Source organism: Pseudomonas sp. NPDC087626 (assembly GCF_044743405.1).
GTDB lineage: Bacteria > Pseudomonadota > Gammaproteobacteria > Pseudomonadales > Pseudomonadaceae > Aquipseudomonas.
On record NZ_JBIUWJ010000017.1, the window covers coordinates 1 to 115,343 of the forward strand.

Annotated in this window: 95 protein-coding genes and 5 pseudogenes (1 of these 100 running past the window's edge); 55 read left to right on the plus strand and 45 right to left on the minus strand. The window is 61.9% G+C overall.

From position 1 onward, the window contains the following. From ACIOVD_RS15805 to msrA, 5 genes and pseudogenes are all read left to right on the plus strand, one after another. Positions 1 to 680, plus strand: a pseudogene (locus ACIOVD_RS15805) (transketolase-like TK C-terminal-containing protein); the annotation flags it as partial. A gap of 11 nt (positions 681 to 691) precedes the next feature. After that, on the plus strand, positions 692 to 2,338 hold the full coding sequence (gene aceF / locus ACIOVD_RS15810) for a dihydrolipoyllysine-residue acetyltransferase (protein WP_401128942.1): 1,647 nt from the start codon (positions 692 to 694) through the stop codon (positions 2,336 to 2,338). A 317-nt stretch (positions 2,339 to 2,655) separates the two neighbouring features. Further along, a complete protein-coding gene (locus ACIOVD_RS15815; protein ID WP_401128945.1) occupies positions 2,656 to 4,080 on the plus strand; it encodes an alkaline phosphatase D family protein in 1,425 nt (474 codons plus the stop codon). 191 nt (positions 4,081 to 4,271) lie between these two features. After that, on the plus strand, positions 4,272 to 6,965 hold the full coding sequence (locus tag ACIOVD_RS15820; protein WP_401128948.1) for an EAL domain-containing protein: 2,694 nt from the start codon (positions 4,272 to 4,274) through the stop codon (positions 6,963 to 6,965). A gap of 92 nt (positions 6,966 to 7,057) precedes the next feature. Continuing rightward, complete coding sequence (msrA, locus tag ACIOVD_RS15825; protein WP_095167157.1) at positions 7,058 to 7,708, plus strand: peptide-methionine (S)-S-oxide reductase MsrA; 651 nt, start codon at positions 7,058 to 7,060, stop codon at positions 7,706 to 7,708. A 93-nt stretch (positions 7,709 to 7,801) separates the two neighbouring features. Here the strand turns inward: msrA and ACIOVD_RS15830 are convergent, their stop codons facing one another. The 6 genes and pseudogenes from ACIOVD_RS15830 to putP form a co-directional block, all read right to left on the minus strand. Then, complete coding sequence (locus ACIOVD_RS15830; RefSeq protein ID WP_401128951.1) at positions 7,802 to 8,644, minus strand: 23S rRNA (adenine(2030)-N(6))-methyltransferase RlmJ; 843 nt, start codon at positions 8,642 to 8,644, stop codon at positions 7,802 to 7,804. Positions 8,645 to 8,928: 284 nt separating this feature from the next. Further along, positions 8,929 to 9,315, minus strand: a complete 387-nt coding sequence (locus tag ACIOVD_RS15835) for a hypothetical protein (protein WP_401128954.1) — start codon at positions 9,313 to 9,315, stop codon at positions 8,929 to 8,931. Further along, entirely contained in the window at positions 9,312 to 9,818 is a 507-nt protein-coding gene (locus tag ACIOVD_RS15840) for a hypothetical protein (RefSeq protein WP_401128957.1), read from the minus strand. Before ACIOVD_RS15840 ends, ACIOVD_RS15835 begins: the two co-directional genes overlap by 4 nt. Before the next feature lie 444 nt (positions 9,819 to 10,262). Further along, entirely contained in the window at positions 10,263 to 11,255 is a 993-nt protein-coding gene (locus ACIOVD_RS15845; protein WP_401129082.1) for a PAAR domain-containing protein, read from the minus strand. 231 nt (positions 11,256 to 11,486) lie between these two features. After that, positions 11,487 to 11,717: pseudogene (locus ACIOVD_RS15850) on the minus strand (PAAR domain-containing protein); the annotation flags it as partial. A gap of 250 nt (positions 11,718 to 11,967) precedes the next feature. Next, positions 11,968 to 13,452, minus strand: coding sequence for a sodium/proline symporter PutP (gene putP / locus ACIOVD_RS15855; protein ID WP_095167159.1), 1,485 nt, complete (start codon positions 13,450 to 13,452; stop codon positions 11,968 to 11,970). A gap of 459 nt (positions 13,453 to 13,911) precedes the next feature. Here putP and putA point away from each other — a divergent pair, with 459 nt between their 5' ends. Together putA and ACIOVD_RS15865 are read left to right on the plus strand one after the other, a co-directional pair. Further along, the gene (gene putA / locus ACIOVD_RS15860) at positions 13,912 to 17,865 is read left to right on the plus strand and encodes a trifunctional transcriptional regulator/proline dehydrogenase/L-glutamate gamma-semialdehyde dehydrogenase (RefSeq protein ID WP_401128961.1); all 3,954 of its coding nucleotides are present in this window, start codon (positions 13,912 to 13,914) and stop codon (positions 17,863 to 17,865) included. Between the two features lie 260 nt (positions 17,866 to 18,125). After that, entirely contained in the window at positions 18,126 to 19,928 is a 1,803-nt protein-coding gene (locus ACIOVD_RS15865) for an acyl-CoA dehydrogenase (protein WP_401128964.1), read from the plus strand. A gap of 140 nt (positions 19,929 to 20,068) precedes the next feature. On the opposite strand, the gene ACIOVD_RS15870 is transcribed toward ACIOVD_RS15865, so the two are convergent. Then, on the minus strand, positions 20,069 to 20,371 hold the full coding sequence (locus ACIOVD_RS15870) for a cell division protein ZapA (protein WP_095167163.1): 303 nt from the start codon (positions 20,369 to 20,371) through the stop codon (positions 20,069 to 20,071). Next, a complete protein-coding gene (locus ACIOVD_RS15875; protein ID WP_095167165.1) occupies positions 20,368 to 20,598 on the minus strand; it encodes a hypothetical protein in 231 nt (76 codons plus the stop codon). The genes ACIOVD_RS15870 and ACIOVD_RS15875 overlap by 4 nt, the downstream gene beginning before the upstream one ends. 318 nt (positions 20,599 to 20,916) lie before the next feature. Here ACIOVD_RS15875 and ACIOVD_RS15880 point away from each other — a divergent pair, with 318 nt between their 5' ends. From ACIOVD_RS15880 to selO, 3 genes are read left to right on the plus strand one after another with little or no spacing between them, the layout of a single operon-like run. Continuing rightward, positions 20,917 to 22,659, plus strand: coding sequence for a potassium/proton antiporter (locus ACIOVD_RS15880; protein WP_095167167.1), 1,743 nt, complete (start codon positions 20,917 to 20,919; stop codon positions 22,657 to 22,659). Positions 22,660 to 22,693: 34 nt separating this feature from the next. Beyond that, positions 22,694 to 26,044, plus strand: a complete 3,351-nt coding sequence (mscK, locus tag ACIOVD_RS15885; protein ID WP_401128968.1) for a mechanosensitive channel MscK — start codon at positions 22,694 to 22,696, stop codon at positions 26,042 to 26,044. A gap of 48 nt (positions 26,045 to 26,092) precedes the next feature. Then, positions 26,093 to 27,556: a protein adenylyltransferase SelO gene (gene selO / locus ACIOVD_RS15890; protein ID WP_401128971.1), complete on the plus strand. Its 1,464-nt coding sequence runs from the start codon at positions 26,093 to 26,095 to the stop codon at positions 27,554 to 27,556. A 6-nt stretch (positions 27,557 to 27,562) separates the two neighbouring features. Here selO and ACIOVD_RS15895 read toward each other — a convergent pair whose 3' ends face one another. Both ACIOVD_RS15895 and ACIOVD_RS15900 read right to left on the minus strand, forming a co-directional pair. Then, the gene (locus ACIOVD_RS15895; RefSeq protein WP_401128974.1) at positions 27,563 to 27,964 is read right to left on the minus strand and encodes a type II toxin-antitoxin system HigA family antitoxin; all 402 of its coding nucleotides are present in this window, start codon (positions 27,962 to 27,964) and stop codon (positions 27,563 to 27,565) included. Next, positions 27,961 to 28,256: pseudogene (locus ACIOVD_RS15900) on the minus strand (type II toxin-antitoxin system HigB family toxin). Before ACIOVD_RS15900 ends, ACIOVD_RS15895 begins: the two are co-directional and overlap by 4 nt. A gap of 194 nt (positions 28,257 to 28,450) precedes the next feature. On the opposite strand from ACIOVD_RS15900, the gene trxC reads away from it, so the two are divergent. Next, positions 28,451 to 28,885, plus strand: a complete 435-nt coding sequence (trxC, locus tag ACIOVD_RS15905; RefSeq protein ID WP_401128977.1) for a thioredoxin TrxC — start codon at positions 28,451 to 28,453, stop codon at positions 28,883 to 28,885. A 14-nt stretch (positions 28,886 to 28,899) separates the two neighbouring features. Here the strand turns inward: trxC and ACIOVD_RS15910 are convergent, their stop codons facing one another. After that, positions 28,900 to 29,670 carry a ParA family protein gene (locus tag ACIOVD_RS15910; protein WP_159993322.1) on the minus strand — a complete coding sequence of 257 codons (771 nt, stop codon included), beginning with the start codon at positions 29,668 to 29,670 and terminating at the stop codon, positions 28,900 to 28,902. A 355-nt stretch (positions 29,671 to 30,025) separates the two neighbouring features. On the opposite strand from ACIOVD_RS15910, the gene ACIOVD_RS15915 reads away from it, so the two are divergent. From ACIOVD_RS15915 to ACIOVD_RS16005, 19 genes are read left to right on the plus strand one after another with little or no spacing between them, the layout of a single operon-like run. Then, complete coding sequence (locus ACIOVD_RS15915) at positions 30,026 to 30,745, plus strand: beta-ketoacyl synthase chain length factor (protein WP_401128981.1); 720 nt, start codon at positions 30,026 to 30,028, stop codon at positions 30,743 to 30,745. Beyond that, positions 30,721 to 31,530 carry a 1-acyl-sn-glycerol-3-phosphate acyltransferase gene (locus ACIOVD_RS15920; protein ID WP_159993320.1) on the plus strand — a complete coding sequence of 270 codons (810 nt, stop codon included), beginning with the start codon at positions 30,721 to 30,723 and terminating at the stop codon, positions 31,528 to 31,530. Before ACIOVD_RS15915 ends, ACIOVD_RS15920 begins: the two co-directional genes overlap by 25 nt. After that, the gene (locus ACIOVD_RS15925) at positions 31,511 to 31,771 is read left to right on the plus strand and encodes a phosphopantetheine-binding protein (RefSeq protein ID WP_095167183.1); all 261 of its coding nucleotides are present in this window, start codon (positions 31,511 to 31,513) and stop codon (positions 31,769 to 31,771) included. The genes ACIOVD_RS15920 and ACIOVD_RS15925 overlap by 20 nt, the downstream gene beginning before the upstream one ends. A 9-nt stretch (positions 31,772 to 31,780) precedes the next feature. Beyond that, positions 31,781 to 32,035 (plus strand): acyl carrier protein, encoded by a 255-nt coding sequence (locus ACIOVD_RS15930; protein WP_095167185.1) that lies wholly within the window; start codon positions 31,781 to 31,783, stop codon positions 32,033 to 32,035. Beyond that, complete coding sequence (locus ACIOVD_RS15935) at positions 32,032 to 32,577, plus strand: hypothetical protein (RefSeq protein WP_401128986.1); 546 nt, start codon at positions 32,032 to 32,034, stop codon at positions 32,575 to 32,577. Before ACIOVD_RS15930 ends, ACIOVD_RS15935 begins: the two co-directional genes overlap by 4 nt. Next, positions 32,574 to 34,256, plus strand: coding sequence for an AMP-binding protein (locus ACIOVD_RS15940; RefSeq protein WP_401128989.1), 1,683 nt, complete (start codon positions 32,574 to 32,576; stop codon positions 34,254 to 34,256). The genes ACIOVD_RS15935 and ACIOVD_RS15940 overlap by 4 nt, the downstream gene beginning before the upstream one ends. Then, the gene (locus tag ACIOVD_RS15945; protein ID WP_401128992.1) at positions 34,249 to 34,983 is read left to right on the plus strand and encodes a glycosyltransferase family 2 protein; all 735 of its coding nucleotides are present in this window, start codon (positions 34,249 to 34,251) and stop codon (positions 34,981 to 34,983) included. Before ACIOVD_RS15940 ends, ACIOVD_RS15945 begins: the two co-directional genes overlap by 8 nt. Then, a complete protein-coding gene (locus tag ACIOVD_RS15950; protein WP_401128995.1) occupies positions 34,980 to 35,927 on the plus strand; it encodes a glycosyl transferase in 948 nt (315 codons plus the stop codon). The genes ACIOVD_RS15945 and ACIOVD_RS15950 overlap by 4 nt, the downstream gene beginning before the upstream one ends. Then, entirely contained in the window at positions 35,908 to 37,452 is a 1,545-nt protein-coding gene (gene hutH, locus ACIOVD_RS15955; protein WP_159993310.1) for a histidine ammonia-lyase, read from the plus strand. Before ACIOVD_RS15950 ends, hutH (ACIOVD_RS15955) begins: the two co-directional genes overlap by 20 nt. Next, positions 37,445 to 37,870, plus strand: a complete 426-nt coding sequence (locus tag ACIOVD_RS15960) for a thioesterase family protein (RefSeq protein ID WP_159993308.1) — start codon at positions 37,445 to 37,447, stop codon at positions 37,868 to 37,870. Before hutH (ACIOVD_RS15955) ends, ACIOVD_RS15960 begins: the two co-directional genes overlap by 8 nt. Then, positions 37,867 to 38,556 carry an outer membrane lipoprotein carrier protein LolA gene (locus tag ACIOVD_RS15965; RefSeq protein ID WP_401128999.1) on the plus strand — a complete coding sequence of 230 codons (690 nt, stop codon included), beginning with the start codon at positions 37,867 to 37,869 and terminating at the stop codon, positions 38,554 to 38,556. The genes ACIOVD_RS15960 and ACIOVD_RS15965 overlap by 4 nt, the downstream gene beginning before the upstream one ends. Continuing rightward, positions 38,540 to 40,882 (plus strand): MMPL family transporter, encoded by a 2,343-nt coding sequence (locus tag ACIOVD_RS15970; RefSeq protein WP_401129002.1) that lies wholly within the window; start codon positions 38,540 to 38,542, stop codon positions 40,880 to 40,882. Before ACIOVD_RS15965 ends, ACIOVD_RS15970 begins: the two co-directional genes overlap by 17 nt. Beyond that, a complete protein-coding gene (locus ACIOVD_RS15975; protein WP_401129005.1) occupies positions 40,876 to 42,036 on the plus strand; it encodes a sodium:proton antiporter in 1,161 nt (386 codons plus the stop codon). The genes ACIOVD_RS15970 and ACIOVD_RS15975 overlap by 7 nt, the downstream gene beginning before the upstream one ends. Continuing rightward, a complete protein-coding gene (locus tag ACIOVD_RS15980; RefSeq protein WP_401129008.1) occupies positions 42,023 to 43,270 on the plus strand; it encodes an NAD(P)/FAD-dependent oxidoreductase in 1,248 nt (415 codons plus the stop codon). The genes ACIOVD_RS15975 and ACIOVD_RS15980 overlap by 14 nt, the downstream gene beginning before the upstream one ends. Continuing rightward, the gene (locus ACIOVD_RS15985; protein ID WP_401129011.1) at positions 43,267 to 43,767 is read left to right on the plus strand and encodes a hypothetical protein; all 501 of its coding nucleotides are present in this window, start codon (positions 43,267 to 43,269) and stop codon (positions 43,765 to 43,767) included. Before ACIOVD_RS15980 ends, ACIOVD_RS15985 begins: the two co-directional genes overlap by 4 nt. Beyond that, a complete protein-coding gene (locus tag ACIOVD_RS15990; protein ID WP_401129014.1) occupies positions 43,764 to 44,960 on the plus strand; it encodes a beta-ketoacyl-[acyl-carrier-protein] synthase family protein in 1,197 nt (398 codons plus the stop codon). Before ACIOVD_RS15985 ends, ACIOVD_RS15990 begins: the two co-directional genes overlap by 4 nt. After that, positions 44,957 to 45,421 (plus strand): hotdog family protein, encoded by a 465-nt coding sequence (locus tag ACIOVD_RS15995; RefSeq protein WP_159993298.1) that lies wholly within the window; start codon positions 44,957 to 44,959, stop codon positions 45,419 to 45,421. The genes ACIOVD_RS15990 and ACIOVD_RS15995 overlap by 4 nt, the downstream gene beginning before the upstream one ends. Continuing rightward, the gene (fabG, locus tag ACIOVD_RS16000) at positions 45,414 to 46,142 is read left to right on the plus strand and encodes a 3-oxoacyl-ACP reductase FabG (RefSeq protein WP_095167209.1); all 729 of its coding nucleotides are present in this window, start codon (positions 45,414 to 45,416) and stop codon (positions 46,140 to 46,142) included. Before ACIOVD_RS15995 ends, fabG begins: the two co-directional genes overlap by 8 nt. After that, the gene (locus ACIOVD_RS16005; RefSeq protein WP_401129017.1) at positions 46,142 to 47,368 is read left to right on the plus strand and encodes a beta-ketoacyl-ACP synthase; all 1,227 of its coding nucleotides are present in this window, start codon (positions 46,142 to 46,144) and stop codon (positions 47,366 to 47,368) included. Before fabG ends, ACIOVD_RS16005 begins: the two co-directional genes overlap by 1 nt. Before the next feature lie 9 nt (positions 47,369 to 47,377). Here the strand turns inward: ACIOVD_RS16005 and ACIOVD_RS16010 are convergent, their stop codons facing one another. Beyond that, a complete protein-coding gene (locus tag ACIOVD_RS16010) occupies positions 47,378 to 48,277 on the minus strand; it encodes a LysR substrate-binding domain-containing protein (RefSeq protein ID WP_401129019.1) in 900 nt (299 codons plus the stop codon). A 119-nt stretch (positions 48,278 to 48,396) separates the two neighbouring features. Between ACIOVD_RS16010 and ACIOVD_RS16015 the strand changes: the two genes are divergently transcribed. Then, entirely contained in the window at positions 48,397 to 49,674 is a 1,278-nt protein-coding gene (locus ACIOVD_RS16015) for an MFS transporter (RefSeq protein WP_401129022.1), read from the plus strand. Between the two features lie 44 nt (positions 49,675 to 49,718). Here the strand turns inward: ACIOVD_RS16015 and ACIOVD_RS16020 are convergent, their stop codons facing one another. From ACIOVD_RS16020 to pilM, 12 genes and pseudogenes are all read right to left on the minus strand, one after another. Then, entirely contained in the window at positions 49,719 to 50,066 is a 348-nt protein-coding gene (locus ACIOVD_RS16020; protein ID WP_095167231.1) for a YgiW/YdeI family stress tolerance OB fold protein, read from the minus strand. 118 nt (positions 50,067 to 50,184) lie between these two features. Further along, positions 50,185 to 51,252, minus strand: coding sequence for a uroporphyrinogen decarboxylase (gene hemE / locus ACIOVD_RS16025; protein WP_095167233.1), 1,068 nt, complete (start codon positions 51,250 to 51,252; stop codon positions 50,185 to 50,187). Positions 51,253 to 51,498: 246 nt separating this feature from the next. Further along, positions 51,499 to 52,917 (minus strand): FAD-dependent oxidoreductase, encoded by a 1,419-nt coding sequence (locus ACIOVD_RS16030; RefSeq protein ID WP_095167235.1) that lies wholly within the window; start codon positions 52,915 to 52,917, stop codon positions 51,499 to 51,501. Between the two features lie 32 nt (positions 52,918 to 52,949). Continuing rightward, positions 52,950 to 57,395: a glutamate synthase large subunit gene (gltB, locus tag ACIOVD_RS16035; protein ID WP_401129027.1), complete on the minus strand. Its 4,446-nt coding sequence runs from the start codon at positions 57,393 to 57,395 to the stop codon at positions 52,950 to 52,952. 348 nt (positions 57,396 to 57,743) lie between these two features. Beyond that, complete coding sequence (locus tag ACIOVD_RS16040; RefSeq protein WP_095167239.1) at positions 57,744 to 59,330, minus strand: SPOR domain-containing protein; 1,587 nt, start codon at positions 59,328 to 59,330, stop codon at positions 57,744 to 57,746. 10 nt (positions 59,331 to 59,340) lie between these two features. Beyond that, positions 59,341 to 60,441, minus strand: coding sequence for a 3-dehydroquinate synthase (gene aroB / locus ACIOVD_RS16045; RefSeq protein ID WP_159993278.1), 1,101 nt, complete (start codon positions 60,439 to 60,441; stop codon positions 59,341 to 59,343). A gap of 147 nt (positions 60,442 to 60,588) precedes the next feature. Beyond that, positions 60,589 to 61,107, minus strand: coding sequence for a shikimate kinase AroK (gene aroK, locus ACIOVD_RS16050; protein WP_095167243.1), 519 nt, complete (start codon positions 61,105 to 61,107; stop codon positions 60,589 to 60,591). 4 nt (positions 61,108 to 61,111) lie between these two features. Beyond that, positions 61,112 to 62,356 (minus strand): annotated as a pseudogene (locus ACIOVD_RS16055) (type IV pilus secretin PilQ); the annotation flags it as partial. Between the two features lie 139 nt (positions 62,357 to 62,495). Further along, positions 62,496 to 63,023, minus strand: a complete 528-nt coding sequence (locus tag ACIOVD_RS16060; protein WP_401129032.1) for a pilus assembly protein PilP — start codon at positions 63,021 to 63,023, stop codon at positions 62,496 to 62,498. Further along, entirely contained in the window at positions 63,020 to 63,625 is a 606-nt protein-coding gene (locus ACIOVD_RS16065; protein WP_401129035.1) for a type 4a pilus biogenesis protein PilO, read from the minus strand. The genes ACIOVD_RS16060 and ACIOVD_RS16065 overlap by 4 nt, the downstream gene beginning before the upstream one ends. Then, positions 63,622 to 64,179: a PilN domain-containing protein gene (locus tag ACIOVD_RS16070; RefSeq protein WP_095167250.1), complete on the minus strand. Its 558-nt coding sequence runs from the start codon at positions 64,177 to 64,179 to the stop codon at positions 63,622 to 63,624. The genes ACIOVD_RS16065 and ACIOVD_RS16070 overlap by 4 nt, the downstream gene beginning before the upstream one ends. Then, the gene (gene pilM, locus ACIOVD_RS16075) at positions 64,179 to 65,222 is read right to left on the minus strand and encodes a type IV pilus assembly protein PilM (RefSeq protein ID WP_320333462.1); all 1,044 of its coding nucleotides are present in this window, start codon (positions 65,220 to 65,222) and stop codon (positions 64,179 to 64,181) included. Before pilM ends, ACIOVD_RS16070 begins: the two co-directional genes overlap by 1 nt. A gap of 217 nt (positions 65,223 to 65,439) precedes the next feature. On the opposite strand from pilM, the gene ACIOVD_RS16080 reads away from it, so the two are divergent. Further along, on the plus strand, positions 65,440 to 67,878 hold the full coding sequence (locus ACIOVD_RS16080; protein ID WP_371917579.1) for a penicillin-binding protein 1A: 2,439 nt from the start codon (positions 65,440 to 65,442) through the stop codon (positions 67,876 to 67,878). 188 nt (positions 67,879 to 68,066) lie between these two features. Here ACIOVD_RS16080 and ACIOVD_RS16085 read toward each other — a convergent pair whose 3' ends face one another. Beyond that, on the minus strand, positions 68,067 to 69,335 hold the full coding sequence (locus tag ACIOVD_RS16085; RefSeq protein WP_159993264.1) for a malic enzyme-like NAD(P)-binding protein: 1,269 nt from the start codon (positions 69,333 to 69,335) through the stop codon (positions 68,067 to 68,069). 332 nt (positions 69,336 to 69,667) lie between these two features. Next, positions 69,668 to 69,886, minus strand: coding sequence for a 50S ribosomal protein L31 (rpmE, locus tag ACIOVD_RS16090; RefSeq protein WP_095167258.1), 219 nt, complete (start codon positions 69,884 to 69,886; stop codon positions 69,668 to 69,670). A 169-nt stretch (positions 69,887 to 70,055) separates the two neighbouring features. Here rpmE and ACIOVD_RS16095 point away from each other — a divergent pair, with 169 nt between their 5' ends. The 10 genes from ACIOVD_RS16095 (at position 70,056) to ACIOVD_RS16140 (ending at position 82,880) form a co-directional block, all read left to right on the plus strand. Further along, a complete protein-coding gene (locus ACIOVD_RS16095; RefSeq protein ID WP_401129039.1) occupies positions 70,056 to 72,275 on the plus strand; it encodes a primosomal protein N' in 2,220 nt (739 codons plus the stop codon). Positions 72,276 to 72,433: 158 nt separating this feature from the next. Beyond that, a complete protein-coding gene (gene argS, locus ACIOVD_RS16100) occupies positions 72,434 to 74,170 on the plus strand; it encodes an arginine--tRNA ligase (protein WP_401129041.1) in 1,737 nt (578 codons plus the stop codon). A 1-nt stretch (position 74,171) separates the two neighbouring features. Further along, positions 74,172 to 74,870: an SPOR domain-containing protein gene (locus ACIOVD_RS16105; RefSeq protein ID WP_095167265.1), complete on the plus strand. Its 699-nt coding sequence runs from the start codon at positions 74,172 to 74,174 to the stop codon at positions 74,868 to 74,870. A gap of 247 nt (positions 74,871 to 75,117) precedes the next feature. Beyond that, positions 75,118 to 75,648, plus strand: coding sequence for an ATP-dependent protease subunit HslV (gene hslV / locus ACIOVD_RS16110; RefSeq protein ID WP_093425160.1), 531 nt, complete (start codon positions 75,118 to 75,120; stop codon positions 75,646 to 75,648). Between the two features lie 53 nt (positions 75,649 to 75,701). Further along, complete coding sequence (hslU, locus tag ACIOVD_RS16115) at positions 75,702 to 77,039, plus strand: HslU--HslV peptidase ATPase subunit (RefSeq protein ID WP_095167267.1); 1,338 nt, start codon at positions 75,702 to 75,704, stop codon at positions 77,037 to 77,039. A gap of 83 nt (positions 77,040 to 77,122) precedes the next feature. Next, a complete protein-coding gene (locus ACIOVD_RS16120; RefSeq protein ID WP_159993258.1) occupies positions 77,123 to 77,503 on the plus strand; it encodes a gamma-butyrobetaine hydroxylase-like domain-containing protein in 381 nt (126 codons plus the stop codon). Positions 77,504 to 77,762: 259 nt separating this feature from the next. Further along, on the plus strand, positions 77,763 to 79,442 hold the full coding sequence (gene phaC / locus ACIOVD_RS16125; RefSeq protein WP_401129044.1) for a class II poly(R)-hydroxyalkanoic acid synthase: 1,680 nt from the start codon (positions 77,763 to 77,765) through the stop codon (positions 79,440 to 79,442). 155 nt (positions 79,443 to 79,597) lie between these two features. Then, the gene (gene phaZ / locus ACIOVD_RS16130; protein ID WP_095167273.1) at positions 79,598 to 80,455 is read left to right on the plus strand and encodes a poly(3-hydroxyalkanoate) depolymerase; all 858 of its coding nucleotides are present in this window, start codon (positions 79,598 to 79,600) and stop codon (positions 80,453 to 80,455) included. 56 nt (positions 80,456 to 80,511) lie between these two features. After that, on the plus strand, positions 80,512 to 82,194 hold the full coding sequence (gene phaC / locus ACIOVD_RS16135; RefSeq protein WP_320333459.1) for a class II poly(R)-hydroxyalkanoic acid synthase: 1,683 nt from the start codon (positions 80,512 to 80,514) through the stop codon (positions 82,192 to 82,194). A gap of 65 nt (positions 82,195 to 82,259) precedes the next feature. Continuing rightward, positions 82,260 to 82,880 (plus strand): TetR/AcrR family transcriptional regulator, encoded by a 621-nt coding sequence (locus ACIOVD_RS16140; RefSeq protein ID WP_095167277.1) that lies wholly within the window; start codon positions 82,260 to 82,262, stop codon positions 82,878 to 82,880. 75 nt (positions 82,881 to 82,955) lie between these two features. Here ACIOVD_RS16140 and ACIOVD_RS16145 read toward each other — a convergent pair whose 3' ends face one another. The 3 genes from ACIOVD_RS16145 to ACIOVD_RS16155 form a co-directional block, all read right to left on the minus strand. Then, complete coding sequence (locus ACIOVD_RS16145) at positions 82,956 to 83,807, minus strand: phasin family protein (protein WP_095167279.1); 852 nt, start codon at positions 83,805 to 83,807, stop codon at positions 82,956 to 82,958. Positions 83,808 to 83,817: 10 nt separating this feature from the next. Beyond that, positions 83,818 to 84,240 carry a phasin family protein gene (locus tag ACIOVD_RS16150; protein WP_095167281.1) on the minus strand — a complete coding sequence of 141 codons (423 nt, stop codon included), beginning with the start codon at positions 84,238 to 84,240 and terminating at the stop codon, positions 83,818 to 83,820. A gap of 464 nt (positions 84,241 to 84,704) precedes the next feature. Beyond that, a complete protein-coding gene (locus ACIOVD_RS16155) occupies positions 84,705 to 84,980 on the minus strand; it encodes a polyhydroxyalkanoic acid system family protein (RefSeq protein ID WP_095167283.1) in 276 nt (91 codons plus the stop codon). A 155-nt stretch (positions 84,981 to 85,135) separates the two neighbouring features. Here ACIOVD_RS16155 and ubiE point away from each other — a divergent pair, with 155 nt between their 5' ends. The 11 genes and pseudogenes from ubiE (at position 85,136) to ACIOVD_RS16210 (ending at position 93,269) form a co-directional block, all read left to right on the plus strand. Further along, positions 85,136 to 85,906, plus strand: coding sequence for a bifunctional demethylmenaquinone methyltransferase/2-methoxy-6-polyprenyl-1,4-benzoquinol methylase UbiE (gene ubiE / locus ACIOVD_RS16160; RefSeq protein ID WP_095167285.1), 771 nt, complete (start codon positions 85,136 to 85,138; stop codon positions 85,904 to 85,906). After that, on the plus strand, positions 85,906 to 86,529 hold the full coding sequence (locus ACIOVD_RS16165; RefSeq protein ID WP_095167287.1) for an SCP2 domain-containing protein: 624 nt from the start codon (positions 85,906 to 85,908) through the stop codon (positions 86,527 to 86,529). The genes ubiE and ACIOVD_RS16165 overlap by 1 nt, the downstream gene beginning before the upstream one ends. Further along, the gene (gene ubiB, locus ACIOVD_RS16170; protein WP_095167289.1) at positions 86,526 to 88,130 is read left to right on the plus strand and encodes a ubiquinone biosynthesis regulatory protein kinase UbiB; all 1,605 of its coding nucleotides are present in this window, start codon (positions 86,526 to 86,528) and stop codon (positions 88,128 to 88,130) included. The genes ACIOVD_RS16165 and ubiB overlap by 4 nt, the downstream gene beginning before the upstream one ends. Positions 88,131 to 88,311: 181 nt before the next feature. Then, positions 88,312 to 88,713 (plus strand): phosphoribosyl-AMP cyclohydrolase, encoded by a 402-nt coding sequence (gene hisI, locus ACIOVD_RS16175; protein WP_095167291.1) that lies wholly within the window; start codon positions 88,312 to 88,314, stop codon positions 88,711 to 88,713. Beyond that, positions 88,706 to 89,038 (plus strand): phosphoribosyl-ATP diphosphatase, encoded by a 333-nt coding sequence (locus tag ACIOVD_RS16180; RefSeq protein WP_095167293.1) that lies wholly within the window; start codon positions 88,706 to 88,708, stop codon positions 89,036 to 89,038. The genes hisI and ACIOVD_RS16180 overlap by 8 nt, the downstream gene beginning before the upstream one ends. A gap of 25 nt (positions 89,039 to 89,063) precedes the next feature. Next, a complete protein-coding gene (locus tag ACIOVD_RS16185) occupies positions 89,064 to 89,342 on the plus strand; it encodes a twin-arginine translocase TatA/TatE family subunit (protein ID WP_095167295.1) in 279 nt (92 codons plus the stop codon). Positions 89,343 to 89,352: 10 nt separating this feature from the next. Further along, positions 89,353 to 89,772 (plus strand): Sec-independent protein translocase protein TatB, encoded by a 420-nt coding sequence (gene tatB, locus ACIOVD_RS16190; protein WP_095167297.1) that lies wholly within the window; start codon positions 89,353 to 89,355, stop codon positions 89,770 to 89,772. Continuing rightward, positions 89,769 to 90,563, plus strand: coding sequence for a twin-arginine translocase subunit TatC (tatC, locus tag ACIOVD_RS16195; protein ID WP_095167298.1), 795 nt, complete (start codon positions 89,769 to 89,771; stop codon positions 90,561 to 90,563). Before tatB ends, tatC begins: the two co-directional genes overlap by 4 nt. Beyond that, complete coding sequence (locus tag ACIOVD_RS16200) at positions 90,560 to 91,267, plus strand: 16S rRNA (uracil(1498)-N(3))-methyltransferase (RefSeq protein ID WP_401129051.1); 708 nt, start codon at positions 90,560 to 90,562, stop codon at positions 91,265 to 91,267. Before tatC ends, ACIOVD_RS16200 begins: the two co-directional genes overlap by 4 nt. A 202-nt stretch (positions 91,268 to 91,469) precedes the next feature. Next, positions 91,470 to 92,411 (plus strand): annotated as a pseudogene (locus ACIOVD_RS16205) (methyl-accepting chemotaxis protein); the annotation flags it as partial. Positions 92,412 to 92,555: 144 nt separating this feature from the next. Continuing rightward, positions 92,556 to 93,269: a methyl-accepting chemotaxis protein gene (locus ACIOVD_RS16210; protein WP_371917580.1), complete on the plus strand. Its 714-nt coding sequence runs from the start codon at positions 92,556 to 92,558 to the stop codon at positions 93,267 to 93,269. Between the two features lie 37 nt (positions 93,270 to 93,306). Here ACIOVD_RS16210 and ACIOVD_RS16215 read toward each other — a convergent pair whose 3' ends face one another. From ACIOVD_RS16215 to hutU, 13 genes are all read right to left on the minus strand, one after another. Continuing rightward, on the minus strand, positions 93,307 to 93,777 hold the full coding sequence (locus tag ACIOVD_RS16215; RefSeq protein WP_095167303.1) for an HIT family protein: 471 nt from the start codon (positions 93,775 to 93,777) through the stop codon (positions 93,307 to 93,309). A 66-nt stretch (positions 93,778 to 93,843) separates the two neighbouring features. Next, positions 93,844 to 94,578 carry an amino acid ABC transporter ATP-binding protein gene (locus ACIOVD_RS16220; protein WP_095167305.1) on the minus strand — a complete coding sequence of 245 codons (735 nt, stop codon included), beginning with the start codon at positions 94,576 to 94,578 and terminating at the stop codon, positions 93,844 to 93,846. Next, positions 94,571 to 95,530 (minus strand): amino acid ABC transporter permease, encoded by a 960-nt coding sequence (locus ACIOVD_RS16225; protein WP_095167307.1) that lies wholly within the window; start codon positions 95,528 to 95,530, stop codon positions 94,571 to 94,573. The genes ACIOVD_RS16220 and ACIOVD_RS16225 overlap by 8 nt, the downstream gene beginning before the upstream one ends. Positions 95,531 to 95,685: 155 nt before the next feature. Beyond that, positions 95,686 to 96,483, minus strand: a complete 798-nt coding sequence (locus ACIOVD_RS16230) for a transporter substrate-binding domain-containing protein (protein WP_095167516.1) — start codon at positions 96,481 to 96,483, stop codon at positions 95,686 to 95,688. A 192-nt stretch (positions 96,484 to 96,675) separates the two neighbouring features. Continuing rightward, positions 96,676 to 99,246: a glucans biosynthesis glucosyltransferase MdoH gene (gene mdoH, locus ACIOVD_RS16235; protein ID WP_401129054.1), complete on the minus strand. Its 2,571-nt coding sequence runs from the start codon at positions 99,244 to 99,246 to the stop codon at positions 96,676 to 96,678. Next, positions 99,239 to 101,011: a glucan biosynthesis protein gene (locus ACIOVD_RS16240; RefSeq protein WP_401129080.1), complete on the minus strand. Its 1,773-nt coding sequence runs from the start codon at positions 101,009 to 101,011 to the stop codon at positions 99,239 to 99,241. Before ACIOVD_RS16240 ends, mdoH begins: the two co-directional genes overlap by 8 nt. Before the next feature lie 334 nt (positions 101,012 to 101,345). After that, positions 101,346 to 101,783, minus strand: a complete 438-nt coding sequence (gene dtd, locus ACIOVD_RS16245; protein ID WP_095167311.1) for a D-aminoacyl-tRNA deacylase — start codon at positions 101,781 to 101,783, stop codon at positions 101,346 to 101,348. Continuing rightward, on the minus strand, positions 101,780 to 102,751 hold the full coding sequence (gene pip / locus ACIOVD_RS16250) for a prolyl aminopeptidase (RefSeq protein WP_401129056.1): 972 nt from the start codon (positions 102,749 to 102,751) through the stop codon (positions 101,780 to 101,782). Before pip ends, dtd begins: the two co-directional genes overlap by 4 nt. 237 nt (positions 102,752 to 102,988) lie before the next feature. Then, positions 102,989 to 103,792 (minus strand): N-formylglutamate deformylase, encoded by an 804-nt coding sequence (hutG, locus tag ACIOVD_RS16255; protein ID WP_401129058.1) that lies wholly within the window; start codon positions 103,790 to 103,792, stop codon positions 102,989 to 102,991. Positions 103,793 to 103,802: 10 nt separating this feature from the next. Further along, positions 103,803 to 105,008 carry an imidazolonepropionase gene (gene hutI, locus ACIOVD_RS16260; RefSeq protein ID WP_401129060.1) on the minus strand — a complete coding sequence of 402 codons (1,206 nt, stop codon included), beginning with the start codon at positions 105,006 to 105,008 and terminating at the stop codon, positions 103,803 to 103,805. Between the two features lie 17 nt (positions 105,009 to 105,025). Continuing rightward, positions 105,026 to 106,435 (minus strand): amino acid permease, encoded by a 1,410-nt coding sequence (locus ACIOVD_RS16265; RefSeq protein ID WP_095167318.1) that lies wholly within the window; start codon positions 106,433 to 106,435, stop codon positions 105,026 to 105,028. Between the two features lie 106 nt (positions 106,436 to 106,541). After that, positions 106,542 to 108,080 carry a histidine ammonia-lyase gene (gene hutH, locus ACIOVD_RS16270; protein WP_095167320.1) on the minus strand — a complete coding sequence of 513 codons (1,539 nt, stop codon included), beginning with the start codon at positions 108,078 to 108,080 and terminating at the stop codon, positions 106,542 to 106,544. A 253-nt stretch (positions 108,081 to 108,333) separates the two neighbouring features. Next, positions 108,334 to 110,016, minus strand: coding sequence for a urocanate hydratase (gene hutU, locus ACIOVD_RS16275; RefSeq protein WP_095167322.1), 1,683 nt, complete (start codon positions 110,014 to 110,016; stop codon positions 108,334 to 108,336). Positions 110,017 to 110,465: 449 nt separating this feature from the next. Here hutU and ACIOVD_RS16280 point away from each other — a divergent pair, with 449 nt between their 5' ends. Then, positions 110,466 to 112,109 carry a methyl-accepting chemotaxis protein gene (locus tag ACIOVD_RS16280; protein ID WP_401129063.1) on the plus strand — a complete coding sequence of 548 codons (1,644 nt, stop codon included), beginning with the start codon at positions 110,466 to 110,468 and terminating at the stop codon, positions 112,107 to 112,109. Between the two features lie 6 nt (positions 112,110 to 112,115). Here ACIOVD_RS16280 and ACIOVD_RS16285 read toward each other — a convergent pair whose 3' ends face one another. Both ACIOVD_RS16285 and hutC read right to left on the minus strand, forming a co-directional pair. After that, complete coding sequence (locus ACIOVD_RS16285) at positions 112,116 to 112,688, minus strand: HutD family protein (RefSeq protein WP_320333449.1); 573 nt, start codon at positions 112,686 to 112,688, stop codon at positions 112,116 to 112,118. A gap of 14 nt (positions 112,689 to 112,702) precedes the next feature. Then, complete coding sequence (gene hutC, locus ACIOVD_RS16290; RefSeq protein WP_232534619.1) at positions 112,703 to 113,371, minus strand: histidine utilization repressor; 669 nt, start codon at positions 113,369 to 113,371, stop codon at positions 112,703 to 112,705. A gap of 187 nt (positions 113,372 to 113,558) precedes the next feature. Here hutC and ACIOVD_RS16295 point away from each other — a divergent pair, with 187 nt between their 5' ends. After that, positions 113,559 to 114,923: a formimidoylglutamate deiminase gene (locus ACIOVD_RS16295; RefSeq protein WP_401129065.1), complete on the plus strand. Its 1,365-nt coding sequence runs from the start codon at positions 113,559 to 113,561 to the stop codon at positions 114,921 to 114,923. A 79-nt stretch (positions 114,924 to 115,002) separates the two neighbouring features. Here ACIOVD_RS16295 and ACIOVD_RS16300 read toward each other — a convergent pair whose 3' ends face one another. After that, a protein-coding gene (locus tag ACIOVD_RS16300) for a lipocalin family protein (protein WP_095167329.1) crosses the window boundary here: on the minus strand, positions 115,003 to 115,343 show its 3' portion. It continues 229 nt past the right edge of the window; 341 of the gene's 570 nt are visible here — the last part of the coding sequence; the start codon falls outside the window, past its right edge; the stop codon is at positions 115,003 to 115,005.

The window sequence follows — 115,343 nt, forward strand, 5'->3', positions numbered from 1 at the left end:
TCTACGAGCTGGCGGTGATCATACAGGACGGCATTAAGAAGATGACCGAATAGCAGCAGGACTTTTTCTACTACATCACCGTTATGAACGAGTCCTACCAGCAGCCAGCCATGCCGGCCGGTGTGGAAGAAGGCATCATCAAGGGCATGTACCTGCTCGAAGAAGACAACCGCGAAGCGGCGCACCACGTACAGCTGATGGGCTCCGGCACCATCCTGCGTGAAGTCCGTGAAGCGGCGAAGATTCTGCGTGAAGAGTTCAACGTCGGCGCTGACGTATGGAGCGTTACCAGCTTCAACGAACTGCGTCGCGATGGCCTGGCCGTGGAGCGCAGCAACCGTCTGCACCCAGGCCAGAAGCCTAAGCTGAGCTACGTCGAAGAGTGCCTGAACGGCCGTAAAGGTCCGGTGATTGCCTCTACCGACTACATGAAACTGTTCGCCGAGCAGATCCGTCAGTGGGTACCGTCCAAGGAATTCAAAGTCCTGGGCACTGACGGTTTCGGCCGCAGCGACAGCCGCAAGAAACTGCGTCATTTCTTCGAAGTTGACCGTCATTTCGTGGTGTTGGCAGCCCTGGAAGCACTGGCTGACCGTGGTGACATCGAACCTAAGGTTGTGGCTGAAGCCATCGCCAAGTTCGGTATCAACCCGGAAAAACGCAACCCACTGGACTGCTGAGGAGATTTTCCGTGAGCGAACTCATTCGCGTACCTGACATCGGCAGCGGTGAAGGTGAAGTAATTGAACTGTTTGTGAAGGTCGGCGACAAAGTCGAAGCCGACCAGAGCATCCTGACCCTGGAGTCGGACAAGGCGAGCATGGAAATCCCTGCTCCCAAGGCCGGCGTGGTCAAGAGCCTGAAAGTGAAGCTGGGCGATCGCCTGAAAGAAGGCGACGAACTGCTGGAGCTGGAAATCGAAGGTGCTGCTGATGCAGCCCCTGCGCCAGCCGCTCCTGCCGCTGCTCCTGCCACTCCTGCTGCTGAAAAGCCTGCAGCTGCAGCCCAGGCCCCTGCGGCCCCGGCTGCTGCACCTGCCGCCGCCACCGTGCAGGACATTCATGTCCCGGACATCGGCTCGTCGGGCAAGGCCAAGATCATCGAACTGCTGGTCAAGGTCGGCGACACCGTCGAGGCTGATCAGTCGCTGATCACCCTGGAATCCGACAAGGCCAGCATGGAAATCCCTTCGCCGGCTGCCGGCGTCGTGGAAAGCATCGCGGTCAAGCTCGAAGACGAAGTCGGCACTGGCGACTTTATCCTCAAGCTCAAAGTCCAGGGCGCAGCCTCTGCAGCCCCAGCACCCGCTGCTGCGCCAGCTCCGGCGGCCAAGGCTGAAGCGGCACCTGCCGCTGCCGCCCCTGCGCCAGCTGCCAAAGCCGAGGCCGCTGCGGCCCCGGCTGCTGCGTCAGCGCCAAGCGGTGCCAAGGTTCACGCCGGTCCGGCCGTACGCCAACTGGCCCGTGAATTCGGCGTCGAGCTGAATTCGGTGAGCCCTAGCGGCCCGCACGGTCGTGTGCTCAAGGAAGACGTGCAGGTTTACGTCAAGGCCATGATGCAGAAGGCCAAGGAAGCCCCGGCCGCCGGTGCTACTGGCGGCGCCGGTATCCCTCCGATTCCAGTCGTGGACTTCAGCCGCTTCGGTGAAACCGAAGAAGTGCCGATGACCCGCCTGATGCAAATCGGCGCATCGAGCCTGCACCGCAGCTGGCTGAACATTCCGCACGTGACCCAATTCGACTCGGCGGATATCACCGAGCTGGAAGCGTTCCGTATTGCCCAGAAAGCTGTGGCCGAGAAGGCTGGCGTCAAGCTGACCATTCTGCCGCTGCTGCTCAAGTCTTGCGCACACCTGCTCAAGGAACTGCCGGACTTCAACAGCTCCCTGGCACCAAGCGGCAAGGCGATCATCCGCAAGAAGTACGTGAACATCGGTTTTGCGGTTGATACCCCAGACGGCCTGCTGGTTCCTGTGATCAAGAACGTTGATCAGAAGAGCTTGCTGCAACTGGCTGGCGAAGCCGCTGCGCTGGCTGCCAAAGCCCGCGACAAGAAGCTCACGGCCGACGACATGCAAGGCGCCTGCTTCACCATCTCCAGTCTCGGCCACATTGGCGGCACCGGCTTCACGCCGATCGTCAATGCACCGGAAGTGGCGATCCTCGGCGTGTCCAAGGCAACCATCCAGCCAGTCTGGGACGGCAAAGCCTTCCAGCCGAAACTGATGCTGCCGCTGTCGCTGTCCTACGACCACCGTGTGATCAACGGCGCCGCTGCGGCCCGTTTCACCAAGCGTCTGAGCGACCTGCTGGGCGACATCCGCACCATCCTGCTGTAAGACCGCAGGGCCCTTCTTTCGCGAAGGGCCCTGCGTGCTCCACGTTTTCCGAGCGCCACGCTCGTACCTCAACCCCGCCAATTGGCGGGGCTTTTTTTGCCTGCAAAACAGCCCAACCTCGAAAGGCGCTTAGGCAAAACCGCTACGCATTCCTACCGGCGTTAACACCCAAGACTACGCCAACAGTTGACCAGGACCACATCCCGGGTCCACTTCCCCGCCAATTCTTAAATGCCCTCCAGCCATAAGATCAATCGCACAGCACACATAGCGTGCTGGACGCGACTTCCCACGCCGCACTTCGAATGGATTCGAATATGCTCAAGCCTACTGTCGGCCCGATTGTTGGCCATACCACCTTTCAACACACCCGCCTGTTTCTGCGAGGCGCCCCAGTGACCAACGCCTGGGTATTTGCCGGGCTGCGCTATCGCCGCACGGGCGATCCGAACTGGTCCAAAGGGCTCTTTGCCGAGTTGACGACGGCTCGCGACATGTCGGCGGTGATCGCGCTGCATGACCTCGCCAACGATACCGAGTATGAGTACCAGGCAGGCTGGTTCAATACGGGCGATACCCGACCAGCCCTGGAAGTCCTTGACCAGTTAGAACTGCAATGGCCCCGGGAAACCTATCGCTTTCGCACTGCCTCCAGCAAAGCCTGCACACCCCGCAGCTACATCGTCGGCTCGTGCCGCTACCTGCGCATGACTCTGGGTATCCCGATAGCGCCCGCCAAGGGCGACCGGATCTTTGCGGCGATCAAGCGGCTGGCGGACACTTCCTCGCCAGCGATCAGCGGACTGGTGATGACCGGTGACCAGGTGTATCTGGACGACATGAACGTCGTCGCCCCGGACCTCGATTACCCGGATATTCTCGCCAAGTACCGTGCGGCCTTTTCTCAGCCCTATATTCAGGCGCTAATGGCTTCTTTACCGACCTACATGATTCTCGACGACCACGAAATAGAAGATAACTGGCCCGCCAACGCCAGCCGCAACGACACCAGCCTGTATCGCAACGCGATGGCCGCGTACGAAATCTATCAAGCCAGTCATGGCCCGGCGTATGAAATGGCGACTGGCGAGCAACCCGCTGGCCAGCCGCCACATTACTGGTACCAGTTTGCCCAGGGGGACATCGAGTGGTTTGTCATGGACACCCGAACCCGACGCAACCTCTCGGCCGACGACCGACGCATCATCGATGCCGATCAAGAGCAAGCGCTGCTCAAGTGGCTGATCAACAGCCCGGCGCGGGTCAAAATGCTGGTCACGGGCGTCATGCTGTTCCCGGACAGTAAAGGCAATGACAGTGACACCTGGAAAGCCTTCCCCGAACAGCGCCTGCGCATCCTCGAAAGTATCCGCCTGCACAAGATCAGGAATGTGCTGATCATCTCGGGTGACGTCCACGGCTCACTCACCTCGCGCCTACGCCACACCACAGACCCGGACTTCGAGGTGCAGACCATCGTCTCGTCACCGTTCTGCAACAGCGCCTGGCTGCCCTTTGCCAAGTCCTCGTCGTTCATCCTTGACCAGCCGTTGGCGAAAACCGCTGCCGGCGACTATTACCTCGAATGGACAAGCAAGGTGATCAGCCAGGACAACTTCGCCCACCTGACGGTGCGCACCGAGCATATTCGCGTGGAGTACCGCGACACGGGTGGCGACCTGTTGTATTCGGTAAACCTTCCCCTGCACCCTCCCCCCCAGACTCTGCCACTTGTTGTGTAGGTGTGGCCTTACGAAATCCCACAAATTACGCGCAGTTTTCCTACAGAAATCCGTGTTTCGGCCGATAAACACCTATAGCACTAAGCCTTCATCCTCTATTGTCAGCCAGGGCGGCATCATGCAACCTTGCCGCTGGCTACACAGAGGGCGTGAGCACGTCGCGTTCAGCATTTTCGAAGCGAGTTTCTTCCATGAAAAGCCATCCCGATGCCGCCAGCCGAATGGTGGCCGAGGTAGTGACGCAATTGCCTGTGCCCTCGCGGCTCGGCATGCTGCGTTTCGAGCGGCTGAATGAAGCAAGCTGGGCCCTGCTGTTTCTCGACCCCAACTGCGAACGCCAGTTCGGCCTGCCCGCCGTAGAGCTTTGCGCCCTGGTCGGCTCGCCCTACGCCAGCCTGATGGAGCCTGAAGCCCGTTATCAGTTGCACGATACGATCCAGCAGCAACTGAGCCAAAGCCCGCACTACCTGATCCGCTACACCCTGCACACTGCCCAGGGCTCCCTGAGCCTGCTGGAAATGGGCGAAGCCTATAAACAACACAATCGGCACCTGCTGCGCGGTTATCTGCTGGTGGTCGACGGCCTGTTCGAAGACGACCCCTTGCTGCCGGCACTTGACCTGGAAACCCAGAATTCGCGCCTGCAGATTGCCCTGGAGTTGAACCAGCGCGCCCAGCAGGAACAACTGCAACACCTGGAGCGCATGCGTGCCCAGCAAGACCTGATCCTGCTGCTGACGCGCCAGCGCTACAGCTCCGGCAATTCGTTGCGCGAAGCGGCCGAACTGATTACCCGCAGTGCCTGCGATATCTACCAGATCGACAGCGCCAGCCTGTGGAACCTGGAAAATCGCCAACTGCTGCCGATTTCCGCCTACCACCGCTCTTCGCAGGAACACCGGCTACCTGAAGTGATCGACGCCAGCGGCTTCCCCGATTACCTGGAAGCCCTGCACTCGAGCCGGGCCATCGATGCCCACAACGCCATGCATGACCCGCGCACCCGGGAAATGGCCGAGAGCCTGCGTCCACGAGACGTCAACGCCATGCTCGATGCCAGCATCCGCGTGGACGGCCAGGTGGTCGGCGTCCTGTGCCTGGAACAGACCGGCGTGACCCGTGCCTGGCAGTCGGACGAAATCGCTTTCGCCGGCGAGTTGGCCGACCAGTTTGCCCAGGTCATCAACAACCACAACCGGCGCACCGCTACCAGCGCCCTGCACCTGTTCCAGCGTGCGGTCGAGCAAAGTGCCAACGCCTTTTTGCTGGTCAATTGCGACGGCGTGGTCGAGTACGTCAACCCCAGCTTCACGGCGATCACCCAATACAGCACCGAAGAAGTCCACGGCCAGCGCCTGTCGGAACTGCCGGCCCTGGAAAATCTCAGCGAACTGCTGTTCGACGCGCCCTCGAGCCTGGCCAAGAGCAACAGCTGGCAAGGCGAGTTCAAGAGCCGGCGCAAGAATCTGGAGCCCTACTGGGGCCAGTTGTCGATTTCCAAGGTGTATGGCGACAACCGTGAGCTGACCCACTACATCGGCATCTACGAAGACATCACCCAGGCCAAGCTGGCCCAGCAGCGCATCGAGCGTCTGGCCTATACCGACAACCTGACCAACCTGGGCAATCGCCCCGCGTTTATCCGCAACCTCGACGAACGTTTTGCCCGCGACAGCGACAGCCCGATCTGCCTGCTGCTGGTGGACATCGACAATTTCAAGCGGATCAACGACAGCCTCGGCCACCAGACCGGCGACAAACTGCTGATCAGCCTGGCCCGCCGCCTGCGCAACAGCTTGAGCCCGAGTGGCAGCCTCGCGCGTTTTGCCAGCAACGAATTTGCGGTACTGCTGGATGACGCCAGCCTGTCTATCGGTCAGCAAATGGCCAGCCAGCTGTTGATGACGCTGGACAAGCCGATGTTCGTCGATAACCAGTTGATCAGCGTCACCGCCTCCGTCGGCGTGGCCTGTGCGCCGCTGCACGGGCGCGACCCGCAAACACTGATGCGCAACGCCGGGCTGGCCCTGCACAAGGCCAAGGCCAATGGCAAACACCAGGTCCAGGTGTTCACCGAAGCCTTGAACGCCGAGGCCAGCTATAAGCTGTTCGTGGAGAACAACCTGCGCCGCGCCCTGACCCAGAACGAGCTGGACGTGTTCTACCAGCCCAAGCTGTGCCTGCGCTCCGGTCGCCTGCTGGGGATGGAAGCGCTGCTGCGCTGGAACCACCCGGAAAAAGGCATGATCCGCCCCGACCAGTTCATCAGCGTCGCCGAAGAGACCGGCCTGATCATCCCCATCGGCAAATGGATCGCCCGCCAGGCCTGCCGCATGAGCATCGAACTGAGCGCTGCCGGGCTGGGCAACCTGCAGGTGGCGATCAACCTGTCACCCAAGCAGTTCTCCGACCCGGACCTGGTGTCCTCGATTGCCAACATCCTCAAGGAAGAAAAGCTCCCCGCCCACCTGCTGGAGCTTGAACTGACCGAAGGCCTGTTGCTGGAAGCCACCGAAGACACTCACCTGCAGCTCGACCAGCTCAAACGCCTGGGCCTGACCCTGGCCATGGACGATTTCGGCACCGGTTATTCGTCCCTCAGCTACCTGAAGAAATTCCCGATCGACATCATCAAGATCGATCGCAGCTTCATTCATGAGATCCCGGACAACCAGGACGACATGGAGATCACCTCGGCCGTGATCGCCATGGCCCATAATCTCAAGCTCAAAGTGGTGGCCGAAGGCATCGAGACGGCCGAACAACTGGCCTTCCTGCGCCGCCATCGCTGCGACGTCGGCCAGGGCTACCTGTTCGACCGGCCGATCCCCGGCGCCGAGCTGATCGACAAGCTCAAACGCTACCCACGTGGCCCAATTGCCTGACTGAGTCATCCCTGCGGGCGCTCGCTCCCGCGGGGATTATTCGGCACACTGGCGGTCTGACTACTTACATACTCTGACTGAGAGGACTGATCATGGTCTTGCGCTCGGAAATTCTGGTGAACAAAAACGTGCTCCCAACTAAAGAACAAGCCCTGCCCGGCCGCGAATCCCCGATCACCGTACCGGAGAAACACTTCGTCAATAAGGACCAGTACATGCTGGGTCCCTTCATCGGCAACGTAGAGTTCGCGATCTTCGGCCTGGGCTGCTTCTGGGGCGCGGAACGCAAGTTCTGGCAGCGTGAAGGCGTGGTCAGCACGGCGGTGGGTTATGCCGGCGGCTTCACCCCCAACCCGACCTATGAGGAAGTCTGCTCGGGCCTGACCGGCCACACCGAAGTGGTGCTGGTGGTGTATGACCAGGACCGGATCAGCTACAAGCAATTGCTGGCGATGTTCTGGGAGCTGCACAACCCGACGCAAGGCATGCGCCAAGGCAACGACATCGGTACCCAGTACCGTTCGGTGATCTACGCGGTCAAACCTGAACAACTGGAGGAAGCCAAGGCCAGCGAGCAGACGTTCCAGGCGCAGCTGACCAAAGCGGGAATGGGCACCATCACCACCGAGATCGAACAGGCCCCGACCTTCTACTACGCCGAGGCGTATCACCAGCAGTACCTGGCGAAGAACCCTGAGGGCTACTGCGGGATCGGCGGCACAGGCGTGACCTGCCCGATATAAACAGCTGCGAGCTGCGAGCTGCAAGCCTCAAGCCTCAAGCCTCAAGCGTGATGCTCCCATCTAACTTGCAGCTTGCAGCTTGAGGCTTGCCGCTTATCGTTTCTCTTCGATCAACCAATCCATCTGCCACCCACCCTGGGTCTGGCCCAGCTTCTGCGCCAGCCACGGCAGCAACTCCCGCAATTCCTCTTCCAGCCCCCACGGCGGATTGGCAATCGCCAGCCCGGAGCCATTCAGGCTGTTCGGTGTATCCAGCGGATGCACCAGCAATTCCACACGCAGCAACTTCGGCGCGCCCGTGCCGGCCAGGTCCTGATAGAAGCGGCGCAACATGCGCTGGTCCTTCACCGGGTACCAGATCGCCGCCACGGTTTGGCGCATACGGCCAATCGCTTCTTTGAGCGAAGCGGCACAGCGCTGCATCTCATCGAGCTTCTCGAACGGCGGATCGATCAGCATCAAGCCACGCTTCTCCGGCACCGGCAGCATCGCCCGGGGCACATGCCAGCCTTCGCCCAGGTGCACCTTGACCCGGCGATCGCCCTTCATGTTGTCTTTGAGCAGCAAGCCGTCTTCCGGGTGCTTCTCGTTGAGCAGGACACGATCCTGCGGGCGGGTCAGGCGCCGCGCCAGCTCCGGCGAGCCAGGGTAGTAGCGCAACTGGCCATCCGGGTTCATCTCGTGCAGCACCTGCATGTAGTCGGCCGTCAGCACCGGCAGGTCCGGCTCGCCCCACAATCGCGCGATACCCTCCAGGTACTCACCGGTCCGGCTGGCCTGGTCGCCCTGCAGGTCATACAGACCAATGCCGGCGTGGGTGTCGAGATAGGCAAACGGCTGTTCCTTGCGCGACATCAGGGCGATGAGGCGGGTCAAGGTCAGGTGTTTGAACACGTCGGCGTGATTGCCGGCGTGGAAGGCGTGACGATAATTCATGGCTGCTCCTGCGAAGGAGGCGAAGTTTACCTTTTACCGGCCAGCAAGTCAGGGGTTCACGGCTGAGCGGCGCCCCAGCCCCTGCCCGCGGGCCACTTTAGAAACCACCGAAGGCTGCGATCTTTTGATCTTGAACTTGCGGCGAGACCAGCGCCCCAGCCGAAGCGGGTCTGGATGTTACTTAAGTATCCCGGACTCACAATCAAACCAAGTAGCAGCATGCCGACAACTGCAGCACTGAGCTACAAGCTTGTCTTTTATACGCCAAGCTTTCTCAGATTTTTTTACTTGATTTGACCCATAAACTTCCCGACGCACCACACGAGGAGTAACGCCCCCAAAAGCAATGTTACGCTCCACCACAAAATAACCAGCTTGCACTTTATTGCCGCGGGAAGGCTCGCTATATCCTCAGCACTGATGCTGCCGTTTTCAATACCTTTACGTGGTGACGAAACGTAATGGGCAATGTTGCCGATCATCCTCAACCGCCCCCATGGGCCCGCGTGCCGCCAGAAGGCGAGAACGGTAATTGCCGGGCTGTTTTTTAGGTGCCCAAAGAGCACATCCATCTTGGTATAGGCCATATGAAGTGCGACTACGAGCCAGACGAAAATCAGTAGGAGGATTAAGCCACCGAGAGCACCGAACATCATCTGCGCTTTATTCATCTCGTTGCCTCGTAGATAACGTCACCCATCCACTCGCCAACTCCGCTACCTACTACTCCCCCCACCAGCCCCCCTGTTGCTACCGTCACTACGCTGCATACCCCGGTCCCCAAACCACCATTAGTTATCCCGAGCGCTATGCAGAGCCTGCCGGTTGTCTCAACTGATAACCTTACGCCTGCGGCGGCACCTCCCATGATTCCGCCAGCGAAGCTGCCCGCCTCGGTGAATCTCACACGCTCACAAGCTTCGGCATTTCCCGCCATACACACATCCTGCACCTTCATGGCAGAGGCTCCCCCGCCAACAGCAGTACCCAACCAACCGCCGTATTGAACGTATTTAGATGCCTTTGCCACACCTTCAAGGTGAGTCGCGTGACCCGGTATTTGCCCCCCAGCACCGGCATTGGTCCAGTGGTGGACCAGGCTTTGACTGGAGATACCCAGCATTTTTTTCAAAAAAATGAGGACTGATTTATTTTCACCAAAAATTCTTTTCACCAAAACTCTCTTAAACGAGTGGCATACACTGCAATTAACTGCGGCGTCATCGCGTCTTGGCCAGCTATTTGAGCGCTCCTGATTTCCATAACGCGACCAGTAAGACCATAGCAGTGAATGACACGATAACACTCCATTGCAGCACAACTAACTTCCATCTTAGCGGACGAGGAAAGCCTGCAAAGTCCTGAGCACTTAGAATACCGTGCTTAATGAAAAAACTTGGAAAAGCAAGAACCATACAAGCGCTTCCCACGAGCTGAAGTCTACCCCAATAACCCTTATGTATGCGTGCAGCATTAGATATGCTTGGGGAGCTATTCTTGAAATGTCCCAATAAGAACTCTCTTTTCGTATACCCCAAGTGCAATGCGAAACAGTTGCCGACAAGTACGAATACGAACGCCAAGCCACACAAACCGCCAGCAATCATTTCTGCAGTAGTCATTTCGTCGACTCGTAAATCGCTTCGCCTATGAACTCGCCGCTCATTTCTCCCAACGTACCCCCCGCATACGAGCCAGCGCCCACAGCAACGATACTGCAAGCAAGTGTTAAAAAGCCGCCTGTTGGAACTCCCAGAGCAACGCACAGGCCTCCGACTACCGGCGCGGTTAATATCCTGCCTGTGGCCATGCCAGCAGCTACTCCTACCGTGAAACTCCCTGACTCAGTAAGCCGGATTCGTCTACACGCTTCGCTATTTCCTGCAGCACACACATCCTGAACCTTCAAAGCAGACACTCCTGCGCCGACGGCAGTCCCTATCCAACCGCCGTACTGAACGTATTTTGAAGCCCTCGCTACACCTTCAAGATGTGTGGCATGCCCCGGTATTTGCCCCGCTGGGCTGGCATTAGTCCAATGGTGGACCAGGCTTTGACTGGAGATACCCAGCATTTTTTTCAAATTGATATGTTGGGGAAATCCAATGCCCTTGCGGGTCAGTGCTGGCATATGGCTGTTCAATTGAGCGAGCAGACGCTGGCGCTCTGCAAAAAAAGCCGGCGAGCGCAGGTGCCCATCTCTTTGGAGCGTTGTCTGTTGCAATACTTCAATATCCCTCAAAGCACTGCCTACGTTATCCAGATTGTTCTTGAAAATGCTCGCGCCGACGCCGATAGCACCAGAGCCATAAACCAGGAAGGCCTGGATGACATCCCTGTTCTGCACCATGAAATCCGCTTCTTGCGGGCTAAGTATTTCAAGCACCTGGTTAGTCTTGGCCGCCACATCCATGAGCAGCGCTTCTTCACGGCTGCATTGGAAGTTATCGGGATCGCTGAGCACGATCATCGAGCCGGCCTTGACGTCCCGCAGATTGGGATTGAGCAGTTTGAATTTGCCCATTACCGCCGGGTCGCGCAGGGTGAACAACGAGGCCACGAGTTGTTCACCGGTGGTGCTCTTGGGCACGATGTAAAAGCCCGGTTCCATAGCATCGTGACCAATGGACTGTGATGGAGACGGCACACCTGTCACTGACGTAAAGCTAGATGGACGCGGCGCAGCCAAATTACCGGTAGTTGTTATCGATTGCGCAGGCGAGGTCGATTGAGCGGTTACCCTGGATGCCTTGGGAGCAGAGGGCTCATTTATATAACTACCTTCGAAATTCGAGGGGATTAGTTTGGCTCGACAGGGGCAACCACTGAAACTATCTAGCGTGCCAGCGACTCGTCGACCATCGCTTATGACATGAGAAACCCCGCCCAGAATCTGGTACCTCTTCTTGTCTTTTCCGCAACTGACCAGATCACCCTCACGTGCGTGGATTAGGCCGAACAAGCTAAAGGAGTGATCCCCCTCCAGAACGGTACCGCCGCAGGTAGTTTTGTCACCTGGCCCAATGTAGTACCCGATAGCCATGTCTTGATGTCCTTTTCCCTGGCGGCCCATCCCTCGGAGAAATGCGCCATTGCTAACGATGAGTTACGCCAGCTCGGAAACGAGTCGGCTAACGCAAAGTACGTGCACACAGAGAGAATTCAAGGCGCCCGAGCAAAACAGGAAATATCCCACGAGCAGTACAGAAAGAAGCGACAAATTTGGAGATCAGGGTCAATACCCGAACAAAAAAACGGCCCGCATCCATCAGGCTGCGGGCCGTTCTTTGATCAGCGATTGATCAGGGCATTGGCCCTGGCAATTACTTGTTCAGGTGGAAATCTTTCTCTGCTGCGGCAAAGCGCTGCAGCATGCCGGCCGATGGTTCGCCCATCTTGCTGACCAGGAAGATTGCCAGGCTGGCGAAGATGAAGCCCGGGATGATTTCGTACAGACCCAACAGTTCGAAATGCTTCCAGACGATCACAGTCACCGCACCTACCACGATACCGGCCAGTGCGCCGTTACGGGTCATGCCTTTCCACAGTACCGAAATCAGTACAACCGGACCAAAGGCGGCACCGAAGCCGGCCCAGGCGTAGCTCACCAGGCCCAGTACGCGGTTTTCCGGGTTGGCTGCCATCGCGATGGCCACCAGTGCAACCGCCAGGACCATGGCGCGGCCGACCCAGACCAGCTCGACCTGGGAAGCGTTCTTACGCAGGAAGGACTTGTAGAAGTCTTCGGTCAGGGCACTCGAGCACACCAGCAGTTGGCAGCTCAGGGTGCTCATTACCGCCGCCAGAATGGCCGACAGCAGCACGCCAGCGATCCATGGGTTGAACAGCAGCTTGGCCAGCTCGATGAACACACGCTCGTGGTTCTCGGTCACAGGGCCGGCAACTTCCGGGTGCGCCGAGAAGTAGGCGATACCGAAGAAGCCCACTGCCACGGTGCCGCCCAGGCACAGGATCATCCAGGTCATGGAGATGCGACGCGCCTTGGCGATCGACTTCACCGAATCCGCCGCCATGAATCGCGCCAGGATGTGCGGCTGGCCGAAGTAGCCCAGGCCCCAGCCCATCAGCGAGATGATGCCGATGAAGGTGGTGTTTTTCAGCATGTCGAAGTTGCTTGGATCTTGCGCTTCGATGGCCAGGAAGGTGGTGTCGACGCCACCGGTGGCCAGCAGCACGATGATCGGCGTCAGCAGCAGGGCGAAGATCATCAGTGTGGCTTGCACGGTGTCGGTCCAGCTGACTGCCAGGAAACCACCGACGAAGGTGTAGGCAATAGTCGCCGCAGCACCGGCCCACAGCGCAGTCTCGTAGGACATGCCGAAGGTGCTTTCGAACAGACGGGCGCCAGCCACAATGCCGGAAGCGCAGTAGATGGTGAAGAACACCAGGATCACCACGGCAGAAATGATGCGCAGCAGGCCGCTCTTGTCTTCGAAGCGGCTGGAGAAGTAGTCCGGCAGCGTCAGTGCATCACCGTTGTGCTCGGTCTGTACCCGCAGGCGACCGGCTACGAACAGCCAGTTCAGGTAGGCACCGATGATCAGGCCGATGGCGATCCAGCTTTCCGACAGGCCCGACATATAGATGGCACCTGGCAGGCCCATCAACAACCAGCCACTCATGTCCGAGGCGCCAGCGGAAAGCGCGGTCACGACGCTGCCCAGGCTACGGCCACCGAGAATGTAGTCAGAAAGGTTGTTGGTGGAGCGATAGGCCATGAAGCCGATCAGCACCATTGCTGCGATGTAGATCACGAACGTGATCAGGGTTGGATTGCTTGCACTCATTGAGTTACGCCCTGGCTTTGTTTTTATGTAGCAGCGGTCTGTTGAACCGCCACCAAACGATTACGCTTGAAAGACGATTGGAGAATCCGCGCATTTATGACTGATGTTTCCCCAGGAAAGCCATCAGCCGATGAACCGTCTCGTGGATGGTTGCACCTTGGGCGCGAATGCTATTCAACAAAGCAAATGAGGTGCAACCTGTTTCGCCCGAATAAGTTGCACCCAGTCGGAAATTTATTTTAAAGGACAGTTTTTGCTCCCTTTCGGAGCAAGAAACTCAACGGACTGGGAGAAAAAGCACCAAGCAGGGGCGACGCGCTGTTGCTTGAATTTAATTCCTGACGAACTGCCGATAATTCCGACAAAAAAGGGTTGCACCAGGTTGCACCTCCCTCAGTGCGCCGCTAATCTTGCCGCCAGCTGATGCCACGCAGTCGTGGCAAACATGAGGATAAAAATATGGCTACCACCACCCTTGGGGTCAAACTCGACGACCCGACCCGCGAGCGCCTCAAAGCCGCCGCGACCTCGATTGATCGCACGCCGCACTGGCTGATCAAGCAGGCGATTTTCAATTACCTGGAAAAACTCGAGGGTGGTGCAACCCTGACCGAGCTCAACGGTTTGACCCGTGCCGAGGCCGACGAAAGCGCTGACGTGCACGTCGACCACGCGCACCAGTGCTTCCTTGAGTTCGCGGAAAGCATCCTGCCGCAATCGGTCCTGCGCGCCTCGATCACTGCCGCCTACCGTCGCCCTGAGCCGGAAGTGGTGCCAATGCTGCTCGAACAGGCCCGCCTGCCTGCAGCGATGGCCGATGCCACCAACAAGCTGGCCGCCTCGATTGCGGAAAAACTGCGTAACCAGAAGAGCGCCGGCGGCCGTGCAGGCATCGTCCAGGGTCTGCTGCAGGAATTCTCCCTGTCGTCCCAGGAAGGCGTGGCCCTGATGTGCCTGGCCGAAGCGCTGCTGCGGATTCCCGACAAAGGTACCCGCGACGCCCTGATCCGCGACAAGATCAGCACCGGCAACTGGCAACCGCACCTGGGCAACAGCCCGTCGCTGTTCGTCAATGCTGCGACCTGGGGCCTGCTGCTGACCGGCAAACTGGTCTCCACCCATAACGAATCCGGCCTGACTTCGTCCCTGAGCCGCATCATCGGCAAAAGCGGCGAACCGATGATCCGCAAGGGCGTCGACATGGCCATGCGCCTGATGGGCGAGCAGTTCGTGACCGGCGAAACCATCGCCGAAGCCCTGGCCAACGCCAGCAAGTTCGAAGCCAAGGGCTTCCGCTACTCCTACGACATGCTCGGCGAAGCAGCGCTGACCGAACATGACGCGCAGAAATACCTGGCGTCCTACGAGCAAGCCATCCACTCGATCGGCAAGGCGTCCCACGGCCGCGGCATTTACGAAGGCCCGGGCATCTCCATCAAGCTGTCGGCCCTGCACCCACGCTACAGCCGCGCCCAGTACGAGCGCGTGATGGACGAGCTGTACCCGCGCCTGCTGTCGCTGACCTTGCTGGCCAAGCAATACGACATCGGCCTGAACATCGACGCCGAAGAAGCCGACCGCCTGGAACTGTCGCTGGATCTGCTCGAGCGCCTGTGCTTCGAACCACAACTGACTGGCTGGAACGGCATCGGTTTTGTGATCCAGGCCTACCAGAAGCGTTGCCCGTACGTGATCGACTATGTGATCGACCTGGCTCGCCGCAGCCGTCATCGCCTGATGATCCGCCTGGTAAAAGGTGCGTACTGGGACAGCGAAATCAAGCGTGCCCAGGTCGAAGGCCTGGAAGGCTATCCGGTCTACACCCGCAAGGTGTACACCGACGTTTCCTATATCGCTTGCGCGCGAAAACTGCTGTCGGTACCAGAAGTCATCTACCCGCAGTTCGCGACCCACAACGCCCACACGCTGTCAGCCATCTACCATATCGCCGGTCAGAACTACTACCCGGGCCAGTACGAGTTCCAGTGCCTGCACGGCATGGGTGAACCACTGTACGAACAAGTCGTGGGCAAGGTTTCCGAAGGCAAGCTGAACCGTCCGTGCCGCGTGTACGCACCGGTCGGCACCCATGAAACCCTGCTGGCGTACCTGGTACGTCGCCTGCTGGAAAACGGCGCGAACACTTCGTTCGTCAACCGGATCGCCGACCAGTCGATCTCCATCCAGGAGTTGGTGGCCGATCCAGTGAACCAGATCGAGCAGATGGCGACGCTGGAAGGCGGCTTCGGCTTGCCGCACCCGCGTATCCCGCTGCCGCGTGATCTGTATGGCAGCGAGCGCGCCAACTCCAGCGGCATCGACATGGCCAACGAACATCGCCTGGCTTCGCTGTCCTGCGCTCTGTTGTCGAGCGCCCATAACAACTGGAAAGCCGCGCCGATGCTCGGTTGTGCCTCCAGCAGCGAAACCCCGGCACCGGTCCTCAACCCGTCGGATCATCGCGACGTGGTCGGCCATGTCCAGGAAGCCACCGTCGAAGACGTCGACAATGCGATCCAGTGCGCCCTCAACGCCGCACCGATCTGGCAGGCCACCCCGCCCGCCGAGCGCGCGGCGATCCTGGAACGTGCCGCCGACCTGATGGAAGGCGAGATCCAGCCGCTGATGGGCCTGCTGGCCCGCGAAGCCGGCAAGACCTTCGCCAACGCCATCGCCGAAGTGCGCGAAGCCGTGGACTTCCTGCGTTACTACGCGGTGCAGGCACGTAACGATTTCAGCAACGACGCCCACCGCCCACTGGGTCCGGTGGTGTGCATCAGCCCGTGGAACTTCCCATTGGCAATCTTCAGTGGTCAAGTGGCTGCTGCATTGGCCGCCGGTAACCCGGTACTGGCCAAGCCTGCGGAACAGACCCCGCTGATCGCCGCTCAAGCCGTGCGCCTGCTGCTCGAAGCCGGTATCCCTGAAGGCGTCCTGCAACTGCTGCCAGGCCGTGGTGAAACCGTCGGTGCCGGCCTGGTCGGCGACGATCGCGTCAAAGGCGTGATGTTCACCGGTTCCACCGAAGTCGCGCGCCTGCTGCAACGCAACATCGCCGGGCGCCTGGACTCCCAGGGCCGTCCGATTCCACTGATCGCCGAAACCGGTGGCCAGAACGCCATGATCGTCGACTCCTCGGCCCTCACCGAACAGGTGGTGATCGATGTGGTTTCCTCGGCCTTCGACAGCGCCGGCCAGCGTTGCTCGGCACTGCGCGTGCTGTGCCTGCAGGAAGATTCGGCAGACCGCGTGATCGAAATGCTCAAGGGCGCCATGGCTGAATGCCGCCTGGGCAATCCGGAGCGCCTGTCCGTGGACATCGGCCCGGTGATCGACGCCGAAGCCAAGGCTGGCATCGAGAAGCACATCCAGGGCATGCGCGACAAAGGTCGCAGCGTGTACCAGGTGGCAATCGCCGATGGCGAGGAAGTCAAACGCGGCACCTTCATCATGCCGACCCTGATCGAGCTGGAAAGCTTCGACGAGCTGCAACGCGAGATTTTCGGCCCGGTACTGCACGTGGTGCGCTACAAGCGCAAAGACATCGACCTGCTGATCGAGCAGATCAACGCTTCCGGCTACGGCCTGACCCTGGGCGTGCACACTCGCATCGACGAGACCATCGCCAAGGTGATCGACAACGTCAATGCCGGTAACATCTACGTCAACCGCAACATCGTGGGTGCCGTGGTCGGCGTGCAACCGTTCGGCGGCGAAGGCCTGTCGGGCACTGGCCCGAAAGCCGGTGGCCCGCTGTACCTGTACCGCCTGCTGTCGACTCGCCCAAGCGACGCGATCGAGCAATCCTTCGCCCGTGCCGATGCCGAGACAGCGCCGGATGTGCGTCTGCGTGATGCCATGCGCAAGCCACTGACCGCCCTGCAAGCCTGGGCCGACAGCCACAAGCTCAACGACCTCAGCGCCCTGTGCGTGAAGTTCGCCGAGCAATCGCAAAGCGGTATCACCCGCGTCCTGGCCGGCCCGACCGGCGAGCGCAACAGCTATGCGATCCTGCCGCGCGAACACGTACTGTGCCTGGCGGACAGCGAAAGCGACCTGCTGACGCAACTGGCTGCGGTCCTGGCCGTGGGCGGCTCGGCAGTGATGCCGGAGAACGAGCTGAGCAAGGCACTGCTGGCCCGTCTGCCAAAAGAAGTACAGGCGCGCATCCAGCGGGTTGCAGACTGGACCAAGGACGAAGTCGTCATTGATGCCGTGCTGCATCATGGTCACTCCGACCAGTTGCGTGCGGTCTGCCAGCAAGTGGCAACCCGTGCCGGCGCCATCGTCGGGGTCCACGGCCAGGCGCCGGGGGAAACCGGCATTGCGCTGGAACGCCTGGTGATCGAGCGCGCGCTGAGCGTCAACACCGCAGCGGCCGGCGGTAACGCCAGCTTGATGACTATTGGCTAAAACCGATAAGCCGGGCACCTGCAACAGATGCCCGGTTAAGCAACAATCCCTGTGGGAGCTGGCTTGCCAGCGATAGCGATGTGTCAGTCACCATTAGTGTTGACTGATCTGCCGCCATCGCTGGCAAGCCAGCTCCCACAGTGGTTTGTGGTGAGTATGTTAAGTCACCGCTCTTGCCCACCATCACGCTCATCAATCTTCCTGTTCACCCCGCCCTTCCCGCCTCTAGACTCGGCCCATTCCAAAACAGGTAGGCCGCCATGTCCGAGACGCTGCTCAGTTCCCGCAATCTGGCTTTCGAGCTGTACGAAGTCCTCGATGCCGAGGGTTTGACTCAGCGCGAGCGTTTCGCCGAGCACAACCGCGAGACCTTTGACGCGGCCATTGGCACCGCCCGCAGCATCGCCGAGAAGTACTTTGCGCCCCATAACCGCAAGGGCGACGAGAACGAGCCGCGCTATGAAGACGGCAAGGCGATCCTGATCCCGGAAGTCAAACCTGCCGTGGATGCCTTCCTCGAAGCCGGTTTTCTCAACGCCGCCCGCAGTTTCGAAGCCGGTGGCATGCAGTTGCCGACCCTGCTGTCGCAAGCCTGTTTCGCCCACTTTCAAGCAGCCAACGCGGCAACCACTTCCTACCCGTTCCTGACCATGGGCGCGGCCAACCTGATCGAGAGCTTTGGCACCGACGAGCAGAAACAACGTTTCCTGCAGCCAATGATCGACGGTCGGTTTTTCGGCACCATGGCCCTCACCGAACCCCACGCTGGCTCGTCGCTGTCGGACATCCGTACCCGCGCCGAACCGGCGTCTGACGGTACTTATCGTCTCAAGGGCAACAAGATCTTTATTTCCGGCGGCGATCATCCGCTCTCGGAAAACATCGTGCACATGGTGCTGGCTAAGCTGCCGGACGCGCCGGCCGGCGTGAAAGGGATTTCGCTGTTCATCGTCCCCAAGTTCCTGGTCAACGATGACGGCAGCCTCGGTAAGCGCAATGACGTGCTGCTGGCCGGCCTGTTCCACAAGATGGGCTGGCGCGGCACCACTTCGACTGCGTTGAACTTCGGCGATAACGGGGAGTGTGTCGGCTATCTGGTAGGCAAGCCGCACCAAGGCCTGAGCTGCATGTTCCAGATGATGAACGAGGCGCGGATCGGCGTCGGCATGGGCGCGGTGATGCTGGGGTATGCCGGCTACCTGTATTCCCTGGAATACGCCCGCGAACGCCCGCAAGGTCGCCTGCCGGACAGCAAGGACCCAAATACCGCCCCGGTCTCGATCGTCCAGCACGCCGACGTCAAACGCATGCTGCTGACCCAGAAAGCCTACGTCGAAGGCGCATTCGACCTCGGCCTCTACGCGGCGCGATTGTTCGATGACACCACGACGCTTGAGACCGAAGCCGAGCGCAAAAAGGCGCACGAACTGCTGGACCTGCTGACGCCCATCGTCAAATCCTGGCCATCGGAGTTCTGCCTCAAGGCCAACGAACTGGCAATCCAGATCCTCGGCGGCCACGGCTATACCCGCGAGTACCCGGTGGAGCAGTACTACCGCGACAACCGCCTGAACCCGATCCACGAGGGCACCCACGGCATTCAGTCGCTGGACCTGCTGGGGCGCAAGCTCGCGCAGAACGGCGGCGCGGGGCTCAAGCAACTGATCCGCCTGATCGCCGACACCGCCGAACGTGCCCAGGCATATGAATCGCTGACGCCATTACGTGAGCCGCTAGAAAAGCTGGTGGCGCGCCTGCAAACCGTGACCATCGGCCTGCTGACCGACCTGGCTCAGGGCAAGGTCAACAGCAGCCTGGCCAACTCGGCGCTGTACCTGAAGGTATTTGGTCACACGGTGATCGGCTGGCGCTGGCTGGAACAGGCAATCCGCGCCGAAGAAGGATTGGCCAAGGGCAATGCCGCGGACGTCGGCTTCTATAAAGGCAAGCTGCAAGCGGCGCGCTACTTCCTGACTTGGGAAGTGCCGGGTTGCCACCATGAGCTGGCGATTCTTGAAGCGCGCGATGACGTGTGCCTGGGCATGCAGGATGAGTGGTTTTGATCACTGCCTTGCGGTACTGAAATCCAATCGTCGGATCGCCGCCCGGAGCAAGCCCGCTCCCACAAGGATCTGTGTTGTTCACAGATAAGTGGGAGCGGGCTTGCCCGCGATAGCGCCAGCTGGGCCGACGCTATTTTCAGTCAGACCTGACTGATGGTCTTGGCAATCACTTCGACCGTGGCGCTGACTTGCTCTTGGTAACGGTCGAGTTCCTGTTGGTGACGCTTCTGCATTTCCAACTGCTTTGAACACAGGTTCATCGCCGTCAGCACCAGCAGTTTGTCCCCGATCAGGGTCGGGTATTTCTTCTTGGTCTCAGCCAGCACCGCCTTGAGCATGAGCGCGGCGTCGAGCAGCATCTGCTCTTCCCCGGCCGGCGCCTTGATCGAATAGTCTTCTCCAAGAATGGAAACGACTTTTACCCCATCGGCACCGTGATTCATGCGTTCACAGGACCTGCGCTCACACGCTCAACCAGGGCTTGAATACGGGCTACGGTGGCACCCTGCTTTTCTTCCTGTTCCATCAGGCTCAATTGCAGGCTTTCGTTTTCGTCCTTGGCCTGGGCCAGCTCGGCGCTCAGGGTCTGGTTAGTGCCGAGCAGTTCCTGGTTCTGTTGCACCAGCTCGCTGACCAGTTGTTCCAATTGGCTTAGGGTTGCTTCCAACATTTTGATATTCCGGGCATTTTCAAAGGGCGCGTACGATAAAGAAAAGTCACCACAGGCGCCAGGGTTATTGCGGCGCAGAGCCTTGATTTTCCTGGCGGCGATCTTTCCTGCGAATGTTAAAGACTGCGATTGGCCCATCTGGTTCCTGCAACTCGTCAGGGGCAAGCAATTGTTACCCGCGCCCCCTTGATTACACGGGGGTGAAACAGGCCACTTAAAAGCTTTTTGACAGCATCACATTTCAACAGGTTAGAATCGCTGGCACGCAGACTGCATGGTCAGTTCGCGCCCGCCTTTCAGCTTTCCGGAGTACTGCCTTTGAATGCGACGACCATCAACAGCCTGTTCTTGATCGGCGCGTTGCTGGTAGGTGCGAGCATTCTAGTAAGTTCACTTTCCTCCCGTCTGGGCATCCCGATTCTGGTGATCATCCTGGCCGTGGGCATGGCCGCCGGCGTCGACGGTGGCGGCATCATTTTCGATAACTACCCCACCGCGTACCTGGTCGGCAACCTGGCCCTGGCCGTGATCCTGCTCGATGGCGGCTTGCGCACCAGGGTTTCGAGCTTTCGCGTGGCGTTATGGCCAGCGTTATCGCTGGCCACCGTCGGGGTGCTGATCACCACCGGGCTGACCGGCATGGCCGCGGCCTGGCTGTTCGACCTGAACCTGATCCAGGGCCTGTTGATCGGCGCCATCGTCGGCTCCACCGATGCCGCGGCGGTGTTCTCCCTGCTCGGCGGCAAGGGCCTCAACGAACGTGTGACGGCCACCCTGGAAATCGAGTCCGGCAGCAACGACCCGATGGCGGTGTTCCTCACCGTGACCTTGATCGACATGCTCGCCAGCGGCCAGACCGGCCTGCACTGGAGCCTGCTGACTCACCTGCTGCGCGAGTTCGGCATCGGCGGCCTGATTGGCCTGGGCGGTGGCTGGCTGATGCTGCAGATGGTCAACCGGATCAACCTGGCCACCGGTCTGTACCCGATCCTGGTGATCGCCGGTGGCCTGGTGGTCTTTGCCCTGACCAACGCCCTGCACGGCAGTGGTTTCCTCGCGGTGTACCTGTGTGGCCTGGTGATCGGCAACCGCCCGGTGCGCAGCCGCCACGGCATTTTGCACATGCTCGACGGCATGGCATGGCTGGCGCAAATCGGCATGTTCCTGGTGTTGGGCCTGCTGGTAACGCCCCACGACCTGCTGCCGATCGCCCTGCCGGCCCTTGGCCTGGCCCTGTGGATGATCCTGTTTGCCCGGCCGCTGTCGGTGATGGTCGGCCTGCTGCCGTTCAAGGCTTTCCATGGCCGGGAAAAGGTGTTCATTTCCTGGGTCGGCCTGCGCGGCGCGGTACCGATCATTCTCGCGGTGTTCCCGCTGATGGCCGGGCTGCCCAACGCCCAGCTGTACTTCAACCTGGCGTTCTTCATCGTGCTGGTGTCGCTGCTGGTCCAGGGCACGAGCCTGCCGTGGGTGGCCAAGCTGCTGAAGGTGACGGTGCCGCCGGAGCCCGCGCCGATCTCCCGCGCAGCCCTGGAAGTGCACGTGACCAGCGAGTGGGAACTGTTCGTTTACCGTCTCGGCGCGGAAAAGTGGTGCATCGGCGCAGCCCTGCGCGAGCTGAAAATGCCCGAAGGCACCCGCATCGCTGCCCTGTTTCGCGGCCAGCAACTGCTCCATCCGTCGGGTAGTACGGTGCTCGAAGTCGATGATTTGCTCTGCGTGATCGGCCATGAACACAACCTCCCGGCCCTCGGAAAGCTGTTCAGCCAGGCCCCGCAACGGGGCCTCGACCTGCGTTTTTTCGGCGACTTCGTTCTCGAAGGCGACGCCCAGCTGGGCGCGGTTTCCGCGCTGTACGGGCTGCAACTCGAAGGGGTCGATCCGGACATGCCGCTGGGCCGCTTCATTACCCAGAAAGTCGGCGGCGCTCCGGTGGTAGGTGACCAGGTGGAATGGAACAACACCATCTGGACGGTTGCGGTCATGGACGGGAACAAGATTGCCAAAGTGGGCGTCAGATTCCCCGAAGGAAGTCGCCCGGGCCCCGGCTTGTTCCTCTAAACTCCTTTTTCCGCCACGTTTTCGATCGGTCTCTATGCCAACCCTGCGCACATTTTTAGCTGTAGCCCTGTTGGGGCTGAGTCTTTCCGTCGGCACCCTGCAGGCGGCCGAACCACCTTCCGCTGACACCGTGCAGAAGAGCCTGGACAAGATCGCCGAACGCAAACTGCCCGAGGCCGATCAAAAAGCCCTGCAAGCGGTACTGCAACAGACCCTGACCCAGCTGTCGAACAAGGCCGATTACGACAAGCGCCTCAACGACCTCAAGCAACAGCTGAGCACCGCGCCCAAGCAGAACATCGAGAACCAGCGCGAACTGGACCGTCTCGAGGCGACCAAGGTGATCCCGGTTGCCCAGCGCTACGCCAACCTGAGCGTGCCGCAGCTCGAACAGATGCTCACCGAGCGCAGTACCCAGCAAAGCGACCTGCAAAAGGCCCTGGCCGATGCCAATAGCCTGATCATCACGGCCCAGACCCGCCCCGAGCGCGCCCAGGCTGAAATCAGCAGCAGCCAGACCCGCATCCTGCAGATCAACAACATCCTCAAGACCGGCAAGGACAACGGCAAGACTCTCTCCAACGAGCAACGCGACCTGCTCAACGCCGAGCTCGCCGCCCTGAATGCGCTGATCCCGTTGCGCCGCCAGGAACTGGCCGGCAACAGTCAGTTACAGGACTTGGGCAACAGCCAGCACGACCTGCTGACCGAACGCACTGTGCGTATGGAGCGGGAGATCCAGGACCTGCAGACCCTGATCAACCAGAAACGCCTGGCACAGTCCCAGGAGACGGTTACCCAGCAGTCGATCGAAGCCCAGAAAGCCGGCGGCAGCAGCCTGCTCGCCACCGAAAGCGCGGCCAACCTGAAGCTCTCCGACTACCTGCTCAAAAGCACCGACCGCCTCAACGAACTGACCCAGCAGAACCTGCAAACCAAGCAGCAGCTCGACACCGTGACCCAGAGCGACGCGGCGCTGGATGAACAGATCAGCGTCCTCAAGGGCAGCCTGCTGCTGTCGAAGATCCTCTACAAGCAAAAGCAGGCCTTGCCCCGCTTGCGCCTGGACCGCGACCTGGCCGACCAGATTGCCGACATCCGCCTGTACCAATTCGAAGTCAATCAGCAACGCGAGCTGATCAGCAATCCCACAGCCTATGTGGATAACTTGCTGGCAGCCCAACCGCCGGACCAGGTTACCCCGCAACTGCGCAAGAACCTGCTGGAGCTGGCACTGACCCGGGTCGACCTGCTGGAGCGCCTGAACCGTGAGCTGAGCGCCCTGCTCAACGAATCCATCACCCTGCAGTTGAACCAGAAGCAACTGCTGACCACCGCCCAGAACCTGCGCTCGACCCTCGACGAACAGATGTTCTGGATCCCCAGCAACAAGCCGCTGGACCTGGAATGGCTGCGGGCCGTGCCGACGCGCCTGGAAAAGCAGATCAACACCCTGCCCTGGACCTCGACCCTGACCGAGCTGAGTGACGGCCTGATCCAGCGACCGCTGCTGTTCACCCCGCTGGCGCTGCTGATCGGCTTTCTACTGTGGCGCCGCAAGTACCTGTATGGCCGCCTGAACAAGGTCCACCAGGATATCGGGCACTTCAAGCGCGACAGTCAATGGCACACGCCCCAGGCAATTCTGATCAATGTGCTGCTGGCGATGCCGGTTTCCCTGGCACTGGCGCTGTGTGGCTACGCCTTGCAGATCGACGCCCGCGGGCAAAACACCAACCTCGGTGCGGCCCTGCTGCAAGTGTCCCAGGCCTGGCTGGTGTTCTACACCGCCTACCGGATCCTGGCTCCCGGCGGCGTGGCGCAGTTGCACTTCCGCTGGGAAAAACCCCAGGTCGAGTTCCTTCGCGGCTGGATCCGGCGCCTGGGCGTGGTGGTGATCGCGCTGGTCGCCGTGGTAGCGGTGGCCGAGTTGCAACCGGCGGCACTGGCCGATGATGTGCTGGGCATCGGCGTGGTGCTGACCTGCTACGCCCTGATGGCCTGGCTGCTCAGTCGCCTGTTGCTCCACAGCCCGACCCACAACAACGCCTCGCTGTTTCGCAAGGCGGTCGGGGTGATGTTCACCGCGCTGCCCGTGGCGCTGTTCATTGCCGTGTGCTTTGGCTACTTCTACACCGCCCTGAAGCTCAGCGACCGGTTGATCAACACCCTGTACCTGTTGATGTTCTGGCTGGTGATCGAGGCCACCTTCGTGCGTGGCCTGTCCGTGGCGGCTCGGCGCCTGGCCTACCAGCGGGCGTTGACCAAGCGCCTGGCGGCCAAGGAAGCCGGCGATGGCGAAGTGGTGGTCGAAGAACCGACGCTGGACATCGAGAAGGTCAACGAGCAATCCCTGCGCCTGATCCGCCTGGCCCTGCTGGGTGGCTTCATTGCCGCCCTGTACTGGGTCTGGGCCGACCTGATCACGGTGTTCTCGTACCTGGACAACATCACCCTCTACGAATACACCAGCGGCACCGGCGCCAACATGAGCATGGTGCCGATCAGCATCGGCGACATGCTCGGCGCCCTGATCATCATCGGCATCACCATGGCCCTGGCGCGCAACCTGCCCGGCCTGCTGGAAGTGCTGGTGCTGTCCAAGCTTGACCTGGCCCAGGGCAGCGCCTACGCCACCACCACCTTGCTGACCTACGTGATCGCCGGCATCGGTTTCGTGACCACCCTGTCGACCCTCGGGGTCAGTTGGGACAAGCTGCAATGGCTGGTGGCGGCGCTCTCGGTCGGCCTGGGTTTCGGCATGCAGGAAATCTTCGCCAACTTCATCTCCGGGATCATGATCCTGTTCGAGCGTCCGGTACGCATCGGCGACACCATCACCATCGGCAACCTGTCGGGCACGGTGAGCAAAATCCGCATCCGCGCAACCACCATCACCGACTTCGACCGCAAGGACATCATCGTCCCGAACAAGACGTTCATCACCGGGCAACTGATCAACTGGTCGCTGACCGATACCATCACCCGTGTGACGCTCAAGCTTGGCGTGGACTATGGCTCGGACCTGGACCTGGTCAAGGAGCTGCTGCTCAAGGCCGCCCGCGACAACCCGCGGGTGCTCAAGGAGCCGGAGCCCCACGTGTACTTCCTGAACTTCGGCGAAAGCACCCTGGATCACGAACTGCGCGTGCACGTGCGTGACCTGGGTGACCGCAACCCGGTCCTCGACGAGATCAACCGGTTCATCAACCGCGAGTTCAAGAAGCAGCACATCAACATCTCGTTCCGGCAGATGGAGGTGTACCTGAAGAACCTCCACGGCCAGGAATACAAGATGGTGCCGATCGAACCGGAAGCGAAAACCATCGTTGCGGCAAAGGACCTCCCTGGCGAGCAACAACCACCCGCGCCGAAACTCGACTAACCGGGCAATCCCCAGCAGAATGCTCGGACATTCTGCTGGAGATGGCCGTTGAAAGCCCTCGACGAACTGACCTTCGACAACCGCTTCGCTCGCCTGGGCGACGCGTTCTCAACCCATGTCCTGCCCGAGCCCATCAGCGAGCCGCGCCTGGTCGTGGCCAGCCCCGCTGCCATGGCCTTGCTGGACCTCGACCCGGCGGTGGCCGAGACCCCGGTGTTCGCCGAGCTGTTCGGCGGTCACAAACTGTGGGCAGAAGCCGAACCCCGGGCAATGGTCTACTCCGGGCATCAGTTCGGTTCCTACAACCCGCAACTGGGCGATGGCCGCGGGCTATTGCTGGGCGAGGTCTACAACCAGGCCGGCGAGCATTGGGACCTGCACCTCAAGGGGGCCGGGCAGACGCCCTACTCACGCATGGGCGATGGCCGCGCCGTGCTGCGCTCCTCGATCCGCGAGTTCCTCGCCTCGGAAGCGCTGCACGCACTGGGTATCCCGAGCAGCCGCGCGCTGTGTGTGATCGGCTCCAGCACACCGGTGTGGCGCGAGAAACAGGAACGGGCGGCGATGGTCCTGCGCCTGGCGCCGAGCCACGTGCGTTTCGGCCACTTTGAATACTTCTACTACACCAAACGTCCCGAGCAACAGAAGGCCCTCGGCGAACACGTCCTGGCGCAACACTTCCCCGAGTGCCTGGAACAGCCGGAACCTTACCTGGCGATGTTCCGCGAAATCGTCGAGCGCAACGCCGAGCTGATTGCCAAGTGGCAGGCCTATGGGTTCTGCCATGGGGTGATGAACACCGACAACATGTCGATCCTGGGCATCACCTTCGACTTCGGGCCATTCGCCTTTCTCGACGATTTCGATGCCCACTTCATCTGCAACCACTCCGATGACCAGGGCCGCTACTCGTTCAGCAATCAGGTACCGATCGGCCAGTGGAACCTCAGCGCCCTGGCGCAGGCCCTGACGCCATTCATCAGTGTCGAAGCCCTGCGCGAGGCCCTGAGCCTGTACTTGCCGCTGTTCCAGGCCCATTACCTGGACCTGATGCGCCGACGCCTGGGCCTGACCACCGGCGAAGACAGTGACCAGACCCTGGTCGAGCAGCTACTGCAGTTAATGCAAAACAGTGCCGTCGACTACAGCCTGTTTTTCCGCCGCCTCGGCGATCAGGCACCCGAGCAGGCCCTAGCCCGCTTGCGCGATGACTTTGTCGACATCCAGGGTTTCGATGCGTGGGGCGAGCGTTACAGCGCCCGGGTGGCCCGTGAAGGGGTGGTTGACCAGGAACAGCGCCGCACACGGATGCACGCGGTCAACCCGCTGTACATTCTGCGCAACTATCTGGCGCAAAAAGCCATCGATGCGGCAGAAAATGGCGACTATTGCGAAGTCCGCCGCCTGCACGCGGTGCTGAGCAAGCCGTTCGAGCAACAACCGGGAATGGACAGCTACGCTGAACGCCCGCCGGAATGGGGCAAGCATCTGGAGATCAGTTGTTCGTCGTGAGGTGAGTCAGATAAAGACTTCAACCGACACGCTAAAGCGCTCGGCCAACCAGCGGACTTGGCGCAGGTTGAGCTGGCGCTTGCCACTCAGGATTTCGGACACGACCGACTGAGGGCCGACGCCAGGCAGGTCGCTCTGGCTGAGGCCGTGTTCACGCATCAAGTAGCCAAGAATCTCGACCCCGCTAGGCTTGGGCATCGGGTGATGCTTATGGTCCCACTCCTCAATCCAGTCACCAATGATATCCACCAGGCTCATCAGCGGGTGGGACTCATCACCGCCCGTCATCTCGAGCAACTCGTCCAGCGCATGCGCCAGCAGGTCATAGTCATCTTCACTTTTCGGTTTTCGAAGCAGCGGTGAGACAAACTCCCAATGCTCGGCAGCTTTTTTGATCAGTACACTCATGCTTTTTCCTCCTTCCACTTGCCGCGGTCATATTCGCGATGATCCAGCACATGCTTGATATAAAGCTTTTGCGATCGATATCTGACAAAAGCTATCAACCGCAGCTTGTTGCCACCGATATCGAAAACATGAAGCTCACCTACCTTGTCGACAGCAGGGAATGTGGCTCTCATCGCCGCAAATCCGACGGTTTGCTTCCTTTGGCTAATTGATACCAATGGTCCAGCGCATTGGCTGCCATTGGCCATCTGACCTTGGCTTCACGTACTCCTTTTTCGGTGAGAACATGCATGCAACATCCTTATCGCATTTTGCTATGGGGAGTTAATCACAGATAAAAGATATCGCAAGTTGCGATAATCCGAAGTAGACCAGCGGTCTGGCTCGGTACGACTCAGCCTAGTTTTAACGCTGATCACTGCGCGATTGAAAACATGAGCAAACGTCTCCAACTAGGTGATATCAGCTTCCCATTGGATATCACTCATGACCGACCCACTCCTCATCCCCTGCCCCCACTGCAACGGCCTCAACCGCATTCCCGCCGAGCGCCTCAACGACCATCCGAAATGCGGGCGCTGCAAGGCCGAAGTCCTGCTGAACAAGCCGTTTGAATTGAAGCAAGGCGACTACGCCAGCCAGATCAAGGGCGATCTGCCGCTGCTGGTGGATGTGTGGGCGGACTGGTGCGGGCCATGCAAATCGTTTGCACCGGTGTTCGAGCAGGCGGCCGGGCAACTGGCGGGCAAATGCCGCCTGGCCAAGCTGGACAGCGAGGCCAATCAGCAATTGTCGGCTCAGTTGGCGATTCGCTCGATTCCCAGCCTGATCCTGTTCAAGAACGGCCGGGAAGTGGCGCGCCAGAGCGGGGCCATGGCATTACCGCAATTGCTTGGCTGGCTACGCGCACAGGGCATCTGATGCGCGCGTGAAGGTCAGGAGTGTTCCAACAGATTGTGCAGGTCGACGAACTGTTGGGTCAGTTTATGCCGCGGGTCGAGGTGGATCAGCGGCATGTTGGCCTGGTGCGACTCACGCATGCGCACCGAACTGCCCAGGTACACCGGCAACACGGGCAGGCCTTCGGCAATCAACTCATCGAGCATCTGCTGTGGCAGGCTGGCCCGCGCCTGGAATTGGTTGACCACGATGCCTTCGACCTCCAGGCCTTCGTTGTGGTCTTCCTTCAATTCTTCGATCTCCGCCAGCAGGCCGTACAGCGCCTGACGGGAAAAGCTGTCGCAATCAAAGGGAATCAACACGCGATCGGCGGCGATCAACGCTGAAACCGCATAAAAGTTCAGGGCTGGCGGGGTGTCGAGGTAGATCCTGTCGTAGTCTTCGGCCAGTTCGTCGAGCAATTTGCGCAGCTTGTTGATCTTGTGCTTCGCCTCAAGCTTGGGCTGCAGGTCGGCCAGTTCAGCCGTGGCGGTGATCACGTGCAGGTTGTCGAACGGGGTTTCATAGATATCCACCCGGTTCTTCTTCGAGAACGGCCCGGACGACAGGGTCTGCTTGAAGAAGTCGGCAATCCCCATCGGAATGTCATTGCCGGTCAGCCCGGTGAGGTATTGAGTGGAATTGGCCTGGGCATCGAGATCCACCAGCAGGGTGCGATAGCCCTCGCTGGCGCTGACCGCCGCCAGATTGCAGGCAATACTGGATTTGCCCACGCCACCTTTCTGATTGAACACCACGCGCCGCATTGCAAAACCTCCGTGTATCAAAGAATGACCGAGTGTAGTAGGCCTCGATGCCGCTTAGCTACCTTGGCGGCAAACAGACTACAGAGTCAGCTGCAATCTCTTCGAGTTAACCAGCGCGATCTTCCAATGACTGAAGAAGTGGCTGGCAGATTTTCCCGGCGAAAACCGCAGAATTACCCCGCCGCCGATTACTTGAGAACGCCCATCATCTACTGAACAAAATGTAACCAGCATTTGCTACAAGCCAACAGCACCGGGATAATGCGCGACACTCGGCCTCTGTGCCACGCCAGGTCTGTCGCCGATCGAAACGACTTACCGCGTCAAGGAAGCCCGCAGGGGCGGGAAGAATTCAGTGATCACATTCAGCATCGCCCAATGGCGCGCCTGGGCCCCTGGGCTCGTAAGCGTGGACGACTGGCAAGCCTGGAGCCGCCAACCGGTGGTACTCCCGGCCAGCGATGAAGCTCCCGACGTATCCTTTCTTCCAGCCATGCAGCGCCGCCGCCTGAGCCGCCTGGCCCGCATGGCCTTCAGCGTCGGCTGGCCGCTGGCCGAAGGTCGCGAGCAACTGCCATTGGTGTTCGTGTCCCGTCATGGTGAAACCCCGCGCACCTTCGAGATCCTCAGCGACCTGGCGACCGAGCAACCGCTGTCGCCTACCCAGTTCAGCCTGTCAGTGCACAATGCGATCATCGGACTGTGGTCGATCATGCGCGGGGAAACCAGCGAAATGACCGCCCTGGCCGCCGCCGGTGACGGCCTCGAACATGGCGTGCTGGAAGCTGCGGCCCTGCTCGACGAGGGTGCACCGGCAGTGCTGCTGGTGGTGACCGAAGATCAGCCCCCCCAGGCCTACTCACCGTGGATCGACGACGTGCCGTTTCCCTACGCCGTCGGCTTGCTGCTGACCCCCGGTAAAGACTGGCAGCTGTCCCTGAACAGCGCAGCGGATCCGTTGTCCAAAGCCCACTGGCCCCACGCGCTGAATCTGTTACCTGTGCTCCTCGGCCAGGAGACTTCTTGCCAACATGCCTGGAAAAATCGTGTATGGACCTGGCAACGCAATCCGTGACCGAAAAAAACCGCGACGCCTACTACTGGCGCCTGCTGGCGACGGCTGCCAGCTTTGCCCTGTTCGGGTTGGGCGGGCTGTGCCTGCGGCTGGTGGTTTTTCCGGTACTCGGTTGCTTGCCCGCAGATGCCCCGACCCACAGGCGGCGGGCACGCGCGACAGTCAGCCGACTATTCTGGCTGTTTGTGCGGTTCATGGCCCGTACCGGCGTGCTGACCTACGACATCCAGGGCGCAGAACGCCTCGGCCGTCCGGGACAGATGATCATGGCCAATCACCCGTCGCTGATCGACGTAGTGTTTCTGATCGGCCTGGTGCGCCACGCCAATTGCGTGGTCAAGCAAAGCCTTTGGGAGAACCCCTTTACCCGCAGTCCGCTACGCTGCACTGAATACATCAGCAACGACGGCAGCATGGACATGCTCGATGCCGCCGCCGACGCGCTCAGGAGCGGGCAAACCCTGATTATCTTCCCGGAAGGCACACGCACCCAGCCCGGCCAGCCACCGGCCTTCCATCGTGGAGGGGCGGCCATTGCCCTGCGGGGTGCGAGCATCCTCACCCCGGTGATAATCAAGGTCAGCCCGACCACCCTGACCAAAGCCGAACCCTGGTACCGGATCCCCAAGCGCCGCGTGCACTTCAGTTTCCGCGTGGGGGCCGATATAGACCCACAAGCCTTCGCCGCGATGGGGCCTGCGCCGCAGGCCTCGCGCAAGCTCAACGACTACTTGCATCATTACTATATTAAGGAGCTCGCCGAAGATGAGCGAACTGCACCGTGAGATAAAACTGCTGATCATCGATTCCCTGGGCCTGGAGGATATCGGTGTCGATGACATTGGCGATGAGCAGACGCTCTTCGGCGAAGGCCTGGGCCTGGACTCCGTGGATGCCCTGGAGCTGGGCCTGGCGATCCAGAAAAAGTACGGCATCAAGATCGATGCCGACGCCAAGGACACCCGCAACCACTTCATCAATGTGGCGAGCCTTGCGGCGTTCGTCACGGCAAAACAGGCAGCTTGAGACCGGACCATGCAAACTCGTGACGATATTTTCAACACCTTGCGCGATGCCCTGGTCGAACTCTTTGAACTGGATCCGGCGCGCGTGAGTCTTGAATCCCACTTGTACCAGGACCTGGAGATCGACAGCATCGATGCCGTCGACCTGATCGACCACATCAAGCGCCAGACCGGCAAGAAAATCGCCGCCGAAGAGTTCAAGTCGGTGCGCACTGTCAGCGATGTGGTCGAGGCGGTCTATCGTCTGGTTCAACCGGCAGCATGAGCCCAGTGATCGGCCTTGGCCTGTTGCTCACGGGCCTGTTGTACCCCTTTGCGGTGTATTACGGCATGGCGCACTTCGCCCCGTGGCAATTCGCCCTGCTGCTGGGCAGCCTGTGGCTGGCCAGGGCCGTGACGGGCCAACGACGCCCTGGCGACGTGCTGATGGCCGGCGCAGTGCTGCTGTTTTGCCTGATGCTGGCGTTGCTCGACAGCCCGGACCTGCTGCGTTGGTACCCGGTGCTGATCAGCGGCCTGTTGCTGGGGCTGTTCGGCGCGAGCCTGAAGTACGGCCCGCCGCTGGTCGAGCGCCTGGCGCGCCTGCGCGAGCCGCAGTTGCCGCAAAAAGCCATCCGCTATACCCGCCATGTGACGATTGCCTGGTGCCTGTTTTTCCTGTGCAACGGCCTGTGTGCTGCTGCACTGACCCTGTGGGCACCACTGAGTTGGTGGGCGCTGTACACCGGGCTGATTTCCTACGTTTTGATCGGTCTGATGTTTGCCATCGAGTGGCTCATACGACAACGGGTACGAGGCCACCCATGAACTGGATAAAACTTGAGCACCTGTTGCTCAAGACTCAAACACAGCGGGCCGTGACCAGCGGCCCTGCGCTCGACCACGCACGCCTGTGCGAGCAGGCGCTGAGCCTGGCTGCCGGCCTGCAGGCCCGCGGCGTGCAGCGTATTGCCGTGCACCTGGAAGACGCCGCCGACCTGGCCATCGCCCTGCTCGGCGCCTGGCGCGCCGGGGTCAGCGTACTGCTGCCTGCCGACCTGCAAGCCCAGACCCGTCAACGCTGGAGCAGTGAAGTCGAGCTGTGGCTGAGCGACCAGCCGGGTGATGCCTGCCTCGACGATTTGCGTGACCCGCCACTGGCGCCCGCCACCCTGGATCTCGATCGCTGCCAATTGAGCCTGTGCACCTCCGGCTCCAGCGGTGAACCCAAGCGCATCGACAAGTCCTTGCGCCAACTGGCCAACGAAGTCGAGGCTCTCGAGCAGTTGTGGGGCGCCGACCTGGGCGACGCCTGCCTGATTGGCAGCGTCGCCACGCAACATATCTACGGCCTGTTGTTCCGCGTCCTGTGGCCGTTGTGTGCCGGGCGCCCGTTCGTGCGCAAACAACTGGCGTTTCCCGAAGACCTGCAGCGCGCCAGTCGCGAACATCCGGCCTTTGCCTGGGTCGCCAGCCCGGCCCTGCTCAAGCGCATGGGCGACAACCTCGACTGGCCGGCCCTGAGTGCGGTACGCCGGGTGTTTTCTTCCGGTGGTGCGCTGCCGGACGAAGCCGCGCAAAGCCTTCACGACCGACTGCAGCAATGGCCAACGGAAATCCTCGGCAGCTCGGAAACCGGTGGTATTGCCTGGCGCCAGGGACACGAACCCTGGCAGCCCTTTGCCGGCGTCCAGCTGCGCCAGGACAGCGACGGCGCCTTGCTGATCGCCTCGCCCTACCTGCCGCCCGGTCATGTCGAACACAGTGCCGATGCCGCCCGCATCGACGCGCACGGGCGCTTCGAACTGCTGGGGCGCCTGGACCGGATCGTCAAACTGGAAGAAAAACGCATTTCCCTGCCCATGCTCGAGCAAGCCCTGGTGACCCATGACTGGGTCGCCGAAGCCCGCCTGGGCGTGGTCCAGGAAAACCGTGCCTCGCTCGGCGCAGTGCTGGTGCTCAGCGAAACGGGCCTGCATGCCTTGCGCAATATTGGTCGGCGCAACCTGACCCAGGTCCTGCGTGAACACCTCAACCAGCATTGCGAAGCCCTGGCACTGCCCCGCCGCTGGCGCTTGCTGCGACAACTGCCGATGAATGCCCAGGGCAAACTCCCGCAGAAAACCATCGATGCCCTGCTCCTGGCGCCGCGCCCCAAGGCCCCCGAGGTGCTGGAGCAGAGTGAAGACGAAGGTCAGTGGAGCCTGCAACTGGCCGTGCCCCCGGACCTGGCCTACTTCAGCGGTCACTTCCCTCTCGCGCCGGTGTTGCCGGGCGTGGTGCAGGTGGACTGGGCCTTGAAGCTGGGCCTGCAGTTGATGAACCTGCCGCAAAAGTTTGCCGGTATGGAAGTGCTCAAGTTCCAGCAACTGGTGCGCCCGGGCGATGAAATCCAGCTGCACCTGCGCTTCGACGCAACACGCGGCAAGCTGTACTTCACCTACCGCAATGCCACCGCCACCTGCTCCAGTGGGCGGATCCTGCTCGAGAGCGCAATTGATGCATAACCCTTGCGCGGTGATCCCGGTCTACAACCACGAAACCGCCATTACCCGGGTGGTCGAGGCCCTGCTGGCCGCCGATTTGCCGTGCATCCTGGTGGACGATGCCAGCAGCCCGGCCTGCGCCGCGGTACTGGATGCCCTCGGCCAACGGCCCAAGGTGTTTGTGTTGCGCCTGGGCGTCAACCAGGGCAAGGGTGGCGCGGTGATGCACGGCCTGCGCGAAGCCGCGCGCCTGGGCTTCAGCCATGCCCTGCAGGTGGACGCCGACGGCCAGCATGACCTGCAGGATGCCGCGCGGTTTATCACCTGCTCCAAAGCCCACCCCGAGGCGCTGGTCTGCGGTTACCCACTGTACGACGCCAGCGTGCCCAAAGGCCGCCTGTACGCGCGCTACCTGACGCACGTGATGGTCTGGATCAACACCCTGTCGTTGCAGATCCGCGACTCCATGTGTGGTTATCGGGTTTATCCGCTGCCACCGACCCTGGCCCTGATCGACTCGGCCAACATCGGCCGGCGCATGGACTTCGACTCCGACATCCTGGTGCGCCTGGCCTGGCGCAACCAGCCCATGCTGTGGCTGCAAACCCGGGTGCACTACCCGCTGGACGGCGTTTCGCACTTTCGCCTGTTCCACGACAACGTGCTGATCACGCGCATGCACACCCGATTGTTCTTCGGCATGCTGCTGCGCTCGCCCGCGCTGCTCTGGCGGCGGTGGCGCCGATGAGCGGCAACGCCGATAACAAGCACTGGGCCGACCGCGAGGAGCGCGGCAGCTTCTGGCTGATGAAATTCACCGCCGGCGCCGCCAAGCTGCTGGGCCGACGCGCATTGAGCCCGCTGCTGTACGGCATCGTCCTGTACTTTTTCCTGTTTGGCCGTAATGCCCGCCAGAGCGCCTGGCAGTACCAGCAGCGCCTGGCCGACTGGAGCAGTCGCGACGACTTGCGCCCCAGCCATTGGCGGGTGTTTGGCCAGTTCATGGCCTTTGCCGACTCGATGCTCGACAAGCTCGACGTCTGGAACGGCAAGCTGAGCATCGAGCAGATCGAGATCATCGACCCGGCCCTGCTGCGCAATCAACTGCGCGGTGCCCGCGGGCAACTGCTGGTGGGCGCCCACCTGGGCAATCTCGAGGTGTGCCGCGCACTGGCGGAGATCGGCGAGCGGGTCACCATGAACGTGCTGGTGCACACCAAGCACGCCGAGCAGTTCAACCGCTTGCTGGGGGAAGCCGGGGCAACCAACCTGCGGCTGATCCAGGTCAGCGAGCTGGACCCGCTGACCATGCTGCAGCTGCACGAGCGCCTGGAGCGTGGCGAATGGTTGGCGATCGCCGGTGATCGGGTGCCCCTGCACGGCGGGCGCAGCGTGACCGTGGACTTCCTCGGCCATCCGGCGGCGTTCCCGCAAGGCCCGTGGTTGCTGGCCGGCTTGCTGAAATGCCCGGTCAATCTGCTGCTCTGCCTGAAGCAACCCGCGGGCCACTACCGACTGACCCTCGAACCCTTCGCCGAGGCGATACTGTGGAAACGCAGCGAGCGCGAGCAGGTCATTCATCAGTGGGCTTCCCGTTATGCCGAACGCCTGAGTCACTATTGCCTGCAAGCGCCCCAACAATGGTTCAACTTCTACCCTTTCTGGAAAGCCGATGACGACGCCCACGCTTGAGCCGGTAACCTTCGGCGAACTCCCCTTGCGCATCGAGGACGTGCTGGCCCTGGCCAACCGCCAGGCCCCTGCGCGGCTGCAAAGCGACAGCGCCTACCGCGAGCGCATCGCCAAGGGCGCGCGGTTTCTCGATTCGTTGCTGGACAAGGAAGGCGTGATCTATGGCGTGACCACCGGTTACGGCGACTCCTGCGTGGTGGCGGTTCCGCTGCACCACGTCGAGGCCCTGCCCCGTCACCTGTACACCTTTCACGGCTGTGGCCTGGGCCAGTTGCTTGATGCCCAGGCCACCCGCGCCGTACTGGCCGCACGCTTGCAGTCGCTGTGCCATGGCGTCTCCGGGGTTCGCGTGGAACTGCTGGAGCGCCTGCAGGCGTTCCTCGACCAGGACATCCTGCCGCTGATCCCGCAGGAGGGTTCGGTGGGCGCCAGCGGTGACCTGACGCCGCTGTCCTACGTGGCCGCAACCCTGTCTGGGGAGCGTGAGGTGCTGTGGCGCGGTGAGCGCCGCACCTCGGCCGAGGTCCACCGCGAGCTCGGCTGGGCACCGCTGGTACTGCGCCCCAAGGAAGCCCTGGCGCTGATGAACGGCACCGCCGTGATGACCGGCCTGGCCTGCCTGGCCTTCGCCCGCGCCGACTACCTGCTGCAACTGGCCACGCGCATTACCGCGATGAATGTGGTCGCCCTGCAAGGCAACCCGGAACACTTCGACGAGCGCCTGTTCGCCGCCAAGCCCCACCCAGGGCAGATGCAAGTCGCCGCCTGGCTGCGCAAGGACCTGGCGATCGATGCGCCCACCGCGCCCCTGCATCGCTTGCAAGACCGCTACTCGCTGCGCTGCGCACCCCATGTGCTGGGCGTACTGGCGGACAGCCTGAACTGGCTGCGCTCGTTCATCGAGATTGAACTCAACAGCGCCAACGACAATCCGATCATCGATGCCGAAGCCGAGCGCGTGCTGCACGGCGGGCACTTCTACGGTGGGCACATCGCCTTCGCCATGGACAGCCTGAAGAACCTGGTGGCCAACGTCGCCGACCTGCTCGACCGCCAGCTCGCCTTGCTGGTGGACGAACGCTACAACCATGGTTTACCGAGCAACCTGTCAGGCGCCAGCGCCGAGCGGGCCATGCTCAACCACGGCTTCAAGGCGGTGCAGATCGGCACCAGCGCCTGGACCGCCGAAGCGTTGAAAAACACCATGCCGGCCAGCGTGTTCTCGCGCTCCACCGAATGCCACAACCAGGACAAGGTGAGCATGGGCACCATTGCCGCCCGCGACGCGATCCGCGTGCTGGAGCTGACCGAGCAAGTCGCTGCCGCCACCTTGCTGGCCGCCCAGCAAGGGGTGTGGCTACGCGGCCAGGCAGCCGATGCCCGGCCATTGCCGCCAGCACTGGCGGCCATGCACGCGGAGCTGGCCAAGGACTTTGCCCCGGTGATCGAAGACCGCGCCCTGGAAGGCGAGTTGCGCCTGTGCCTGCAACGAATCGGCGAACAACACTGGAGGCTGCATGCGTAGCAAGGGAGTGCTGCACCACGACACCGAGATCCTCGTGCCGTTCTTTGACGTCGACAGCATGCACGTGGTCTGGCATGGCCATTACGTGAAGTACCTGGAAATCGCCCGCTGCGCCCTGCTTGACAGCCTGGGCCACAACTACAAGGCCATGCAGGAATCTGGCTACGCCTGGCCGGTGATCGACCTGCAGTTGCGCTACGTGCGCGGCGCCGTGTTCGGCCAGCGGCTGAATGTGCGCGCCAGCCTGGTGGAGTGGGAAAACCGCCTGAAGATCAACTACCTGATCAGCGATCTCGCCAGCGGCGAGCGCCTGACCCGTGCCTGCACGGTGCAGGTCGCCGTCGACCTGGCCAGCCGCGAGATGCAATTGGCCTCGCCGAAAGTGTTCACCGATGCCGTCACGAGAGCCCTCGAATGATGCACACCCCCCCTGTAGGAGCGAGCTCGCTCGCGAAAGTCGTCAACGATAACGCTGCACGCCTGGTATTGCGACGCGTCCTCAGGTTCTTCGCGAGCAAGCTCGCTCCTACCGGAATGGGGGTATTACTGAGCTTCAGCGCACAGGCATTCGACCTGCAACAGCTCAGCACTCAACTGGCCAAACCCACGGTAATCCACGGCCAGTTCATTCAGGAAAAACACCTGCGCGCCCTACCCCAACCGTTGACCAGCCAGGGCAGCTTCGTGCTGGCCAAGGATCACGGCTTGCTCTGGTTGCTCAAGACTCCGCTGCAGCAGGACTACCGCATCACCGCCCAAGGCATCGCCCGGCGTGACGCCAACGGCTGGCAGATGCTGCCGGGCAAAAGCGCCGGTGCCGAGCAGAACCGTTTGTTCCTCGCGGTGCTGCAAGGCGACAGCAGCGGCCTGCAACGTGATTTCGAACTGGCGCTCAGTGGCGATGCACAGCGCTGGCACCTGACCCTGAGCCCGCGCTCGCTGCTGCTCAAGCAGGTATTCCAGCAAATCAACATCGACGGCGGTGAACTGGTACAGCGCATCGAACTGCTCGAAACCCAGGGCGACAGCACCCTGCTGCGCATGCAGGACAGCACCGCCAATCAACCTCTCAGTGACGCGGAGCAACATGACTTTGCCCAGTGAACGCAGGCTGCCCTGGCTGTTCCTGGGCCTGCTGCTGGGCGTGCTCGCGCTCGGCGCCTGGCAATGGCGCGACGGCGCGCCCTTGTCGGCCAACCTCATGGAACTGGCGCCCGGCACCACTCCTGACGCGCTGGAACTGCGCGCCGAACAGCGCATGCAAGAACCGCTGAACCAGGAAATGCTGGTGCTGGTCGGCCATCAGCAGCGCAGTCAGGCCATCCAGATGGCGCAGACCCTCGGCGCTCAATGGCAGGCCAGCGGTCTGTTCGAAAAGGTCCAGTGGGATCTGCAAGCCGATCTGCCGGCCCTGCGCAGCCAACTGCTGTCAGGTCGCCTGGCCATGCTGTCGAAGACCGACCGGCAACAATTGCTGGAACAGCCGGACGCCTTTATCCAGCAACGCCTGCAAGCCCTGTTCGACCCCTTCAGCAGCTTTAGCCTGGTGCCCAGCCAGGACGACTGGCTGGGCCTGACCGGGCGTATCCAGAACAGCCAACCGCAGCGCGGCGTGGTGCAGCTGGACATCGGCAGTGGCGCATTGATTGCCGACGCCGACGGCAAGAGCTGGGTCCTGCTGCGGGCCCGCACCACCGGCAATGCCTTCGACATGCAACTGCCGCTGCAAGTGGCCGGACTGCTCGAACGCAGCCGCGAGCAGGCCGCCAAGGCTGACGTGCAACTGCTCGCGGCCAGCGGCCTGCTGTATGCCGCTGCCGGTCAGCAGCAGGCGACCCGGGAGATGACCTGGGTCGGCGGCGGCGCCACCCTGGGGATCCTGCTCCTGCTGTTGCTGGCTTTCCGCCGCTGGCGGGTGCTGCTGGCGTTCGTCCCGGTGCTGGTGGGCATGTTGTTTGGCGCGGTGGCCTGTGTCGCGCTGTTTGGCCACATGCATGTGATGACCCTGGTCCTGGGTTCCAGCCTGATCGGGGTGGCGGTGGATTACCCTCTGCATTACCTGTCCAAGAGCTGGAGCCTGAAACCCTGGCGCAGCTGGCCGGCCTTGCGCCTGACCTTGCCGGGGCTGACCCTGAGCCTGATCACCAGTTGCATTGGCTACCTGGCCCTGGCCTGGACACCCTTCCCGGCCCTGACCCAGATCGCCGTGTTCTCGGCCGCCGGACTGCTCGGCGCCTATCTGTCGGCGGTGTGCCTGCTGCCGGCGCTGCTCAAGGGCCTGGAGTTGAACCCGGCGCAGTGGCCGCTGCGGATCTGCGAAGGTTTGTTGAACCTGCGCGAAGCCCTGCTCAAACACTTGCGCACCCCCGTGTTGCTCGCGCTGCTGCTCGCCTTCTGTGTCGGTGGCCTGCTGCAACTGCACACGCGCAACGACATTCGCCAATGGGTCGGAGCGCCCGCGCAACTCACCGAAGAGGCGCGGACCATCGCGCAGATCACCGGCTTTCAGCCCACCAGTCAGTTTTTCCTGGTGCGGGCCGCCAACCAGGAGCAATTGCTCGAGCGCCAGAGCGCCTTGAGCGAACGCCTGGAGCAACTGGTCAACCTGGAAAAACTCCAGGGTTTCCTCGCGCTCGATCAACTGGTCAGTGCCCCCAGCGTGCAGCAGCAGGTGCGCGAGGCGTTGGCCAAGCTGCCCCAGCACTGGCAGCCCTTGCTGGCCCTCGGCATCTCGAACGAGGCGCTGCAGGCAGAACTGGCGGCGTTGCAGGCGCTGCCGCTGCAGGATATCGATGCCGCGCTGCTGGGACCGCTGGCTGAACCCTACCGCACCCTCTGGCTGGGCCCAAACGCCGAGGGCGTAGCGGCCATGGTCAGCCTGCAAGGCTTGAACGACCCAGCATTACTGCGGGTGCAGACCCAGGACTTGCCCGGCGTGGTGCTGGTGGATCGCCTCGGCGACCTGAACCAGGTATTCGCCGCCACGCAAATCAGCGCCGCCGAGTTGAAGCTCGCTTCCTGCGTGCTGATCGTGCTGGTGCTGATTCTGCCCTTTGGCCTGGGCGGTGCCCTGCGCATCGTCCTCCTGCCGTTGCTGGCCGCCTTGTGCAGCCTGGCCAGCCTGGGCTGGCTGGGGCAACCCCTGACCCTGTTCAGCCTGTTCGGCCTGCTGCTGGTAACGGCGATCAGCGTCGACTACGCGATCCTGATGCGCGAACAGGTGGGTGGCGCGGCGGTGAGCCTGCTAGGCACCCTGCTGGCGGCGCTGACCACCTGGCTGTCGTTCGGCCTGCTGGCGGTGTCCAGCACCCCGGCGGTGAGCAACTTCGGCCTGGCGGTGAGCCTGGGGCTGGTGTTCAGCTTCATCCTCGCACCGTGGGCGGGAAGCCAGGCCCACACGGCGCCACGCCGGGAGCCGCAAGCATGCTGATTGCCCTGTTCTGGCTCCTGGCCCTGGCGCTGTTCGCCGCGGCCACCTACCTCGGCCGACACCTGGGCCTGATTCCGATCGTCAGCCAGTTGCTGCTGGCCACCTTTGGCCTGCCGTTGCTGATGTACTTCTGGATCGAGCCGGGCTGGCAGCTCACGGGTGCCGAACTGATTGGCCCCGGGTGGCTGAAAAACCTCTACAGCCTGGGTTTTGCCTTGCTGCTGGGGCATATCCTCAGCGACGTGATCGACCTGCGCCTGGACCGCCAGAGCCTGAAAATCGCCCTGCCGAGCTTTTGCCTGCCCTTCGCCTGCGGCCTGGCCACGGCCATCTGGCTGCTGCCAGCGCAACCCTGGATCAGTTCCCTGGCGGTCGGCCTGCTGTTCGCGATCACCGCGATCCCGGTGCTGTACCTGTACCTGCGCCACATCGGCTATCCCGCGGCTGCGACCCGACGCCTGGTGCAAACGGCGATCCTCATCGACTTGACCTGCTGGACGCTGTTCGCTATGGCCCAGGGCAGCCTGCACCTGAGCAGCCTGTTGCTGCCGTTGGCCGGTGCGTGCACGCCGCTGCTCCTGCGCCTGCTCGGGCTGCGCCAGCCGCTGATCTACAGCGCCGGGTTTTTCCTGTTGCTGGTAGTGGCCGAGCACTACAAGCTCAACGCCCTGATTCTCGGCATCGGCTACCTGCTGTTGATGGCCACCATGAAAATCGCGCTGGTGCTGCCCCTGCCGGCGGTGTGGATGAACCGTGTGCAGACCTGGATCGCCATCCCGCTGATCCTGACCTTCGGCATTGTGCAGATCGACGTGCACAGCGCCCTCGACAGCCTGGGCTGGGGTCAATTGCTGGCCTTGCTGCTGTTGCCGATCGCCAGCAAATTGCTCGGCAACTGGCTGGGCCTGGGCTGGGCCGGACTATCCTTTGCAGGTGCCAGCCGTTGGCGCGAATCTGTGCTGCTGAATATTCGCGGGTTGAGCGAGATCGTCTTTCTCAACCTGCTGCTGCAACAACAGCTCATCAGTGGCGCGCTGTACTTCGCGCTGATGCTGATGGGTCTCGTCGCGACGCTACTGCCGGCCTTGCTCGGCATGCACCGCGCCCCCGGAAATAGCGCCGCTACGGCAAGGAGTCCACGTGCCAACCGTTGAAATAGAACAGCGTCAGGTAGTGATCATCGGCGCCGGCCCCTCGGGGGCGATTGCCGCCGCGCTGCTCAAGCGCAAGGGCCACGATGTGCTGGTCATCGAACGCCAGCATTTCCCGCGATTTTCCATCGGCGAGAGCCTGCTGTGTCACTGCCTGGACTTCGTCGAAGAAGCCGGCATGCTCGATGCGGTCAACGCCGCCGGTTTCCAACTGAAGAACGGCGCCGCCTTCGCCTGGGGCGAGCACTACAGCGCCTTCGACTTTGGTGACACCTTCACCGCCGGCAAGCCGACCACCTTTCAGGTGCAGCGCGCCGACTTCGACAAGTTGCTGGCCGACCAGGCCGCCTTGCAAGGGGTGGAAATCCGCTACGGCGAGGCCATCGTCAGCGTCGATGTCGAGCGCCCGCAACCCCTCCTGCAGGTACTGCGCGAGGACGGCAGCCAGTACCCCGTGCAAGCCGCCTTCATTCTCGACGCCAGTGGCTACGGCCGCGTGCTGCCGCGCTTGCTCGACCTCGAAGTGGCGTCGAACTTTCCGCTGCGCCAGGCAGTGTTCACCCACGTGCAGGACCGGATCGACAGCCCGGCGTTCGAGCGCGAAAAAATCCTCATTACCACCCACCCGACCCAACGCGATATCTGGTTCTGGACCATCCCGTTCAGCAATGGCCGCTGCTCGGTGGGCGTGGTCGCGGCCGCCGAGCATTTCGCCGGGCGCTGCGCCGACCTGGATGCCTGCCTGCAAGGCTTCATCGCCGAAACCCCGAGCCTGGCCAAGGTTCTGGAAAACGCCGTGTGGGACACCGAGGCCCGGACCATCGGCGGCTACTCGGCCAACGTCAAGACCTTGCACGGGCCGGGGTTTGCCCTGCTGGGCAATGCCGCGGAGTTCCTCGACCCGGTGTTTTCCTCCGGCGTGACCATCGCCATGCGCTCGGCGAGCATGGCCGCCGCGGTCCTCGATCGCCAACTACAGGGGCACAGCGTCGATTGGCAACGCGAGTTCGCCGAGCCCCTCAAACGCGGGGTCGACACCTTCCGCTGCTATGTCGAAGGCTGGTACAACGGCACCTTCCAGGATGTGATCTACCACCAGGGCGGCACCGTGGAGATCCGTCGCATGATCAGCGCGATCCTCGCCGGCTATGCCTGGGACGAACGCAATCCGTTTGTCAGCGAGGCCCGGCGCCGGCTGAAAATGATCTCGCAGTTCTGTGCCCGGGATGCCACATGAGCCAGCGTGACCTTGTCGCTCGCCTGATGCTGCTGGGCGCTGCCTTGCTGCTGAGCGCATGCGCCGGCCAACCACCTCTGCCCGCGGGGCAACCGGCGTTGGCGCTGCCGCTGCAACTGCACGTGCAACAATCGCAGGACCAGCAACGCCAGGATTGGGTGCTGGTGATCCAGCGTGAAGACCCCGGGATTCGCTGGTCAATGATGGACTTGCTGGGTATCCCCCAGGCACGCCAGAAACTGGTCAACGGCCAGTGGCAGGCTGACGGCCTGCTGCCGCCCAACCCGCAAGCCCGGGAACTGTTCGCCGCGTTACTGTTTGCCCTGACGCCGCCAGACCAGTTGCAAGCCAACTATCCCAGCGCCTGGCAGCATGGCGCGCAACGTTCGCTGCCCACGCGCTGGGACGTACGTTATGCCCAGCCCCTGAACTTTCAGCTCAGCCTGCCCCAGGGCCCGACCTATCAGGTCACGCCACTTCGCGGGGACACCCCATGACGGCTTACCTCAACGCCCTCGGGCTGGTCTGCAGCCTCGGTCGCGGGCAGCAGGAAGTCGCGCGCAACCTGTTCGCCGGGGACGGCTCGGGGATGCGTGTCGAGTCGGGCTGGGTGCCACAGCGCGCCCTGCCGGTGGCGGTAGTCCAGGGTGAACTGGCAGCCATTCCCGCTCATCTGCGCCAGCACGCCAGTCGCAATAATCAGCTGTTGCTGGAAGCGGCGCTGCAGATCCGTGCCGACATCGACCAGGTCATCCAGCGCTACGGAGCGCAGCGCATCGCAGTGGTGCTGGGCACCAGCACCTCAGGGATCGACGAAGCCAGCCAGAGCCTGGCCACCTATCTGCGGGACCAGCGATTCCCCGCAGACTATGACTACCGGCAACAGGAACTGGGCGCCCCGGCGGACTTCCTCGCCGACTGGCTGCAACTGCGCGGCCCGGCCTATGTGATTTCCACCGCCTGCACCTCCAGCGCCCGCGCCCTGCTGAGCGCCCAGCGCCTGCTCGACCAGGACCTGTGCGACGCGGTGCTGTGCGGCGGCGTCGACAGCCTGTGCAAGCTGACGCTCAACGGTTTTTCGGCCCTGGAAGCGGTGTCCGAACAACGCTGCAATCCGTTCTCCGTGAACCGCAATGGCATCAACATCGGCGAGGCGGCGGTACTGTTCCTGATGACCCGCTGTGCCAATGAGCAACCGACGCTGGCCCTGCTCGGTGGCGGCGCCAGTTCCGATGCACACCATATTTCCGCCCCCGAGCCCTCCGGTCGCGGCGCGCGGCAAGCGATGCACAAGGCCCTCGACCGTGCCGGCCTGCAGCCCGGGCAGATCAGCTACCTGAACCTGCACGGCACCGCGACCCAGCACAACGATGCGATGGAAAGCCAGGCCGTGGCCAGTCTGTTCCCGGCCGGCGTACCGTGCTCCTCGACCAAGCCCCTGACCGGCCACACCCTGGGTGCCGCCGGCGCCCTGGAAGCAGCGTTCTGCTGGCTGAGCCTGGGCGCGGACAACCCCGGCCGCGTCCTGCCTCCTCACCTCTGGGACGGCCAGCCGGACCCAGGGCTGCCAGCACTGCAATGGGTGACGCCGACCGATCGCCTGGCGTCCATTGGTCCGCGCTACCTGATGAGCAACTCCTTCGCCTTCGGTGGCAACAACGTCAGCCTGATTATCGGAGACGCACCATGATTGACTGGCCGCTCGCCGAACTGCTGCCCCACGCTGGCGACATGATCCTCATCGACCGGGTCCTGGGGTTCGACGAAGAACAGATTCACACCCAACTGACGGTCAAGCCAGACGGCCTGTTCAACCATCCGGACGGTAGCCTGCCGGCCTGGGTCGGCATCGAGCTGATGGCCCAGAGCGTCGCCGCCTTTGCCGGTTGCCAGGCCCGGCGCCGCGGCAATCCCGTGGAGCTGGGGTTCCTGCTCGGTACCCGCAAGTTCGAATGCAACGTGGAGCAGTTCCCGGCCGGCACCGAACTGACCATCCACGCAATCCGCTCCCTGGAAGACGACAACGGCATGGGCGTGTTCGAATGCCATATCCACGGCACCGGCATTCACGCCAGCGCTCGTCTGAATGTGTTCCGACCGCCCCAGGCGGCTCAATATCTCGATCAATCCAAGGAGTCCAGTGATGACTGAATTCGTACTGGTCACCGGCTCCAGCCGTGGCATCGGCCGCGCCATCGCCCTGCGCCTGGCGCAGGCCGGGCATGACATCGTGGTCCACTGCCGCAGCGGTCGCGCCGAGGCCGACGCGGTCCAGGCCGAGATCGAGGCCCTCGGCCGGCGCGCCCGGGTCCTGCAGTTCGACGTCGCCGACCGCGCCCGGTGCAAAACCGTGCTGGAGGCCGATGTCGAGGCCCATGGCGCCTACTACGGCGTGGTGCTCAACGCCGGACTGACCCGCGACGGTGCATTCCCCGCCCTGAGCGAAGAAGATTGGGACCAGGTCATGCGCACCAATCTCGACGGTTTCTACAACGTACTGCACCCGGTGATGATGCCGATGATCCGCCGCCGCGCCGCCGGCCGGATCGTCTGCATCACGTCGGTGTCGGGTTTGATCGGCAATCGCGGGCAGGTCAACTACAGTGCCTCCAAGGCCGGTCTGATCGGCGCGGCAAAAGCATTGGCGATCGAGCTGGGCAAGCGCAAAATCACCGTCAACTGCGTCGCACCCGGCCTGATCGACACAGCCATGCTCGATGACAACGTGCCGGTGGAAGAACTGATGAAAATGATCCCCGCACAACGCCTGGGCACCCCACAAGAAGTGGCTGGCGCGGTGAACTTCCTGATGTCGGCGGAAGCCTCGTACATCACCCGCCAGGTACTGGCCGTCAATGGAGGCCTGTGTTGATGAAACGCGTCGTCGTCACCGGCATGGCCGGCATCACCTCCCTGGGTAACGACTGGGCAACCATCGCCGGCCACTTCAAGGCCAACCACAGCGGCATCCGGCGCATGCACGAGTGGGATCGGTTCACCGAGCTGAACACCCGGCTGGCCGGCCCCATCGATGACTTCAAGGTGCCGGCCCACTGGACCCGCAAACAGCTGCGCAGCATGGGCCGGGTGTCCCGCCTGGCAGTTGGCGCGGCCGAACGGGCCCTGGCCGACGCTGGCCTGCTAGGTGACGAGTCGATCAAGGACGGGCGCATGGGTGTGGCCTGCGGCTCATCCACCGGCAGCACCGACGAGATCAAGGCCTTCGGCAACATGCTGCTCAACTCGGTGGCCGAAGGGCTCAACGCCAACTCCTACGTGCGCATGATGCCGCACACCACGGCGGCCAACATCAGCATCTTTTTCGGCCTCACCGGGCGCCTGATCCCCACGTCCAGCGCTTGCACCAGTGGCAGCCAGGGCATCGGCTACGCCTATGAGGCGATCAAGTTCGGACGCTTGCCGTTGATGCTCGCCGGCGGCGCCGAAGAGCTGTGCCCGACCGAGGCCATGGTGTTCGATGCGCTCTACGCCACCAGCCTGAAAAACGATGCGCCGCAATCCAGCCCACGGCCCTACGACACTGCGCGCGACGGCCTGGTGATCGGTGAGGGTGGCGGCATGCTGGTGCTTGAAGAACTTGAGCACGCGCTGGCTCGTGGTGCGCATATCCACGCCGAAGTAGTCGGTTTCGGCAGCAACGCCGACGGTCAACACACCACCCGTCCAGAACAGAGCACCATGCGCCGGGCCATGGAGTTGGCGCTAGAGGACGCCGGCCTGGAGCCAGCAGCGATCGGCTACGTAAACGGCCACGGCACCGCCACCGAACAGGGTGACATCGCCGAAACCCTAGCCACCAGCAGCCTGTTCGGCAACCGCATGCCCATCAGCTCGCAAAAGAGTTTCCTGGGCCACACCCTGGGCGCCTGCGGTGCCCTGGAGTCCTGGTTCAGCATTGAAATGCTCAACAGCGACGAATACGCCCACACCTTCAACCTCGACCACGTCGATCCCCAGTGCGGCGCGCTGGACTACCTGCGTGGCGAGTTCCGGCAGATGTGCAACCAGTACGTAATGAACAACAACTTTGCCTTTGGCGGGGTGAATACTTCGTTGATATTCAAGCGCTGGGCCTAGGTACAGCGCCTACCGTATGGCGTCGGTCTTGCGGGTGATGAGGTCGACAAACGCCTTGGCCATCGGCGACTTCTGGTCCTTGCGCTGTACCAGCCACACCGCCGACATGGCCAGCGGATCGAGTAGCGGTCGGTAGACCACGCCGTCGATGCGCATCCGTTGGTAGGACGCCGGTAGTACCGAGACTCCCAGCCCCGCCGCTACCAGGCCGATGATGGTCATGGCCTCGCCGGCTTCCTGGGCAAAGTGCGGGCTGAAGCCGGCGTCGCGTGCCAGGCTCAGCAGTTGCGCGTAGAGGCCGCTGCCGTAGCTGCGCGGAAAGAACACGAACGGCTCATGGGCCAGCGCCGACAGAAACAGGCCCTCCTCACTGCCCACCGACAACGGGTCCTTGGCACTGAGTACCGCCACCAGCGGCTCGCGGGTCAGCTCGACCACCTCCAGCGAGTCCGGCAGCGGCAACGGCCGCATGATGCCGACCTGGATCGACTCGTCCACCAGTGCATCGGCGACCTGGGTGCTGCTCATTTCCCGCAGGTTCAGGTGCACGGCCGGGAAGCGCTGGCGAAAGGCAAAGATGGCTTGGGGGATGGTTGAGTTGAACGGCGCCGATGAGGTGAAGCCAATCTTCAACTCCCCCAGCTCGCCCAGTTGAGCGCGGCGGGCCACATCAGCGGCTTTGTCGACCTGGGCCAGCACCAGCCGCGCCTCTTCAAGGAACAGCCGGCCAGCCTCGCTGAGTTCGACCCGACGATTGGTACGCTCGAACAGACGCGCCCCGACCTCCTGTTCCAGTACCTGGATCTGCTGGCTCAGTGGCGGCTGGGAGATGCCCAACACCTGTGCCGCGCGGCCGAAATGCAGTTCTTCGGCGACGGCGATGAAGTAGCGCAGATGGCGCAATTCCATGAAAACTCCATTAGGTCGTAAAACCTCTTAAACAGGTCGAACAATATATTGGATAGAAACATTAGCCAGCTATATGCTTTTTTCATTGCCTGCCCGGCCGTGCACTCCTGAGGTCCCCCGTGAAAACTGCTGTTGCGCCACTCGCCCATGATCTTCCGCCTACCGCACAGGCCCCCGGGGTCGCCCAACTGCATGAGGTGTACATCGAAAAAGGTACGCCGATGTTCCTGCGCACGGTGCTCGCGCTGTTCAGCGGCGGCTTCGCCACCTTTGCCTTGCTGTACTGCGTGCAGCCGATGATGCCGCTGTTTTCCCATGAGTTCTCGATCAACGCCGCGCAGAGCAGCCTGATTCTCTCGGTGTCCACCGGCATGCTCGCCATCGGCCTGTTGATCACCGGCCCCCTGTCCGACCGCATCGGCCGCAAACCGGTGATGGTCGCAGCGTTGTTCGCCGCCGCGCTGTGCACCCTGGGCAGCGCCCTGATGCCGACCTGGGAGGGCATCCTGCTGATGCGCGCGCTGACCGGCCTGGCCCTGAGCGGCCTGGCGGCGGTGGCGATGACCTACCTCAGTGAAGAGATCCATCCCCAGCACATCGGCCTGGCAATGGGCCTGTACATCGGCGGCAACGCCATAGGCGGCATGTGCGGCCGACTGATAGTCGGGGTGCTGATCGACTTCGTCAGCTGGCACACGGCGATGCTGGTGATTGGCGGGTTGGCGCTGATCGCCGCGGCGGTGTTCTGGAAGATCCTCCCCGAATCGCGCAACTTCCGCGCGCGCTCGCTGCACCCACGCAGCTTGCTCGATGGCTTCACCATGCATTTTCGCGACGCCGGCCTGCCGCTGCTGTTCCTCGAAGCCTTTGTGCTGATGGGCGCCTTCGTCACGCTGTTCAACTACATCGGCTATCGCCTGCTGGCCGCGCCGTACCACATGGACCAGGCCTTGGTCGGCCTGCTGTCGGTGGTGTACCTGTCGGGCATCTACAGTTCGGCGAAGATCGGCTCCCTGGCCGATCGCCTGGGTCGGCGCAAGGTGCTCTGGGGCACCATCGTGCTGATGCTTGGCGGGTTGGCCGTGACCATGCTCAGCCCGTTGCCACTGGTGATCGTCGGCATGCTGATCTTCACCTTCGGCTTCTTCGGCGCACACTCGGTGGCCAGCAGCTGGATCGGCCGCCGCGCCACCAAGGCCAAGGGCCAGGCATCGTCGCTGTACCTGTTCAGCTACTACGCCGGGGGAAGCATCGCCGGTACGGTGGGCGGCGTGTTCTGGCACCAGGGCGGCTGGAACGGGATCGGGTTGTTCATCGGCACGCTGCTGGTGATTGCGCTGCTGGTAGCGTTGAAGCTGGCGAAGTTGCCGACCCTGGCGGAGAGCGCCAAGCCCTGACGCAAAAAAGGGCCGCATGGCGGCCCTTGGGGAAAAACTCGGTCTTAGTTGAGGATTTCCACCCGATCGACATCGATCTCACGCTTGAGCAAGCCCTTTTCCACTTCACCGGTCAGCTTGACCCTGGTTTTGTCGTTGAAGGCGACCGCAGGTAGATCTTCATCATCGATTTCAACGGTGACCGTACCGCTGGAATCCTTGAACTCGTATTTGTCGTCGTTGTTCAGCTTCTTCACCACAAAACCCTGCAGGACGACTGGCGTGTCGTCAGCTGCTTCGTTGGCCGCGGCCACCGTGGTGATGGGCTCGGCACCCGGCCCGGTGTAACCGGCAGCCAGGACCGCGGTGCTGAACAGGGGGGCAACAAGCAGAGCGAGGTAGCGTGCTTTCATGGCGATGATTCCATCTGGATTTCGATGGACCCAGGGTAAACAGGCTCGCTGAATTGAAACTTAATCTGCGCGCAAAAAAATGCCCGGCAAGCGCCGGGCGTTTTTTATCGGGTCACGATCACTCGTGATACTGCGCCGACAACTCGTGCACCGCGCGCAGGAAGGCACCGGCGTGTTCCGGATCGACTTCCGGGGTGATGCCGTGGCCGAGGTTGAACACGTGGCCGCTGCCTTTACCGTAGCTGGCGAGGATCCGCCCGACTTCGCTGCGGATTGCTTCTGGCTTGGCGTACAGCACCGTCGGGTCCATGTTGCCTTGCAGGGCTACCTTGCTGCCGACGCGGTCACGGGCGCTGCCGATATCGCAGGTCCAGTCCAGGCCCAATGCATCAGCGCCAGTGTCGGCGATGCTTTCCAGCCACAGGCCGCCGCTCTTGGTGAACAGGATCACTGGCACTTTACGGCCTTCGTGCTCACGGATCAGGCCGTTGACGATCTTGCGCATGTAGGCCAGAGAGAACTCCTGGTACGCCGCCGCCGACAGGGCGCCGCCCCAACTGTCGAAGATCTGCACTGCTTGTGCGCCGGCCATGATCTGGCCGTTGAGGTAGCTGGTGACCGTCTGCGCGAGCTTGTCCAGCAGCAGGTGCAGGGCTTGCGGGTTGTCATAGAGCATGGTTTTGGTCTTGCGGTAGTCTTTCGACGAACCGCCTTCAACCATGTAGGTGGCCAGGGTCCAGGGGCTGCCGGCGAAGCCGATCAGCGGCACGCGGCCGTTGAGCTCGCGGCGGATGGTGCTGACTGCATCCATCACGTAGCCGAGGTCTTTGTGCGGATCAGGAATCGGCAGGGCTTCGATGTCGGCCAGGGTGCTGACGACTTTCTTGAAGCGCGGACCTTCGCCGGTCTCGAAGTACAGGCCTTGGCCCATGGCATCGGGGATGGTCAGGATGTCGGAGAACAGGATCGCCGCATCCAGCTGCGGATAGCGGTCGAGCGGCTGCATGGTGACTTCGCACGCGAACTCCGGGTTCATGCACAGGCTCATGAAGTCGCCGGCCTTGGCGCGGCTGGCACGGTATTCAGGCAGGTAGCGACCGGCCTGACGCATCATCCACACGGGCGTGACGTCTACGGGTTGCTTGAGCAGGGCACGAAGGAAACGGTCGTTCTTCAGGGCAGTCATGTCGGCATCCGGAAAAAAAGTGCGGGCATTTTCTCAGAGCCGGGCGCAAAAGGCACGGTTGCAGGTCAGCCTTTTGTCTATCGGGTCAATTTGTCGCAATGGAATGCAGTTTTTGCAGCACCACAAAACACTGTGGGAGCTGGCTTGCCAGCGATGCAGACACCTCGGTGTGTCAGGTAGACCGAGGTGATGCTATCGCTGGCAAGCCAGCTCCCACAGGTATTGCGTTGCAGTTTCGAACGGGGTTTACACGCCCAGGTAATCCAGGATCCCTTCGGCGGCATTGCGGCCTTCGAAGATCGCCGTCACTACCAGGTCGGAGCCGCGCACCATGTCGCCACCGGCGAAGATTTTCGGGTTGCTGGTCTGGTGCTTGAACTTGCCTTGCTCCGGGGCCACGACGCGGCCCTGGCTGTCGGTCTGGATGTCGAACTGCTCGAACCAGCTGGCCGGGCTTGGACGGAAACCAAAGGCGATGACCACGGCGTCGGCCGGGATGATCTCTTCGGAGCCCGGAATCGGCTCGGGGCTGCGGCGGCCACGGGCGTCCGGCTCGCCGAGACGGGTCTCGACTACCTTCACGCCTTCGACCCGGTCTTCGCCGACAATGGCGATCGGCTGGCGGTTGTAGAGGAATTTCACCCCTTCTTCCTTAGCGTTCTTCACCTCTTTGCGCGAGCCCGGCATGTTCGCTTCATCACGACGATAGGCACAGGTCACCGACTTGGCGCCCTGGCGAATCGAGGTGCGATTGCAGTCCATCGCCGTGTCGCCGCCGCCGAGAACCACGACCTTCTTGCCTTTCATGTCGACGAAATCTTCCGGCGACTTTTCAAAGCCCAGGTTGCGGTTGACGTTGGCGATCAGGAAGTCCAGGGCGTCGTAGACGCCCGGCAGGTCCTCACCGGCAAAGCCGCCCTTCATGTAGGTGTAGGTGCCCATGCCCATGAACACCGCATCGTATTCTTCGAGCAACTGTTCGATGGTCACGTCCTTGCCCACCTCGGTGTTGAGGCGGAACTCGATGCCCATGCCGGTGAAGACTTCGCGGCGATTGCTCAGCACGGTCTTTTCCAGCTTGAACTCGGGGATGCCGAAGGTCAGCAGACCGCCGATTTCCGGGTTCTTGTCGAACACCACCGGGGTCACCCCGCCGCGCACCAGCACGTCGGCACAACCCAGGCCCGCCGGGCCCGCACCGATCACCGCGACACGTTTGCCGGTCGGCTTGACCTTGGACATGTCCGGGCGCCAGCCCATGGCGAACGCGGTGTCGGTGATGTACTTCTCCACCGAGCCGATGGTGACCGCGCCGAAGCCGTCATTAAGGGTGCAGGCACCCTCGCACAGACGGTCTTGCGGGCACACCCGGCCGCAGACTTCCGGCAAGGTGTTGGTCTGGTGCGACAGTTCGGCGGCGGCGAGGATGTTGCCCTCGGCCACCAGCTTGAGCCAGTTGGGAATGAAGTTGTGCACCGGGCACTTCCATTCGCAATACGGGTTACCGCAACCCAGGCAGCGGTGGGCCTGGTCGGCCGACTGCTGGGGTTTGAAGGGTTCGTAGATTTCCACGAACTCTTTCTTGCGTTGACGCAACAGTTTCTTCTTCGGATCCTTGCGCCCGACCTCGATGAACTGGAAGTCATTATTCAGACGTTCAGCCATGTTAAAACCTCATCAAACTCTTCAGGCGCATATCACTGCGGGTTGGCACGAGTGCTGGAAAGCAACGTTTTCAAGCTGGCAGCCTTAGGCTTGACCAACCAGAAACGGCGCAGGTAATCATCGAGGTTCTCAGCGAGTTCACGACCCCACTCGCTGTCGGTTTCCTCGACGTACTCGTTCAGCACACGCTGCAAATGGCTACGGTAGGCTTCCATCGCCTCGCCGCTGATCCGCTGGATTTCCACCAGTTCATGGTTGACCCGGTCAACGAAGGTGTTGTCCTGGTCGAGCACATAGGCGAAACCACCGGTCATGCCTGAGCCGAAGTTGTAACCGGTCTTGCCCAGGACGCAGACAAAACCACCGGTCATGTATTCGCAGCAGTGATCGCCAGTGCCTTCGACCACGGTGTGGGCACCGGAGTTACGCACCGCAAAACGCTCGCCCGCGGTACCGGCGGCAAACAGCTTGCCGCCCGTGGCGCCGTACAGGCAGGTGTTGCCGATAATGGCGCTGTCCTGCGTCCTGTAGAGGCTGCCCTTGGGCGGAACGATAACCAGCTTGCCGCCGGTCATGCCCTTGCCCACGTAGTCGTTGGCATCGCCTTCCAGGTACATGTTCAGGCCGCCGGCGTTCCATACGCCAAAGCTCTGCCCGGCAGTACCTTTGAAGCGGAAGGTGATCGGCGCATTGGCCATGCCCTGGTTACCGTGCTTACGCGCGATTTCACCGGAGATCCGCGCACCGATCGAACGGTCGCAGTTGCAGATGTCCAGGGCAAATTCGGCGCCGCTCAGGTCGTTGATGGCCGAGGTGGCCAGGTCGACCATTTTCTCGGCCAGCAGGCCCTTGTCGAACGGAGGGTTGCGCTCGACCTGGCAGAACTGTGGTTTGTCTGCCGGGATGTGATCGCTGCCCAGCAACGGTGTCAGGTCCAGGTGTTGCTGCTTGGCGGTCTGGCCTTCGAGGATGTCCAGCAGGTCGGTCCGCCCGATCAGCTCTTCGAGGGAGCGCACGCCCAGCTTGGCCAGCCACTCACGGGTTTCTTCGGCGACGTAGGTGAAGAAATTCACCACCATGTCGACGGTACCGATGTAGTGATCCTTGCGCAGCTTCTCGTTCTGGGTCGCCACGCCGGTGGCGCAGTTGTTCAGGTGGCAGATGCGCAGGTATTTGCAGCCCAGGGCGATCATTGGCGCGGTGCCGAAGCCGAAGCTTTCAGCGCCGAGGATGGCCGCCTTGATCACGTCGAGGCCGGTTTTCAGGCCACCGTCGGTCTGCACCCGCACCTTGCCGCGCAGGTCGTTGCCGCGCAGGGTCTGGTGGGTTTCCGCCAGGCCCAGTTCCCATGGAGCGCCGGCGTACTTGATCGAGGTCAGCGGTGAAGCACCGGTGCCGCCGTCGTAGCCGGAGATGGTGATCAGGTCGGCATAGGCCTTGGCCACACCGGCGGCAATGGTGCCGACGCCAGCTTCTGCCACCAGTTTCACCGAGACCAGGGCCTTGGGGTTGACTTGCTTGAGGTCGAAAATCAGCTGCGACAAATCTTCGATCGAGTAGATGTCGTGGTGCGGCGGAGGCGAGATCAGGGTCACGCCTGGCACTGCGTAACGCAGCTTGGCGATCAGGCCGTTGACCTTGCCGCCCGGCAGTTGCCCGCCTTCACCTGGCTTGGCGCCCTGGGCCACCTTGATCTGCAGCACTTCGGCGTTGACCAGGTATTCCGGGGTCACACCAAAACGGCCAGTGGCGACTTGCTTGATTTTCGAGCTCTTGATGGTGCCGTAGCGTGCCGGGTCTTCGCCGCCTTCGCCGGAGTTGGAACGCGCACCCAGGCGGTTCATGGCTTCGGCCAGGGCTTCGTGGGCTTCCGGCGACAGCGCGCCGAGCGAGATACCGGCGGAGTCGAAGCGTTTGAGCACCGATTCCAGCGGTTCGATCTCGCTGATGTCCAGCGGCGTCTCGAGGGTCTTGACCTTGAACAGGTCGCGGATCATCGACACCGGGCGGTTATCCACCAGCGCCGTGTATTCCTTGAACTTGGCGTAGTCACCCTGCTGCACAGCGGCTTGCAGGGTGTTGACCACGTCCGGGTTGTAGGCGTGATATTCGCCACCGTGGACGAACTTCAGCAGGCCGCCCTGCTGGATCGGCTTGCGCGGGCTCCAGGCTTCGGCAGCCAGGGCCTTCTGCTCGGCTTCGATGTCGACGAAACGCGCGCCCTTGATCCGGCTCGGTACGCCACGAAAGCTCAAGTCGCAGACTTCCTGGGACAGGCCGATGGCTTCGAACAACTGCGCACCACGGTAGGACGCAATGGTGGAGATGCCCATCTTCGACAGGATCTTCAGCAGGCCCTTGGTGATGCCTTTGCGGTAGTTCTTGAACACCTCATAGAGGTCGCCCAGCACTTCGCCGGTGCGGATCAGGTCGCCCAGCACTTCATAGGCCAGGAACGGATAGACCGCCGAAGCGCCGAACCCGATCAGTACCGCGAAGTGGTGCGGATCGCGCGCAGTGGCGGTCTCGACCAGGATGTTGGAGTCGCAGCGCAGGCCTTTTTCGGTCAGGCGGTGGTGCACCGCGCCGGTAGCCAGCGAAGCGTGGATCGGCAACTTGCCCGGGGCAATATGACGGTCGCTCAGCACGATCTGGGTGCGACCGGCGCGCACGGCTTCTTCAGCCTGGTCAGCGACATTGCGCACTGCGGCTTCGAGGCCAAGGCTCTCGTCGTAGTTGAGGTCGATGATCTGGCGTTCGAAGCCCGGGCGATCGAGGTTCATCAGCGAGCGCCACTTGGCCGGGGAAATCACCGGCGAGCTGAGGATCACGCGCGAGGCGTGTTCCGGCGACTCCTGGAAGATGTTGCGCTCGGCACCGAGGCAGATCTCCAACGACATGACGATGGCTTCACGCAGCGGGTCGATCGGCGGGTTGGTGACCTGGGCGAACTGCTGGCGGAAATAGTCGTACGGCGTGCGCACGCGCTGGGACAGCACGGCCATCGGCGTATCGTCGCCCATCGAACCAACAGCTTCGTAGCCCTGCTCACCCAGTGGACGCAGTACCTGGTCACGCTCTTCGAACGTCACCTGGTACATCTTCATGTACTGCTTGAGCTGGTCGACGTCGTAGAAAGCCGAACCGTGGTCGTTGTCTTCCATGGTCGCCTGGATGCGCAGGGCATTCTTGCGCAGCCATTGCTTGTACGGATGACGGGACTTCAAGCGGTTGTCGATGGCGTCGGTGTCGAGGATCTGCCCGGTCTCGGTGTCCACGGCAAAGATCTGGCCCGGACCCACGCGGCCCTTGGCGATCACGTCTTGCGGCTGGTAGTTCCAGACGCCGATTTCCGAGGCCAGGGTGATGAAGCCGTTCTTGGTAGTGACCCAGCGCGCCGGACGCAGACCGTTACGGTCAAGCAGGCACACCGCGTAGCGACCGTCGGTCATGACCACGCCAGCCGGACCGTCCCACGGCTCCATGTGCATCGAGTTGTACTCGTAGAACGCACGCAGGTCCGGGTCCATGGTCTCGACGTTCTGCCACGCTGGCGGAATGATCATCCGCACGCCACGGAACAGGTCGATGCCACCGGTGACCATCAGCTCGAGCATGTTGTCCATGCTCGAGGAGTCCGAACCCACGCGGTTGACCAGCGGGCCGAGCTCTTCCAGGTCCATCAGGTCGTTGCTGAACTTGGTGCGACGGGCCACGGCCCAGTTGCGGTTGCCGGTGATGGTGTTGATCTCGCCGTTGTGCGCCAGGAAGCGGAACGGTTGGGCCAACGGCCATTTTGGCAGGGTGTTGGTGGAGAAGCGCTGGTGGAACACGCAGATCGCGGTTTGCAGGCGCTGGTCACTCAGGTCCGGATAGAAGGCGGTGAGGTCCGCCGGCATCATCAGGCCTTTGTAAATGATGGTCTTGTGGGAAAAGCTGCAGATGTAGTGGTCGGTGTCGGCGGCGTTGGCCACGGACGAACGACGACGGGAGCTGAACAGCTTGATTGCCATGTCCTGATCGCTCAGGCCATCGCCGGCGATGAACACCTGTTCGATCTGCGGCAGACGCTCCAGGGCCAGGCGGCCAAGGACGCTGGTATCGATCGGCACTTTGCGCCAGCCGACCAACTGCAGGCCTTCGGCGAGGATCTCGCGGTTCATGTTCTCGCGCGCGGCCTCGGCTTTAACCGGGTCCTGATTGAAGAACACCATGCCCACTGCATATTGCTTGGGCAATGCTACGCCGAAGGTTTCCTGGGCGATTGCCCGCAGGAACACATCCGGTTTCTGAATAAGCAGACCGCAACCGTCACCGGTCTTGCCGTCGGCGTTGATCCCACCGCGGTGGGTCATGCAGGTCAGGGCCTCGATGGCCGTTTGCAAAAGGGTATGACTGGGTTCGCCCTGCATATGGGCTATCAGGCCGAAACCGCAGTTATCCTTGAATTCATCTGGTTGGTACAGACCTGCTTTCATAGACACTTTCTCACCAGGCTGCCTCTTATCGAGACAAATTTCTTTTCAATTCAACCACTTACCTTCCGCGCCGAACGTACGCCAGCTTTGCGGGGGCAAAAGGGAGGTCATTGTACACACCGACACAGAGGCTCACAAATTTGACGACGAAATGTCGCAAATCTATGTCGCATTTATGAAAGGTTTAAAGCGATCTACTGTGCTAGTCAAAACTTTTTTTAATTCTGACCGCAACGACTCAAAGACTACTGTGACGCAGACACCACAAGGCACGCGGCCTGGGGGCAGCATGCCTTGCAGAAATTTTGAGGTGCCGGGAGAGGCGGCCTGGGTAAGGCCGCCGAATCTTCAGCGAGCTGTTGCCAGTTCTTGTTGGACGCTGGCGACAGAGCGAGGCCAAGGTTTACCAGCCTGAACCTTCGCTGGCAAGGCCTTGATGGCGGATACAGCGGCATCGCGGTTGGCGAAGTTACCGTAGGTGATGACGTAAAGCGGCTTGCCGTTGAGGACTTTCTTGAAATAACGGTACTCGCCGCCCTGCTCCTTGACGAAGCTCTGGGCCGAGGCTTCCGAGCTGGTGCCGAGGATTTGTACCACGTAGTTACCCGGCTTCTGACCGGCATACCAGGTGCCACCGGCTGCCGGCGCTGCCTTGGCGACAGTGGCTGGCTTCTCTACTGGCTTGGTCACCGGCGCTGGCTTGACCACAGGCGCGGGTGCCGGCTTGGCCACTGGGGCCGGGGCAGGCTTGGCCGTCGCGACCTGGGTTGGCGCAGGCACCGGCTTGGCCGCGGGCGTCGGCGCAGGACCGGCAGGCACGCCGCTTGGCGGAGCAATGGTGGTCACGGTCGGCGGAACACTGCTGGAGCCTTCGAGCGGCACGCCATCATCGCCCTCGGTGATGCCACCGGCAGCTTCAGCCAAAGGACCGCGCATAACCGGCTGCGACTGGCCGACCAACGGCAAGGGCATTGGCTGGGTATTGCCGGCGAATTCGACCGACGGCGCACCGCCGTTGGCACCCTGACCCAGGGGCAACTGCGCCTGCTCGTTGGCAGGAGCTCCGGTGGTTGGTGTCTTGTTGCGACCTGGCAGCAACCAGGCGGCAGCCACCGCGACCACGACTACGGCGGATATCGCCAATACGTGTTTCTTCGGCATGTTGAACCCCATACTTGGACGCTTGACCGCGGAGCGGCTAGCAATCATGGCTTCGATCATCGCATCGCGGGCAACCTGGTTGATGTTTCCAGGCCAGCCGTCGGAGCTTTCGTGAATCTCAGAGATCTGATTAGCGGTAAAAAGTTCGATTCCCCTGCCCGCACCCTCAAGACGCTGGGCCAGGTATTCGCGGGTTTCTTCTTCCGCGTAGGGCTGCAGCTCGATCACGTGGAAGCGCTCTTCCTCGGTGCTCAACTGCTCAAGCCCGGCGATCAGCGAAGGCTCGCCAAACAGGAACACATGCGGGCGGCCTTCCGGGGCGCCAGCAGCCAAGGCCAACAAAGCCTCAAGCGCCGATTCGTCGAGCTGCTCGGCATCATCCACCAGCAGATAGACCTCCTGGCCGGTCAGCGCCAGTTGCACCACTTGCTTGAGGATCGCGCCGACTTCCGCCTGGGCGACATCCAGGGACTGGGCTACCTGACGCAGCACACCCGCTGCGTCGCCGGCACCACGGGCGGAAACCACCACGCTCTGCACCGACTGTTTGTTGGTGCTGGCCACCAGCGCCTGGCGCAACAGGGTCTTGCCACTGCCCAACGGGCCAGTGACCACCAGCAATAACTGGCTGTAGCGGGCCAGGTGATGCAGTTGCCCCAGCACCGGTTTGCGCTGGGCAGGGAAAAACTTGAAGCCAGGCACCCGCGGAGCAAAGGGGTCGTGGTTCAACTGGTAGTGGCCTAGGAACGCCTCGTCGGCATGCAAACTGGTCATTGTGATCTTATTAACCTTTCAGCTGAGCCAGGGCACGGTAATCCGCTCCCAGCGTTGCCTGTAAAATCTCTTTCGGATAATCGTCGGTCACGACTGCCTCGCCCATGCGGCGCAGCAGCACCAGGCGCAGACGTCCGTCGATTACTTTCTTGTCGATTGCCATGTGTTCGAGAAAATCGGCTTCGCTCATCTCTGGCGGCGGGATCACCGGCAACCCGGCGCGCAGGAACAGGGCAATGCCACGGTCACGCTCCTTGGGAGTGATCCAGCCCAGGCGCGAGGACATCTCCAGGGCCATTACGGTGCCAGCAGCGACCGCCTCACCATGTAGCCACACACCATAGCCCATGTGGGTTTCGATGGCGTGACCGAAGGTGTGCCCCAGATTGAGAGTGGCGCGCACGCCGGTCTCACGCTCGTCGGCACCGACCACCGCGGCCTTGGCTGCACAGGAGCGCGCGATCGCATAGGTCAGGGCGTCCTGGTCCAGGGCCCGCAGGCGGTCAACGTTTTCTTCGAGCCAGGTGAGGAACGGCTCGTCGCAGATCAAACCGTACTTGATGACTTCGGCCAGGCCCGCGGACAGCTCGCGCTCCGGCAGTGTATTAAGGGTGGCGGTATCGATCAGCACCACGTTGGGCTGATAGAAGGCGCCGACCATGTTCTTGCCCAGCGGATGGTTGATACCGGTCTTGCCGCCCACCGAGGAGTCGACTTGCGACAACAGGGTGGTCGGTACTTGGATGAAGTCCACGCCCCGCTGGTAACAGGCGGCAGCGAACCCGGCCATGTCGCCAATCACTCCGCCGCCCAGGGCGATCACGGTGGTGCGGCGGTCATGGCGTGCGGTCAGCAGGCCGTCGAATATGCTTTGCAGGGTTTCCCAGTTCTTGAAGGCTTCGCCGTCGGGCAGTACCACGGAAATGACCGAGAACTGCGCCAGGCTGCGGGTCAAGCGCTCCAGATACAGCGGGGCAACGGTCTCGTTGGAGATGATTGCCACCTGCCGTCCGGCGATGTGTGGCGCCAGCAACTCGGGCTGATCCAGCAACCCTTCGCCAATATGGATCGGGTAGCTACGCTCGCCTAGATCAACCTTAAGTGTCTGCATGTGTCCCCACAGTAAGTTGGAATCAGGCGTCCTGCCTTATGTTATCGACTGGCCACGTCTGCCTGTGTGACGTGGCGTGCTAGCCATGCGCCACACCCGACTGCCGCCATGGCGCGACGCCGAGGATAGCGCATTTCGCCCTGCGGATTAACGGGGAGGTAGCTGCTGCAAGCGTTCCAGAATATCCAGCACCACCATCCGCGGCGGCCGCTCATCGGTTTGCACCACCAGGTCGGCGATTTCCCGATACAGCGGATCGCGCAGGGCCAGCAAGTCACGCAGGGTTTTTGCCGGATCAGCGGTACGCAGCAAGGGACGATTGCGGTCGCGCGCGGTGCGCCCGACCTGCTGCTCGACCGAGGCGTGCAAGTAGACCACGCGACCGCCGGCGTGCAGCGCCCGACGATTGGCTTCGCGCATGACCGCACCACCGCCGGTCGCCAGCACCACGCCATCGAGCTCACAGAGCTCGGCGATCATCGCCTGCTCGCGATCACGAAAGCCGGGTTCGCCTTCCTTATCGAAGATCCACGGGATATTGGCGCCTGTGCGCAATTCAATTTCCTTATCGGAATCCTTGAACGGCAGACGCAGCTCTTTGGCCAGCAAGCGGCCGATGGTGCTTTTACCCGCACCCATTGGCCCAACAAGAATCAAATTTCGCACAGAATCAATGACTCACAGCAATCGCCTGGTTATTCATGATACGCGGAGTGAGAAATACCAGCAGCTCGGATTTTCTCTCCGACACCACGTCACGCCGGAAAAGGCGGCCAAGATACGGCACATCACCAAGAAATGGCACCTTATCTACAACCTTGCTTTGAGTATTTGAGAAAACCCCGCCTATGACGATGGTTTCCCCATCGACCACCAGCACCTTGGCATTGACCTCGTTTTTCTTGATCGGCGGCACATCCTGCACCTTGTTCAGGTAATCGGGCTCGTCCTTGGTGACCTTGACCTCCATGATGATGCGATTGTCCGGGGTGATCTGCGGCGTCACCTCCAGCGACAGCGAAGCCTCCTTGAACGACACCGAGGTGGCGCCGCTGGAGCTGCTCTCCTGATAAGGAATTTCAGTGCCCTTGAGGATCTTCGCGGTTTCCTTGTCGGCAGTCACCACCTTGGGTTGCGAGACGACTTCGCCGTTGCCGGTTTTCTCCATGGCCGACAGTTCAAGGTCGAGCAGCAGGTTATCGGTAATGAATGCAATGCCCAGCCCCGAGGTAGCACCCGCTGCCCCCATATCGACAAATGGCGCGCTGCCCGAGCTGAGCAGAGCCGCTCCATCGCCGCCAACCCCGGAGGCACTCCAGTTGCCCCGGCCCATCGCACCACCCCAGCGCACGCCCAGACTCTTGTCGTAATCGACATTGGCCTCGACTATCCGCGCCTCGATCATCACCTGGCGTACCGGCACATCCAGTTGCGTGACGATCCGTCGTAGCTCGTCCATTCGATCCTGGGTCTGGAAGGCGATGATGTTGTTGGTTCGCTCATCCACCGTCAGCGTGCCTCGCTCGTCGAGTCGGTCCTGGGCATTGGTCACTGACTGGAACAGCCGGGCTATTTCAGTGGCCTTGGCGTAATTGACCTGCAACAGCTCACGCCGCAGTGGGGCGAGTTCGGCCAGTTGCCGCTGCGACTCCAGCGTCTGCCGCTCACGGGCGGCAATTTCCTGTGCCGGGGCGACCAGCAGGACGTTGCCAGCCCGACGCTGGTCCAGGCCCTTGGTCTTGAGTACCAGGTCCAGCGCCTGGTCCCAGGGCACGTTATCCAGGCGCAGCGTGATGCTGCCCTGCACCGAGTCGCTGGCCACCAGGTTGAGGCCAGTGAAGTCGGCGATCAGTTGCAGCACCGAACGCACTTCGATGTCCTGGAAATTCAACGACAACCTTTCGCCACTGAAGGCATGACGTTCGGCGCGCTGATCACCGGGTGGCGCGACAATATCCAGCGCCCTGGAACTGGCCAACAACCCCGGTGACAGCAGCGCAATCCATAGCGCCACACCGAGGGACGAAAAAATCCTGTACATGGTTAGAGCTCCACTAGGAGTGCGTGTTCAAGGAAAGGCTGCGTGGTCGTTCCAGCCAGGCGCCCTGGCCGTCGGGCACCAGCTCGACCACCTCGACCCGGGTCTCGCTGACCGATACCACTCGGCCTTCATTGCGCCCGAGGTAGTCACCCACCTTGAGCCGATGCACCGCACCCGCACCGCGCAGCAGGGCATACGCCCCCGAGGCACCGACCATGGTGCCGACCATTTCAAACTGCTCGATGCTGAAGCGCTCGAGGTGCTGGCGGGGGCGCAGTCGATCCGGCTCACCCCTTGGCTCGCCCCGCAGCAGCCCCTCCTCGCCCGTCGTGACCTGCGGCGAGAACGGACTGCGCAGCGACGCCGCGCCGTAACTGAACACCGGGTACGACGCCCACGTCGGCACGGCTTCGAGAGGGCCGGGCAATTCAAGGCGCGCTTCATCCATGTAGGTGTCCAGATCACTGAAATCGCGCTCACCACCACAGCCAGCCAGACCACCGAGCAACAACGCCAAGCACCCGCAACGCACCGTGTTCATGGTTGCTGCCCGCTGTCGGCGGAGCGATAGGTTCTTGCCAGGATGTTCATGCGCAGCGTCGGACCCTCGCTGGAATCCAGCGGGCGAATGCTGAAGTCGTGCAGCGTGACGATCCGCGGTAAGGCCGAGACAGCGCTGACGAACGCCGCCAGGTCATGGTAGGCCCCCCTCGCGCTGATCTGGATTGGCAGCTCGACGTAGAACGGCTGGTTGACCTCGGGCAACAACTTGATCTCTTCCAGCTCCAGACCACTGCCCGAGCCTGCACGACTGATGTCCTCCAGCAACCCTGGCATCTCAGTGTCGCCGGGCAGTTGCCGCAACAGCGTGGCGAAGGCGCTTTGCATAGTCCTCATCTGCTCGAGGTGAGGCTGTAAATGGGCCGCTTGGTGCGCCTTGCTCACAAATACCTGCTTGAGTTCGGCCTCCCCGGCGCGGGCAAGTACCAGCCGCGCCTGCAGTTCGCGCAAATAGAAGCTATAGCCCAGGACCAGCAGCACCACCATAACCAGCACGCCCAGCAGGGCTTTGCCCAGCGCCGGCCAGGTCGCCATGTTGTGCATGTTCAGGCCATCGAGGGTCAACCATGGGAGCCGCCTCATGCCTCCACGCCGGCTTGCGCCTGAGCCACGGTCAAGCGAAAAACACTGGTCGAGTCCTCGTCGCCAGCGCTTGCTGTTTTAACCTCCTCCAGCACAGGAACAGCCAGGCCACCCGCGGCCGCAAGGCTACGCAGGAGCTGCGAAACCTGGGCATTGGACTCGGCCACACCGCCGATCGACAGCGTCTTGCCGACCCTCCCCAACTCGGTGAAATACACACCATCGGGCAGTGCGCGGGTCAATTGATCGAAGAGCCTGACACTGGCCGGCCGATTACCTTGCAGACCCTGAATGATCTGCAACCGCGCCAGCAACTGCTCGCGCCGGGCTTGTAGATCGCTGATCTGGCTGATCCGCTCATCCAGGCTGGCAATGCGGGCACCAAGGTAGGCGTTGCGCGAAGCTTGCTGCTCGATGGCGCGGTCAAGGATGCGCTCGCCCAGCACGATGAGGCCGGTCGCAACTACGGCGATACCGACCAACTGCCACAAGAAATGTTGGTGCCGCACCTCGCGCTGCTTTTCACGCCATGGCAGAAGATTGATCCTGGCCATCAGTCAAAGCTCCTTAACGCCAGACCGCAGGCGACCATCAACCCGGGCGCATTGTGGGCGAGTGCCGCAGCATCGACCGCACTGCCCAAGGCCATGCCGGCAAAAGGATTGGCCACCCGGGTCGGGATGCCCAGATGCTGTTCGAGCAGGCGATCCAGCCCGGCCACCGCGCAGGCCCCTGCGGCCAGCAGGATATGCTCGACTGCGCCGTGCTGGCCCAAGGCGAAAAACTCCTGCAATGAGCGCGATAGCTGTTGCGCCAATACCTCAGCATCGCGAGACAGGTCCAGCCCACCCGGCTGCGTCGCCACTCCTGCCGGTTCGAGAGCAAACCCGTAGCTCGGCTCACCGGCCTGGTTCAGTTGGTGCGCACCCAGCAGTTGTTCGCGGGCATACAGGATCTGGCCAGCGCTTATCACGCTTAAAGTCGACAGACCGTTGCCAATCTCGACCAGCGCCACTAGCGACTGCGCCTGGGCACCGTCCGGCGGCGTTGCCAGCAGATCCACGCAACGCGCCAGCGCATGCGCCTGGATATCCACCACCCGCGCCGTCAGCCCAGCCAGTTCCAGCGCGGCCTCAAGCAACTCGACATGATCCTTGCGACAGGCCGCCAGCAACACCTCGACCTGCCCCGGATTGTGCCGCGAGATTCCCTGGACCTGGAAATCCAGGGCCATGTCATCGAGGGGATAGGGAATGTACTGGTCCGCGTCCAGCTTCAACTGGCTTTCCAGGTCGTCGTTCGTCATTCCCGCTGGCATTTCCAGGGTCTTGGTGATGACCGCCGATCCGGAAACCGCCACTGCTACATTGCGCACCCGGGTCCCGGCTTTCAGCCATGCGCGGGCCAATGCCTGCCCCACGACCTCCACTTGAACAATGGCGGCCTCCACCACTGCATTCGCCGGCAACGGCTCTATTGCGTAGGTCTCGAGCCGATAACACGCGCCTGAGCGGCTTAATTCGACCAGCCTGACCGAGGCGGCGTCGATGTCGATACCCAAGAGGGTTCTAGGTTTTTTCCTGAAGAGTCGTGGCACAGTCAATTCCCTATGACTTTCCGTGAGTTACGCGTGCTTTGCCGGCCTTGCAGGCAATCGCAACGTCTTGACAGCGTGGCCAAATGCGCTTTAAGCGGAAAAATGCTTATAATGCCCAGCGTTTTTTTCCGCTTTCTTCAAGCGCAGGCCGCTCCTTGTTTTCCCTGAATGCCCTGACGCCAAATTCATTCTTTGCCCTGGATATCCAAAAGCCTTGATTCGTCTGCTGAAATTTTTCGGGTGGTCCATCGTCGCTGTTTTCTGCGGACTGCTGCTGGGTCTGAGCGGGGCGTTTCTTTACCTTAGTCCCGGACTGCCGTCAGTGGAGGCACTGCGAAGTATCCAGTTGCAGATTCCATTGCGGGTCTACAGCAGCGACGGCAAACTGATCGCAGAATTCGGCGAGATGCGCCGCAATCCCATACGTTTCGCCGACATTCCACCCAATTTCATTAATGCGTTACTAAGTGCTGAAGACGACAACTTCGCCAATCACTACGGCGTCGACCCGAGCAGCCTGATGCGTGCCGCCACGCAGTTGGTAAAAAGCGGACACATCCAGTCCGGCGGCAGCACCATCACCATGCAGGTGGCGAAGAACTTCTTCCTGACCAGCGAACGCAGCTTCTCGCGCAAGACCACCGAGATCCTCCTGGCCCTGCAAATCGAGCGTCAACTGACCAAGGACGAGATCCTCGAGCTCTACGTCAACAAGATCTACCTGGGTAACCGCGCCTACGGCATCGAGGCGGCGGCGCAGGTGTATTACGGCAAGTCGATCCGCGACGTCAGCCTGGCGCAGATGGCGATGATTGCCGGCCTGCCCAAGGCCCCTTCGCGCTTCAACCCGCTGGCCAACCCGGCGCGCAGCAAGGAACGTCGCGACTGGATCCTGGGGCGCATGTACAAGCTCGGCAAAATCGACGAGGCAGCGTATCAAGCTGCGGTCAATGAGCCGCTCAATGCCAGCTACCACGTGCCGACTCCGGAAGTGAACGCCCCCTACATCGCCGAAATGGCCCGCGCCGAAATGGTCGGACGCTACGGCAGCGACGCCTACACCGAAGGTTTCCGGGTCACCACGACCGTGCCGAGCAACCTTCAGGAAATGGCCAACACTGCCGTGCATGAAGGCCTCATCACCTACGACCAGCGTCACGGCTACCGCGGCCCCGAATCCCGCCTGCCCGGCAAGACGCCCGACGCCTGGGCCAGCGAGCTGACCAAGCAGCGCACCATCAGCAGCCTTGAGCCGGCCATCGTCACCGAGGTCGACAAGAATGGCTTGCAGGTGCTGACCCGCACCGGCGCAGAGCACGTGGCCTGGGACAGCATGAAATGGGCCCGGCCATTCCTCAACACCAACAGCATGGGGCCTAATCCGCGCCAACCGTCCGATGTGGCCCAGGTCGGCGACCTGATCCGCGTCCAGCGCCAGCCCGACAACAGCCTGCATTTCAAACAAATTCCGGTCGCCCAAGGCGCACTGGTGTCCCTGGACCCGCAAAACGGTGCGATCCGCGCCCTGGTCGGCGGCTTCGCTTTCGAGCAGAGCAACTACAACCGCGCCATGCAGGCCAAGCGCCAGCCAGGCTCGAGCTTCAAGCCATTCGTCTACAGTGCGGCGCTGGATAGCGGCTACACCGCAGCGACCCTGGTCAATGATGCGCCGATCGTGTTCGTCGACGAGTACCTGGACAAGGTCTGGCGCCCGAAGAACGACACCAACACCTTCCTCGGCCCGATCCGCATGCGCGAAGCTCTGTACAAGTCGCGCAACCTGGTCTCGATCCGCCTGCTGCAAGCGATGGGCGTCAGCAAGACCATCGATTACATCAGCCGCTTCGGCTTCAACAAGCAGGACCTGCCGCCGAACCTGTCGCTGGCACTGGGCACCGCAACCCTGACGCCCATGGAGATCGCCACCGGCTGGAGCACGTTCGCCAACGGCGGCTACAAGATCACCCCGTACATCATCGACAAGATCGAAAGCCGCAATGGCGACACGCTGTTCGTCGCCAACCCGCCGAGCGTGCCCAAGGGCGATATCGCCAGCAACGGTATCGCCGCGCCGACCGCCGAGACCTTTACTGTCGACGCCACGCCAGGCGAAGCCCCGGCCGCACCAGCACTCGAACAGGCACCGGCGATCGCGGAGCGTATCGTCGACCCGCGCACCACCTACATCCTCAACAGCATGCTGGAAGACGTGATCAAGCGCGGCACCGGCCGTCGCGCCCTGGCCCTGGGTCGTAGCGACCTCGCGGGCAAGACCGGCACCACCAACGAGTCCAAGGACGCCTGGTTCTCCGGTTACAACGCCGACTACGTGACCACTGTCTGGACCGGTTTCGACCAGCCGGAAAGTCTCGGCCGGCGCGAGTTCGGTGGCACCGTCGCGCTGCCGATCTGGATGAGCTACATGGGCGCCGCCCTCAAGGACAAGCCGCCACACACCCAGCCAGAGCCCGAGGGCATCCTCAGCCTGCGGGTAGACCCGGTCAGCGGTCGCGCCGCCTCCCCAGGCACGCCAGGCGCCTACTTCGAACTGTTCAAGGCCGAAGACACGCCTCCGACCGGCAGCGAGCTGGGCAACGGCAGCGCCCCGGGCAGCCCACTGCCGGCAGACGAAGTGGCGCCGATCGATTTGTTCTAGAGGTGCAGGTGCAAGCTGCGAGCTACGAGCTACGAGCTACGAGCTACGAGCTACAAGAGAAAAGCAGTGATGCGCCGCTCCTGACTTGCAGCTTGAAGCTTGAAGCTTGAAGCTTGAAGCTTGAAGCTTGAAGCTTACCCATAAAAAAACCCTGGCTCTTCAGCCAGGGTTTTTTATGGGACTGCTACTCAGCCGTTGAACACATCATCCACGCTTTTCAGCGGGTAGTTCTTCGGATACGGCAGGGTCGCTACGCCGGTCTCGATGGCGGCCTTGGCCACGGCATCGGAGATCACGGTGATCAGGCGGGCATCCATTGGTTTCGGGATGATGTACTCACGACCGAATTCCAGCTTGATGCCGCCGTAGGCATCGCACACTTCCTGTGGCACAGGCAGCTTGGCCAGTTCACGCAGGGCGTTGGCAGCGGCTACTTTCATTTCTTCGTTGATGCGCTTGGCGCGAACGTCCAGGGCACCACGGAAGATGAACGGGAAGCCCAGTACGTTGTTGACCTGGTTCGGGTAGTCCGAACGACCAGTGGCCATGATCACGTCGTCACGGGTGGCGTGCGCCAGTTCCGGGGCGATCTCTGGATCAGGGTTGGAGCAGGCGAACACGATCGGGTTGGCCGCCATGGACTTCAGGCCTTCAGCGCTCAACAGGTTCGGGCCGGACAGGCCAACGAACACGTCTGCGCCTTGCAGGGCGTCAGCCAGGGTGCGCTTGTCGGTCGCGTGAGCGAAGACTGCCTTGTACTGGTTCAGGTCGTCACGGCCGGAGTGGATCACGCCGGTACGGTCGACCATGTAGATGTTTTCGATGTTGGCGCCCATGCTCACCAGCAATTTCATGCAGGAGATGGCCGCAGCGCCTGCACCCAGGCAAACGATCTTGGCATCGGCAAGGGTCTTGCCAGCGATTTCCAGGGCATTGATCATGCCGGCCGCGGTTACGATCGCGGTACCGTGCTGGTCATCGTGGAACACCGGAATATCGCACTGCTCGATCAGAGCACGTTCGATCTCAAAGCACTCAGGGGCCTTGATGTCTTCCAGGTTGATGCCACCGAAGGTGATGGAGATGCGCTTGACGGTGTCGATGAAGGCTTGCGGGCTCTCGGAGTCGACTTCGATGTCGAACACGTCGATACCAGCGAAACGCTTGAACAGTACACCCTTGCCTTCCATGACTGGCTTGGAAGCCAATGGGCCGAGGTTACCCAGGCCGAGAATCGCGGTGCCATCGGAAATCACTGCAACCAGGTTGCCTTTACCGGTGTACTTGTAGGCCAGTTCAGGATCGCGGGCGATTTCGCGAACTGGTTCGGCTACGCCGGGGCTGTAGGCCAGCGACAGGTCGCGAGCGGTAGCGGTGGCCTTGGTGAGCTCGACACTCAGCTTCCCTGGACGAGGATGGGCATGATATTCGAGAGCGGCAGTTTTCAGATCAGACATGGGGGCATTCCGCTTTTTACTGTTGGACAGACTGGTCAGCGAGGATACGCGCCTGGCAAAGTCCCCACAAGACTGACCAGTCACCCCTGTCAAGCGCCCTGCCCTACGACTTTGGGCCAAGAGCCACGGAACACAAGGGCTCAACTGTTCACAATCGCCATAAAAAATGTCTACAATTATTTATCCAAGCCTGCCCGCAAGTGACTGGGCAGCACCACAACAGGCTCTCTTCAGGCCCCGCGACAAATCCCGGGCATAAAAAAAGGCGTCCACCAGGGACGCCTTTTTCATCAATCTGCAAAAGCCGCAATGGCCTTCCAGGCTGATTGGCCTTAGGCCTTTTTCGCGCCGAAAGCACCGAAGCGATCTGCGAAGCGCTGTACACGGCCGCCAGTATCCAGAGTCTTCTGCTTACCGGTGTAGAACGGGTGGCACTCGTTGCATACGTCGATCGCCAGAGGCTTGGCCAGGTTCGAACGAGTTTCGAACTTGTTGCCACAGCTGCAGGTAACTGCGGTGATTTCGTATGTTGGATGGATATCGGCTTTCATGGTGATTCCTCAGGCTAGCGTGCCGCCACTCAACACCATTGTTGAATACCGCACGTAATTAGGCCGCGGATTCTACCAGACCTTCCAAATCACGCAAGCTGTCCCTGATGCCGACCGTCTGCTAGGCTCCGGCCCTTCTTCACCGCCCGTCCTATAGAGAATCCCCCGCGTGCCCGACGCCATCCTGCGCCTCGCCCTGCCTTCGCCCTTGCGCCGCCTGTTCGATTACCGCGCCCCGGCGGGCGTGCTGCGGGCGCAGTTGCACCCTGGGATGCGCCTGCGGGTACCTTTCGGCCGGCGCGAGATGATCGGCATCCTGGTGGAGGTCACCGACCACAGCGAAGTCCCGGCAGAAAAGCTCAAGCCGGCCCTCGCGCTGCTGGATGCCACGCCACCGCTGCCGGCGTCATTGTTCAAGCTGTGCCTGTGGACCTCCCAGTACTACCAGCACAGCCTCGGCGACACCCTGAGCTGGGCCTTGCCGGTCCTGCTGCGCCAGGGCGAACTGGCCGAGGCGCGCCAGGAGCGCTTCTGGTCGATCAGCCCCGGGGCCAGGCTCGACGACCCGCGCATCGCTCGCGCCCCGCGCCAGCGCGAAGCCCTGGCGACCCTGGCCCAGCATCCCCACGGCGTGGCCCATCAGTTGTTGAGCAAGCTGATGCTGAGCAAGGACAGCCTCGACCTGCTGCTGGCCAAGGAACTGGTGCAGGTGGAGATCCGCAAGCACGCCCCCGGCGAGCGTCACGAACACTGGCTGGCCCAGCCGGAACTGCCTTTGAATCCGGAGCAGCGCGCCGCCTACGAAGCCGTCAGCGCTGGCCTGGACAGTTTCCATGCCTTTCTCCTGGCCGGCGTGACGGGCAGCGGCAAGACCGAAGTGTATTTGCAACTGATCCGCAAAACCCTGGAGGCCGGTAAACAGGCGCTGGTCCTGATCCCGGAGATCAATCTCGGACCGCAGACCCTGGCGCGCTTCGAGCAGCGTTTTAATGCGCGAATCGCCCTGGTGCACTCGGCAGTCAACGACCGCGAGCGCCTGGAGGCCTGGCTGGCCGCCCGCGACGGCGATGCCGACATTATCATCGGCACTCGCTCGGCATTGTTCACGCCCATGAAGAGCCCTGGCCTGATCATCATCGATGAAGAGCACGACGGCTCCTATAAACAGCAGGAAGGCTTGCGCTACCACGCCCGCGACCTGGCACTGGTGCGAGCCCGCCAGGAAAACATTCCGATCGTCCTTGGCTCCGCGACGCCGTCCCTGGAAAGCCTGCACAACGCCTACACCGGTCGTTACGGCCTGCTGCGCCTGAATGAGCGTGCCGGCGGCGCAAAACAGCCGCGCTTCCTGCGCCTGGATGTGAAAAGCCGTCCGCTGGACAGCGGCATTTCCGGGCCGATGCAACAAGCCATTGGCCAGACCCTCGCCGCCGGCCAGCAAGTGCTGGTATTTCTCAATCGCCGCGGCTTTGCCCCAACCCTGCTGTGCCACGATTGTGGCTGGATGTCTGAATGCCAGCGCTGCGATGCACGGATGACCGTGCACCAACGCTCCGGCGAGCTGCGCTGCCACCATTGTGGTTATGTCGAACGCGTCCCGCGGCATTGCCCCAAGTGCGGCAAAGTCGACTTGCGCCCAGTGGGTGCTGGCACCGAACGCGCCGAGGAACGCCTGGGCATCCTGTTCCCCGACTTTCCGGTGCTGCGGGTCGACCGCGACAGTACGTCGCGCAAGGACGCGATGAACCAACTGTTCGCCACCATCCAGAAAGGCCAGCCGTGCATTCTGGTCGGCACCCAGATGCTCGCCAAGGGACACCACTTTCCCCGCGTCACCCTGGTGTCGATTCTCGATGCCGACGGCGGCCTGTTTTCCGGCGACTTCCGCGCCAGCGAGCGCATGGCCCAGTTGATTGTCCAGGTTGCCGGACGCGCCGGGCGCGCCGAAGAGCCGGGCAAGGTGATCATCCAGACCCACCTGGCGGACCATCCGTTGCTGGTGCAACTGACCGAGCAGGGCTACTTCGCCTTTGCCGAACAGGCCCTGAGCGAACGCCGCGCCGCGGGGCTGCCGCCTTTTGCTCACCTGGCATTGCTGCGCGCCGAAGCGCACAAGCCCGGGCAGGCCGAAGGTTTCCTCGACGAGGCCTGCAGCGAGGCGGAGCGGTTGCTGGCCGAGCAGAACCTCAGTGGCATCGAGCTGCTGGGCCCGGTGCCCGCACCGATGGAACGCCGCGCCGGACGCTATCGCGCGCAACTGTTGCTGCAAGCCACGGCCCGAGCGCCCCTGCATCGACTGTTAAGCAGCTGGCTACTGGTGCTGGAGCAGATGCCCAGCGCTCGCGCGGTGCGCTGGTCGCTGGATGTCGACCCCGTCGATTTGTATTGACCGCCTGCAAGTCGTCTGCCCGCCATGGCAGCCGATTTGTCACCACATATCCGTAACCGGCCTGCTAAGGTTGGCAAGCCCGACTTCGCAAGGGATAATGTCCAGTTTTTCCACCTGCGCATTGACGCGCCGCCGCTTTGCGGTTGAAAGAGAAGACCATGAAAGACACCATTCGCCAGTTGATCCAGCAAGCCCTCACCCAACTCGTTACCGACGGTGTGTTGCCTGAAGGCCTGACGCCGGCGATTCAGGTGGAGAACTCCCGTGACAAGACCCACGGTGACTTCGCCAGCAACATCGCCATGATGCTGGCCAAGCCGGCCGGCATGAAACCCCGCGACCTGGCGGAAAAAATCATTGCCGCCCTGCCGGCCGACGAAAACGTCAGCAAGGCAGAAATCGCCGGCCCGGGGTTCCTCAATTTCTTCCAGAACACCCAGGCCCTGGCATCGCGCCTGGATGCGGCCCTGGCCGACGCCAAAGTCGGCGTGCGCAAGGCCGGTCCCGTGCAGCGCACCGTGGTTGACCTGTCGGCCCCGAACCTGGCCAAAGAGATGCATGTCGGCCACTTGCGCTCGACCATCATCGGCGACGGCGTGGCCCGCGTGCTGGAGTTCCTCGGCGACACCGTGATCCGCCAGAACCACGTGGGCGACTGGGGCACTCAGTTCGGCATGCTGATGGCCTACCTGCAGGAAAACCCGATCACCAGCGACGAGCTGTCGGACCTGGAGAACTTCTACCGCGCCGCCAAGCAACGTTTCGACGAATCCGCAGAGTTCGCCGACCGCGCCCGTGGCCTGGTGGTCAAGCTGCAAGCCGGCGACCCGGAATGCCTGGCCCTGTGGACCAAGTTCAAGGACATCTCGCTGTCGCACTGCCAGAAAATCTACGAACAACTGAACGTCAAGCTGACCATGGCCGACGTCATGGGCGAAAGCGCCTACAACGACGACCTGATCAATGTGGTCAACGACCTCAAGGCCAAAGGCATGCTGGTCGAGAGCAACGGCGCCCAGTGCGTGTTCCTCGACGAATTCAAGAATGCCGACGGCGACCCGCTGCCGGTGATTATCGTCAAGGCCGATGGCGGCTACCTGTACGCCACCACTGACCTGGCCGCCGTGCGCTACCGCAGCGGCGTGCTCAAGGCCGACCGCGCCCTGTACTTCGTCGACCAGCGCCAGGCCCTGCACTTCCAGCAAGTATTCGCCGTGGCACGCATGGCCGGCTTCGTGACCCATCCAATGGAAATGGAACACATGGGCTTCGGCACCATGAACGGCGCTGATGGCCGTCCGTTCAAGACCCGTGATGGCGGCACCGTGAAGCTGATCGACCTGCTCAACGAAGCCAAGGAGCGCGCCTACACCCTGGTCAAGGAAAAGAACCCGGAGCTGGCCGAGGCCGACCTGCGCAACATCGCCAAGGTGGTGGGCATCGGTGCGGTGAAATACGCCGACCTGTCCAAGCACCGCACCAGCGACTACAGCTTCAACTTCGACCTGATGCTCAATTTCGAAGGCAATACCGCGCCTTACCTGCTGTACGCCTACACCCGCGTGGCTGGCGTGTTCCGCAAACTGGGCAAGGATTTCAACGAAGTCCAAGGGCAGATCGTCCTCGAGGCCGCGCACGAACACGAACTGGCAGCCAAGCTGGCGCAGTTCGGTGAAGTGCTGAACAACGTCGCCGAGAAAGGCACGCCGCACATCCTTTGCACTTACCTGTACGACGTTGCCGGGCTGTTCTCCAGCTTCTACGAGAACTGCCCGATCCTCAGCGCCGAAACCCCGGCACAGATGCAGAGCCGCTTGCGCCTCGCCGCGCTGACCGGTCGCACCCTCAAGCAAGGCCTGGAACTCTTGGGCCTGGAAACACTGGAGCGTATGTAAGTTGGCTGCCAAGAAAAAACCTGCACCCAAGCGTGGCGCCAGCCGTTACCAAGCTCCTGCAAAACAGCCGATTCCGGGCTGGCTATGGATGGCCATCGGCCTGACCGTGGGCGCCTTCATCGTGTTCCTGATGAAGCTGGAGCCGGGCAAGGGCGATGACGTCAAGCGGGTCAAGCAGGAAGAACAGAAAGCCACGCGCATGGCCGAGGCCAACAAGACCCCGCCGAGCCCACAGCAACCGGTGAAGCCCAAGTACGACTTCTACACCCTGCTGCCGGAATCGGAAGTGATTGTGCCGCCGGACGCCGTGCCTGAAAAAACCCTGCCAACACCGCAGACCGCGCCCGTGGCACCGGTTACGCCAGCAGAAGCGGCGAAGATCGACACCGCGCGCGCCCAGGCAGCCTTGAGCGGCCTGACCCCACCGCCTGCGCCTCCGGTGGCCAAGGCGGCCCCGGTGACCAAGTTCTTCCTGCAGGCCGGCTCGTTCCGCAAGGAAGCCGACGCCGACCGGGTCCGTGCACAGATCATCCTGCTCGGCCAGGCGGTTTCGGTCGAGTCCGGCACGGTCAAGGACGAAACCTGGTACCGCGTGCTGGTCGGCCCGTTCAGCAACCGCGAACAATTGACCACCGCCCAGAAACAATTGGCGGGCAGCGGCTTCAGCAATCTGTTGTTACAACAACGCCAGAGCCGCTGACAGCACGATCACCCCCCCTCCTGTGGGAGCGAGTCGGACGGCGCTCCGCCTGCTCGCGAAGGCCTACATTCAGTCAACATTGATGGCGACTGATACAACGCTTTCGCGAGCAGGCTCGCTCCCACCAGGATGACCTGCGACCCACCACCACTCGTCCCCTCTACCGCCGCGCAGTTGAAAAACGCCACAGCACCCCCATATGAGTTGGCATAAGGCATTTTCGCCCCGCTGCGTGGAGACTCTTCCCTTGACCACCATCGTTTCAGTTCGCCGCCACGGCAAAGTCGTCATGGGCGGCGACGGCCAGGTTTCCCTGGGCAACACCGTGATGAAAGGCAACGCGAAAAAAGTTCGTCGCCTGTACCACGGCCAGGTTATCGCCGGTTTCGCTGGCGCCACCGCCGACGCCTTTACCCTCTTCGAACGTTTTGAAGGCCAACTGGAAAAACATCAGGGCCACCTGGTCCGTGCCGCGGTCGAGCTCGCCAAAGAATGGCGTACCGACCGCTCCCTGAGCCGCCTCGAAGCAATGCTCGCGGTCGCCAACAAAGACGCCTCGCTGATTATCACCGGCAATGGCGATGTGGTTGAACCCGAGAACGGCCTGATCGCCATGGGTTCCGGCGGTGGTTACGCCCAGGCGGCAGCCAGCGCCCTGCTGAAAAAAACCGACCTGTCGGCCCGGGAAATCGTCGAAACCGCCCTCGGCATCGCCGGCGACATCTGTGTCTTCACCAACCACACCCAGACCATTGAGGAGCAGGACTGCGCCGAGTAAGCGTGCGTGGCTGCGCGCCACCGCTCACTCTTGCCTGAGGTCCGCCAATTATTATGTCCATGACTCCCCGTGAAATCGTCCACGAACTCAATCGCCATATCATCGGCCAGGACGACGCCAAGCGCGCCGTCGCCATCGCCCTGCGCAACCGCTGGCGCCGGATGCAACTGCCCGAAGAACTGCGCGTCGAAGTCACCCCCAAGAACATCCTGATGATCGGCCCGACCGGTGTCGGCAAAACCGAAATCGCCCGGCGCCTGGCCAAGCTCGCCAACGCACCGTTCATCAAGGTCGAAGCCACCAAGTTCACCGAAGTCGGCTACGTTGGCCGCGACGTCGAGTCGATCATTCGTGACCTGGCCGATGCCGCTATCAAGCTGCTGCGCGAACAGGAAATGATCAAGGTTCGTCACCGCGCCGAAGACGCCGCCGAAGAGCGCATCCTCGATGCCCTGTTGCCACCGGCACGCACCGGTTTCAACAACGAAGAAGCCCCGGCCCAGGACTCCAACACCCGCCAACTGTTCCGCAAGCGCCTGCGCGAAGGCCAGCTGGATGACAAGGAGATCGAAATCGAAGTCGCCGAAGCCGCGGGCGTCGATATCTCCGCGCCACCGGGCATGGAAGAAATGACCAACCAGCTGCAGAGCCTGTTCGCCAACATGGGCAAGGGCAAGCGCAAGAACCGCAAGCTCAAGGTCAAGGAAGCGCTCAAGCTGGTCCGCGACGAAGAAGCCGGCCGCCTGGTCAATGACGAGGAACTCAAGGCCAAGGCCCTGGAAGCGGTCGAGCAGCACGGCATCGTGTTCATCGACGAAATCGACAAGGTCGCCAAGCGCGGCAATTCCGGTGGCGTCGACGTCTCCCGCGAAGGCGTACAGCGCGACCTGCTGCCGCTGATCGAAGGCTGCACAGTCAACACCAAGCTGGGCATGGTCAAGACCGACCACATCCTGTTTATCGCCTCCGGTGCATTCCACCTGAGCAAGCCGAGCGACCTGGTGCCTGAACTGCAAGGCCGCCTGCCGATCCGCGTTGAACTCAAGGCCCTGTCGCCGGAAGACTTCGAGCGTATCCTCAGCGAGCCGCACGCATCCCTGACCGAGCAGTATTGCGCCCTGCTGAAAACCGAAGGCCTGGCCATCGAGTTCCAGCCGGACGGCATCAAGCGCCTGGCCGAGATCGCCTGGCAGGTCAACGAGAAGACCGAGAACATCGGTGCCCGTCGCCTGCACACCCTGCTCGAGCGCCTGCTCGAAGAGGTTTCGTTCAGTGCCGGCGACCTGGCCAGCGCCCACAGCGACCAGCCGATCCGCATCGACGCCGACTACGTCAACAGCCACCTGGGCGAATTGGCGCAAAACGAAGACCTGTCCCGTTATATCCTGTAGGTCACTTCTACTGCGATAAGGGACCTGTGGGGGCGAGCCGGCTCGCTCCCACAGGTCCCTCGCAATGACGGACGACCAGCCCCATGACAACCCCGCTTCCCACCGATATCAAGCTGCACAAAGCCTCGAAAACCCTGTCGCTCAAATATCCCTCCGGCGAGGAATATCAACTGAGCGCCGAGTTCCTTCGGGTGCACTCCCCCTCCGCCGAGGTCCAGGGCCATGGCAAACCCATCCTGCAATTTGGCAAGATCGGCGTAGGACTGAGCAAGGTCGAACCGGCCGGCCAGTACGCACTGAAACTGACCTTCGACGACGGCCACGACAGCGGCCTCTTCACCTGGGATTACCTCTACCAGTTGGCACAGCGCCAGGACGCCCTCTGGGAAGATTATCTTGGTGAACTCAAAGCCGCCGGAAAGTCCCGCGATCCGAGTGAGTCCGTAGTCAAGCTGATGCTCTAGACCGGGGCTTACGCTCATTAGAAGGCATTTTCTAATTTCATCTGCTTGAATGCTCCCGCCCAGGACCCTCCATTGGCCCGCTTGCGAAAAAAATTAAACTCGGGTAACCAATGGAGCTGGCAAGTTCTGTGCAGCGCTCCCTGATGTAAAAAATCAGCGATGTGCAATTAACGGTCACCCGAGCAGTAGTACCTGGCATTGGCTGTGTGACTACACAGCAAGACTCAGGTACTCGTCTCAGGACAATGGAGCGTCGTAGATGAGTAACAAGAATAACGATGACCTGAAACGCCAAGCCTCGGAAAACACCTTGGGGCTCAATCCTGTCATCGGCTTGCGTCGCAAAGATCTGCTTACCTCTGCCCGTATGGTGCTGACCCAGGCCATCAAACAACCCATTCACAGCGTCAAGCACGTGGCCCATTTCGGCCTCGAGCTGAAGAATGTGATGTTCGGCAAATCCGAGTTGCAACCCGAAGGCGATGACCGTCGCTTCAACGATCCGGCCTGGAGCCAGAACCCGCTCTACAAACGTTACCTGCAAACTTACCTGGCCTGGCGCAAGGAGCTCCACGACTGGATCGGCGACAGCAACCTGTCGGAGCAGGACATCAACCGCGGACACTTCGTCATCAACCTGATGACCGAAGCCATGGCCCCGACCAACAGCGCGGCCAACCCCGCTGCCGTCAAACGCTTCTTCGAGACCGGCGGCAAGAGCCTGCTCGACGGCCTCTCCCACCTGGCCAAGGACCTGGTACACAACGGTGGCATGCCGAGCCAGGTCAACATGGGCGCCTTCGAAGTCGGCAAGAGCCTGGGCACCACCGAAGGTGCGGTGATTTTTCGCAACGACGTGCTGGAGCTGATCCAGTACCGGCCCATCACCGAACAGGTTCACGAGCGCCCCCTGCTGGTGGTACCGCCGCAGATCAACAAATTCTACGTATTCGACCTGAGCCCGGAAAAAAGCCTGGCGCGCTTCTGCCTGCGCAACAACCTGCAGACCTTCATCGTCAGCTGGCGTAACCCGACCAAGGCGCAACGCGAGTGGGGCCTGTCGACCTACATCGAGGCGCTCAAGGAAGCGGTCGACGTGGTCACCGCGATCACCGGCAGCAAAGACATCAACATGCTGGGCGCCTGCTCCGGCGGCATCACCTGCACTGCCCTGCTCGGCCACTACGCGGCGACCGGCGAGAAGAAGGTCAACTCCCTGACCCTGCTGGTCAGCGTCCTGGACACCACCCTGGACTCCCAGGTGGCGCTGTTCGTCGACGAGCAGACCCTGGAGTCCGCCAAGCGCCACTCCTACCAGGCCGGAGTGCTTGAGGGTCGGGACATGGCGAAGGTCTTCGCCTGGATGCGCCCCAACGACCTGATCTGGAACTACTGGGTCAACAACTACCTGCTGGGCAACGAACCGCCGATCTTCGACATCCTGTTCTGGAACAACGACACCACCCGCCTGCCGGCGGCGTTCCACGGCGACCTGATCGAAATGTTCAAAAGCAACCCACTGATCCGCCCCAATGCACTGGAAGTGTGCGGCACGCCCATCGACCTCAAGCAGGTCACGGCCGATGTCTATTCCCTGGCCGGCACCAACGACCACATCACCCCGTGGAAGTCCTGCTACAAGTCGGCCCAGCTGTTTGGTGGCAAGGTCGAATTCGTGCTGTCCAGCAGCGGCCATATCCAGAGCATCCTGAACCCGCCGGGCAACCCGAAATCGCGCTACATGACCAGCACCGAGACGGCATCGAACGCTGATCAGTGGCAAGAAAACTCGACCAAGCACACCGACTCCTGGTGGCTGCACTGGCAGGCCTGGCAGGCCGAGCGCGCGGGCAAGCTGAAAAAAGCCCCGAGCGCACTCGGCAACAAGACCTTTACCGCGGGTGAAGCAGCACCAGGGACCTACGTACACGAACGATAACTGACACACCTCGCCCCTTTGTAGGAGCGGGCTTGCCCGCGATGACGGCAGCAGCTTCAGCCAATGCGCTGACTGATCCCCCGCTATCGCGGGCAAGCCCGCTCCCACAGGTTGCCGAGGATGAATTTGAGAACGTGACCCACAGGGCTTGAAGCATGCCGCAACCGTTCATCTTTCGTACCGTCGACCTGGATGGCCAGACCCTCCGCACTGCGGTACGCCCCGGCAAGCCTCACTTGACGCCCTTGCTGATTTTCAACGGCATCGGCGCCAACCTGGAGCTGGTGTTTCCGTTCGTCCAGGCGCTGGACCCGGACCTGGAAGTGATTGCCTTCGACGTGCCCGGTGTCGGCGGTTCATCGACACCGCGCCGGCCGTATCGCTTTCCCGGCCTGGCCAAGCTGACCGCCCGAATGCTCGATTACCTCGACTACGGCCAGGTCAACGTGATCGGCGTGTCCTGGGGTGGCGCCCTGGCGCAGCAGTTCGCCCATGACTACCCCGAGCGCTGCAAGAAGCTGGTATTGGCGGCCACGGCGGCCGGCGCGGTGATGGTGCCGGGCAAGCCGAAAGTGCTGTGGATGATGGCCAGCCCACGGCGTTATATCCAACCATCCCACGTGATTCGCATTGCGCCGATGATCTACGGTGGCTCATTTCGCCGTGACCCTAACCTCGCCGCCGACCACGCCAGCAAAGTCCGCTCCGCCGGCAAGCTGGGCTACTACTGGCAGCTCTTCGCGGGGCTGGGCTGGACCAGCATCCACTGGCTGCACAAGATCCACCAGCCAACCCTGGTGCTGGCCGGTGACGACGACCCGCTGATCCCGCTGGTCAATATGCGCCTGCTCGCCTGGCGTATTCCCAACGCCCAGCTACACATAATCGACGACGGTCATTTATTCCTGATCACCCGGGCCGAGGCCGTCGCCCCGATCATCATGAAGTTCCTCCAGGAAGAACGGCAGCGGGCGGTGATGCACCCGCACCCGGCACCCTATGGCGGCACCTGAGGTGCGCTGGCGGGAATGAGGGACTTGTTCACGGCTTGACGAAGGAGTGTTGACTCATGCGAGACAAACCAGCGCCGGGCACCTTGCCCACAGCCGCTGCATTCATCAATGCCCAGAGTGCGATCACCGGTCTGCGCGGCCGGGACCTGCTCTCGACCTTGCGCAACGTCGCCGCCCACGGCTTGCGTCACCCGGTACACAGTGCCCGGCACGCACTGGCACTGGGTGGCCAACTGGGCCGCGTGTTGCTGGGTGAGACCCTGCACCAACCCAACGCCGCCGACACTCGTTTTGCCGACCCCAGCTGGACCCTCAATCCGTTTTACCGACGCAGCCTGCAGGCCTACCTGAGCTGGCAGAAACAAGTCAAACGCTGGATCGACGAAAGCGGCATGCCCGATGACGATCGCGCCCGCGCGCACTTTGCCTTCACCTTGCTCAACGATGCGGTATCGCCCTCCAACACCCTGCTCAACCCGCTGGCGATCAAGGAGCTGTTCAACTCCGGCGGCCACAGCCTGGTCCGCGGCCTGAGCCATCTGTTCGATGACCTGATGCACAACAACGGGCTGCCCAGCCAGATCACCAAGCACGCCTTCGAGGTCGGCAAGACCGTTGCCACCACCACCGGCGCGGTGGTGTTTCGCAATGAACTGCTGGAGCTGATGCAATACAAGCCCATGAGCGAAAAGCAGTACGCCAAGCCGTTGCTGGTGGTGCCGCCGCAGATCAACAAGTACTACATCTTTGACTTGAGCCCCAGCAACAGCTTCGTCCAGTTCGCCCTGAAAAACGGCCTGCAGGTGTTCATGATCAGTTGGCGCAACCCGGATGTGCGCCACCGCGAATGGGGCCTGTCCAGCTACGTCGAGGCCGTGGAAGAAGCCATGAACGTGTGCCGGGCCATCACCGGCAGCCGCGAGGTCAACCTGATGGGCGCCTGCGCCGGCGGCCTGACCATCGCTGCGCTGCAGGGCCACCTGCAAGCCAAACGGCAACTGCGGCGCATCTCCAGCGCCACTTACCTGGTCAGCCTGCTCGACAGCCAGCTCGACAGCCCCGCCACTCTGTTCGCCGACGAGCAGACCCTGGAAGCGGCCAAGCGACGCTCCTACCAGCAAGGTGTGCTCGAAGGCCGCGACATGGCCAAGGTATTTGCCTGGATGCGCCCCAACGACCTGATCTGGAACTACTGGGTCAACAACTACCTGCTGGGCAAGGAGCCGCCCGCGTTCGACATCCTCTACTGGAACAACGACAACACGCGCCTGCCGGCCGCCTTTCACGGCGACCTGCTGGACTTCTTCAAACACAACCCGCTGACCCATCCGGGCGGCCTCGAAGTGTGCGGTACGCCGATCGACCTGCAGAAGGTCAACGTCGACAGCTTCAGCGTGGCCGGGATCAACGATCACATCACGCCCTGGGATGCGGTGTACCGCTCCACGCTCCTACTTGGCGGCAACCGCCGCTTCGTGTTGTCCAACAGCGGTCACGTGCAGAGCATCCTCAACCCGCCGGGCAACCCCAAGGCCAACTACGTCGAAAGTGAAAAGCTGACCAGCGACCCTCGGGCCTGGTACTACGACGCCAGCCATGTCGACGGCAGTTGGTGGACCCAATGGCTTGCCTGGATCCAGGAGCGCTCCGGCGCCCAACGGGAAACCCTGATGGCCCTGGGCAATCAGCACTACCCACCCATGGAGGCGGCGCCCGGTACCTACGTACGGGTGCGCTGATTTTTCTCGACGCCACGGCCGGGAACAGGCCGTGGCAATCAAGGCTCGACAACTAAGAAGACTGGATGAAAACCCGCGACCGGATTCTCGAATGTGCCCTGTTGTTGTTCAACCAGAAGGGCGAACCCAACGTCTCGACCATGGAAGTTGCCAACGAAATGGGGATCAGCCCCGGCAACCTCTACTACCACTTCCACGGCAAGGAGCCGTTGATCCTGGGGTTGTTCGAACGTTTCCAGAGTGAACTGACGCCGCTGCTCGATCCGCCGTCGGACGCCCGGCTGGCGCCGGAAGACTACTGGCTGTTCCTGCACCTGATCATCGAGCGCCTGGCGCACTACCGCTTTCTGTTCCAGGACCTGTCGAACCTGGCCGGACGCCTGCCGAAACTGGCCAAGGGCATCCGCAACCTGCTCAATGCCATCAAGCGCACCCTGGCCTCGCTGCTCGCCCGGCTCAAGGCCGAAGGCCAACTGGTCAGCGACACCCAGGCCCTGGGCCAACTGGTCGAACAGATCACCATGACCCTACTGTTCTCCCTGGACTACCAGCGAATTCTCGACCGTGAAGGTGAAGTGCGGGTGGTGGTCTACCAGATCATGATGCTGGTCGCCCCCCACCTGCTGCCGCCGGCCAAGCTCGCCACCGAGCGCCTGGCGCTGCAATACCTCGAAGGCCAGGCGTAAGGGCTGGATGCCGATTCGCGCAAACAAAAACGCCCGACCTTCGCAGGCCGGGCGTTTTTATCTGTCCCGGGAATATCAGGACTGACTGGTTGGCGCCGAAGGTGCTGGCGTAGCAGTCGGGGTCGCAGCAGGTGCTGGCGCGGCGGCGGAGTTCGCCGGGCTGACCGCAGCAGCCGCAGTGGCCGGCTTGGCAGCGACAGCTGGGGCTTTCGGTGCGGCAGCTTTGGGGGCTGCAGGCTTCTTGGCTACCGGCTTTTTCGCGGCTGCGGGTTTGGCGGCAGGTTTCGCTGCTGCAGCTTTCACCGCAGGTTTGGCGGCGGGTTTGGCAGCGGCTTTGGCGGCAACCGGTTTTGCGGCGGGCTTGGCCGCGGCAGGCTTGGCAGCTGCGGTTTTCGCGGCCGGCTTGGCGGCTGGCTTGGCAGCCGGTTTAGCTGCAGCCTTGGCCAGTGGCTTGGCGGCAGTCTTGGCGGCTGCCGGTTTGGCCGCTGCGGTTTTGGCCGCTACGGGGGCAACCTTGGCGCCGGTGAGTTTTTCGATTTGCTTGGTCAGGGTATCGACCTTGCTGTGCAGGGCTTTCACTTCGTTGCGGCTCGGCACGCCGAGGCGCGAAATGGCACTGTTCAGGCGCTTGTCGAAAGCCCCTTCCAGTTCGTCCCATTTGCCCAGCGCGCGATCCTTGACCCCACTGATGCGCGACTTGGCCGAAGAAGCGGAGTCCTTGGCGGCGTCGACTTTTTTACCGACAGCGCTCTTGGTGAGCTTCTCGGCTTTCTCGCCATCCTTGACCAGTGTATCGAAGAGCTTGCTACCGTCAGTGTCGATCTTCGAGTACACGCCTAAACCAGCAAGCCAGATTTTGCGGGAGTAGTCTTCGACCTTCCCGATCCACGAGCTGCCTTCTTTTTCAGTATTCTTTTTACCAGCCATCCCGTTCTCCTTAATGTTTACGCGCGACACGTTCGAGCAATGCCGTTAGCTCATCGAGCTTAGCAGAGAGTGTCTCAACGTCATGTTTAGACGCAATGCCGACACGATTCAAGGCACTGGCGACACGCGTATCAAAAGCCTTCTCGACTTTATCAAGCTGCACTTCAACGCGGTCCTTGAGACTGACTACATCACCCTTGACGTTATCAATCTGAGTGTTGGCCGCTTCAAGTTGTTCCGTAACAACTTTTTTGCCTTTCTTTTCAACAGATTGACCAGCCTTGATCAACTCTTGAACGTATTCGCTGCCTTCCTGACCGACCTTGGCGTAGGCACCCAGGCCTGCCAGCCAGATCTTGCGGGCATAGGATTTCACTTCGTTCACCGGGGCAGGTTGAACGTCAGTTTTTTTCTTCAAAGTAACTTTGGCCATGGTGCACCTCACGCGCAGAAGGTTTGAGGAACTGCCCGCAAAAGAGTCGGGCTCAGGCACAAGGTAGGTAGAAAAATTAGAAACGGCACCCTAAGAACCGACACAAACCGCTGGATACACCACAAACCTATGTAGGAGCGAGCTTGCTCGCGATGACGGTGGGTCAAGCACTATCGATGTTGAATGGACCGGCCTCATCGCGGGCAAGCCCGCTCCCACAGTGCGCCTTGGGTGCTCGCTGATTTTGCATACACCCACAATCTTTGTGGGAGCGGGCTTGCCCGCGATGGCGGTGGGTCAGGCACTATCGATGTTGAATGGACCGGCCTCACATCGCGGGCAAGCCCGCTCCCACAGTGCGCCTTGGGTGCTCACTGATTTTGCATACACCCACAATCTTTGTGGGAGCGGGCTTGCCCGCGATGGCGGCGTGTCAGGCCGCATCGATGCTGGATACTTCACAATCAGACCAGAGCTTTATCCAGGGCTTTTTCGATTTCCGCCTTGATGGTCCCGCTCATCGCCGACATCAGCAGGCCGAGCTCGACATCGACCCGGATTGAATCCTCACCCACATGCACTGCTCCCTTGACCCCCGAGCGCTTGAGATTGAGGGTATCGCCCGCCCATTTGGGCTCCAGGCCATACTGTGCAGCCAGCTTCTCGGCCAGTTTATCGGCCTTCTCGCGCGCCGCTTCCTTGCCCAGGCCGTGGGCACGTTCAACACTAATACGGGCCATTGATTGACTCCTGATTGATCGGGACTTGCTCAAGACATCTTGACCCCGACTGCGTCAAAAGGTCCCGGCGGTTGCCTATCTTACATTCAGCCTTGCCAAGACAAAGCAGGCCCTGGGGATTAGAATGTCGCGCATTCTCTTTTGGTGACGGCGATATGACTGATCAGCGCAAAGGCAGCGATGCCGAACCCACCACACACTTCGGCTTCAAAAACGTTCCGCAAAGCCAGAAAGCGGAAAAAGTCGCTGAGGTGTTCCACTCGGTAGCGGCCAAGTACGACCTGATGAACGACGTGCTGTCCGGCGGCATGCACCGCCTGTGGAAGCGCTTCACCATTGAGCTGTCGGGTGTGCGCGCAGGCAATCGGGTCCTGGACATCGCCGGCGGTACCGGTGACCTGGCTGCCAAGTTCTCCCATCTGGTCGGCCCGACCGGCCAGGTAGTGCTGGCCGACATCAACGAATCCATGCTCAAGGTCGGTCGTGACCGCCTGTTGGACAAAGGCGTGGCCGGCAACATCGAGTTCGTCCAGGCCGACGCGGAAAAGCTGCCGTTCCCGGACAACCACTTCGATTGCGTGACCATCGCCTTCGGCCTGCGCAACGTCACCCACAAGGAAGACGCCCTGCGCTCGATGCTGCGTGTACTCAAGCCTGGCGGCCGCCTGCTGGTGCTGGAATTCTCCAAGCCGACCAACGCCCTGATGTCCAAGGTCTACGACGCCTACTCGTTCGCCTTCATGCCGATGGTCGGCAAACTGATCCTCAATGATCCGGAAAGCTATCGCTACCTGGCCGAGTCGATCCGCATGCACCCGAACCAGGAAACCCTGAAGTCGATGATGGTCGAGGCCGGTTTCGACCGAGTGACCTACCACAACATGACCTCAGGCATCGTTGCCCTGCACCGCGGCATCAAGCCCTGATGTTGCTCGCCGGCCTGCTCGCCAGCGTCGAACTCGGCCTGAACCGGGTCCTGCGGCTCGACAGCACGGCGCTGCCGCGCCTGGCCCATTTGAACGGCAAGGTCATTGCCGTCGAGTGCCGCAGCCCGGCGTTGCAGCTGTTCATCCTGCCCAGCGATGAGGGCCTGATGCTGGCGGCCCACTGGGCAGCCGAAGCCGATTGCACCCTGCGCGCACCGGCGGCCAGCTTGCTCAAGCTGGCCATCAGCAAGGACAAGACCGCAGTGCTGCACAGCCCGCAAGTCGAGCTGGACGGTGACAGCGGCGTGCTGCTGGAGCTGGCTGGCGTGCTGCAGGACCTGGAGCTGGACTGGGAGTACGAACTCGCACGCTGGCTGGGCCCAGTCGCCACGCAACTGCTCGGCGGCCACCTGCGCAGCCGCGCGCGCTGGTATCAACAAGGCTTCACCAGCCTGAACCAGAACCTGGCCGAATACCTCGCCGAAGAGTCGCGTACCCTGGTCGGGCAACGCGAAGCCGAAGCGCGGTTCAGTGAGCTGGACCAGATCAAACTCGATCTGGAACGTCTTGAGGCGCGCTTGGAGCGTCTTTCCCGATCCCTCGACTCAAGCGATAACGCATGAAGCTGCTCGCCGTCCGCCGTCTGTTGCGCATCCAGCGCGTCGTGATCCGCTACCGCCTCGATGACCTGCTGTTCGCCCTGCCATTGCCCTGGTTCCTCCTGGCACTGCGTTATGCCCTGCCGTGGCGCTGGTTCCCGCGCAAGACCCTGGAACTGAGCCGGGGCGCGCGCCTGCGTTTGGCCCTGCAGGACCTGGGGCCGATCTTCATCAAGTTCGGGCAGATCCTCTCCACTCGCCGCGACCTGCTGCCCGAAGACATCGCCGATGAGCTGATGCTGCTGCAGGACCGAGTACCACCCTTCGACTCGCAACTGGCCGTCAAGCTGATCGAAGAGCAACTGGGGAAAAAGATCAGCGAGGTGTTCAGCCGCTTCGACATCGAGCCCCTGGCCTCGGCCTCGGTAGCCCAGGTGCATGCCGCGCAGCTGAAAAGCGGCGAAGAGGTGGTGGTCAAGGTCATTCGCCCAGGCCTCAAACCGATCATCGCGCAAGACCTGGCGTGGCTGTTCATCCTCGCCCGCACCGCGGAAAAACTCTCCGCCGATGCGCGCCTGCTGCACCCGGTGGACGTGGTCCAGGACTACGAAAAAACCATCTACGACGAACTCGACCTGCTGCGTGAAGCGGCCAACGCCAGCCAACTCAAGCGTAACTTCGACGGCTCGCCCCTGCTGTACGTGCCCCAGGTCTACTGGGACTGGTGCCGGCCAAAAGTACTGGTGATGGAGCGCATCTACGGGGTCCAGGTCACCGACCTGGCAACCCTGGCCGACCAGCGCACCGATATGAAGATGCTCGCCGAACGCGGCGTGGAGATCTTCTTCACCCAGGTGTTCCGTGACAGCTTCTTCCATGCCGACATGCACCCGGGCAACATCTTCGTCAGCACGGTCAACCCGTGGAGCCCGCAGTACATTGCCATCGATTGCGGCATCGTCGGCAGCCTGACCCCGGAAGACCAGGACTACCTGGCGCGCAACCTGTTCGCCTTCTTCAAGCGCGATTACCGGCGTGTCGCCCAATTGCACATCGACTCGGGCTGGGTACCGGCGGAAACCAAACTCAACGAATTCGAAGCGGCGATCCGCACGGTATGCGAACCGATCTTCGAAAAACCGTTAAAAGATATTTCCTTCGGCCAGGTGCTGATGCGCCTGTTCCAGACGGCTCGGCGCTTCAATATGGAAGTCCAGCCGCAGTTGGTCCTGCTGCAAAAGACCCTGCTCAACATCGAAGGCCTGGGCCGCCAGCTGTACCCGGACCTGGACCTGTGGAACACCGCCCAGCCGTTCCTCGAACGCTGGATGCGCGAACGCGTCAGCCCGAAAACCCTGCTGGGCAACCTGCACAACCAGGTCGAGCAGCTGCCGCACCTGGCCAACATGACCCGCGATCTGCTCGAACGCATGACCCAACCCCACGCCGCCAACCCGCCCGTGGCCTGGCATCGGCGCTCGGACGACTGGTTCCTGCGCCTGCTCGGTGCCGCCCACCTGGCTGGCGGTGCGATCCTGCTGGCCGGTGGTCCGCTGAACGAACTGGGCCACTGGCCGGGCGCAATTATGCTCGCGGTGGGTTTGTATCTGGTCGTTCGCCGATAGCCAGCCGGGTTGTCGGCTGGCACACTGAGCCAGAACAGCTGCAAGCTGCAAGCTGCAAGCTGCAAGCTGCAAGCTGCAAGCTGCAAGCAAATTCGTGGTGTACACATGACGCAAGCACAAGGCACAGGCTTTTACTTGCAGCTTGAAGCTCAAAGCTTGTAGCTGCTTTCAGGAATCGAAGATGAAAAACTGGCTGGACGAGATCAAATGGGACAGTGACGGCCTGGTGCCGGCGATCGCCCAGGACCACAAGACCGGGCGCGTGCTGATGATGGCCTGGATGAACCGCGAAGCACTGGAGCTCAGCGCTGCCGAGAACCGCGCCATCTACTGGTCACGCTCGCGTGGCAAGCTGTGGCGCAAGGGCGAAGAGTCCGGCCACGTGCAGACCCTGCATGAGATGCGCCTGGACTGCGACGCCGACGTGATCATCCTGATGGTCGAGCAGATCGGCGACATCGCCTGTCATACCGGGCGCCAAAGCTGCTTCTACCGCGTATTCGAGAACGGCGACTGGAAAACCGTCGACCCGGTGCTCAAGGACCCGCACGCCATTTACTCTGCAGGACACAGCCATGAGTGACACCCTGACCCGCCTGGCCCAGGTGCTGGAAGAGCGTAAAGGCGCCGCCGCCGACAGTTCCTATGTCGCCAGCCTTTACCACAAGGGCCTGAACAAGATTCTGGAGAAAGTCGGCGAAGAGTCGGTCGAGACCATCATTGCCGCCAAAGACGCCGCCGTCAGCGGAGATTGCAGCGATGTCATCTACGAAACCGCCGACCTGTGGTTCCATAGCATGGTCATGCTGGCCCAGTTAGGGCAGCATCCGCAGGCGGTACTCGACGAACTGGACCGCCGCTTCGGCCTGTCCGGGCACGACGAGAAAGCCTCGCGTCCAGCCAACTGAATAACGATTAGAGAGGAGCAGCAAGATGGGCATTTTTGACTGGAAACACTGGGTCGTCATTCTGGTGGTGGTAGTGCTGGTATTCGGCACCAAGAAACTGAAAAACCTCGGCACCGACGTTGGCGAATCGATCAAGGGCTTTCGCAAGGCCATGAACGATGACGAAAAACCCGCCGAACCGGTGGTCCCACCGACCGCACAGCCAGCACCGCCCGTGCAGCCACAGGCTTCGACCCTGAACGAGCCGCACACCATTGACGTGCAGGCCCAGAAAGTCGAAGAGCCGACCCGCAAAGACTCGTGAGCACAGACTAATGTTTGGTATCAGCTTCTCTGAACTGCTGCTTGTCGGCCTCGTTGCCCTGCTGGTGCTGGGCCCCGAGCGTCTGCCGGGCGCTGCGCGCACCGCCGGCCTGTGGGTCGGGCGCCTGAAGCGCAGCTTCAACGCGATCAAACAGGAAGTTGAGCGTGAAATCGGTGCCGACGAAATCCGTCGGCAACTGCACAACGAGCACATTCTGTCGCTGGAGCAGGAGGCGCGCAAAATCCTCAATCCGCTCCAGCAGCAGCCGACGCCAACTGAAACGCCGATCTCCCCAGCCACGCCTGCCCCAGCGGTGAGCACCGCGGCAGTCGAGCCAGCAGCGGCCACCGTCAGCGCACCTGTCACCGAGCCGGCGGCCACCGCTGCGCCTGCTCCCCACGACCCAACACCGGCGCCGCGAGCCCCATGAGCGATATTCCAGAGAACGACCAACACATGCCGCTGGTCTCGCACCTCACCGAGTTGCGTACCCGCCTGCTGCGCTGTGTCGCGGCGATCTTCCTGATCTTCGCCGGGCTGTTTGCCTTCACCCAGCAGATCTACACCTTCGTCTCGACACCGCTGCGGGCGTACTTGCCGGCGGGTGCGACGATGATCGCCACCGACGTCTCGTCGCCCTTCCTGACGCCATTGAAGCTGACCATGATGGTCTCGCTGTTCCTGGCGATCCCGGTGATCCTGCATCAGATCTGGGGCTTCATCGCACCGGGCCTGTACAAGCACGAGAAGCGCATTGCCGTGCCGTTGCTGGTGTCGAGCATCGTGCTGTTTTATGCCGGCATGGCGTTCGCCTACTTCCTGGTGTTCCCGCTGATCTTCAAGTTCTTCGCCGCTGCCACCCCGGCCGGCGTGGAGATGATGACCGACATCACCAGTTACCTGGATTTCGTCATGACGCTGTTCTTCGCCTTTGGCGTGGCGTTCGAGATCCCGGTGGCCGTGGTCCTGCTGGTATGGATCGGCGTGGTCGACGTCAAGTACCTGCGCAAGATCCGCCCGTACGTGATCATCGGTTGCTTCGTAGTGGGCATGATCCTCACCCCGCCGGACATCTTCTCCCAGACCCTGCTGGCCGTGCCGATGTGGATGCTGTTCGAGATCGGCATCCTGTTCGGCAGCCTGATCAGTAAACGTGGCGAGCATCCGGACGACCAGCCGGCTGACGATCACAACGACCAGCCGCCAGCGACCCAACCGTGAACCTGCTGCTCCTCGAAGAGGCCGATTTCATTGCGCCCGACCGGGTCGTACTGCGCGATCGGCGCTTGACCCACATGCAGGAAGTGCACCGCTGCGAAGTCGGTGACAGCATGCGCGTCGGACGCATCGGCGGGCTGATGGGTGCGGCCCAAGTGCTGCGCCTGGAACCCGGCGAAGCCGAGTTGCAGGTCAGCCTTGACCAGCCACCGCCGGCCAAGCTGCCCCTGACCCTGGTCCTCGCCCTGCCTCGGCCGAAGATGCTGCGCCGGGTGTTCCAGACCGTGGCCACCATGGGCGTGCCCAAGGTGGTGCTGGTCAACAGCTACCGGGTCGAAAAGAGCTTCTGGCAGACCCCCTTCCTCGAGCCCGAGGCGATTCGCGAACAATTGATCCTCGGCCTGGAGCAGGCCCGCGACAGCGTGCTGCCGGAAATAGTCATCGAAAAACGCTTCAAGCCCTTCGTCGAAGACCGCCTGCCGACCATCGTCGAGGGCACCCTCGGGCTGGTCGGCCACCCTGGCAACTACCCACCCTGCCCTCGCGGGCTGACCGAGCCCGTGACCCTGGCCATCGGCCCGGAAGGCGGCTGGATCCCCTACGAAATCGACCTGCTGGGCAAGGCCGGACTGCAACCGGTACAGCTCGGCGAGCGTATCCTGCGAGTCGAAACCGCAGTCACCGCACTGCTCGCTCGCCTATTCTGATCCCCAGGATCGTAGGAGCACCTACAGATTCTCTTTAGTCGGCCGATAGACTCTCCATAATTCGAATCAATGGGGAGTCTGCAGCATGTACCGATGGTTAGCCGAGAACCTTGGCAATGTGAGCGTAAATCGCAAGCTGGGCATCGGCTTCGGCCTGGTCTTGCTGATGACCCTGCTGATCACCGTCAACGGCTGGGCGGGCATGAGCAGCATCATCAGCCGGGGCGACAAGCTCGGCTTCATCTCCAGCCTCGCCGCACTGACCAAAGACCTGCGCATTGCCCGCCTGGACTATGACATGCGTCACGGCGAGCAAGGACCGGCGGCGGTGAACGAGGTGTTGAACAACCTCGACCAGGGCCTCAAGAGCGCCCTGACGATGATCGAGCAGCCCGCCGACGCCGCCATACTCAATGAGCAACTGGAAGCCGTCAGCGAGTACCGGCACGCCTTCGCCGACATGACCCAGGCCACCACCCATCGTGAAGCCGCCAGAGCCAAGCTGGGCGCGACCGCTGACGCTGCCGTGGCCCGCGTCAGCGAAGTGGAGAAAGCCCTGCTGCAAGGCGACAACGTGGCGCAGTTCAACAGCGTCATCGACCTCAGCAAACTGCTCCAGCAGGCGCGCTTCCAGGTCCGCGGCTACACCTACAGCGGCAAGGCCGAGGCCGAACAGCCGGCCCTGGCCGCCATCGACGCAGCCCTCGACTACCTCAAGGCCCTGCCCGCGCAACTGCCCGAGCAGCACGTCGGCAACCTGCAACAGGCCAGCGACTCGCTGATCGGCTACCGCGCGGCGGTCAGCCAGTACCGCGATGCCCAGGTGGCCAGCGCCACCGCACTCAAGGACATGGCCCATCAAGGCGACGTCCTGCTGGAACTGAGCAAAAAACTCACGCTGTCGCAGACCGTCGTCCGCGACACCGACGCCGCCCACGCCAAGAACACCCTATTGCTGAGCACGGTGCTGGCCCTGGTGTTCGGCCTGATCGCTGCCTGGGCCATCACCCGGCAGATCATCATCCCGCTGAACCAGGCCCTCAAGGCCGCCGAGCGGGTGGCCGCCGGCGACCTGACGCACAACCTGATCTCCCAGCGCCGCGACGAACTGGGCCAACTGCAGCGCGCGATCCAGAGCATGATCGTCGGCCTGCGCGAGCTGATTGGCGGGATCAGCGATGGCGTCACGCAAATCGCCAGCGCTGCCGAAGAGCTGTCGGCGGTGACCGAGCAGACCAGCGCCGGGGTCAACAGCCAGAAGGTCGAGACCGATCAGGTCGCCACCGCGATGAACGAAATGGCCGCCACCGTGCAGGAAGTCGCGCGTAACGCCGAAGAGGCCTCGGAGGCCGCCGTCGCGGCCGACCAGCAGGCCCGTGAAGGCGACAAAGTGGTCGGCGAAGCCATCGCCCAGATCGAGCGCCTGGCCACCGAGGTCGGCCACTCCACCGAAGCCATGGGCCATTTGAAGCGCGAGAGCGACAAAATCGGCAGCGTGCTGGACGTGATCAAGTCCGTGGCCCAGCAAACCAACCTGCTGGCCCTCAATGCCGCCATCGAGGCCGCGCGGGCCGGTGAGGCCGGCCGGGGTTTTGCCGTGGTCGCCGATGAAGTGCGCAGCCTGGCGCAACGCACCCAGAAGTCCACCGAAGAGATCGAGGAACTGATCGTTGGCCTGCAGAGCGGCACCCAGCAGGTCGCCACCATCCTGGACAACAGCCGCAGCCTGACCGACAGCAGCGTCGAGCTCACCCGTCGCGCGGGCGGTTCGCTGGACAACATCACCCGCACCGTCTCAGCGATTCAGGCAATGAACCAGCAGATCGCCGCCGCGGCCGAGCAACAAAGCGCCGTGGCCGAAGAGATCAACCGCAGCGTGCTGAATGTGCGTGATGTGTCCGAGCAGACCTCGGCCGCCAGTGAGGAGACCGCCGCCTCCAGCGTTGAGCTGGCGCGGTTGGGTACTCATCTGCAGATGCTGGTGGGTAAATTCAGGGTCTGATCGGTGGCACACGCGAGGCTGGCAACAGCCTCCCGGTTCAGGCGTCGCACCCGCCAACCTGGCGAATGTGCTGCGCCAGGGCCGCGAGGTCGTGGTTGAGCTCACCCTTGAAGTCATGGGACGAGATATAGCCTTCGTAGCGCTCGAAGAACTTGTCGACGTTGGAACTGATGGGTTTGAAGGCGCTGGAGTCGCCCGTCCCGTGCATGGGGAAGAGCTTGGCGTGCAAATGGTCGATGCCATAGCCTTCCAGCATCAAGCCCGTGCGGCCAACGTCCGGCAGCGCGCGGTCGATCAGCAGTGCGACTTTTTTCGCGGCGATCATCAACCCCGACAATACCTCATCCGACTGGGCGAACGCGTAGCTGCCAACGTGCTGCCGGGGCACGACCACCGAGAAGCCCGGTGTATTGGGACGGCTGGAGAGGAATGCCACGTGGGCTTCGTCCTCCCAGATCAGGTGCATGGGTGCCTGGCCGGCGAGCATTTTGCAAAAGATACAGTCCATGTTGTTCAAGCCCGTCCGTGGAGTCCTTGATAAACGTTTCTGCCGGCCAGTTATTTAGTGGCGTCCTTACAAGACCTGACGCAAGAACGCCTGCGCCCGCGGATCCTTCGGCGCATCGAAGAACTCGGCTGGCGAGGCATCTTCCAGCAACTTGCCGTGATCGAAGAACAGCACCCGGTCCGCCACTTCGCGGGCAAAGCCCATTTCGTGCGTCACGCAGACCATGGTCATGCCTTCCACAGCGAGGGTCTTCATCACATCCAGCACTTCGCCGACCATTTCCGGGTCGAGTGCCGAGGTCGGCTCGTCGAACAGCATGACCTTGGGCTCCATGGCCAGCGCCCGGGCGATTGCCACCCGCTGTTGTTGGCCGCCGGACAGGCGCGACGGGAACTCGTGGGCCTTCTGCGCAATGCCGACCTTCTCCAACAGCGCCATGGCCTTGGCTTCGCGCTCCTTCTTGGCGCGCTTGCGCACGACCTTCTGCGCCAGGCACAGGTTCTCCAGCACGGTCATGTGCGGGAACAGGTTGAAGTGCTGGAACACCATGCCGACTTCACGCCGGTAGGCATTCACGTCGGTTTTCGGGTCGGCCAGTTGCAGGCCGTCGATGCTCACCGAGCCGGAATCGAACTCTTCCAGGCCATTGAGGCAGCGCAAGAAAGTCGATTTGCCGGAACCGGACGGACCGATGACCACCAGCACCTCGCCCTTGGCCACCTGGGTGGTGACGTTGTCCACCGCGCGAACCACCTGGCCACGGGTGTCGAAGACTTTTATCAGATCGCGGACTTCAATCACTTTGCGCGAGCCTCCGCTCAAGCCGGCTGGCCATTTTCGACAGCGGCAGGTTGATCAACAGGTACAGCCCGGCCACGCAGAACAGGATTTCGAACGGCGAGAACGAGGTGGTGATGACTTCACGGCCACTCTTGAGCAGCTCGGTGATGGCGATGACCGACACCAGCGAGGTGTCCTTGACCAGGCTGATGAATTGCCCGGCCAGTGGCGGCAGCACCCGCTTGAATGCTTGCGGCAGCACCACATGGCGCATCGACTGGCTGGCATTCAGGCCCAGGGAGCGCGCGGCTTCGTTCTGCCCACGGGCAATCGACTGCACGCCCGATCGAATGATCTCGGCCACGTAGGCCCCGGTGAACAGCGACAGCGCGGCAATCCCGGCGAACTCGCGGGACAGGTTGAGCACCGTGCCGATGAAGAAGTAGAAAATGAAGATCTGCACCAGCAGCGGCGTACCGCGCACCAGCTCGATGTAGACGATCGACAGGTCGCGCAGGGTCGGGTTGTTCGACAGCCGACACAGGCCGGTTGCGAGACCGATCAACAGCCCAAGCACACCCGAGACCAGCGACAGCCACAAGGTTGTCCACAAGCCCCACAGCAGCGGTCCTGCGGCCCAATGCCGGGTGACACCGATCACATCGCCTTCGGCCACATCGTCGCCACGGGCCACTTGCAGGCTGTTGTCGTCGACCGTCAGCACTTGCTCGGTGCCGGCGTCGTTGCGCAGGGTCACCTCAGCTTTGTCACCTTTGCGCACCAGTTCGCTGACGGTGGAGATGTCGGCGGCACGCTGGGTGTCTTCGGCGTGATAGGCGAAGTACTGCGGCACGCGGTTCCAGCGCCATTCGTAGGACATCAGCGAGGTGGCGTAGTACAACGCGCCGGCCATGCCGACCAGCACCAGCACGGTCAGGACGTGCCAGGGCCATTGGGCTTTTTTATGTTTCATTGCGGGTTCCGGGATGTTTGTTGCCTGTCAGGCCGTCATCGCGGGCAAGCCCGCTCCCACAATGGTCCAGGTGAGCAGCATTTTTGTGTCCAACGCTGAACCTGTGGGAGCTGGCTTGCCAGCGATTGAAGCGACTCGGTCTATCTGACCAAGCCTTATTCCATGTCTTTCTGCCAAGCGGTGTCTTTGAACCACTTGTCATGAATACGATCGTAGGTGCCGTCTTCGTGGATCTGGTGCAGGAAGTTGTTGATGAAGTTCAGGCTGTCGTAGTCGCCCTTCTTCAGGCCGAAAGCCAGTGGCTCGTAGGTGAACGGCTTGTCGAGGAACACCAGCTTGCCGTTGCCGACCTTGTTCACTGCCACCACGTTGTACGGTGCGTCGTAGACAAAGGCGTCAGCCTTGCCGTTGACCACGTCGAGCACACCTTCCTGTTCGTTGTCGTAGCCGTGGTACTTGGCTTTGGACATCAGCTTCCTGGCGACCATTTCGCCCGTGGTGCCGAGCTTGGAGGTGATGCGGTAGTCAGCGCTGTTCAGGTCTTTATAGGACTTGATGGTGCCTTCCAGCTCCTTGCGGATCAGCAGCGTCTGGCCGACCACGATGAAGGGTTCGCTGAAGTTCAGGCGCAGGTTGCGTTCCTGGGTCAGGGTCATGCCGCTGCCGATCATGTCGAACTTGTCGGTCAGCAAGGCCGGGATGATGCCATCGTAACCGGTGGATACCAGTTCCAGCTTGACGCCCATGGCCTTGGTCATGGCTTTGAGCAGATCGACTTCGAAGCCAATGATTTCGCCGCGCTTGTTGGTCATTTCAAACGGCATGTAGGTCGGATCCATGCCGACTTTCAACGTGCCACGCTTGACTGCATCGTCGATGGCGCCGGCCTGCGCCGCGTTGACTGCTACCAGTGCCGAGACGCCGAGCATCAGCATCGAGAGATACTTCTTCATCATCAAAGTCCCCAATCTTTTTGTAGTAAGGCGCGCAATCGAACGCTTTTTTGTGGAAAACGGCCGATACGGACACAAAGGTTGTCCGGGCACACCAAAGAAGGGAGCGATGCTAACGCACTCGGCCGTTTGCACAAGTGGTTACGAAGTTTCAGGCAAAAAAAAGCCCCGCGGATCGGCGGGGCTTTTTCATCAGGCCGGTTGTGCCTGCAAGCTCAAGGGCTTGAGCGGCAACAGCGGCGCATGGGGGTCGGCTTTCACCGAAGCCCGCCAGGCGTCCAGCCAGTCGGCGTGGCCTTCGCTCCAGACCTGCTCATGCAGGCGAGCCAGGGCGACCGGGTCGCTGAGCAACTGCAGGCGCTCATGGTTGTTCAAGCCGGCCGGGCCGACTTTCAACGCATGGCGTACCCGCTCGGTGCGCAACCACTCGATCGGCTCGGCCTGACCGTGACGCGAAGTCGCCAGCGCACACGCCAGGGCGTTCTGCTGCGGGTCGACCACGGCGCGGATGAAGCCGTCGTTCAGGGCGTGCCAGCGGTTCTCGTGGGTGTACTGGTCGGTCGCCAGCAAGGCCTGTGGCGGATTGTATTCCTCAGGAATCAGGAACAGGCTCTCGTCACGGGACTTCAGGCCCAGGCCCACACGGCTGGAGATCACCGACACCGGGATCGACAGCATCAACGAACCGACGATCGGCACCAGCCACCACAGGAAGCTCGGGTTCAGCCAGATCACCAGCAAGGCCCAGAAGAAGCCCAGCAGGGTCTGTGGACCGTGACGCTTGACTGCCTCGCTCCAGGGCGTGGAGTCATCGTCACGCTGTGGCGAGTTCCAGGTCGCGGCCCAACCGAGGAACGCGGCGAGCACAAACCGGGTGTGGAAAATCATCCGCACCGGCGCCAGCAACATGGAGAACAGCATCTCCAGGAGCATCGACAGGGTGACCTTGAACTTGCCGCCGAACTCTTTCGCGCCCTTGGCCCAGATCAGGATGATGCTCAACAACTTCGGTAGGAACAGCAGCACGATGGTGGTCGAGAACAGCGCGATGGCCTTGTCCGGGTGCCATTGTGGCCACAGCGGATACAACTGGCGCGGTTCCAGAAAGTACTGCGGCTCCATCAGCGTGTTGACCGCCAGCAGCGCCGTCGACAGCACCAGGAAGAAGAACCACAGCGGTGCCGACAGGTAGGACATCACGCCCGTCAGGAACACCGCACGGTGCACCGGGTGCATGCCCTTGACCAGGAACAGGCGGAAGTTCATCAGGTTACCGTGGCACCAGCGACGGTCACGCTTGAGTTCGTCCAGCAGGTTGGGCGGCAGTTCTTCGTAGCTGCCCGGCAGGTCGTAGGCAATCCACACGCCCCAGCCGGCACGGCGCATCAGCGCGGCTTCAACGAAGTCGTGGGACAGGATGGCACCGGCAAACGCGCCTTTACCGGGCAACGGCGCCAAGGCGCAGTGCTCGATGAACGGCTTCATGCGGATGATCGCGTTGTGCCCCCAGTAGTGGGATTCGCCCAACTGCCAGAAGTGCAGGCCGGCGGTGAACAGCGGGCCGTAGACCCGGGTGGCGAACTGCTGCATGCGTGCATACAGGGTGTCCATGCCCGAAGCCCGTGGCGCGGTCTGGATGATCCCGGCGTCCGGCGTGGCTTCCATCAAGCGCACCAGGCTGGTCAGGCACTCACCGCTCATCACGCTGTCGGCGTCGAGGACCACCATGTACTTGTAGTCACCCCCCCAGCGACGGCAGAAGTCGTCGAGGTTACCGCTCTTGCGTTTGACCCGACGGCGACGGCGGCGATAGAAGATCTTGCCAAAGCCCTTGGCTTCGCGGCAGACATCCAGCCAGGCTTGTTGCTCGGCGACACAGATATCGGAGTCGTTACTGTCACTGAGGACGAAGAAATCGAAACGATCGAGATCGCCAGTGGCGGCCACCGATTCGAAGGTCGCGCGCAAACCGGCAAATACCCGGGGCACGTCTTCGTTGCAGATCGGCATCACCAAGGCGGTGCGGGCGTCTTTGGGAATCGGCTCGTTGCCGGCACTTTTACCGGAGATGCGGTATTTATCGTGACCGGTCAGCAGCTCGAGAAAGCCCATCAGCGCGGTCCAGAAACCGGCCGAGACCCAGCAGAACAGAATCCCGAACAGAATCAGGATGCTGGTCTGCAAGGCGTATGGCAGCACTTGCGTGGCGGTTTGCATCAGCGGTTGATGCAGGACTTCGTTCAGGTCGACGAACGACCAGCCCTGGTACGGCATGATGCCTTTCATGTACCAGCCGGCAACGATGGTCTGGCCAAGCATCAGCACCAGCAGGATGTAGCGGCGAATCGAACCGACGGTGCGCCAGCGCGCGGCCGGCAGCACACGTTCATCCTTGGGCGGTGCCGGCGGATTGGTGCGACCGGTCAGCCGACGCCAGCCGCGCACCAGGATATTGGTACGCCACGGCTCGGGCACGACCTTGGTCCGACGGATCGGCGGGGTGGCTTTCAGGCACACCCGGCCGCTGGCGTCGAGCACCAGCATCTCGGCCTCTTCCAGCTCCTCGGCGGAGTTGAGGGTCAGGCGACGGCCGACCGAGGCCTGTGCGGCCTCGGTCGGTGCGTCGAAGGTCGACGAGGACAGGCGTTCATGCAGTTCGCTGAAGGATTTGCAGCCCGCCAACTCGGCGCGCTGCTCATCGGTCATCGGCAAATGCGCCAGATACTCGCTGAGCGACTCTGGCTGTGCTTGGGAATTACTCATCGGCAGGCAACTGATAGCTCCAGGTCTCGGTCAAGACTTCTTCAGTCGGCGCCGATTCCGGTGTGGCTGGGGCCGCTTCGGCAGCAACTGGCTGCTTGGCGTCTTTGTTGTCCTTGGTCTTGCTCTCGGCAGCGGGCTTGGCGTCAGCCTGTTTGGCGTCCGCTTGCTTGGCTTCTGCCTGCTTGGCTTCCTTGTCCGCTTTCTCTTGCTGCTTGGCGGCCACTTTGTCGGCCTTGGCCACCGAGGAATTGGAGCTTGGCAGCGAAGTCTTGGTCAGGTCCGCCGGCACGATGGGCTGCACCAGGGCCGCACGCATCTCGGTCGACTTGCTCGGGTCCTTGATCTTCATCCGCAGGGTCAGGCGCCAGCCCTTGGTTTCAGGGTTGTAGCGCACGCTGTTCTCGACCAGCTCGGCATTGTCACCCACGCTGACCTGGCTACGAACGTCGGCCTCCGGCGGCAGGGCCGCCAGGGATGGACCTTCGAAATCCACCAGGTAGGCAACACTGCCATCCGGCTGACGGATCAGGTTGGACTGCTTGACGTCGCCGGTGGAGCGCAGGGTCTGGCTGACCCACGCGCTATCCGGGGCGTGCAGGGCTGCTTCGTCGATGGTCCAGTGCAGGCGATAGGCTACATCCAGTGGCTGGCCAGGCTCCGGCAGTTTTTCCGGGCTCCAGAAAGCCACGATGTTGTCGTTGGTTTCGTCGGCGGTAGGAATTTCCACCAGGTCGACCGAACCCTTGCCCCAATCACCTTTTGGCTCGATCCAGGCACTTGGGCGCTTGTCGTAGCGGTCGTCGAGGTCTTCATAGTGGCTGAAGTCGCGGCCACGTTGCAGCAGGCCAAAACCACGTGGGTTCTCTACCGAGAAGTTGCTCACGGCCAGGTGTTTCGGGTTGTTCAGCGGACGCCAGATCCACTCGCCGTTGCCGGCATGGATCGCCAGGCCGCTGGAGTCGTGCAGCTCGCGACGGTAGTTGAGGACCTTCGATGGCTGGCTGGCGCCGAACAGGAACATGCTGGTCAGCGGGGCGATGCCCAGCTTGCTGACCTTGTCACGCAGGAACATCTGCGCCTTGACGTCGACAATGGTGTCGCTGCCAGGACGCAGGGTCAGGCGGTAGGCGCCGGTGGCACGTGGCGAATCCAGCAGGGCGAAAATCACCAGGTGCTTGTCGCCCGGCTTCGGCTGCTCGATCCAGAACTCGGTGAAACGCGGGAATTCTTCACCCGACGGCAGCGCGGTATCAATCGCCAGGCCACGGGCCGACAGCCCATAGGTATGGCCCTTGCCGACGACGCGGAAATAGCTCGCGCCGAGCATGGTCATGATTTCGTCTTGCTTGTCGGCCTTGTTGATCGGGTAAAGCACACGGAAACCGGCATAACCCAGTTGTTCGGTGGCCTTGGGATCAAACTTGACGTCGCCGAAATCGAAACGACTTGGGTCGTACTTGATCTCTTCGACGGTATTGGCCGTGATTTCGTTGATTTTCACCGGCGTATCGAAATGCATGCCCTGGTGATAGAACGACAGCTTGAACGGGGTCTTTTTATCGGCCCATTCAGCTTTTTCGGTCAGGAAACGAATTTTTTGATAGTCGGCGAATTTCATTTCGCGAAATTCGTTCGGCAGATTGCTGCGCGGAGCCTCGTATTTCTGCCCAGCCAGCTCTTTTGCCTTGGCCGACACATCGTTCAGATTGAATGCCCAAAGCTGGCCGGCGCTGAGCAGGCAAAACAGGGCAGAGCCTGTCGCCAGTGCGTTTCGTAACCGTTTGGCAGACAATTTTGGTGCAGTACAGGGACTAACAATCACGAGCAACCCTCGCCGAAAACAGATCAAAAAACCAACGGCCAGCTATCTATATGCCAGGTTGGCGAGCATTGTTCCGACTCCGATGGGGCAAAATGATTCCCCAAACGGTCGTGAACAAGTCTCTACCTAAGTCAAAAATGGGCCAACGAACGCTGATCCCCGTAGCGCGGGATTATCTAGTAGCCCGCGTTACAACGCATCAGGGGTAACAAAGTATTTATTGCGAAAAACCCCTGTTTCACCCCGAAACAGCCCTGAAAAGATGTTTCAAACGCTTTCAGGTCTGCAACAGGAAGGTCACCGGGCCATCATTGACCAGATGCACCTGCATATCCGCGCCAAATCTGCCTGATGCCACATTGCCATGCAACTGCTGTGCTTTGCCTAGTAAATAGTCAAAAAGCTCTTCGCCCAGTGCCGGAGGGGCAGCGGTCGAAAAGCTCGGGCGCAGGCCATTTTTGGTGTCGGCGGCCAGGGTGAACTGCGAGACCAACAGCAACCCCCCGCCGACATCGGCCAAGGACAGGTTCATCTTGCCCTCGGCGTCGCTGAATACCCGATAGTTAAGCAGCTTCTGCACAAGTTTGTCGGCGCTGGCCCGGGTATCGTCGGGTTCAACGGCCACCAGGACCAGCAAGCCCTGGTCGATCGAGCCGACAACCTCCCCCGCTACCTCGACGCGCGCGCCACGCACGCGCTGCAACAGGCCCTTCATGCTTCTTCAGGCGGCAGGTCGAGCAGGCGCCGCGCCATCTGGTTGGCAGCCCGCACCAGGGCATCGGTGATACCCGGCTCGGAGGCTGCGTGCCCGGCGTCGCGGATCACCTGCAGTTCACTGTTGGGCCAGTTCTGGTGCAACTCCCAGGCATTGTCCAACGGGCAGATCACGTCGTAGCGGCCATGCACGATGACGCCAGGCAGGTGGGCGATCTTGCCCATGTCGCGAATCAGCTGGTTGGGTTCCAGGAAGGCGTTGTTGGTGAAGTAGTGGCATTCGATCCGGGCAATCGACAGCGCGCGTTGCGGCTCCGAGAAGCGATCGACCACCAACGGATTCGGGCGCAGGGTCGCGGTGCGGCCTTCCCAGAGCGACCAGGCCTTGGCCGCATGCATCTGGGCAATCTGGTCGTTGCCGGTCAGGCGCTTGTGGAAGGCGTTGAGCAGATCGTCGCGTTCGTCCTGGGGAATCGGCGCGATGTAGTCCTGCCAGTAATCCGGGAACAGACGGCTGGCGCCCGCCTGGTAGAACCATTCGATTTCCTGCGGGCGGCAGAGAAAAATCCCGCGCACAATCAGGCCGTGCACGCGCTCTGGGTGGGTTTGTGCGTAGGCCAGGGCCAGGGTCGAACCCCAGGAGCCACCGAACAGCACCCACTTGTCGATGCCCAGGTGCTGGCGAATCCGCTCCAGGTCGGCAACCAGGTCCCAGGTGGTGTTGTTTTCCAGGCTGGCGTGGGGTGTGGAGCGGCCACAACCGCGCTGGTCAAAGGTGACAATGCGGTACAGGTTCGGATCGAAATAACGTCGGCTCATGGCATCGCAGCCCGCCCCGGGGCCACCGTGAATGAACACCACCGGCAAACCTTCCGGTGATCCGCTTTCGTCGACGTACAGGGTATGGGTTTCATCGACGGCCAGATCATGCCGGGCGTAAGGTTTGATCTGCGGGTACAAAGTCTGCATTGCGCGCTCCGTAAGGGGTCGAGGTCATCCCTGGGGGGACTTCTATTATTCTGCCGTTGGGCATCATAAACCCGAATAGCGCAATGAGCATGTCCCTGAAGAAAATACGGTTTTTGCGACGCTTGTGTGGGCGCTGTCGCGGGCAAGCGGAGCACGGCCCGGCCGGCTCCCACAGGAATTTTTTATTGGGGGGGCAAAATCAGCCAGCACCCAAATTCACTGTGGGAGTGAGTCGGGTTATGCGCTATAGCGCTGCCGCCCCCAGGCCAACATCCCTTGCAACAGTTGCTTGAGCACCACCTGGGTCGGAGCGGCCAGGTCGGGGCGGTAGCGGAATGGCTCGAACTCTTCCATATAGGTGCACTGCCCCAGCTCCAGTTGCACCGCATGAATGTTTTCGTCCGGGTTGCCGTAATGACGGGTGATGTGGCCGCCCTTGAAGCGCCCGTTCAACACGTGACTGTAATCGCTGTGGCCAGCACAGATCGCTTCCAGCTCGGTGGCCAGCGTCGGATCGCAACTGGCACCGTTGAAGGTGCCGAGGTTGAAGTCCGGCAGCTTGCCTTCGAACAGGTGCGGGATCACCGAGCGAATCGAGTGCGCGTCGAACAGCATGGCATAGCCGAACTCGGCCTTGAGCCGCGCCAACTCCTGCTGCAGCGTGCGGTGGTACGGGGTCCAGACCTGCTCCAGATAACGTGCGCGCTCCTCGGTAGACGGCTCCAGCCCTTCGCGGAACAACGGCACGCCGTCGAACAGGGTCGCCGGGTACAGGCCGGTGGTCGCGCCGACGTACAGCGGCTTGTCGTCAGACGGACGATTGAGATCGATGACGAACCGCGAATACTCCGCCGCCAGGGTGCTGGCGCCCAGTTCCTGGGCGAACTCGTAGAGTGTCGGAATGTGCCAGTCAGTGTCCGGCAGGCTTTGCGCGGCGGGGATCAACCCGGCCTCGACGGCTGGCGTCAGGCGCACACCGGCGTGCGGCATGCTGATCAGCAGCGGCACCCGGCCTTGTTGGAAGTTCAGAACCTTATCCACAGCTGCTCTCCTAAATCTCGACTTCAACGCCGTGACGCACGACGCGTTTTTCCAGGTCACCACCCAACCAGTACGACAGGTCGGCCGGACGATCGATCTGCCAGGCGACGAAGTCGGCAACCTTACCCACTTCCAGCGAACCGTGGGTGTCGGCCATGCCCAGCGCAGTGGCGGCGTGGATTGTCGCGCCAGCCAAGGCTTCCTCCGGTGTCATACGAAAGCAGGTGCAGGCCATGTTCAGCATCAGGCGCACCGACAGGGCCGGCGACGTGCCGGGGTTGAGGTCGCTGGCGATGGCGATTTTCACTTCGTGCTTGCGCAGGGCATCCATCGGCGGCAACTGGGTTTCGCGCAGGAAGTAGAACGCCCCAGGCAGCAGTACGGCTACCGTACCGGCCGCGGCCATGGCGATGGCGTCGTCTTCGGTCATGAACTCCAGGTGATCGGCCGACAACGCCTGATAACGCGCCGCCAGGCTGGAGCCATGCAACGACGACAACTGCTCGGCGTGCAGCTTCACTGGCAGACCCAGCTTCTGCGCGGCGATGAACACCCGCTCCACCTGTGCCGGCGAGAACGCCAGGTATTCGCAGAACGCATCCACCGCATCCACCAGCCCTTCAGCCGCCAGGGCCGGGAGCATCTCGTTGCAGATATGCTCGATGTAGTCGTCGCTGCGATCGGCGTACTCCGGTGGCAAGGCGTGGGCCGCCAGGCAGGTAGTGCGCACGCTGACCGCAAACGCCTCACCGAGGCGCCGGGCGACACGCAGCATCTTGCGCTCGCTGACCAGGTCCAGACCGTAGCCAGACTTGATCTCGATGCTGGTGACGCCGTCGCGCAGCAGGCTTTTCAGGCGCTTGGCGGCACTGGCGAACAGTTGGTCCTCCGTTGCGGCACGGGTCGCGCGCACGGTGCTGGCGATGCCCCCGCCGGCGGCAGCGATCTCGGCATAGCTGACCCCTTGCAGGCGCTGCTCGAATTCGCCACTGCGGTTGCCGCCAAACACCGTGTGCGTGTGGCAGTCGATCAGGCCCGGGGTCACCCAGGCCCCCGCGAGGTCATGGACCTCGGGGTAATAATCCGACGGCAGCTCGCTACGTGGGCCGATCCACTCAATGTGCGCACCTGACGTCACGATGGCGGCATCCTCGATGATCGAGTAAGTGCCTTGGGCCATGCTTGCAACGTGGCAGTGTTGCCAGAGAGTTTTCATCCCAGGCCTCCGTTAGGTTATCGATGGGACATGGAAGGGTCGCGACTCACCTCGACCGCCGTTGGGGCAGCCGGCTTGACCCACAATTTATAAGCAATCACCAGCAAGACGATCCACACCGCACCGACTACCAGCGCTGCCTGGGTGCTCGGGAAGTAACCCAGCACACCAAATACAAACAGCATGAACACTATCGCGGCCGCCGGCGCATAAGGCCAGAACGGTACCGGGAATTTCAGCTCGGCGACTTGCTCGCGGGTCATCGAACGACGCATGGCCACTTGGGTCACCAGGATCATCAACCACACCCAGACGGTGGCGAAAGTCGCGATCGAGGCGATCACCAGGAACACATCCTTGGGGATCAGGTAGTTCAACACCACGCCGCCCAGCAACGCTGCGCCCATGACCACCACGGTCATCCACGGCACGCCCTGTTTCGACAGCTGGGCAAACCCCTTGGGTGCGTGGCCCTGCTGCGCCAGGCCGTACATCATGCGTCCGGCACCGAAGATATCGCTGTTGATCGCCGATACTGCCGCCGAGATCACCACGATGTTAAGCACAGTTGCCGCCGCGCCGATGCCCAGGCTGTCGAAGATCTGCACGAACGGGCTGCCCTGGCTGCCAATCTGTGGCCATGGGTAGATCGCCATCAACACAAACAGGGTCAGCACGTAGAACAGCAGGATCCGCAGAGGCACCGCATTGATCGCCCGTGGAATCACCCGTTGTGGGTCCTTGGCTTCACCGGCAGTGATACCGATGATCTCGATGCCGCCGAATGCGAACATCACCACCGCCAGGGAGGCAATCACACCGCCGATGCCATTAGGCATGAAACCACCGTGGGCCCACAGATTGCTCAGGCCGGGAGCCGTTTCAGTGCTGGCCGTGCCGATGCCGAAGAGCATGATGCCAAAACCGCCGAGAATCATCGCGACGATGGCGGCGACTTTCAGCAGCGACAGCCAGAACTCCATCTCACCGAAGACCTTGACGTTGCACAGGTTCAGCCCGCCGATCAGCAGCACGATGCCCAGCACCCAGATCCAGCGCGCGACTTCCGGGAACCAGAAGCCCATGTAGATGCCGAAGGCCGTGACGTCGGCCAGGCAGACGATGATCATCTCGAAGGCGTAGGTCCAGCCCAGGATGAAGCCGGACATGGGCCCCAGGTAGGTGCTGGCGTAATGGCCAAAGGAACCCGAGACCGGGTTATGCACGGCCATCTCGCCCAGGGCGCGCATGACCATGAACACCGCTGCGCCACCAATCAGGTAGGCCAGCAGCACGGCCGGCCCGGCCATCTGGATGGCCGAGGCGGAACCGTAGAAAAGCCCGGTGCCGATCGCCGACCCCAGTGCCATGAAGCGAATATGTCGGGCGGATAGCCCGCGTTTCAAGCCTTTGTCTGGCTGTTGCATTGCTCGTCCCTATTATTTTTGTCGAAGCAAATCGATTCGCAGGCAAACCTGCTCCCACAGGTTCAGCGCAATCCTTGTGGGAGCCGGCTTGCCCGCGATGGGGCGCTTACAGGCTCGGCAGCAACTTCGCCGTCACCAGTTCATTCAAGCAACGCGAAGCCAGCAGCTCGCTGGCGGCGTTGATGTCCGGCGCGAAGAAGCGGTCCTTCTCGTAGAACGGCACTTTGGCGCGCAAGGTGCTGCGGGCTTTTTCCAGTTTCGACGAGGTTTTCAGGCCGTCGCGCAGGTCCAGGCCCTGGCAGGCAGCCAGCCACTCGACTGCGAGAACGCCACGGGTGTTTTCAGCCATTTCCCACAGGCGCTTACCTGCCGCCGGGGCCATGGACACGTGGTCTTCCTGGTTGGCCGAAGTCGGCAGGCTATCTACCGAATGCGGGTGCGCCAGGGCCTTGTTTTCGCTGGCCAGGGCCGCCGCAGTCACCTGGGCGATCATGAAGCCGGAGTTGACGCCACCGTTGGCCACCAGGAACGGCGGCAGTTGCGACATGTGCTTGTCCATCATCAACGAAATGCGGCGCTCGCTCAGGGAGCCGATTTCCGCGATGGCCAGGGCCATGTTGTCAGCGGCCATCGCCACTGGCTCGGCGTGGAAGTTGCCGCCGGAGATCACATCGCCTTCGCTGGCGAAAACCAGCGGGTTGTCGGACACGGCGTTGGCTTCGACGGCCAGCACTTCAGCGGCCTGGCGGAACTGGGTCAGGCAGGCGCCCATGACTTGCGGCTGGCAACGCAGGGAGTACGGGTCCTGGACCTTGTCGCAGTTCTGGTGCGAATCAGACACTTCACTGCGCTCGCCCAGCAGGTCGCGGTAGGCTGCGGCCGCGTCGATCTGGCCCTTCTGGCCACGGGCAGCGTGGATGCGTGCGTCAAACGGCGAGCGCGAACCCAGCACGGCTTCCACGGTCAGGCCGCCCAGTGCCAGGGCACCGGCGAACAGGTCTTCACCTTCAAACAGACCACGCAAGGCGTAGGCCGTCGATACCTGGGTGCCGTTCAGCAGCGCCAGGCCTTCTTTGGCAGCCAGGGTCAGCGGCGCCAGGCCGGCGACTTTCAGCGCCTCGGTCGCTTCCAGCCATTCACCCTTGTAACGGGCCTTGCCTTCGCCCAGCAGGACCAGCGACATGTGGGCCAGGGGCGCGAGGTCACCGGATGCACCGACCGAGCCTTTGAGCGGGATGTGCGGGTACACCTCGGCATTGATCAGGGTGATCAGGGCGTCGATCACCACCCGGCGAATGCCGGAGAAACCACGGCTCAGGCTGTTGACTTTGAGCACCATGATCAGGCGCACCAGCGCATCGCTGATCGGCTCGCCAACACCGGCGGCGTGGGACAGCACCAGGGAGCGCTGCAGGTTTTCCAGGTCTTCGCTGGCAATGCGGGTCGAGGCCAGCAGGCCGAAACCGGTGTTGATGCCGTAGGCGGTGCGGTTTTCCGCGAGGATCTGTTCCACGCAGGCCACGCTGGCGTCGATCTGTGCCGAAGCACTGTCGTCCAGGGTCACACGCACCGGCTGCTGATACACGGCACGCAGTTGGGCAAGGCTCAGTTGGCCTGGGATTAGGTTCAGCGCAGTCACATTCATTCTCCTTTTGAGAGTTTATTAACCAGACGCTCCGGAAGTATCCGTTGTCCGTCGCTTCCCGCTTTTGAGGGGTGGCGCCTTGGCACGCTGGTCTTGGTTAGAAGTCAGTACAAATCGGCAAATGTCTCTTGCAGCGAGGCCGGGTCTTTCAACAGCATGGTCATTAATCCACGGTTTTCAGCCTGCACAAGCAATCTCTGCCGACATCACTGATGCAGGAGCTGGCTGCCCGCCGGCTCCTGCGGGTAGTGCGTTACTGGCCGGTGATCATCGGCAGGTTCAGGCCCTGTTCTTTGGCGCAGTCGATCGCGATCTGGTAACCGGCGTCGGCGTGGCGCATTACGCCAGTGGCCGGGTCGTTGTGCAGGACACGAGCGATACGCTCAGCCGCTTCGTCGGTACCGTCGCAGACGATCACCATGCCCGAGTGCTGGGAGAAGCCCATGCCGACGCCGCCGCCGTGGTGCAGGGAAACCCAGGTCGCGCCGCTCGCGGTGTTGAGCAGGGCGTTGAGCAGTGGCCAGTCGGACACGGCATCGGAACCGTCCTGCATCGATTCGGTTTCGCGGTTCGGGCTCGATACCGAACCGGAGTCCAGGTGGTCGCGGCCGATCACGATCGGTGCTGACAGCTCGCCGCTGCGCACCATTTCGTTGAACGCCAGGCCCAGCTTGGCGCGCAGGCCCAGGCCAACCCAGCAGATACGTGCCGGCAGACCCTGGAAGCTGATGCGCTCGCGCGCCATGTCCAGCCAGTTGTGCAGGTGCGCGTCGTCCGGGATCAGTTCCTTGACCTTGGCGTCGGTCTTGTAGATGTCTTCAGCGTTGCCCGACAGTGCAGCCCAACGGAACGGGCCGATGCCACGGCAGAACAGCGGACGGATGTAGGCCGGTACGAAGCCTGGGAAGTCGAAGGCGTTTTCCACGCCTTCTTCTTGCGCCATCTGACGGATGTTGTTGCCGTAGTCGAAGGTCGGAATCCCCATTTTCTGGAAGTCGAGCATCGCCTTGACGTGCACCGCCATCGATTGCTTGGCGGCTTTGACCACGGCAGCCGGCTCGGTCTTGGCACGGGCGCGGTACTCTTCCCAGGTCCAGCCGGCCGGCAGGTAGCCGTTCAGTGGGTCGTGGGCGCTGGTCTGGTCGGTGACCATGTCCGGGCGTACGCCACGCTTGACCAGTTCCGGCAGGATCTCTGCCGCGTTGCCCAGCAGCGCGATGGAAATCGCCTTGCCTTCCTTGGTGTATTTTTCGATGCGTGCCAGCGCGTCGTCGAGGTCGGTGGCTTGCTCATCGACATAACGGCTGTTCAGGCGGAAGTCGATGCTCACTTGCTGGCATTCGATGTTCAGCGAGCAAGCGCCAGCCAGGGTTGCAGCCAGAGGCTGGGCGCCACCCATGCCGCCCAGGCCTGCGGTCAGCACCCAACGGCCTTTGAGGTCAGCGTTGTAGTGTTGGCGACCGGCTTCGACGAAGGTTTCGTAGGTGCCTTGGACGATGCCCTGGCTGCCGATGTAGATCCAGCTGCCAGCGGTCATCTGGCCGTACATGGCCAGGCCCTTGGCATCCAGTTCGTTGAAGTGTTCCCAGCTGGCCCAGTGTGGCACCAGGTTGGAGTTGGCGATCAGTACGCGCGGGGCGTTGGCGTGGGTCTTGAATACGCCGACCGGCTTGCCGGATTGCACCAGCAGGGTCTCGTCGTCATTCAGGTTGGTCAGGCTTTCGACGATCTTGTCGTAGCATTCCCAGTTACGCGCTGCGCGACCGATACCGCCGTAAACCACCAGTTCTTTAGGGTTCTCGGCAACTTCCGGGTCGAGGTTGTTCATCAACATGCGCAGCGGCGCTTCGGTCAGCCAGCTCTTGGCGGTCAGTTTGTTACCGCGGGCAGCGCGGATTTCAACGTCACGGTATTTCGTAGGCTTATTCTCGGTCACGAACAGAACTCCTCAGCAATCAATCCAAACCAACCCAGGCGGCGGGCGAGCAAGCCGGCGAACAACGATGCACACCAGCGAATCTGTGGACGATGGTCGAGTCTTCGTGACTCATACGCATACGTCTTTACTTGTACATACAAGCATATGCAATCGAGCGGCCAACTTGCTGGACAAGCATTCAAGAAAAACCCTGAAATGGCTGGAGAGCGCCAGGAACAAGGGCTCTGGCGCGGATGATTTTTTTCGTGGGGAGTTTTTCGAGGGCATGCCCGATGTTACTGCAACATGGTTTTTCGCCACGGTGGGGCGTTCGGTAACACGTAGTGCCCAATTCAGCGCATTCCAGAAACACCCTACAACCTCATTAGATGCGTCCGACTCTACCGCTACTGATCCCCGCCGACTTCATGACCACCCCCTGAAGTCACTCCTGCGAGGAACCCGCAATGAAACAGTGGAAAGTCAGAACCCATCTCCTATTGCTTGCCGGCACCCTGCTGACCAGCTTGATGTGCATCGGCGCACTCGGGCTGTACGGGATGCGCTCCACAGTCCAGGGACTGGAGACGGTTTACCTCGACCGGGTCATCCCGCTGCAAGACTTGAAGAAAATTTCCGCGCTGTATTCCGTGCAGATCGTCGACGCCATACACAAGGCCCGGGACGGCATCTACACCGCAGCACAAGCGGCGGAGCAGATCAGCCTGGCGCTGCCTGAGATCGAACAACGCTGGCTCAACTACCAGTCGACGCACTTGATTGCCGACGAAGTGCAACTGATCGACGAAATCACCCCGCTGATGCAGGCAACCGAAGCTCCGCTGCGGCATTTGCAGGCGCTACTGAACAGCAGGGACCTCTCAATCTCAAACCCGAACCTGGAGCGCTTCGCCGCCCGACAGCTCTACCCCTTGATCGACCCGTTGACCTCACTGTTTTCGCAACTGACTGACGTTCAACTGCAAGAGGCCCGAAAACAGTACGAGTTCAGTCACGCCCGCTACGATTTCTATATGAAGCTGGAGGCTATAGTCCTGGCGCTGACGCTGCTGTTCGCCAGCCTCTACGCCGCGATATTCTGCGCCAGACTGCTGCGCTACCTCGGTGCCGAGCCTCACGAACTGGCCGCCATCAGCACGCACATCGCTCAGGGCCAGCTCTTCGATCCGCTAACCATCACCGCAACCACTACGGGGGTCATGCAGTCCGTCGAGGCGATGCGGCGCAGCCTGCGCACCATGATCGGCAAAATTCGCGAGGCCTCGCGGCACATCGAGGCCTCGACGAAAAGCCTCGGCACCTCGTCCGAGCAAGGCCTGAAACAGGCCGCCGAGCAAACCAGTGCAGCGTCTTCGATTGCCGCGGCCGCTGAACAGATGTCGGCCAACATCACCCACATCGCCGAGAGTGCCGTACAAGCGCGCGACACCACGCAAAAAGCCGAACAGATCACCGTCCAGGGCATTGCCACCATGGACCGATCCATCATCGAAATGCAGCAAATCGCGCAGTTGGTGACCCAGACATCGAGCGATCTCGATCAACTGACCCTGCATTCCAATTCCATCGGGAAAATCGTCGACGTGATCCACAGCATCGCCGAACAAACCAACCTGCTCGCACTCAATGCCGCCATCGAGGCCGCCCGGGCCGGGGACCAAGGCCGCGGGTTTGCCGTAGTTGCCGAAGAAGTACGCGAGCTGGCGATCCGCACGACCCGCTCCACCGCCGAGATCGTGAAGCTGGTGAGTACGATCCAGAGCGGCATGCGCAAAGCGAACAACAGCATGAGCGCCGGTCGTGAGCGGGTGCTTCAGGGCCAGCAACTGATCGACAGTGCTGGCGCATCGATGAATGATGTAAAAGGCGCGCTGGATCAGTCACTCGACGCGGTCAGGCAGATTTCCCACGCCTTGCAGGAGCAACGTGTAGCCAGTGAGGACGTCGCGCGCAATGTGGAAACCGTCGCCCAGCGTGTTGAGGAAAATGTCTCGGCACAACAGGACGTCGTGACAACCACTCATGCGCTCAAACGGATGTCGAGTGAGCTGGAAGACACCGTTCGAGGCTTCACCCTCGAACGGGAATAACCGGCATTACCGGTGCTGCGTCAACTCGATCACGCAGCAGGGGCCATTGACGGAAATTTCCAGCAAGCCGCGGTTAGCGTCCAGTTGCAGGCAATCATGGCGACCCAGTTGCTGGGGACCTTCACTCAGCCTGACTTCAAGTTGCTCGGTGACACTGAACACCAACACGCTGCCCGCTGAAGTAAAGAAACGCTGCTCACCCTCCAACCACTGCAGCCGCGCGCTATAACGCTGCGGCGCATAGATCAGGTTGAAGTCGCGGATCGCGCCACCCAGCAGGGTGCACGACACCTGGCTCTCGCCGCTGAAGGCAAAGGGATCCAGCGGTAACAGTGGGCGCGTGTCCTCGCCGTCGACCGTCAAGCGCATGCCCGCGCCTTGCAGCACGGTAATCACCCGCTGATAACCGGCGAAGGTAGAGAAGCCGCCCGACTCGCCGATATCGGCAATCGACAGGCGCCAGCCGAAACCGTCCAGGCCGGTGCCCGCATCGCGGGTGATTTCTTCAGTGCTACCGCCGCCATTCTTCCACGGCATGCGCGGATAGTCGGCCGCGCGCAAGACCTTCAACTGACTCATGGGTGCCTCGTGTCTTATTTATGAAACCGCCCTTCCAGGCGATGACGGGAACCGGGGTGGATCAGGCGAGCGGCAGTCACCGGCTGGCGGCCCGACCAGGTGCGCCGACGAATCAGCAGGCAGGGCTCGCCCTTTTCGATTTGCAGCAACTTGCACTCGCTGGACTCGGCCAGGATCGCCTCGACCACGTGCTCGCCCTCGGTCAGGGGCGCGACCTGGTTCAGGTAGGCGTATGGCGTTTGTTGGGTGAAGTCTTGCTTGAGGTAGTCCGGCGCCACCAGGGCGTTGACGAAGCGATCTTCGATCTGCACCGGAATATCGTTCTCGAAATGCACGATCAGCGAGTGGAAGACCTTCTGCCCTTCGCGCATGTCCAGCGCCAGCGCACGCTCGGAACCGGCAGCCTCTTCTTCCAGGGTGATCACCTTGCAGGTGTGGCGGTGGCCACGGGAGGCGATCTCATCGGCAATGTTGTGCACTTCAAACAGAGCGGACTGGCTCTTGGGTTCGGCGACAAAGGTGCCGACGCCCTGCATGCGCACCAACAAGCCGTCGGCCGTCATCTCGCGCAGGGCGCGGTTGATGGTCATGCGGCTGAAACCCAACTGGCTGACCAGCTCGCTTTCCGACGGCACACGGTAGTGCGGCGGCCAGTTTCCACTGTCGATCTGCTGGGTGATCATCTGTTTGACGCGTGCGTACAAGGGCGCCGGACTGTCGCCCAGGTTGGCACTCAGCGTCGATACTGCGGGCGGAGTCGGCACAGGAAATCCTTGTTGATGGATGAAAGTCACTAGCTTGCCGGAGTTTACCGAGCAGGCAAACGTCTGTATATGTATATACAAATAACACACGATGGGGTGCTGAACCATGTCCGCCTTCTTTGCCGAGCGCGCGCTACTGCCTAACGGATGGGCCAACAATGTACGTCTTGAGGTCGGCGCCGATGGCCTGCTGACCCACATCCAGGCCGATGCAAGCGCACAAGGCGCGGAGCAACTGAGTGGCCCGCTGCTGCCGGGCATGCCCAACCTGCACTCCCATGCGTTCCAGCGGGCGATGGCCGGGCTGGCAGAAGTAGCGGGCAATCCGAACGACAGTTTCTGGACCTGGCGCGACCTGATGTATCGCCTCGTCGGAAAAATCAGCCCTGATCAGTTGGGTGTGATTGCCCGCCAGCTGTACATCGAAATGCTCAAGTGCGGCTACACCTCGGTCGCCGAATTCCACTATGTGCACCACGATCACAATGGCCAGGCGTATGCCGACCCGGCCGAGCTGTCGCTGCAGATCAGCCAGGCCGCCAGCGCCGCCGGTATCGGCCTGACCCTGCTGCCGGTGCTGTACAGCCATTCCGGCTTTGGTGGCCAGGCGCCGAACGACGGCCAGCGCCGCTTTATCAACAGCACGCAAAACTACCTCGACCTGCAGGCTCGCTTGCAGCCGGTCGTGGCGCAACAGCCGGCACAGCGCCTGGGTTTGTGTTTCCACTCGTTGCGTGCGGTGACACCACAGCAGATCAGCGACGTGCTGGCCGCCAGCGACCAGCAGTGCCCGGTACATATCCATATCGCCGAACAGCAGAAGGAAGTCGACGACTGCCTGGCCTGGAGCGGTCGCCGGCCGCTGCAATGGCTGTATGAAAACACCGAGGTCGATCAGCGCTGGTGCCTGGTGCACGCGACCCATGCCAATCCGGAAGAAGTCAGTTTGATGGCCAGAAGCCGCGCCATCGCCGGCCTGTGCCTGACCACCGAAGCCAACCTGGGCGACGGAATTTTCCCGGCCGTGGACTTCCTCGCCCAGGGCGGGCGCATGGGTATCGGTTCCGACAGCCATGTGTCGTTGAGTGTGGTCGAGGAATTACGCTGGCTGGAATACGGCCAGCGCCTGCGCGATCAACGCCGTAACCGCCTGTATGGCGCCGAGCAACCGATGGTCGGTCGCACCCTGTACGACGCCGCGCTCGATGGCGGCGCGCAGGCGCTGGGCCAACCGATTGGCGCCCTTGAGGTTGGTAAGCGCGCCGATTGGCTGGTGCTCGATGGCAATGATCCTTACCTGGCGACCGCCAGTGGCGACGCCATTCTCAACCGCTGGCTGTTTGCTGGCGGCGACCGTCAGGTCCGCGACGTGCTGGTCAACGGCAAGTGGGTGGTGCGTCACGGCCATCATGCTGGCGAAGAAGAGAGCAACCGGGCGTTTACCCAGGTGTTGCGCGACCTGCTGGGCTGATACCCGCTCTTGCAGGAGCAAGGCCTGCCCACGATGGCGGCGACACATTCGCCATCGCGGGCAAGCCTCGTTTCTACGGTTACTTCGAGGTCTTGGCCATCCGCGTATCCGACACACGCCAGATCAGGCGAGTGGTGTCGTAGCCCTGCTGACGCGCCCTGCTCAGCAGTTCTTCACGGGTCTCGGCGTTGACCTCCGGCTTGCGTGACAGCAGCCAGAGGTAGCGGCGGTTGGGGTTGCCGACGATCGCGGTCTGATAGTCATCGCTGACGTACAGCACCCAGTAATCGCCCTTGACCACTCCCGGCAACAGGCGGGTAAACCAGTTATCGAAATTCACCCACAGCTTGTCGGTCTTGCCCGGCACCTGCGGCGTCGCCGTGCCCCGGGCTTCTTCCCAGGTCCATTCTGGCGTCAGGC

Bases quoted from the DNA above. Each gene is read 5' to 3' on its own strand.
- ACIOVD_RS15815 (WP_401128945.1), top strand. From the start codon at position 2,656: ATGCTCAAGCCTACTGTCGGCCCGATTGTTGGCCATACCACCTTTCAA.
- ACIOVD_RS15820 (WP_401128948.1), top strand. From the start codon at position 4,272: ATGAAAAGCCATCCCGATGCCGCCAGCCGAATGGTGGCCGAGGTAGTG.
- msrA (WP_095167157.1), top strand. From the start codon at position 7,058: ATGGTCTTGCGCTCGGAAATTCTGGTGAACAAAAACGTGCTCCCAACT.
- ACIOVD_RS15830 (WP_401128951.1), bottom strand. From the start codon at position 8,644: ATGAATTATCGTCACGCCTTCCACGCCGGCAATCACGCCGACGTGTTC.
- ACIOVD_RS15835 (WP_401128954.1), bottom strand. From the start codon at position 9,315: ATGAATAAAGCGCAGATGATGTTCGGTGCTCTCGGTGGCTTAATCCTC.
- ACIOVD_RS15845 (WP_401129082.1), bottom strand. From the start codon at position 11,255: ATGGAACCGGGCTTTTACATCGTGCCCAAGAGCACCACCGGTGAACAA.
- putP (WP_095167159.1), bottom strand. From the start codon at position 13,452: ATGAGTGCAAGCAATCCAACCCTGATCACGTTCGTGATCTACATCGCA.
- putA (WP_401128961.1), top strand. From the start codon at position 13,912: ATGGCTACCACCACCCTTGGGGTCAAACTCGACGACCCGACCCGCGAG.
- ACIOVD_RS15865 (WP_401128964.1), top strand. From the start codon at position 18,126: ATGTCCGAGACGCTGCTCAGTTCCCGCAATCTGGCTTTCGAGCTGTAC.
- ACIOVD_RS15870 (WP_095167163.1), bottom strand. From the start codon at position 20,371: ATGAATCACGGTGCCGATGGGGTAAAAGTCGTTTCCATTCTTGGAGAA.
- ACIOVD_RS15875 (WP_095167165.1), bottom strand. From the start codon at position 20,598: ATGTTGGAAGCAACCCTAAGCCAATTGGAACAACTGGTCAGCGAGCTG.
- mscK (WP_401128968.1), top strand. From the start codon at position 22,694: ATGCCAACCCTGCGCACATTTTTAGCTGTAGCCCTGTTGGGGCTGAGT.
- ACIOVD_RS15895 (WP_401128974.1), bottom strand. From the start codon at position 27,964: ATGAGTGTACTGATCAAAAAAGCTGCCGAGCATTGGGAGTTTGTCTCA.
- trxC (WP_401128977.1), top strand. From the start codon at position 28,451: ATGACCGACCCACTCCTCATCCCCTGCCCCCACTGCAACGGCCTCAAC.
- ACIOVD_RS15910 (WP_159993322.1), bottom strand. From the start codon at position 29,670: ATGCGGCGCGTGGTGTTCAATCAGAAAGGTGGCGTGGGCAAATCCAGT.
- ACIOVD_RS15920 (WP_159993320.1), top strand. From the start codon at position 30,721: ATGGACCTGGCAACGCAATCCGTGACCGAAAAAAACCGCGACGCCTAC.
- ACIOVD_RS15925 (WP_095167183.1), top strand. From the start codon at position 31,511: ATGAGCGAACTGCACCGTGAGATAAAACTGCTGATCATCGATTCCCTG.
- ACIOVD_RS15930 (WP_095167185.1), top strand. From the start codon at position 31,781: ATGCAAACTCGTGACGATATTTTCAACACCTTGCGCGATGCCCTGGTC.
- ACIOVD_RS15935 (WP_401128986.1), top strand. From the start codon at position 32,032: ATGAGCCCAGTGATCGGCCTTGGCCTGTTGCTCACGGGCCTGTTGTAC.
- ACIOVD_RS15940 (WP_401128989.1), top strand. From the start codon at position 32,574: ATGAACTGGATAAAACTTGAGCACCTGTTGCTCAAGACTCAAACACAG.
- ACIOVD_RS15945 (WP_401128992.1), top strand. From the start codon at position 34,249: ATGCATAACCCTTGCGCGGTGATCCCGGTCTACAACCACGAAACCGCC.
- ACIOVD_RS15950 (WP_401128995.1), top strand. From the start codon at position 34,980: ATGAGCGGCAACGCCGATAACAAGCACTGGGCCGACCGCGAGGAGCGC.
- hutH (WP_159993310.1), top strand. From the start codon at position 35,908: ATGACGACGCCCACGCTTGAGCCGGTAACCTTCGGCGAACTCCCCTTG.
- ACIOVD_RS15960 (WP_159993308.1), top strand. From the start codon at position 37,445: ATGCGTAGCAAGGGAGTGCTGCACCACGACACCGAGATCCTCGTGCCG.
- ACIOVD_RS15965 (WP_401128999.1), top strand. From the start codon at position 37,867: ATGATGCACACCCCCCCTGTAGGAGCGAGCTCGCTCGCGAAAGTCGTC.
- ACIOVD_RS15970 (WP_401129002.1), top strand. From the start codon at position 38,540: ATGACTTTGCCCAGTGAACGCAGGCTGCCCTGGCTGTTCCTGGGCCTG.
- ACIOVD_RS15975 (WP_401129005.1), top strand. From the start codon at position 40,876: ATGCTGATTGCCCTGTTCTGGCTCCTGGCCCTGGCGCTGTTCGCCGCG.
- ACIOVD_RS15985 (WP_401129011.1), top strand. From the start codon at position 43,267: ATGAGCCAGCGTGACCTTGTCGCTCGCCTGATGCTGCTGGGCGCTGCC.
- ACIOVD_RS15990 (WP_401129014.1), top strand. From the start codon at position 43,764: ATGACGGCTTACCTCAACGCCCTCGGGCTGGTCTGCAGCCTCGGTCGC.
- ACIOVD_RS15995 (WP_159993298.1), top strand. From the start codon at position 44,957: ATGATTGACTGGCCGCTCGCCGAACTGCTGCCCCACGCTGGCGACATG.
- fabG (WP_095167209.1), top strand. From the start codon at position 45,414: ATGACTGAATTCGTACTGGTCACCGGCTCCAGCCGTGGCATCGGCCGC.
- ACIOVD_RS16005 (WP_401129017.1), top strand. From the start codon at position 46,142: ATGAAACGCGTCGTCGTCACCGGCATGGCCGGCATCACCTCCCTGGGT.
- ACIOVD_RS16010 (WP_401129019.1), bottom strand. From the start codon at position 48,277: ATGGAATTGCGCCATCTGCGCTACTTCATCGCCGTCGCCGAAGAACTG.
- ACIOVD_RS16020 (WP_095167231.1), bottom strand. From the start codon at position 50,066: ATGAAAGCACGCTACCTCGCTCTGCTTGTTGCCCCCCTGTTCAGCACC.
- hemE (WP_095167233.1), bottom strand. From the start codon at position 51,252: ATGACTGCCCTGAAGAACGACCGTTTCCTTCGTGCCCTGCTCAAGCAA.
- ACIOVD_RS16030 (WP_095167235.1), bottom strand. From the start codon at position 52,917: ATGGCTGAACGTCTGAATAATGACTTCCAGTTCATCGAGGTCGGGCGC.
- gltB (WP_401129027.1), bottom strand. From the start codon at position 57,395: ATGAAAGCAGGTCTGTACCAACCAGATGAATTCAAGGATAACTGCGGT.
- ACIOVD_RS16040 (WP_095167239.1), bottom strand. From the start codon at position 59,330: ATGACCAGTTTGCATGCCGACGAGGCGTTCCTAGGCCACTACCAGTTG.
- aroB (WP_159993278.1), bottom strand. From the start codon at position 60,441: ATGCAGACACTTAAGGTTGATCTAGGCGAGCGTAGCTACCCGATCCAT.
- ACIOVD_RS16060 (WP_401129032.1), bottom strand. From the start codon at position 63,023: ATGAACACGGTGCGTTGCGGGTGCTTGGCGTTGTTGCTCGGTGGTCTG.
- ACIOVD_RS16065 (WP_401129035.1), bottom strand. From the start codon at position 63,625: ATGAGGCGGCTCCCATGGTTGACCCTCGATGGCCTGAACATGCACAAC.
- ACIOVD_RS16070 (WP_095167250.1), bottom strand. From the start codon at position 64,179: ATGGCCAGGATCAATCTTCTGCCATGGCGTGAAAAGCAGCGCGAGGTG.
- ACIOVD_RS16085 (WP_159993264.1), bottom strand. From the start codon at position 69,335: ATGTCTGATCTGAAAACTGCCGCTCTCGAATATCATGCCCATCCTCGT.
- rpmE (WP_095167258.1), bottom strand. From the start codon at position 69,886: ATGAAAGCCGATATCCATCCAACATACGAAATCACCGCAGTTACCTGC.
- argS (WP_401129041.1), top strand. From the start codon at position 72,434: ATGAAAGACACCATTCGCCAGTTGATCCAGCAAGCCCTCACCCAACTC.
- hslU (WP_095167267.1), top strand. From the start codon at position 75,702: ATGTCCATGACTCCCCGTGAAATCGTCCACGAACTCAATCGCCATATC.
- ACIOVD_RS16120 (WP_159993258.1), top strand. From the start codon at position 77,123: ATGACAACCCCGCTTCCCACCGATATCAAGCTGCACAAAGCCTCGAAA.
- phaC (WP_401129044.1), top strand. From the start codon at position 77,763: ATGAGTAACAAGAATAACGATGACCTGAAACGCCAAGCCTCGGAAAAC.
- phaZ (WP_095167273.1), top strand. From the start codon at position 79,598: ATGCCGCAACCGTTCATCTTTCGTACCGTCGACCTGGATGGCCAGACC.
- phaC (WP_320333459.1), top strand. From the start codon at position 80,512: ATGCGAGACAAACCAGCGCCGGGCACCTTGCCCACAGCCGCTGCATTC.
- ACIOVD_RS16140 (WP_095167277.1), top strand. From the start codon at position 82,260: ATGAAAACCCGCGACCGGATTCTCGAATGTGCCCTGTTGTTGTTCAAC.
- ACIOVD_RS16145 (WP_095167279.1), bottom strand. From the start codon at position 83,807: ATGGCTGGTAAAAAGAATACTGAAAAAGAAGGCAGCTCGTGGATCGGG.
- ACIOVD_RS16150 (WP_095167281.1), bottom strand. From the start codon at position 84,240: ATGGCCAAAGTTACTTTGAAGAAAAAAACTGACGTTCAACCTGCCCCG.
- ACIOVD_RS16155 (WP_095167283.1), bottom strand. From the start codon at position 84,980: ATGGCCCGTATTAGTGTTGAACGTGCCCACGGCCTGGGCAAGGAAGCG.
- ubiE (WP_095167285.1), top strand. From the start codon at position 85,136: ATGACTGATCAGCGCAAAGGCAGCGATGCCGAACCCACCACACACTTC.
- ACIOVD_RS16165 (WP_095167287.1), top strand. From the start codon at position 85,906: ATGTTGCTCGCCGGCCTGCTCGCCAGCGTCGAACTCGGCCTGAACCGG.
- ubiB (WP_095167289.1), top strand. From the start codon at position 86,526: ATGAAGCTGCTCGCCGTCCGCCGTCTGTTGCGCATCCAGCGCGTCGTG.
- hisI (WP_095167291.1), top strand. From the start codon at position 88,312: ATGAAAAACTGGCTGGACGAGATCAAATGGGACAGTGACGGCCTGGTG.
- ACIOVD_RS16180 (WP_095167293.1), top strand. From the start codon at position 88,706: ATGAGTGACACCCTGACCCGCCTGGCCCAGGTGCTGGAAGAGCGTAAA.
- ACIOVD_RS16185 (WP_095167295.1), top strand. From the start codon at position 89,064: ATGGGCATTTTTGACTGGAAACACTGGGTCGTCATTCTGGTGGTGGTA.
- tatB (WP_095167297.1), top strand. From the start codon at position 89,353: ATGTTTGGTATCAGCTTCTCTGAACTGCTGCTTGTCGGCCTCGTTGCC.
- tatC (WP_095167298.1), top strand. From the start codon at position 89,769: ATGAGCGATATTCCAGAGAACGACCAACACATGCCGCTGGTCTCGCAC.
- ACIOVD_RS16210 (WP_371917580.1), top strand. From the start codon at position 92,556: ATGAACGAAATGGCCGCCACCGTGCAGGAAGTCGCGCGTAACGCCGAA.
- ACIOVD_RS16215 (WP_095167303.1), bottom strand. From the start codon at position 93,777: ATGGACTGTATCTTTTGCAAAATGCTCGCCGGCCAGGCACCCATGCAC.
- ACIOVD_RS16225 (WP_095167307.1), bottom strand. From the start codon at position 95,530: ATGAAACATAAAAAAGCCCAATGGCCCTGGCACGTCCTGACCGTGCTG.
- ACIOVD_RS16230 (WP_095167516.1), bottom strand. From the start codon at position 96,483: ATGAAGAAGTATCTCTCGATGCTGATGCTCGGCGTCTCGGCACTGGTA.
- mdoH (WP_401129054.1), bottom strand. From the start codon at position 99,246: ATGAGTAATTCCCAAGCACAGCCAGAGTCGCTCAGCGAGTATCTGGCG.
- dtd (WP_095167311.1), bottom strand. From the start codon at position 101,783: ATGAAGGGCCTGTTGCAGCGCGTGCGTGGCGCGCGCGTCGAGGTAGCG.
- pip (WP_401129056.1), bottom strand. From the start codon at position 102,751: ATGCAGACTTTGTACCCGCAGATCAAACCTTACGCCCGGCATGATCTG.
- hutI (WP_401129060.1), bottom strand. From the start codon at position 105,008: ATGAAAACTCTCTGGCAACACTGCCACGTTGCAAGCATGGCCCAAGGC.
- ACIOVD_RS16265 (WP_095167318.1), bottom strand. From the start codon at position 106,435: ATGCAACAGCCAGACAAAGGCTTGAAACGCGGGCTATCCGCCCGACAT.
- hutH (WP_095167320.1), bottom strand. From the start codon at position 108,080: ATGAATGTGACTGCGCTGAACCTAATCCCAGGCCAACTGAGCCTTGCC.
- ACIOVD_RS16280 (WP_401129063.1), top strand. From the start codon at position 110,466: ATGAAACAGTGGAAAGTCAGAACCCATCTCCTATTGCTTGCCGGCACC.
- ACIOVD_RS16285 (WP_320333449.1), bottom strand. From the start codon at position 112,688: ATGAGTCAGTTGAAGGTCTTGCGCGCGGCCGACTATCCGCGCATGCCG.
- hutC (WP_232534619.1), bottom strand. From the start codon at position 113,371: ATGATCACCCAGCAGATCGACAGTGGAAACTGGCCGCCGCACTACCGT.
- ACIOVD_RS16295 (WP_401129065.1), top strand. From the start codon at position 113,559: ATGTCCGCCTTCTTTGCCGAGCGCGCGCTACTGCCTAACGGATGGGCC.